Annotated in this window: 98 protein-coding genes (1 of these 98 running past the window's edge); 58 read left to right on the top strand and 40 right to left on the bottom strand. The window is 44.6% G+C overall.

Translation table 11 applies throughout. The features are described from left to right. From B7P33_RS05050 to B7P33_RS05030, 5 genes are all read left to right on the top strand, one after another. Positions 1-312 carry the 3' end of an undecaprenyl-diphosphate phosphatase gene (locus B7P33_RS05050; protein WP_097440886.1) on the top strand. Its footprint begins 483 nt before the window's first position, so the window shows 312 of its 795 coding nt (coding positions 484-795); its start codon lies off the left edge, out of view; its stop codon occupies positions 310-312. A gap of 3 nt (positions 313-315) precedes the next feature. Next, positions 316-1,017, top strand: coding sequence for a tRNA pseudouridine(55) synthase TruB (gene truB, locus B7P33_RS05045; RefSeq protein ID WP_097440885.1), 702 nt, complete (start codon positions 316-318; stop codon positions 1,015-1,017). Between the two features lie 191 nt (positions 1,018-1,208). Continuing rightward, positions 1,209-1,922, top strand: a complete 714-nt coding sequence (locus B7P33_RS05040; protein WP_097440884.1) for an energy transducer TonB family protein — start codon at positions 1,209-1,211, stop codon at positions 1,920-1,922. 148 nt (positions 1,923-2,070) lie between these two features. Next, positions 2,071-2,370 carry a type II toxin-antitoxin system RelE/ParE family toxin gene (locus tag B7P33_RS05035; protein ID WP_097440883.1) on the top strand — a complete coding sequence of 100 codons (300 nt, stop codon included), beginning with the start codon at positions 2,071-2,073 and terminating at the stop codon, positions 2,368-2,370. 2 nt (positions 2,371-2,372) lie between these two features. Next, entirely contained in the window at positions 2,373-2,660 is a 288-nt protein-coding gene (locus tag B7P33_RS05030; protein WP_097440882.1) for an addiction module antidote protein, read from the top strand. Positions 2,661-2,751: 91 nt separating this feature from the next. Here B7P33_RS05030 and B7P33_RS05025 read toward each other — a convergent pair whose 3' ends face one another. Further along, a complete protein-coding gene (locus B7P33_RS05025) occupies positions 2,752-3,420 on the bottom strand; it encodes a thioredoxin family protein (RefSeq protein WP_317042821.1) in 669 nt (222 codons plus the stop codon). A gap of 148 nt (positions 3,421-3,568) precedes the next feature. Between B7P33_RS05025 and B7P33_RS05020 the strand changes: the two genes are divergently transcribed. The 5 genes from B7P33_RS05020 to B7P33_RS05000 are packed head-to-tail and all read left to right on the top strand — an operon-like array spanning position 3,569 to position 6,101. Continuing rightward, positions 3,569-4,138: a Crp/Fnr family transcriptional regulator gene (locus B7P33_RS05020; RefSeq protein ID WP_097440881.1), complete on the top strand. Its 570-nt coding sequence runs from the start codon at positions 3,569-3,571 to the stop codon at positions 4,136-4,138. A 57-nt stretch (positions 4,139-4,195) separates the two neighbouring features. Continuing rightward, entirely contained in the window at positions 4,196-4,633 is a 438-nt protein-coding gene (locus B7P33_RS05015) for a carboxymuconolactone decarboxylase family protein (RefSeq protein WP_097440880.1), read from the top strand. 54 nt (positions 4,634-4,687) lie between these two features. Continuing rightward, entirely contained in the window at positions 4,688-5,053 is a 366-nt protein-coding gene (locus B7P33_RS05010; protein WP_097440879.1) for a nuclear transport factor 2 family protein, read from the top strand. Position 5,054: 1 nt separating this feature from the next. Continuing rightward, on the top strand, positions 5,055-5,483 hold the full coding sequence (locus tag B7P33_RS05005) for a DoxX family protein (protein WP_097440878.1): 429 nt from the start codon (positions 5,055-5,057) through the stop codon (positions 5,481-5,483). A gap of 48 nt (positions 5,484-5,531) precedes the next feature. Next, positions 5,532-6,101: a 3-keto-disaccharide hydrolase gene (locus B7P33_RS05000; RefSeq protein ID WP_097440877.1), complete on the top strand. Its 570-nt coding sequence runs from the start codon at positions 5,532-5,534 to the stop codon at positions 6,099-6,101. A 292-nt stretch (positions 6,102-6,393) separates the two neighbouring features. Here B7P33_RS05000 and B7P33_RS19760 read toward each other — a convergent pair whose 3' ends face one another. Further along, positions 6,394-9,216, bottom strand: coding sequence for a fasciclin domain-containing protein (locus B7P33_RS19760; protein WP_097440876.1), 2,823 nt, complete (start codon positions 9,214-9,216; stop codon positions 6,394-6,396). A 145-nt stretch (positions 9,217-9,361) separates the two neighbouring features. On the opposite strand from B7P33_RS19760, the gene B7P33_RS04990 reads away from it, so the two are divergent. The 4 genes from B7P33_RS04990 (at position 9,362) to B7P33_RS04975 (ending at position 12,237) form a co-directional block, all read left to right on the top strand. After that, positions 9,362-10,234, top strand: a complete 873-nt coding sequence (locus B7P33_RS04990; protein ID WP_097440875.1) for a MerR family transcriptional regulator — start codon at positions 9,362-9,364, stop codon at positions 10,232-10,234. Positions 10,235-10,302: 68 nt separating this feature from the next. After that, the gene (locus B7P33_RS04985) at positions 10,303-10,866 is read left to right on the top strand and encodes a DNA-3-methyladenine glycosylase I (RefSeq protein ID WP_097440874.1); all 564 of its coding nucleotides are present in this window, start codon (positions 10,303-10,305) and stop codon (positions 10,864-10,866) included. After that, positions 10,853-11,425 (top strand): hypothetical protein, encoded by a 573-nt coding sequence (locus tag B7P33_RS04980; protein ID WP_097440873.1) that lies wholly within the window; start codon positions 10,853-10,855, stop codon positions 11,423-11,425. The genes B7P33_RS04985 and B7P33_RS04980 overlap by 14 nt, the downstream gene beginning before the upstream one ends. Positions 11,426-11,502: 77 nt before the next feature. Then, entirely contained in the window at positions 11,503-12,237 is a 735-nt protein-coding gene (locus B7P33_RS04975; protein WP_216359360.1) for an SH3 domain-containing protein, read from the top strand. A gap of 133 nt (positions 12,238-12,370) precedes the next feature. On the opposite strand, the gene aat is transcribed toward B7P33_RS04975, so the two are convergent. The 4 genes from aat to B7P33_RS04955 all read right to left on the bottom strand — a co-directional run bounded on the left by aat (position 12,371) and on the right by B7P33_RS04955 (position 15,897). Further along, on the bottom strand, positions 12,371-13,024 hold the full coding sequence (gene aat / locus B7P33_RS04970; protein ID WP_245871659.1) for a leucyl/phenylalanyl-tRNA--protein transferase: 654 nt from the start codon (positions 13,022-13,024) through the stop codon (positions 12,371-12,373). Between the two features lie 9 nt (positions 13,025-13,033). Beyond that, a complete protein-coding gene (locus B7P33_RS04965; RefSeq protein WP_097440871.1) occupies positions 13,034-14,413 on the bottom strand; it encodes a short-chain fatty acid transporter in 1,380 nt (459 codons plus the stop codon). A 227-nt stretch (positions 14,414-14,640) separates the two neighbouring features. Further along, positions 14,641-15,021 (bottom strand): DUF3127 domain-containing protein, encoded by a 381-nt coding sequence (locus B7P33_RS04960; protein WP_097440870.1) that lies wholly within the window; start codon positions 15,019-15,021, stop codon positions 14,641-14,643. Between the two features lie 3 nt (positions 15,022-15,024). Next, a complete protein-coding gene (locus B7P33_RS04955) occupies positions 15,025-15,897 on the bottom strand; it encodes a flavin reductase family protein (protein ID WP_097441231.1) in 873 nt (290 codons plus the stop codon). 352 nt (positions 15,898-16,249) lie between these two features. Here B7P33_RS04955 and B7P33_RS04950 point away from each other — a divergent pair, with 352 nt between their 5' ends. The 4 genes from B7P33_RS04950 to B7P33_RS04935 are packed head-to-tail and all read left to right on the top strand — an operon-like array spanning position 16,250 to position 18,880. Further along, positions 16,250-17,392, top strand: coding sequence for a sensor histidine kinase (locus B7P33_RS04950; RefSeq protein WP_097440869.1), 1,143 nt, complete (start codon positions 16,250-16,252; stop codon positions 17,390-17,392). Further along, positions 17,393-17,740 (top strand): hypothetical protein, encoded by a 348-nt coding sequence (locus B7P33_RS04945; RefSeq protein ID WP_097440868.1) that lies wholly within the window; start codon positions 17,393-17,395, stop codon positions 17,738-17,740. After that, positions 17,741-18,283: a Crp/Fnr family transcriptional regulator gene (locus B7P33_RS04940; RefSeq protein WP_097440867.1), complete on the top strand. Its 543-nt coding sequence runs from the start codon at positions 17,741-17,743 to the stop codon at positions 18,281-18,283. Between the two features lie 54 nt (positions 18,284-18,337). Continuing rightward, on the top strand, positions 18,338-18,880 hold the full coding sequence (locus B7P33_RS04935; RefSeq protein ID WP_141402392.1) for a DinB family protein: 543 nt from the start codon (positions 18,338-18,340) through the stop codon (positions 18,878-18,880). Positions 18,881-18,898: 18 nt separating this feature from the next. Here B7P33_RS04935 and B7P33_RS04930 read toward each other — a convergent pair whose 3' ends face one another. Beyond that, a complete protein-coding gene (locus B7P33_RS04930; RefSeq protein ID WP_097441230.1) occupies positions 18,899-19,288 on the bottom strand; it encodes an HIT family protein in 390 nt (129 codons plus the stop codon). A 172-nt stretch (positions 19,289-19,460) separates the two neighbouring features. Between B7P33_RS04930 and B7P33_RS04925 the strand changes: the two genes are divergently transcribed. Beyond that, positions 19,461-19,703, top strand: a complete 243-nt coding sequence (locus B7P33_RS04925; RefSeq protein ID WP_097440865.1) for a hypothetical protein — start codon at positions 19,461-19,463, stop codon at positions 19,701-19,703. 61 nt (positions 19,704-19,764) lie between these two features. On the opposite strand, the gene B7P33_RS04920 is transcribed toward B7P33_RS04925, so the two are convergent. From B7P33_RS04920 to greA, 4 genes are all read right to left on the bottom strand, one after another. Further along, the gene (locus tag B7P33_RS04920; RefSeq protein WP_097440864.1) at positions 19,765-21,129 is read right to left on the bottom strand and encodes an alpha/beta hydrolase family protein; all 1,365 of its coding nucleotides are present in this window, start codon (positions 21,127-21,129) and stop codon (positions 19,765-19,767) included. Continuing rightward, positions 21,126-21,773, bottom strand: a complete 648-nt coding sequence (locus tag B7P33_RS04915) for an SdpI family protein (RefSeq protein ID WP_097440863.1) — start codon at positions 21,771-21,773, stop codon at positions 21,126-21,128. Before B7P33_RS04915 ends, B7P33_RS04920 begins: the two co-directional genes overlap by 4 nt. A 4-nt stretch (positions 21,774-21,777) precedes the next feature. Then, positions 21,778-22,032, bottom strand: a complete 255-nt coding sequence (locus B7P33_RS04910) for an autorepressor SdpR family transcription factor (RefSeq protein WP_097441229.1) — start codon at positions 22,030-22,032, stop codon at positions 21,778-21,780. Between the two features lie 130 nt (positions 22,033-22,162). After that, positions 22,163-22,639: a transcription elongation factor GreA gene (gene greA / locus B7P33_RS04905; protein WP_097440862.1), complete on the bottom strand. Its 477-nt coding sequence runs from the start codon at positions 22,637-22,639 to the stop codon at positions 22,163-22,165. 106 nt (positions 22,640-22,745) lie between these two features. On the opposite strand from greA, the gene B7P33_RS04900 reads away from it, so the two are divergent. Together B7P33_RS04900 and B7P33_RS04895 are read left to right on the top strand one after the other, a co-directional pair. Continuing rightward, the gene (locus B7P33_RS04900) at positions 22,746-23,183 is read left to right on the top strand and encodes a hypothetical protein (protein ID WP_097440861.1); all 438 of its coding nucleotides are present in this window, start codon (positions 22,746-22,748) and stop codon (positions 23,181-23,183) included. A 306-nt stretch (positions 23,184-23,489) separates the two neighbouring features. Further along, the gene (locus tag B7P33_RS04895; protein ID WP_097440860.1) at positions 23,490-26,120 is read left to right on the top strand and encodes a TonB-dependent receptor; all 2,631 of its coding nucleotides are present in this window, start codon (positions 23,490-23,492) and stop codon (positions 26,118-26,120) included. A gap of 107 nt (positions 26,121-26,227) precedes the next feature. Here the strand turns inward: B7P33_RS04895 and B7P33_RS04890 are convergent, their stop codons facing one another. The 6 genes from B7P33_RS04890 to B7P33_RS04865 all read right to left on the bottom strand — a co-directional run bounded on the left by B7P33_RS04890 (position 26,228) and on the right by B7P33_RS04865 (position 32,297). Further along, on the bottom strand, positions 26,228-28,390 hold the full coding sequence (locus B7P33_RS04890) for a TonB-dependent receptor (RefSeq protein WP_097440859.1): 2,163 nt from the start codon (positions 28,388-28,390) through the stop codon (positions 26,228-26,230). 314 nt (positions 28,391-28,704) lie between these two features. Beyond that, positions 28,705-30,237, bottom strand: coding sequence for a DUF4301 family protein (locus B7P33_RS04885; protein WP_097440858.1), 1,533 nt, complete (start codon positions 30,235-30,237; stop codon positions 28,705-28,707). Then, on the bottom strand, positions 30,234-30,800 hold the full coding sequence (locus B7P33_RS04880) for an AAA family ATPase (protein ID WP_097440857.1): 567 nt from the start codon (positions 30,798-30,800) through the stop codon (positions 30,234-30,236). The genes B7P33_RS04885 and B7P33_RS04880 overlap by 4 nt, the downstream gene beginning before the upstream one ends. Next, positions 30,755-31,393 (bottom strand): nicotinamide riboside transporter PnuC, encoded by a 639-nt coding sequence (gene pnuC, locus B7P33_RS04875; protein WP_097440856.1) that lies wholly within the window; start codon positions 31,391-31,393, stop codon positions 30,755-30,757. Before pnuC ends, B7P33_RS04880 begins: the two co-directional genes overlap by 46 nt. After that, positions 31,377-31,637, bottom strand: coding sequence for a YkoF family thiamine-binding protein (locus tag B7P33_RS04870; RefSeq protein ID WP_097440855.1), 261 nt, complete (start codon positions 31,635-31,637; stop codon positions 31,377-31,379). Before B7P33_RS04870 ends, pnuC begins: the two co-directional genes overlap by 17 nt. A gap of 18 nt (positions 31,638-31,655) precedes the next feature. After that, complete coding sequence (locus B7P33_RS04865) at positions 31,656-32,297, bottom strand: 4'-phosphopantetheinyl transferase family protein (RefSeq protein WP_097440854.1); 642 nt, start codon at positions 32,295-32,297, stop codon at positions 31,656-31,658. Between the two features lie 74 nt (positions 32,298-32,371). Between B7P33_RS04865 and ahcY the strand changes: the two genes are divergently transcribed. Together ahcY and B7P33_RS04855 are read left to right on the top strand one after the other, a co-directional pair. Continuing rightward, a complete protein-coding gene (gene ahcY, locus B7P33_RS04860) occupies positions 32,372-33,688 on the top strand; it encodes an adenosylhomocysteinase (RefSeq protein WP_097440853.1) in 1,317 nt (438 codons plus the stop codon). A gap of 210 nt (positions 33,689-33,898) precedes the next feature. After that, positions 33,899-34,681 (top strand): 3-keto-disaccharide hydrolase, encoded by a 783-nt coding sequence (locus tag B7P33_RS04855; RefSeq protein WP_097440852.1) that lies wholly within the window; start codon positions 33,899-33,901, stop codon positions 34,679-34,681. Here B7P33_RS04855 and B7P33_RS04850 read toward each other — a convergent pair. The 5 genes from B7P33_RS04850 to B7P33_RS04830 all read right to left on the bottom strand — a co-directional run bounded on the left by B7P33_RS04850 (position 34,678) and on the right by B7P33_RS04830 (position 46,668). Next, entirely contained in the window at positions 34,678-37,500 is a 2,823-nt protein-coding gene (locus B7P33_RS04850; protein ID WP_097440851.1) for a hypothetical protein, read from the bottom strand. The genes B7P33_RS04855 and B7P33_RS04850 overlap by 4 nt on opposite strands. Before the next feature lie 299 nt (positions 37,501-37,799). After that, positions 37,800-40,634 (bottom strand): beta strand repeat-containing protein, encoded by a 2,835-nt coding sequence (locus B7P33_RS04845; protein WP_172435859.1) that lies wholly within the window; start codon positions 40,632-40,634, stop codon positions 37,800-37,802. Positions 40,635-40,921: 287 nt separating this feature from the next. After that, positions 40,922-41,941 (bottom strand): phytase, encoded by a 1,020-nt coding sequence (locus B7P33_RS04840; RefSeq protein WP_097440849.1) that lies wholly within the window; start codon positions 41,939-41,941, stop codon positions 40,922-40,924. A gap of 80 nt (positions 41,942-42,021) precedes the next feature. Next, complete coding sequence (locus tag B7P33_RS04835; protein WP_172435858.1) at positions 42,022-44,847, bottom strand: TonB-dependent receptor; 2,826 nt, start codon at positions 44,845-44,847, stop codon at positions 42,022-42,024. 249 nt (positions 44,848-45,096) lie between these two features. Further along, positions 45,097-46,668 carry a tetratricopeptide repeat protein gene (locus tag B7P33_RS04830; RefSeq protein WP_097440847.1) on the bottom strand — a complete coding sequence of 524 codons (1,572 nt, stop codon included), beginning with the start codon at positions 46,666-46,668 and terminating at the stop codon, positions 45,097-45,099. 233 nt (positions 46,669-46,901) lie between these two features. Between B7P33_RS04830 and B7P33_RS04825 the strand changes: the two genes are divergently transcribed. From B7P33_RS04825 to B7P33_RS04815, 3 genes are all read left to right on the top strand, one after another. Then, positions 46,902-47,492: a hypothetical protein gene (locus B7P33_RS04825; protein ID WP_097440846.1), complete on the top strand. Its 591-nt coding sequence runs from the start codon at positions 46,902-46,904 to the stop codon at positions 47,490-47,492. 109 nt (positions 47,493-47,601) lie between these two features. Continuing rightward, a complete protein-coding gene (locus B7P33_RS04820) occupies positions 47,602-48,195 on the top strand; it encodes an NUDIX hydrolase N-terminal domain-containing protein (RefSeq protein ID WP_097440845.1) in 594 nt (197 codons plus the stop codon). A 138-nt stretch (positions 48,196-48,333) separates the two neighbouring features. Beyond that, positions 48,334-49,404 carry an RDD family protein gene (locus B7P33_RS04815; RefSeq protein WP_097440844.1) on the top strand — a complete coding sequence of 357 codons (1,071 nt, stop codon included), beginning with the start codon at positions 48,334-48,336 and terminating at the stop codon, positions 49,402-49,404. A 196-nt stretch (positions 49,405-49,600) separates the two neighbouring features. Here B7P33_RS04815 and rpmA read toward each other — a convergent pair whose 3' ends face one another. Further along, entirely contained in the window at positions 49,601-49,861 is a 261-nt protein-coding gene (gene rpmA / locus B7P33_RS04810; protein WP_097440843.1) for a 50S ribosomal protein L27, read from the bottom strand. Positions 49,862-49,882: 21 nt separating this feature from the next. Beyond that, positions 49,883-50,410 (bottom strand): 50S ribosomal protein L21, encoded by a 528-nt coding sequence (gene rplU, locus B7P33_RS04805; protein ID WP_097440842.1) that lies wholly within the window; start codon positions 50,408-50,410, stop codon positions 49,883-49,885. Positions 50,411-50,656: 246 nt separating this feature from the next. Between rplU and B7P33_RS04800 the strand changes: the two genes are divergently transcribed. Next, positions 50,657-51,976, top strand: coding sequence for a M16 family metallopeptidase (locus tag B7P33_RS04800; RefSeq protein ID WP_097440841.1), 1,320 nt, complete (start codon positions 50,657-50,659; stop codon positions 51,974-51,976). 2 nt (positions 51,977-51,978) lie between these two features. Then, complete coding sequence (locus B7P33_RS04795) at positions 51,979-54,045, top strand: M16 family metallopeptidase (protein WP_097440840.1); 2,067 nt, start codon at positions 51,979-51,981, stop codon at positions 54,043-54,045. A 111-nt stretch (positions 54,046-54,156) separates the two neighbouring features. Here B7P33_RS04795 and B7P33_RS04790 read toward each other — a convergent pair whose 3' ends face one another. The 3 genes from B7P33_RS04790 to B7P33_RS04780 form a co-directional block, all read right to left on the bottom strand. Next, a complete protein-coding gene (locus B7P33_RS04790; protein ID WP_097440839.1) occupies positions 54,157-55,362 on the bottom strand; it encodes an aspartyl protease family protein in 1,206 nt (401 codons plus the stop codon). A gap of 138 nt (positions 55,363-55,500) precedes the next feature. Continuing rightward, positions 55,501-56,001, bottom strand: coding sequence for a ClbS/DfsB family four-helix bundle protein (locus B7P33_RS04785; protein ID WP_097440838.1), 501 nt, complete (start codon positions 55,999-56,001; stop codon positions 55,501-55,503). 11 nt (positions 56,002-56,012) lie between these two features. Next, a complete protein-coding gene (locus B7P33_RS04780; RefSeq protein ID WP_097441228.1) occupies positions 56,013-56,375 on the bottom strand; it encodes a TfoX/Sxy family protein in 363 nt (120 codons plus the stop codon). Between the two features lie 264 nt (positions 56,376-56,639). On the opposite strand from B7P33_RS04780, the gene leuS reads away from it, so the two are divergent. After that, positions 56,640-59,453, top strand: a complete 2,814-nt coding sequence (leuS, locus tag B7P33_RS04775; protein ID WP_097440837.1) for a leucine--tRNA ligase — start codon at positions 56,640-56,642, stop codon at positions 59,451-59,453. A gap of 142 nt (positions 59,454-59,595) precedes the next feature. On the opposite strand, the gene B7P33_RS04770 is transcribed toward leuS, so the two are convergent. After that, entirely contained in the window at positions 59,596-60,186 is a 591-nt protein-coding gene (locus B7P33_RS04770; RefSeq protein ID WP_097440836.1) for a pyridoxamine 5'-phosphate oxidase family protein, read from the bottom strand. Positions 60,187-60,359: 173 nt separating this feature from the next. Between B7P33_RS04770 and B7P33_RS04765 the strand changes: the two genes are divergently transcribed. From B7P33_RS04765 to B7P33_RS04740, 6 genes are all read left to right on the top strand, one after another. Beyond that, positions 60,360-60,614 carry a SemiSWEET family sugar transporter gene (locus B7P33_RS04765; protein WP_097440835.1) on the top strand — a complete coding sequence of 85 codons (255 nt, stop codon included), beginning with the start codon at positions 60,360-60,362 and terminating at the stop codon, positions 60,612-60,614. A gap of 136 nt (positions 60,615-60,750) precedes the next feature. Then, positions 60,751-61,446 (top strand): zinc metallopeptidase, encoded by a 696-nt coding sequence (locus B7P33_RS04760; RefSeq protein ID WP_097440834.1) that lies wholly within the window; start codon positions 60,751-60,753, stop codon positions 61,444-61,446. Positions 61,447-61,556: 110 nt separating this feature from the next. Then, on the top strand, positions 61,557-62,279 hold the full coding sequence (locus B7P33_RS04755) for a prolipoprotein diacylglyceryl transferase family protein (RefSeq protein WP_216359359.1): 723 nt from the start codon (positions 61,557-61,559) through the stop codon (positions 62,277-62,279). After that, entirely contained in the window at positions 62,251-63,645 is a 1,395-nt protein-coding gene (locus tag B7P33_RS04750) for a radical SAM protein (protein WP_097440833.1), read from the top strand. The genes B7P33_RS04755 and B7P33_RS04750 overlap by 29 nt, the downstream gene beginning before the upstream one ends. Beyond that, on the top strand, positions 63,642-63,839 hold the full coding sequence (locus B7P33_RS04745; RefSeq protein WP_097440832.1) for a hypothetical protein: 198 nt from the start codon (positions 63,642-63,644) through the stop codon (positions 63,837-63,839). The genes B7P33_RS04750 and B7P33_RS04745 overlap by 4 nt, the downstream gene beginning before the upstream one ends. 108 nt (positions 63,840-63,947) lie before the next feature. Continuing rightward, positions 63,948-65,702, top strand: a complete 1,755-nt coding sequence (locus B7P33_RS04740) for a serine hydrolase (RefSeq protein ID WP_097440831.1) — start codon at positions 63,948-63,950, stop codon at positions 65,700-65,702. A gap of 84 nt (positions 65,703-65,786) precedes the next feature. Here the strand turns inward: B7P33_RS04740 and B7P33_RS04735 are convergent, their stop codons facing one another. Next, a complete protein-coding gene (locus B7P33_RS04735; RefSeq protein WP_097440830.1) occupies positions 65,787-66,260 on the bottom strand; it encodes an Lrp/AsnC ligand binding domain-containing protein in 474 nt (157 codons plus the stop codon). 25 nt (positions 66,261-66,285) lie between these two features. Next, on the bottom strand, positions 66,286-67,659 hold the full coding sequence (locus B7P33_RS04730) for a saccharopine dehydrogenase family protein (RefSeq protein WP_097440829.1): 1,374 nt from the start codon (positions 67,657-67,659) through the stop codon (positions 66,286-66,288). 103 nt (positions 67,660-67,762) lie between these two features. Between B7P33_RS04730 and B7P33_RS04725 the strand changes: the two genes are divergently transcribed. Together B7P33_RS04725 and pckA are read left to right on the top strand one after the other, a co-directional pair. Then, positions 67,763-68,155 (top strand): DUF423 domain-containing protein, encoded by a 393-nt coding sequence (locus tag B7P33_RS04725; RefSeq protein ID WP_097440828.1) that lies wholly within the window; start codon positions 67,763-67,765, stop codon positions 68,153-68,155. 60 nt (positions 68,156-68,215) lie between these two features. Beyond that, positions 68,216-69,829 (top strand): phosphoenolpyruvate carboxykinase (ATP), encoded by a 1,614-nt coding sequence (pckA, locus tag B7P33_RS04720; RefSeq protein ID WP_097440827.1) that lies wholly within the window; start codon positions 68,216-68,218, stop codon positions 69,827-69,829. Positions 69,830-70,158: 329 nt separating this feature from the next. On the opposite strand, the gene B7P33_RS04715 is transcribed toward pckA, so the two are convergent. From B7P33_RS04715 to B7P33_RS04705, 3 genes are read right to left on the bottom strand one after another with little or no spacing between them, the layout of a single operon-like run. Beyond that, positions 70,159-70,905, bottom strand: coding sequence for a uroporphyrinogen-III synthase (locus B7P33_RS04715; protein ID WP_097441226.1), 747 nt, complete (start codon positions 70,903-70,905; stop codon positions 70,159-70,161). A 5-nt stretch (positions 70,906-70,910) separates the two neighbouring features. Next, positions 70,911-71,567: a DUF4271 domain-containing protein gene (locus tag B7P33_RS04710; RefSeq protein ID WP_097440826.1), complete on the bottom strand. Its 657-nt coding sequence runs from the start codon at positions 71,565-71,567 to the stop codon at positions 70,911-70,913. Next, complete coding sequence (locus B7P33_RS04705) at positions 71,567-73,270, bottom strand: ArnT family glycosyltransferase (RefSeq protein ID WP_097440825.1); 1,704 nt, start codon at positions 73,268-73,270, stop codon at positions 71,567-71,569. Before B7P33_RS04705 ends, B7P33_RS04710 begins: the two co-directional genes overlap by 1 nt. Positions 73,271-73,397: 127 nt before the next feature. Here B7P33_RS04705 and B7P33_RS04700 point away from each other — a divergent pair, with 127 nt between their 5' ends. From B7P33_RS04700 to B7P33_RS04690, 3 genes are read left to right on the top strand one after another with little or no spacing between them, the layout of a single operon-like run. Continuing rightward, positions 73,398-74,129, top strand: coding sequence for a polyprenol monophosphomannose synthase (locus tag B7P33_RS04700; protein ID WP_097440824.1), 732 nt, complete (start codon positions 73,398-73,400; stop codon positions 74,127-74,129). Between the two features lie 2 nt (positions 74,130-74,131). Continuing rightward, positions 74,132-75,466, top strand: a complete 1,335-nt coding sequence (locus B7P33_RS04695) for a dihydroorotase (protein WP_097440823.1) — start codon at positions 74,132-74,134, stop codon at positions 75,464-75,466. A 2-nt stretch (positions 75,467-75,468) separates the two neighbouring features. Beyond that, positions 75,469-75,891, top strand: coding sequence for a DUF4296 domain-containing protein (locus B7P33_RS04690; RefSeq protein ID WP_097440822.1), 423 nt, complete (start codon positions 75,469-75,471; stop codon positions 75,889-75,891). A 16-nt stretch (positions 75,892-75,907) separates the two neighbouring features. Here the strand turns inward: B7P33_RS04690 and B7P33_RS04685 are convergent, their stop codons facing one another. Then, on the bottom strand, positions 75,908-76,918 hold the full coding sequence (locus B7P33_RS04685) for an NAD-dependent epimerase/dehydratase family protein (protein ID WP_097440821.1): 1,011 nt from the start codon (positions 76,916-76,918) through the stop codon (positions 75,908-75,910). A 149-nt stretch (positions 76,919-77,067) separates the two neighbouring features. Between B7P33_RS04685 and tyrS the strand changes: the two genes are divergently transcribed. Beyond that, complete coding sequence (gene tyrS / locus B7P33_RS04680) at positions 77,068-78,363, top strand: tyrosine--tRNA ligase (protein ID WP_097440820.1); 1,296 nt, start codon at positions 77,068-77,070, stop codon at positions 78,361-78,363. A gap of 40 nt (positions 78,364-78,403) precedes the next feature. On the opposite strand, the gene B7P33_RS04675 is transcribed toward tyrS, so the two are convergent. Next, on the bottom strand, positions 78,404-79,384 hold the full coding sequence (locus B7P33_RS04675) for a LuxE/PaaK family acyltransferase (protein ID WP_097440819.1): 981 nt from the start codon (positions 79,382-79,384) through the stop codon (positions 78,404-78,406). A gap of 216 nt (positions 79,385-79,600) precedes the next feature. Here B7P33_RS04675 and B7P33_RS04670 point away from each other — a divergent pair, with 216 nt between their 5' ends. Further along, positions 79,601-80,365 carry a hypothetical protein gene (locus B7P33_RS04670; protein ID WP_141402390.1) on the top strand — a complete coding sequence of 255 codons (765 nt, stop codon included), beginning with the start codon at positions 79,601-79,603 and terminating at the stop codon, positions 80,363-80,365. A gap of 83 nt (positions 80,366-80,448) precedes the next feature. On the opposite strand, the gene B7P33_RS04665 is transcribed toward B7P33_RS04670, so the two are convergent. From B7P33_RS04665 to B7P33_RS04650, 4 genes are all read right to left on the bottom strand, one after another. Then, the gene (locus tag B7P33_RS04665; protein ID WP_097440817.1) at positions 80,449-80,769 is read right to left on the bottom strand and encodes a T9SS type A sorting domain-containing protein; all 321 of its coding nucleotides are present in this window, start codon (positions 80,767-80,769) and stop codon (positions 80,449-80,451) included. Between the two features lie 170 nt (positions 80,770-80,939). Then, a complete protein-coding gene (locus B7P33_RS04660; protein ID WP_097440816.1) occupies positions 80,940-81,251 on the bottom strand; it encodes a T9SS type A sorting domain-containing protein in 312 nt (103 codons plus the stop codon). 463 nt (positions 81,252-81,714) lie between these two features. Next, complete coding sequence (locus B7P33_RS19570; RefSeq protein ID WP_216359358.1) at positions 81,715-84,903, bottom strand: beta strand repeat-containing protein; 3,189 nt, start codon at positions 84,901-84,903, stop codon at positions 81,715-81,717. 77 nt (positions 84,904-84,980) lie between these two features. Beyond that, positions 84,981-87,824: a TonB-dependent receptor gene (locus B7P33_RS04650; RefSeq protein ID WP_097440815.1), complete on the bottom strand. Its 2,844-nt coding sequence runs from the start codon at positions 87,822-87,824 to the stop codon at positions 84,981-84,983. 277 nt (positions 87,825-88,101) lie between these two features. Between B7P33_RS04650 and B7P33_RS04645 the strand changes: the two genes are divergently transcribed. Continuing rightward, positions 88,102-88,788 carry a response regulator transcription factor gene (locus B7P33_RS04645; RefSeq protein WP_097440814.1) on the top strand — a complete coding sequence of 229 codons (687 nt, stop codon included), beginning with the start codon at positions 88,102-88,104 and terminating at the stop codon, positions 88,786-88,788. A 4-nt stretch (positions 88,789-88,792) separates the two neighbouring features. Then, on the top strand, positions 88,793-89,857 hold the full coding sequence (locus B7P33_RS04640; RefSeq protein WP_097440813.1) for a sensor histidine kinase: 1,065 nt from the start codon (positions 88,793-88,795) through the stop codon (positions 89,855-89,857). Here B7P33_RS04640 and B7P33_RS04635 read toward each other — a convergent pair. Then, complete coding sequence (locus tag B7P33_RS04635) at positions 89,773-90,897, bottom strand: glycosyltransferase (RefSeq protein WP_097440812.1); 1,125 nt, start codon at positions 90,895-90,897, stop codon at positions 89,773-89,775. The genes B7P33_RS04640 and B7P33_RS04635 overlap by 85 nt on opposite strands. Positions 90,898-90,969: 72 nt before the next feature. Between B7P33_RS04635 and trmB the strand changes: the two genes are divergently transcribed. From trmB to B7P33_RS19625, 14 genes are all read left to right on the top strand, one after another. Further along, positions 90,970-91,647: a tRNA (guanosine(46)-N7)-methyltransferase TrmB gene (gene trmB / locus B7P33_RS04630; protein WP_097440811.1), complete on the top strand. Its 678-nt coding sequence runs from the start codon at positions 90,970-90,972 to the stop codon at positions 91,645-91,647. Between the two features lie 79 nt (positions 91,648-91,726). Continuing rightward, positions 91,727-92,365: a LysE family transporter gene (locus B7P33_RS04625; protein ID WP_097440810.1), complete on the top strand. Its 639-nt coding sequence runs from the start codon at positions 91,727-91,729 to the stop codon at positions 92,363-92,365. Beyond that, on the top strand, positions 92,355-92,681 hold the full coding sequence (locus B7P33_RS04620; RefSeq protein ID WP_097440809.1) for an MGMT family protein: 327 nt from the start codon (positions 92,355-92,357) through the stop codon (positions 92,679-92,681). The genes B7P33_RS04625 and B7P33_RS04620 overlap by 11 nt, the downstream gene beginning before the upstream one ends. Positions 92,682-93,041: 360 nt before the next feature. Beyond that, positions 93,042-94,178, top strand: a complete 1,137-nt coding sequence (locus tag B7P33_RS04615) for an Mrp/NBP35 family ATP-binding protein (protein WP_097440808.1) — start codon at positions 93,042-93,044, stop codon at positions 94,176-94,178. A 3-nt stretch (positions 94,179-94,181) separates the two neighbouring features. Continuing rightward, entirely contained in the window at positions 94,182-94,421 is a 240-nt protein-coding gene (locus B7P33_RS04610) for a NifU family protein (RefSeq protein WP_097440807.1), read from the top strand. A gap of 72 nt (positions 94,422-94,493) precedes the next feature. Further along, positions 94,494-95,552, top strand: a complete 1,059-nt coding sequence (locus B7P33_RS04605) for an NAD(P)/FAD-dependent oxidoreductase (RefSeq protein WP_097440806.1) — start codon at positions 94,494-94,496, stop codon at positions 95,550-95,552. 90 nt (positions 95,553-95,642) lie between these two features. Next, entirely contained in the window at positions 95,643-95,972 is a 330-nt protein-coding gene (locus tag B7P33_RS04600; protein WP_097440805.1) for a 2Fe-2S iron-sulfur cluster-binding family protein, read from the top strand. 364 nt (positions 95,973-96,336) lie between these two features. Then, positions 96,337-97,473: a DmpA family aminopeptidase gene (locus tag B7P33_RS04595; RefSeq protein ID WP_097440804.1), complete on the top strand. Its 1,137-nt coding sequence runs from the start codon at positions 96,337-96,339 to the stop codon at positions 97,471-97,473. 40 nt (positions 97,474-97,513) lie between these two features. Continuing rightward, positions 97,514-99,706: an acylase gene (locus B7P33_RS04590; RefSeq protein ID WP_097440803.1), complete on the top strand. Its 2,193-nt coding sequence runs from the start codon at positions 97,514-97,516 to the stop codon at positions 99,704-99,706. Positions 99,707-100,283: 577 nt separating this feature from the next. Beyond that, a complete protein-coding gene (locus B7P33_RS04585; protein WP_097440802.1) occupies positions 100,284-101,825 on the top strand; it encodes a hypothetical protein in 1,542 nt (513 codons plus the stop codon). A gap of 7 nt (positions 101,826-101,832) precedes the next feature. Then, entirely contained in the window at positions 101,833-102,975 is a 1,143-nt protein-coding gene (locus tag B7P33_RS04580) for a hypothetical protein (protein WP_141402389.1), read from the top strand. Positions 102,976-103,346: 371 nt separating this feature from the next. Next, a complete protein-coding gene (locus B7P33_RS19565; protein WP_216359357.1) occupies positions 103,347-105,665 on the top strand; it encodes a hypothetical protein in 2,319 nt (772 codons plus the stop codon). Positions 105,666-105,703: 38 nt separating this feature from the next. Continuing rightward, entirely contained in the window at positions 105,704-109,231 is a 3,528-nt protein-coding gene (locus B7P33_RS04570; RefSeq protein ID WP_141402388.1) for an SdrD B-like domain-containing protein, read from the top strand. Positions 109,232-109,696: 465 nt separating this feature from the next. Further along, a partial coding sequence (locus B7P33_RS19625; RefSeq protein WP_172435856.1) for an SdrD B-like domain-containing protein occupies positions 109,697-115,343 on the top strand: 5,647 nt, incomplete at its 3' end.

The raw sequence follows: 115,343 nt of genomic DNA, 5'->3' as shown, positions 1-115,343 counted from the left end.
TCGCGCTCTGGGGCCACCATTTCCACTTCCGTATTGTTGGGGGTAGATAAATCGCGGGCGGCCCGTTTTTCGTTTCTTATGGTGGTACCCCTTATATTTGGGAAGATCGCCAAAGATATCATGAGCGGTGAATTGAGCGGAGAGGTCTCTAATGCCGGGGCCATGGGCGTTGGCTTTATAGCGGCTTTCCTTTCCGGATTGGTGGCCTGTACCTGGATGATACAGTTGGTTCGTAAAAGTAAATTGTCGTATTTTTCGATATACTGTTTGGTAGTCGGCCTTTTGGCCATTGGTATTTCTTTATTCGCATAGGGCATGGATTCCGTTTTGGAGATAGATGGGGAGGCTTTTAAGGAAGGGCAGCTGTTACTGCTCGATAAACCTTTGCATTGGACCTCTTTCCAGGCCGTTAATGCCTTAAAGTGGTATATCAAGAAAAAATTCGGCTTTAAAAAGATTAAGGTGGGCCATGCCGGAACCTTGGATCCCTTGGCAAGCGGACTCTTGTTGGTCTGTACCGGAAAATTTACCAAACGTATTCCCGAACTTCAAGGCCAGACCAAAGAATATACGGGGAGTTTTACCCTCGGGGCCACAACACCTTCCTATGATTTGGAAACCGAAGTAGACGCTACTTTTCCGAACGAACATATTACCGAAGCGGCCATACACCAAGCTACCCAAGCCTTTTTAGGCGATGTTACCCAGGTGCCGCCCGTGTATTCGGCCCTAAAAAAAGATGGCAAACCTTTGTATGAATACGCCCGGGCCGGTAAGGCCGTTGAGGTAAAGACCCGCCAAGTGCGTATAGATACCTTTGAGATCACCCGAATAGAGATGCCAAAAGTGTATTTTAGGGTGGTTTGCGGTAAGGGGACCTATATACGGTCTTTGGCATATGATTTTGGCAAAGCCTTGGGTAGTGGTGCCCATCTTTCTGCCTTGCGGAGAACCAAAATAGGCAGTTATAACGTAGATAAGGGTGTGTCGCCCGAGATTTTCAAAAATAATGGATAGCTACGGAAATTGACCCAATGGCGGAATTTACACTTCAATGTCAGTGTAATCAAGTCCACGGAGGTATGGATTACTTGCAAGGGTTGTTAGCTAGAATCGTGTTATTGAAATATGGTTTCCCAAGCCATACTTGATAATTAATCTCGATTTTCGAGAAATAATTTTGAAAAAAACGGGTTATAGAAAAACGTATGGAACTTAACCGAAGTCAGCTTTCATTACTCATTACCCTGTTCAGTATGGCCATTGTGGTTCTGAGCCTCTATAATATTAGGCTTGGGGCCGAAGAGGTTGAGGAATATGTGATTGAAATGGCCTTGGATCCCGAACTTTTCGAAGAGCCCGAACCGGAACCGGAAACGCAACAAGAACTACAACCCAGCGAACGGATTAAAAGCCATTTGGCCTATAACCAAACCATGAAACCTTCGGTGGGTAATCCAGAGCCCTTAAAGACCTTGGAAGAGTTGATGGCCGAACAAGAAACGGAGGCTGAAGGGGAAAATGGCGAGGCGACCGACGATGGTTTTGCCAATTCACTGGCTGAAATGCGGAAAAAGCGCCAGCAGGCCCAGGAAAAATACGGTGAAAAAACCGCCGAGACCCTAGAGCGCATGAATACGGTAAACAAGAATACTTCCATTTCCTATTCGTTGGTCGATCGGTACCATACCCGTTTGCCGGTACCCATTTATACCTGTCAAGTTGGGGGCAAGGTGGTAGTGAACATTACCGTAGATGCCACTGGAAGGGTAATCGATGCGAGTATTAACGAAAAAAGTTCCACTTCCTTAAACGGCTGCCTGACCGAGAATGCGGTGGCCTATGCCTTTAAATCGAGCTTTCAGTCCTCTACCAAAGCCTCCCAAATCGGTACTATTACCTACCTGTTTCAAGGTAAGTAGACTGTAATAGATACTGGTAGTAATGGAATTAATTGTGTTTACCGAATTGGCTTTTCCTATATAGCCTAATCGCTGAATACCAGAGGGTAATAAAATTTGCATTTACATCTAATTCTACTATTTTTGTATCCAACTGAATACATATAACATGTATTTTATTGAAAAAACATCTGAATTCGACAAATGGTTACGTAAGCTTAAGGATCTTAAAGCAAAGTCCAAGATTTTGTTTCGTATTCAGAAGTTGGAAAAAATGGGCCATTTCGGCGATTATAAATCCGTTGGATCCGGAATTTTGGAATTGAGAATACACTATGCCAAAGGTTACAGAGTGTACTTTCACGAGAAAAAAGGAACGATTATAATTCTTTTTATCGGAGGGGAAAAATCCACCCAAAAGGCCGATATAAAAAAGGCAAAAACGATTTTAGAAAAATTAAAGCATTAGCTATGAGTACTACTAGTTTTGATATTGCCGATTATTTGGATAGTAAAGAAATGATCGCCGAATATTTGAATACGGTTTTAGAAGAGGGTGACCATGCCGACCTAGTTCAGGCTATCGGCCATATTGCGAAAGCTATAGGTATGACCAAAATCGCTGAAGAAACGGGTATGAGTCGTCCTAGTCTTTACAAAGCCTTATCGGAAGGGTCCAAACCTCAATTTACTACCATAATGAAGGTGTTACACGCCATTGGAGGTCAAATTCAAGTGAACCCCATGACATCTAATTGATTGCATTCCACCTATAAGGAATATGGGTTTTGGGCGGCCTAACACAAACAACCCGATTAACCATTTATTTATTACGGATAGATTTTTCGTTCTATCCTACGATCAGACTTTTAAGATCTGTAACCGTAGTTTGGCCCTTGTCTTTGTTATACCACAGCTGTAATTCTTGTTTAAACTCTGGGCTAAGTCCGCCATGGGCGGCTTTGTAATCTTCGACCATTTTGGTAGCGGTACTGGGGCGCGATCCCCATTCGCCGATTACATTTTGATCTTCGTCCAATACGATCATTTTGGGAATGGCCCGGGCGCCATTGCTCAAAAAGGCATCCATAAGGTCGAGGTTTTCGTCGCGTAAGACCACCTTCATCTCAAAATTTGGGTTTAGGTCGGCTACCTTGTTTATGACCGGCATGGTTTGGGCGGCATCGCCACACCAGCTTTCGGTAAGTACCAAAAAGGTGCGTCTGTTGGCTTGTGCCTTTAACTCGTTTTCGTCCGCTTCCGAAATTTTCAAGGTCTTGTCGAGCCTTTTCATACGGCGGTCGTTTAGTTTGGTGTATTCGGCCAAGGCCTCGGTCTGTTCGGGGCCTGTATTTTTTCCTTGGGTCACCAATTCGGCCACCTGCTCGCGGTAGGTACTATAATCGGTGGCCTTGGTTAAACTATGATTTATGATTTGTTGTATATCGTTGCTCATATCTGCAAAATTTAATTCAAATGTACTGCCCTCACCATTTCCGTTCAGTAACATGGATAACATTGGTTGCTTCTTAATGGAAAACCTTACACGGGCCCATTTTTGGTAGGTAGGGCAAAACTAAAAGTGATGGTTTTTCCTTCCCATGATATTGATCATAAATTTTAGACACTCGATTGCATTTGGTTTGATCTAGGGTTATTTTAGTCGGATGGCATTATTAGATCATATTCGAAATTATGTTCCCCTTTCGGAAGCGGAGGCCCATGGTATTTTGGGATACTTCAGCCCTATGGAAATCCATAAAAATCACGAACTCTTAGTGCCCGGCGCTATTTGCCATACCCATTATTTTGTGGAGGAAGGTTGTCTGCAACTCCATTATCCTTCAGAAAAAGGCCATCAGCAGATTTTACAGTTCGCTTTAAAGGGATGGTGGCTTACCGATTATTTGGCTTTTAGGAACGCAGCACGTTCTGAATATGGTATTAAGGCCGTAGTACCCTCGAAAGTACAACTGATTTCGAAAGCAGATCAAGATCGCTTATTGGAGAACTTTCCGGCCATGGAAACCTATTTTCGGCAATTATTCGAGATTGCCTATGGGGCCGCTTTACATCGCATGCGCTTTCAGCACGATATGTCTAAAGAAGCACGCTATCTTCATTTTATTAATTCATTCCCAGATTTTGCCCAGCAAGTACCCCAAAAGGCCATTGCTTCCTTTTTAGGCCTTACCCCGGAGTATGTTAGTGAAATTCGAAAGAAAATCCGTTCTTAAACCTGTTTAAGTTTTTCCGATTCTGTAGCCCATAGCTTTGTTAATAAATCAAAGAATATGGAAAACAGGATACAGATAGACCAGTTGGCGCCAGAGGTGTATGGACCTTTAATGGCCTTGGAAAAGTATTTAAACGAATGTGGTTTGGACCGGAATTTGAAACACTTGATCAAAATTCGAGCCTCGCAGCTTAACCAATGTGCTTTTTGCTTGGATATGCATATCCAAGAAGCCCTTAAAGATGGCGCTGAACCACAGCGCTTATACCTCCTGAATGCTTGGCGGCATTCCGATCTTTTTACAGAAAAAGAAGAGGCGGTTTTGGCGGTTGCCGAAGAGGTAACCCTGATACATAAACAAGGTTTAAGCGCTAAAACCTACCACCGGGCATTGGCCTTTTTCGATGAAGCTACTTTGGCACAGATCATACTCATCGTGGTTGCCATAAATGGGTGGAACCGTATTGCTGTGAGTACCCTAAAACCTTTGCCTTGATGTGTCCGGTTTTTAGAAACCAATCCGTCTTTAGATAATAAAAAAGGTTTTGTTATGGAAGAAAATATCAAACATGTGGTACAAGATTTTGTTACGGGGGGAGACCGTTCAGATATCGTCTTATTAAATTCAATATTGCATAGCGCATATAGAAATGTGCAATATGGTTTTTTTGATGAGACAGGCGTTCGCCTTATTGACAAGAACGGCTATTTAAAACTGATCGGAAGGGGTGTATTTGGGGGCTTGCCACGTACCCTAGAGGTTTTGGATATCGTAAGGCATGGGAATTTGGCCCATGCTCAGGTACGTTTGGAAAGTGAGGACCAAGTATTCCAATCTTTAATTGTTTTGATCAAGGACGATCAACATTGGCAGGTTATTGGGAATTATCCTCATTTGGAGGCTAAAAATCAATAAGATGAAACACAATGTTGTAACATTTGGGCTTAGGGTCTCATTGGCCGTAGCATATCTGTCTGCCGTGGCCGACCGCTTAGGTTATTGGCCCCAACCAGTTTCTGTTTGGGGCAATTGGGCGAATTTTAAATCATATACCCAATTGATTAATCCATGGTTCCCTAGTAGCTGGATAGAACCTTTGGCTCTAGGTGTGAGTGGGTTAGAAGTTCTTTTGGCCTTGGGCCTTTTATTCGGGTTCAAAACGCGAGGGTGCGCCATTATCAGTGGGGTACTTTTATTGCTTTTTGCCTTGGCCATGACTTTTTCTACGGGCGTAAAAGGGGCTTTTGATTTTTCGGTTTTTACCGCTGCCTTTGGCTCATGGGCCTTGGCGAAATTAAAAACCGATGCTTGGGGACTGGATTATTATCTGCACAAAAAACTATAGGGAGAAGACCATGCAATATTTGCGTAGCTTTAACCAAACATTATACGTATGATTTCAAAAAACCGGTTTCGCTATAGCTTAATGCTTCTCTTTTTTCTTATGTGTATGGGTGTTTGGGCCCAGAATCAAACTCTAGGTGGCTTGGATTGGCAGGAAAAAGGCAAAGCCCTTTGGAAGGCTACCGATAGTTTGGTAATCGGAACCGCTAAGGAAGGGGCCGCTGGCTTTTTGATAACGGAAAATCCCTATGCCAATTTTGAGATTTCCATTGATTTTAAGCCTGATGCTTCCGTAAATTCTGGGATATTCTTGCGATGTGCCCAGGCGGAAATCAGTGCCAATGATTGTTATGAATTCAATATATGGGACCATCATCCGGAGCAACAATGGCGCACCGGGGCCGTGGTTACCAGAAGCTCACCCTTAAAAAAAGTACATACGGTTGGGACTTGGAATACCTATCGCATCCGTTTAGTGGGGAAGCGACTGCAAGCCTGGATCAATGAGGTATTGGTAATTGATATGAAAGATGAAGGATTATCGGCAGGATATATCGGACTTCAGGCGGCGGCCACGGGAAGCATCATGTTTAAAAACCTGCAATTCAAAATCCTATAAGAGACTGTTTTGACATATGTCAATTGTTTTTTTGTGCTTCTTCCCGCCTGCCGGCTGGCAGGTTTGCGCCCTATTTCGTTAATCCCGTGGCCTCGGGAGAACCGTAGCTCAGCTATGCTTTAAAATTTTGCCTTATAGGGCACCCCTGCCTGCCGGCAGGCAGGAAAAACAACCTGTAACCCCGAATTACTCGGGGCCAATCACACATCTCAAAACAGTCTCTAAAAAAACCGACGCCTGTAAAAGACGCCGGCTTTTTAGATAAACCAACCTAAAACCAATCTATGATTTTTTAGTGCTCATGGTCTAGCACTTTGTCTATAATATGTACCACACCGTTGGTAGCCATAACATCGGCCATGGTTACTTCGGCGTCGGTTGGGGTAGTATCGTCTATAAATACCCCGCCAGTTAGGTTAATGGTAATTTGAGTGCCTTGGGCTGTTGTAACCATTTGTCCGTCTGTAAGATCTGTCGATTTTACGGCAGCTCCACTAACCACATGGTATTTTAAGAACTCTGCCAAGCGGGCCTTTTCAGCTGGGGTATCGAAATCGGCTAGAGAATCGATACCATCTAAACCGGCCAAGAAAGTGGCGAAGGCATCATTGGTGGGGGCGAATACGGTAAAGGGTCCGTCACCGGCCAAAAGTTCTACCAAACCGGCATCGGCTTGTACCAAAGCGGCTACCAAGTTGCTCAAAGCATCGGTGGCCTGGGCCAATTCTACGATATTCTTAGTCGGTATGCCTAGGGCCTCTTTGGCCGAATTTGGCAAGATTACCTTGTCAATGATATGCACCACCCCGTTTCGGGCTTCTACATCGGCCATGCTAACTTGGGCATCGTCAATAAATACGCCACCGTCTAAACTAACGGTAACCGATTCACCTTGTAGGGTCTCAATCATTTGGCCATCGGTAAGATCAGTGGAAAAAGCACCGGCACCGGCTACTACATGATAGGTAAGTATACTGGCCAATAGTTCTTTTTCGGCAGCGGTATCAAAATCGTCCAAACTGTTGTAATCGTCTCCCAATACATCTAAGAGGGCGGCAAAAGCTGTGTTTGTAGGCGCGAAAACCGTAAACGGACCATCACCTTGTAAGGCTTCGACCAAACCGGCATCGGCTTGGATCAAGGCGGCCACCAAAAGACTAAGGTCATCGGTATCTTGGGCCAGGCCTACGATATCTTTCCCCAGAAGGTCATCTTTTAAGGCATCTGGGATAATTACCTTATCAATTACATGTACCACACCATTGGTAGCCATTACATCGGGCATGGTAACCATGGCATTTTCAACCATTACCCCGCCATCTATGGTTATAGTTACGCTTTCACCCTGTACGGTTTCTATCATTTGACCGTCTGTAACATCGGTAGATTTAGCCGCGGTTCCGGCTACTACATGATAGGTCAATATCTGGGTAAGTATGGCTATTTCGGCCTCGGTATCAAAATCATCCAAACTGTCAAAACCATCCAATTCCTCTAACAAGGCAGCAAAGGCATCGTTGGTAGGGGCAAATACGGTAAACGGACCTTCGCCTTGTAGGGTCTCTACCAAACCGGCTTTGGTTACGGCAGCCACTAGGCTACTCAAAGCTTCGGTTTCAATGGCTAACTCAACGATATCTTTCCCGAAAAGGGCATCTTTTAAAGATTCTGGAACAATAACCTTATCTATTAGGTGAACCACGCCGTTAGTGCCCATAACATCGGCGGCGGTAACGTTGGCATCATCTACGGTTACCCCATCACCAACACCTATGGTAACCGATTCGCCTTGAACGGTTTCTATCATTTGTCCGTCTGTTAGATCGGTCGATTTGGCAGCGGTTCCGGCTACGACATGATAGGTCAATATTTGGGTAAGGATGTCCAATTCGGCCTCGGTATCAAAATCATCCAAACTATCAAAGCCATCCAATTCTTCCAATAAGGCAGCAAAGGCATCGTTGGTTGGGGCAAATACGGTAAACGGGCCATCACCTTGTAGGGTCTCTACCAAACCGGCTTTGGTTACGGCGGCTACCAGACTACTTAAAGTTTCGGTTTCAACGGCCAATTCTACAATATCTTTGGTTGGCAAGCCTAGGGCTTCTTTAACCTCTATAGGTAAGATTACCTTGTCAATAACATGAACTACGCCGTTTGCTGCCATAACATCGGCCAGGGCGACGTTGGCGTCATCGATCATTACGCCATCACCAATGGAAACGGTAACACTTTCCCCTTGTACCGTTTCGATCATTTGACCGTCTGTTAAATCGGTAGATTTGGCGGCAGTACCAGCTACAACATGGTAGGTTAGTATTTTGGTCAATAGGGCAATTTCTTCCTCTGTATCGAAATCGTCTAGACTGTCGAAACCATCCAAGCCTTCCAATAAGGCGGTAAAAGCATCATTGGTTGGCGCAAATACGGTAAAGGGTCCGTCGCCTTGCAGGGTCTCTACCAAACCGGCTTTGGCCACGGCGGCTACCAGAGCACTCAGGGACTCGGTACCTTGGGCTATGGCAACAATATCGCCAACAGGTTCGGGTGCCAAGGCATCTAAAACGGATTGTGGTAATAGAATCTTGTCAATTACATGTACTACTCCATTGGAAGCCTCAATGTCGGCTCCGGTAACTTTGGCATCTACATCGGTAGCATCTTGGATAAAGACATCTCCGTCAATATTCACGGTCAAAGTCTCTCCTAAAGCGGTGGTTAATGTTTGTCCGTTCGTTAGGTCTGACGAAAGGGCCTTGGTACCAGAAATAACATGATACTTTAAAATGTTGGCCAATAGGGCTTTTTCTTCGGCAGTATCGAAATCATCGAGACTGTTGTAATCGTCACCTAAAGTATTCAATAGGTTGGTAAAGGCGGCATTGGTCGGTGCGAAAACCGTAAAAGGACCCGATCCCTGAAGGAAATCGACCAAATTGGCCTCGGCCTGACCTAGGGCTGCTACTAATGAGCTGAGGTCATTGGTGTCTTGGGCCAATTGCACGATGTTGCGCGTTTCGGATTTCTCTTCCATACCGTTATCATCGTCATCGCTACAAGAAACGATGAAAACGGATAGGAAAAGAAGGAAGTAAAAAAGGCTTTTCTTTTTCATTTTGTACAACTTTTTGGATTATTAGTTAGACAAATATAAATTTTAAACTAACTTTGTCAAATAAAACATTAAAAAAGTTAGACAAAAAATAAAAATTTAGATCAATTTTAAGATTTTGTCTACTTTTACAGGTAATATTTTGGACATGGCGAGATATACGATTAATCAGGTGGTAATGTTGACCGGTATTAAGGCACCAACATTACGGAAGTGGGAAGAGCGATATGGATTTTTGGAGGCGGAACGTACATCTACGAATATTCGTTACTATTCCGATGACCAATTAAAAAAGCTACTCAATATTGGGTTATTGACCCGTAACGGTTACCGTATCTCTAAAATCGATAAGATGTCGGAAACTGAGATACACGATATTATTACGAACAAGCTGGTTGGCCCTACCCAAGAGAATGATATTACCGCCTTAATGGTTTGTATGTTGGAGTTGGACGAATATGGTTTTGACCGTATTATAAAACAGAACATCGTAAATCGGGGCCTGTTGTTGACCACTCTCGAGATAATTTACCCGCTATTGGGCCAAATAGGCATATTGTGGGGCCTAGACAAGGTGGCCCCAGCACAAGAACACTTTGTTTCAAACTTGATTAAAAAGCGGTTTTATGTGGCCATAGATCTGTTGCCACCGCCGCAACCCAATGCCCCTGCCTTGATTTTGTTCTTACCCGAAGGCGAATACCATGAAATTGGGCTGTTATTGGCCTACTATATTGCCCGTGAAAAAGGGTGTAAGGTATACTACCTGGGGGCTAATGTTCCCCTTATGAACATTCCGACACTTGTAGATAGTCACGATATGTCGGGTATATTGACCATGATCATTACCCCCTTGGGGGAATTGCAACATCAGGTTTTAGATGAGTTGTTGGCCGCCATTGACCTACCCTTATGGATATCTGGGAACTTGAACATCCTTAAAGACGACTTTGAGGGGAAACGCGTGAAGATCATTGAGAATCCGTATCATTTTATCGAATGTATCGAGGGCTTGTTTTAAGCTATCGTGAGTTTATGTATTTTTAGGAAGCTTATCAGATATTCGATAGGCTAAACCTTAAAAATACCATGGAGAAAATACGTTGCGGTTGGTGCGTGGGCGATGCCCTGTATGAAACCTATCACGATACCGAATGGGGCGTTCCGTTAAAAGATGAGGCCCGTATGTTCGAATTTTTGGTCTTGGAGACCTTTCAGGCCGGATTGAGTTGGATAACCATTTTGCGTAAACGTGAAAACTTTAGAAAAGCTTTCGACGGTTTCGATTATAAAAAAATAGCCCGTTACGACGAAGCCAAGATCCAAGCCTTACTCCAAGATGCGGGTATAATCCGTAATAAACTAAAAGTTAGGGCCACGGTTAGCAATGCCCAGGCCTATATGGAAGTACAAAAGGAGTTTGGCAGCTTTGTCGATTACCTATGGGGTTTCGTAGACCATAAATCCATTACCAATGCCTGGACACATTATAAAGATGCCCCGGCTACTACTGAACTCTCTGACCAAATTAGTGCCGATATGAAAAAAAGGGGGTTTAAGTTTGTGGGCTCTACGGTAATTTATGCCCATTTACAAGCCACGGGAATCGTAAACGATCATCAGACCAATTGTTTTAGATATGGCCAAGTTTAGTAGTTTGTTGTTTTTTATGGGGTTGTTTTTGGTAGGCCACGCCCAACAACCCGAACGGGAACATCGAATTTTAAAATCACAGTTCCCGGCCGACCTATACCAAAGTTTTGAGCAAGGTATTTCGGAGGCTAAAAAAGTGCGCTGCTATAAAGAAATCGATTCCGTTGGTACAGCCTATAGTATACGATTCAAACGGGGACGTTTACAGTATCGTATGCATTGGGATGCCCAAAAGAAACCGGCCCGATTGGGTTTCCAGATTTCGGAAATCGATTTTCCCTTAGAAGTGTTTGCCAAAGTAACGGACGAAATCTCGAAACTAGAAAAGGCCAAGATCAAAAGAATGTTCCAGTATTACCCGTTGCGCGCCTCTTCGGTTTCCCAAGACCTTCGGATTGCCTTACAGAATAGTTTTGTAGATTATTTGCAGTACGAACTATGGGTGAGGGCCAAACAGAATGGGGTTAAGAAAGAGTTCGTGTATATTTTTAATGCCCAAGGGGAACTATGGTCTAAACGTGAGGCCCTCCCGGCGAATTATGATCATGTATTATATTAGATATGAGGTTTCTTGTTCTTTTTGTTGTTAGTATAGGTTGTTTTGTTGGATATTGTCAATCGAACGAGTATTACCATTTGAGATACCAGTTTAAGACCGGTGATACAGCCTATTTATTCGGAAATAACGTAAAGTTGCGAACCCAGCCGAATACCGATTCAAATCTTGTCGGACTTCTAGAAATAGGCCAGAAGGTTGAAATCCTTGAGTTGACTAACGAAACCATGGAATTTGAGGGAATTAATAGGCCGTGGTATAAAGTAAAGTCTGGAGAAGAGGTGGGTTATGTATTGGGTGGCTTACTTTCCTTGACCAAAAAGTATGAGGGAAAGTATGAATATGTGATGGTCTTTAGAAAGGATGCAGACCAGCTTCAATTGATGGTTAGACTGGTCAATGTAAAATCGCCAGCGGATTATTCTGAGATTATCTTGCCCTTAACCACTCCAGAGTTTTACGTGAATTTATCGGAGAATAAAGGTTTGGAATCTGTAGATGGTATTTTGCAAATCGATTATATGGCAGAAGCTTGTGGTGTAGATGGAGGGGGCGAGTTTCTTTTTGCTTATGAAAACAGACTGGTTCATGCCATTTCCTATTCGAGTATAGGTGATGGTGGAATTTACTCTTTGGATGAAGCGTATTCCTTTCCAATTGATCATGGGGAGGAAAGTGATTTGATTATGTACACTTACGAAGAGCAAACTACAGAAGACGATGAACTGCTTTGGGAGGAAACAAAATCTATTAAACGGATGTTACGGTGGGAAGGGAAGAAACTGAATCCTCGGGGGATTCAAGAAAAGGAGTAATTCCATTGTAAGCGTGATTCTTGTCATGCGCTTCTTACTTTGCGTCTGAAAACTGATGGACAACTCCCCTAATGAAGACCGCTACACTGATAGAAGAAAGCATATGGAACATAGGCTTTTTTTAAAATAGGTTTTACCGCTGGTGTAAAATCTTTAAAAACGCTGACCTGGGAATTTCCCTACCTCCCATACTTTCGAGATGGGCGGTGTACATTTGGCAATCGATGAGTTGGTAATCATTCTTTTGGCATTGTTGGGCCAAATGGATCAGGGCCACTTTAGAAGCATTGGGTACGATACTGAACATACTCTCGCCACAGAACACATGTCCCAGGTCAATACCATAAAGTCCGCCCACTAAATAGCCATCTTCCCAAACCTCTACCGATTTAGCATGCCCTTTTTTATGCATTTCCAAATAGGCTTGCATCATGTTGGGGGTAATCCAGGTACCGTCTTCCCCAAAGCGGGGAATGTTGGCGCATTGTTCCAACACCTCTGAAAAGGCTTGGTTTTGGGTCACCTTAAAATTCCCTGTCCGCAAAACTTTGCGCATGCTTTTGGAGACCTTGATCTCGGTCGGAAATATGACCATACGCGGATCGGGGCACCACCACATAAGATAAGGGTCTTCATTGAACCAGGGGAATATCCCATTTTTATAGGCCAGCCATAAGCGTTCTGTACTTAGGTCACCACCCAGGGCCAACAAGCCTTCTTCGTTGGCGGTTTCTGGGTCTGGGAAAACCAATTCAGGGGTCAATATGGGAATAGGGATACGTTCCAAATCGAGTAATTAATAAAAGAAGAGTAAACCGATTATATAAACAAGGGTACCTACGGCCATAAAGATAAGGGTATAGGGTAGGATCTCTTTGGCTTTCAGTTTGGTAATGGCCAATAAGGGCAGGGCCCAAAATGGTTGTAGCATATTGGTGGTTTGGTCGCCATAGGCCAAGGCCATGATCGCTTTGGGCAGGGGCACCCCCAACTCTAAGGCCGACTCGATTACCAAGGGCCCTTGTACGGCCCATTGGCCACCACCACTTGGCACGAAAATATTGACCAGGCCCGCACTGAAAAAAGTGAAAATTGGTAAGGTGGTTTCGTTGGCAATGGATACAAAAAAGGCCGAAATATCGGAAACCATACCACTTTGAGACATGATACCCATAATACCGAAATACAAAGGGAATTGGATTAGGATACCGGCCGTATCGCCTATGGCATTTTCCAAGGCTTTGAGAAAATTGTTAAAACTACCATGCAGCACAAAGGCGAGGCCCAGCATAAAAAAGTTCAGCATATTGGGCGTTAGGTTCAGCTGGGCCAAAGACGGATGATAGCGTAAAACGAAAGTGACTAAAATCAAGAGTCCGAACCCTATGGCCAACCAGGGGGTACGATCCAGACGTTCGGCTCCTTGGGCCGGTGGTAAGGGTATTGTCGTTGGCTGATCCGAAACCAAGGGTAGGGCATTCGATTTGGTGTTTTTTCCCAATACATAGGCCAAAGTCGAAATCAAAAGAAGCACCAAGGCAAAAACGAGGAGGTTGCCACCGTTAAATATGGTGCGCGCCGTGGGCACCAACTCCGGTATTTGCCGCAAAAGATCCGTGTTGCCCACGGCACCCATCAAAGCTTGTAAATGTCCTGATTCAGCCACCTTTAACGGGGCTGATCCACTAATACCCCCATGCCATACCATAAGGCCCACATAACCACAGGCCCCCAACAACGGATAGTTTACCGAAATCCCTTGCTTTTGGGCATGCTCGCCCACCTTTCTGGCCAAAATAGCCCCGAAGATAAGCCCGAGGCCCCAATTGAAAAAAGAGACCAACAATGTGGGCAAGGCCACCCAAAGCGCGGCATTGGCACCGTTGGTAACCCATTGGGTAAACCAAGTGATCAGCCGCCCCATAGGTTTCGATAACACTAGAATATGGCCCAACACCAAAATGAGCATCATTTGGTAGGCAAAAACGATCAGGCCCGGATTCCAAATCCCTTTTTCCCAATACACCAAAATCTGTCCCAGGTGGCTTCCGGCTTCCGGACCCTCGGTAAAGGCCCATGCCAAGACTATGGTAAACAGCGTGAGTAAAACGGCAATGGCAAAGGGCGAAGGTAGGAACCTATGGAAAAGCTTTTCTATGGTTTGGGTAAGTGGCATAGGCCTAAATTACAAAACTTTCAAATGCTGATGAGCGTTTCTTTTACAGGGAAAGAAAGGGATTTGTTCGTATAGCGGCCATTTTAGGTAGAAGGAATACAGAACCCCTTTTCCCGTGCCTGTCCCGCGGAATGGCGGGAGGTGAGGGTCATAATCTTTTGGCACAAAAAAATGGGCCGTTCAAATCCTGATTGAACGGCCCATTTAAGATTATAACTTAGGCTTTGTTAAAAAGGCAAATCGTCAAAATCGTCTTTTTTTACATCGTCGGCTGGTTCAAAGGCATCCATGGGGGGTACCGGTGGCATTTCCGGGGCCTGTTGTTGGGCCATTTCCATATTTTCGATACGCCATCCTTGGATAGAGTTGAAATATTTGGTCTCGCCTTGCGGATTTACCCATTCGCGACCCCTAAGGTTAATACTTACCTTAACCTGTTGCCCTACGTTATAACTGTTCAAAAGGTCGCACTTGTCCTGTACGAACTCGATCATAATGTGTTGCGGGTACTGCTCTTCGGTGGTTACCACCAATTCCCTTTTGCGAAACCCGTTGTTACCGAATGTTTTGGTCTCGCCGACTAGTTTTATTCTTCCCTGTACTTCCATAATTTAGGCTTTGGCGAGTAGCATCCACGCAGTGGAAACGTCGCCTTTTATTAATGATTCTTGGGCCAATCGATGGATTTCGATTTCCCCTTTTGTTGCTATGATCGTTTGTAATTCAGGTTGATTTGCCCAAAAGCTTGCCACCGTATCGGTATCCGGCAAGGCTTCTACATTGGCCAACATACCCAGGTCGTTCCCGGTAAGTACCGTACTTTGGCGAATGGCTTTGGGTAGGGCATCTACCCCAATGCCCAAAGTGCTCAACGGTTTGGGAACCTCGAACATGCCTGCATTGGCTCGGCTATACCAATTCCCTCCCATACGGGCCACCAAGTCTATTTTATGCTGATCTATACCGCCTTGATCATTCAATACGTTTTCATGGATATGAATGCGTTTCACCTCTGAAAAGATAAGGTTTCCGGCACCTCCATCTTGCCCCAAGGCTTCAATTTTGGTTACTTGGCATTCGAATTGTACCGGTGCCTCGGCCACCCGAAAGGGGGCTACCGTCTCGGAGGCCAACATGGTCAATCCGGCTTTCTCGAATTCGTTCACCCCTTGGGCGTATTCGGTACTCGACAGCGACATTTGTTGAACGATATCGTAATTCACCACATTGATTACCACTTCAGGCCGGGCCTGTACATTCTCCAAAGTATGTTTGGTGGTATTGTTCCGAACCCTACGGGCCGGGGAAAAGATCAATACGGGCGGATTTGCACCGAAAACATTGAAAAAACTGAAGGGCGATAGGTTGGGCCTACCTTGGGCATCTACCGTACTGGCAAAGGCAATGGGCCTTGGACCAATTGCTCCCAAAAGATAGCCATGCAGCTGGGCCGTAGGCAAGTTTTCGGGTAGTATGGTCTTCATTTTTTCCATAACCGCAAAGGTACGATTTCTGAAAGATGTAAAAAGTCGAATCACAAAAGTTACCCATGATCTGTTACTCTATATAACCTTGGTTTTTTGTAGTAAGTGTATCTAATCTAATTTTAGCACCTTCTACCTTGGTAGAGGGTTAGGGCGAGCTGAAATAGGACAATTATGAAGTTTTGTGGGGTAATGTTTGATTTCGACCTTACGAGTCTAGGCCCTAGAGGTTCATGTACAAGGCATAGGGAGGTAAATCAATCTATCTGTTTGCGTAGAATAAGTTTGTAAGAATTGCGTTATCTTATGGAAGCACTTGTCTTTGGGTAGGTATGGACCAACGATAACACGAATGAATTTCAGTAAAAATAAATCTTCCAAGCTCTTTCTGCTGTTGGGCTCTTTTGCCATTGTGAGCTTGATTTTGTGGAATACCAATAGCTTTTTTAAGGAATTCAAGGAGGAGGAAAGGCGAAAAATGGAGATTTGGGCCACCGCCCAATCCGAATTGATGCAGTCTTCCGAAAACCGAGATTTGGGTAACCTGCATCTGATCATCTTTCAGAACAATACCTCTACCCCCATGATCATGGTGAACAAAGACGGTTCTACCAAACTGAACAATTTTCCGGAAGAGATGTTGCAAGACTCTACATGGATCCAACAAAAGGTACAGTTGTTCAAAAGTGAGAACACGCCAATATCCATTGATTATAAAGGCGAACATTTGGCTACCTTGTATTATGGCAATTCGGCCATGTTGAACAAATTGAAGTATTATCCCGTAGCCTTGTTGTTGATTATTTTCCTTTTCGGGGCTGTTATATTTTTCTTCTTTAAGGTGAACAAGGCTTCGGAACAGAACAAACTTTGGGCGGGTATGGCCAAAGAAACGGCCCACCAGATCGGAACGCCCTTAACCTCTTTGTTGGGGTGGAACGAATTGCTTAAAGGCTCAGGGACGGCCACCGAGATTACCAGTGAGATCGACAAGGATATCGACCGATTACAGACCATTGCCGACCGTTTTTCAAAAATCGGTTCCTTACCAAAACTCGATGAGGTTGATCTGGTCGAAGAAACCAAAGCAGCCTATGAATACTTAAAACTTCGGTCGTCTAAACTGATCCATTTTAGTTTTAAGAGCCAAATAGAGCAAATGCCGGTGTTCTTGAATCCGGCCCTGTTTCAATGGACCATAGAAAATCTAGTGAAAAACGGGGTCGATGCCATGCGGGGCAAAGGCAATATATCCATAGAAATACAAGAAGAGGGCAACCATGTAAATGTGTTGGTTACCGATACGGGGCATGGCATTGCCAAAAGTGATTTCCAGACTATTTTTAATCCAGGGGTGACCTCCAAAAAACGCGGTTGGGGACTCGGTCTCTCACTGGCCAAACGTATTATTGAGGAGTACCATAAAGGGAAGATAAAGGTGTTATCGTCCAGTAAAGAGGGTACCATTATGCAAATATCCTTGAAAAAACTATAGGTGGGAAAGTTGGAAGACATACTGATCCGTGAAGGCAGCATTACCAATAATTGTCCGGAATGCTACAACCAAGAATTGCGGGTTCGGTTTTTTCAAAAACAATCGCAGAACCTATTTTTCCATAGTATTTCAAAGTCGACCCACTATAGCATGGACTGCCTAAAATGTGGTTCGCAGTTGTATCCGGTTTCCTGGACAGACGATATTGAACGCAGCTTTAATTACTATCAAAAAACTGTGGTGGCCCAAAAGGCAAAGGTTAAACCCAGAACTGCTTTTTACGTACTGGTACTTGTCCTTCTGCTACTTTCGGGTGGGTTGGCCTATTATTTTGATGTTTTTGCGTAAATGGAGCTCTTCGCAACCCTAAATAAGCAGTTGGCCGATTACGATGCCGAGATTTGGGAACCCTTGGTGCATTTGTCGCGTTATGCCTATCTAAAACAAGCCCATGAGAAGGATACCCATATCTATTTTATTGAAAAAGGGGGAATGCGCATTTTCATAGAGACCCCCGAAGAAGATATTACCTATCGTTTGGGTTATGCCGGCAATGTTTTTGGAGACCTACAAGGATTTATTAGCGACACCCCTACGGCCTATTGTATCCAAGCGTTACGACAGACCGTATTGAAACCGGTCAGGCGCGAGCGTTTTTTGGCTTTTTTGGAGGCGGATGAAAAACATAAGTCGTTATGGTTCGATTTGTTGAATAGTGTTATTCTACAACAAGGGGAACGGGAGCGTGATCTGTTGACCGGTTCGCCTACCGAACGTTACCGTAGGGTACTGGCCCGTAGTCCGCAGTTGTTCCAAGAAATCCCTTTGAAATATATTGCCTCATACTTGCGCATGTCGCCAGAGACCTTATCACGTATCCGGAATTCTTGATTTTGGTCAAGGCCAGAGCGTAAGTAAACGTTGAACTTTGTAGAAAACGAAGCGATGGACCAATTACAGTTACTTCAAGATTTAGAAAAACGTACCAGATTCGCCTTGGAGCGGGCGAAGTATTATGCCTCTCTTTCCGAAGAACGATTAACCACCCGACCTACCGAAGGCCAATGGAACGTGTTGGAATGCGTAGCCCATTTGAACCAGTATTGTGGGTTTTACCATCCGCAATTAGACAAACAGTTAAGGAATGCTTCGGGGGGTAACGGAACGTTTACCTCGGGTTGGTTAGGGAACTATATGGTTAAGGCCGTTTCGCCCGGAGCGGACAAGAAAAAGATGAAGACTTTTAAAAAGACCGCCCCTATTGGCCAAGATTTGGATGTTAGCGTAATAGAGGTCTTTATCCAGCATCAAAACGATTTTTTAGACCTTTTGGCATTGGCCCACGATCATAATCTACAGCCCAAAAAGATCAAGACCATGATGCCTTTGGTAAAACTGCGTTTGGGCGATGCCTTACGGGTACAGGCCTATCACAACCATAGACATATAGAACAGGCTGATCAAGTGTTGGCCAACTTAGGTACTTGAATAGGGGGCTCTGGTAAGTTACAAAGCCTCTTGGATTTTGGTCACGATGGCCTCAAACTCGGCGGGTTTTAGCTGTACCTTTTTACCAAAAGTGGCATCGGCCATTTCGTTTAGGGGTATAAGGTGTACATGAACATGGGGCACCTCTAGCCCGATTACCGTCATACCCACCCGCTTACAGTCCATACTTTGCTGTATGGCCGTACCGACTTTTTTCGAAAAAGCCATAAGATCTAGATAGGTCTCATCGTCTAGATCCAAAATACGGTCTACCTCCTGTTTCGGGATACAGAGGGTATGCCCCGGGGCATTTGGGTTGATATCTAAAAACGCCAAAAAATCTTCGTTTTCGGCAATCTTGTAACAGGGTATTTCCCCGGAAATGATTTTACTGAAAATACTGGCCATAGGGTCGCAGGTTTTGATGGTAAAGATACAAAAGGGCTTCGAACCTCGATAGATTACCTGATGTGTTAAGGGATAAACCCAAATGTTAAATTTACAATAAATTAACATTAAAGAAACAATTCGTAAACTTCTAGTTATCTTTGGAATTATTCACGAACCTAACATCAAATCCATGTCTAAAAAAGACAAAAAAGCCAAAGAAGAAAAAGAGTTAAAAAAGAAAATCGCTAAAAAGAAAGCCCTAAAAAAAGCGAAGAAAAAGGCGGCGGAAAAGAAAAAAGCGAAGAAAGCCTTGAAAAAGAAATTGGCCAAGCAGAAAAAGGCCAAAAAGGGGAAGAAAAAGGACAGCAAAAAGGCCAAGTTGGTTGTTGTAAAAAAGGTCAAAAAAGGCAAGAAACTCAAAAAAGCGAGTTAATTCACATTAGGAAACGCCCGGTATCGACCGGGCGTTTTTGTTTATAAGCTTTTCCTTAATACTAAATTTCGTTAATCCAACCCACAATATCCGCTAGTACTTTTGGGGCTATGGTTTCCGTGATTTCGCCATATTCGGTGGGGAGTCCGGTGGTTGCGGTTTGAAATAAATGGTTTAAGCCTGGGTAGATCCTTTTTTCCAATGGGGGTTGCTTCCCTTGTTTCAACCCCTGGGCAATGGCCTCCATGTTCGTGGTCGCATCTACCTGAAGATCTAAATCCCCGTTTAGGGCCAAGACCGGACAAGCTATTTGATGCAAATAGGTTTTGGGATCCAGTCTTAGATAGTCAAATATCCAAGGCCCCGATAGTTGGGCTTCTATGGCTTGCTTTTGTTGCGGGGTCATGAATTGAAAAATCGGGGCCTCCTTTTGATAGTTGGCCCTTTTGACGGCAAATTCTTCCATGCTTTTGGCTTCCAATGCCAGGGCGAATAAGGTTTCGTTTAATTCCCGTGCTGGTTTACTTTGGGTCTCCGGAATGTTCTGGGCGGAAAAAAGGGCCTGTTGTTGGTTTAGTATCAATCGGTCGCCACGTATGCCCGGTGATGCCATTAAAATAATAAAATCAGGTCCTGAAGTAGTGGCCGCGATCAGAGCCGCTAGGCCACCTTCGCTATGGCCTAACAGTCCGGTTTTTTGAGGGTCGATATCTTCTTGTTGTTGTAACCAGGCCATGGTAGCTTGGGCATCTTCGGCAAAATTATAGGTAGTGGCCTGTGCATAGTTTCCGGTAGAGCTACCCACACCCCGATCGTCGAATCGCAACACGGCGATACCCTTACGACTTAAATGGTCGGCCAATACCCAAAAGAACTCATGCTCCATAAGGGTGCCGTTGCGGTTTTGTGGTCCGCTTCCACTTAATAGCACTAGGGCAGGGAAAGGACCTTTACCCGTTGGTTTGGTCAGAGTGGCGCCTAATTGGATACCGTTTTTTGACGGAATCAGGTGATTGCTGCTTTCGTAAGGAAATGGAGGTTTTGGGGTTTGCGGTCGCTGGGGGGTGCTATGTTGGGCTTTGACCAAGGACAAAGGGATAGTGGTGCCCGCTTGGGAAAATTGCCCGCTGATACTGTCTGGCCTAATCAAGGTTCCCTTAAAATGCAAACCGTGGGGCGGACTGCTAATAACCAGGATATCGGAATTAACCTGGGTTTGGGCCATGGGTATGCCATTTACCCCTTGCGCCGGGCTATCCATGGTGGTAGTCAGTTTGCCTTGGGTAGTTTTAATATGCCAGACCAAGGGTAGTTCTAGGCTCGGTAATTGTAGTGTCCCCGACCAACTGCCTTCAAAAGTTGGGCTTTGGGCCATAAGGGTGGGAAAAGCAAAAAGTAAAAAGTACAAAGGAAGGAAGCGATTCATTTTTTTAGCTTTTTAAAATGGAGATAGGAATGGACGAGGGGAACAAAAATGAGCACCCCGAGAATGGCGAACAAAACATACTGGAATAAGTCACCCGGAAGTGCCAAGGCCAACACGACCATGAGCAGGCCTCCAACAAACCAAAGCCAGCCGCCTAGTTTATGGGTGCTTTTCCATACTTCGGGGTGCTCTAGGGTCCAAGGGGTACGTATGCCAATAAAATAATTGGGTTTCAAGGCCTGGAAATAGTTGCCTAAGGCAGCCAATAAAAGACCAACGAGAACAAAGATCAGGGTGCTGCCCGCTGGGCCATCGGCCTGGGCGGCATAAACGATGTAGAGCCCAATGGCGGCCATAAAAGCGACCATGATAAATTTAAGCTGGTTAAATTTGGCCCCCATATTCTTGATCTTATCCTTGGGGTCTATATGGGGCACGATAAGAAGTATGGCATACACTAAAACGGTGGTCATACAAATTAATCCGATCAAACTATTCTTGGGGCCCCAGGCATCGGCCTCGCCCCGGGCGTTAAAATGGGTAGGGACCTTTTCGGGTAGGCCGTTCCATGACCAGGCTAAATAGGCAAAGGGCAGCAGTACCAAAAGTAGGTAGGGCCATTCTTTTTTAAGGTTGAATTTCATGGTGTTATTCTTTTAAGGTTATTATCCATTGTAACAGGTCCTCAATAATCGAGGTGTTGATGCTATAATGCACGAATTGGCCTTTTTTGGTACTACTGACCAAATCGGCCCGTTTCAACAGTTCCAAATGATGTGAAATACTGGGTTTTGAGATGTTGAAGTGTGAGGCAATCTCCCCGGCCGTCATATCCTCTTTTTTCAGCAGTAACAGTATTTCCCTACGGGTGGCATCGTTCAGTGCCTTGAAAACCAGATTCACACGCTTCCTGTTTTGTTTCCCCAACAAAGGTAAGGGGATAATTATATAATTAGACAAATATCTAATTATATATCCTAAAAAACAAAAAGCCCAGTCATGACCGGGCTTATATCAGGGGTTCAAAAGGTTCCTATTCGCGGGTAATTTCGAGAATATCGAATTTCATTATCCCGTTGGGTACTTGTATTTCGGCCACATCGCCTACCTCTTTACCGAGTAAACCTTTCCCGATAGGGGAGTTGACGGAGATTTTTCCGGATTTAAGATCGGCCTCACTTTCGGCCACCAAGGTATATTTCATTTCCATACCATTGGTCTGGTTCTTGATTTTCACGGTAGATAGTACCAAAGCTTTGGAGGTATCCAACTGCGATTCATCGATCAATCGGGCATTGGCCAAAGTTTCCTCTAGTTTAGAAATGCGGAGTTCCAACAGTCCTTGGGCTTCTTTGGCGGCATCATATTCGGCATTTTCAGAAAGATCGCCTTTGTCTCGAGCTTCAGCAATGGCCTGGGAGGCTTTGGGGCGCTCAATATCCTTCAACTGGTTGAGTTCGTCCCTCAGTTTTTTGAGTCCTTCAGGCGTGTAATAAGATACATTGCTCATGTGACAGGGTTTTAAATACAAAAAATCCCCTTTTTATAGAGGATTTAACGCAAATATACACATTTTTTGATGAATTTTGCGTTCTACAAAGTAAGAAGAACCCCTTATGACAAAGCTTTTCCGTATACTTTTCATCGCCCTATTCATCATAGGATGTGATAGTGAGGACACCCAACGAAACCCTTATTTGCAGGAGTTGGGTTTTCGCTTCGATATCAATACCAACCTTCCGTTGTATAGTCCCCTTACCAACACCGGAAACGCCTTGTATTTTCCCGAGCATAATGGGGGTATCCGTGGGTTTTTTGTCATGAATCTGGGGTTTGATAATTATATCGCCTTTGAGGCTTCTTGCCCCAACCATGCCCCAAATGATTGTTCTACCATGAAATTGAACGGATCTACCGTAATCTGTTCTTGTGAAGACTACGAATATACCTTGGCGAACGGACTCATGATCAATCGGCCCGATGGTATAAAGGTGTATGACCTTCTCAATTACCGGACCCAGGTAAGCGGTAATGTGATTTCGGTATTCAATTGATCAAACTTCAGGCTTTAGGGAGATTCCGGCTTCAAAGCTAACTAGATTTCGTTGTGGGCGTTGGTGGTAACTTGTGTATATTTTTATGCGCAAAGGTGAAGGTGGGAGCGATTATTTTTTAGCCTCTTAAGGCAATTATCGGTTCGTTTTAAAAAAGCGTAACAATAGGGGTGGTCTGTTATGAAAACCATAAAAAAATCCTACTTAAATTTTTAATTACGCAATAAATTCCTACATTTAGTATAGCGTCCTGCTGCTATTGATTGCGAATATTCTTTAATCCATGTAATCAATACGCTCATAGATATGTTACAATTATTGTACCGATTAGGCCTCTTATGCTTCTTGGCTTTGCCTTTAACGGTAATGTCCCAAACAAGTATAAGCGGAACCGTAACCGACGATTCAGGGCAACCCTTGGCCGGGGCAAACATCGTTCAAAAAGGAACCACCAATGGTACCCTGACCGATTTCGATGGTAACTTTACCCTAGAGGTGGATAACTTACCGGTAACCTTGGAGATTTCTTCCTTGGGGTATGCCCCCAAAACCAGGGAGGTGACTACTGCCGACCCCATTCAAGTCAGCTTGAATACCGGTGTGGCGCTAGACGAAGTGGTAATTACCGGAAACAGGGCCAAACCACGGACCATTCTCGATTCGCCCGTACCCATAGACAATATAGGTGTGGCCGAGCTTAGGGGAAGTGGAAAACCTACCGTAGATCGGATGCTTACCTTTAAAGTACCTTCCTTTAACTCGCAAAACCAGGCCATTTCAGATGCGACGGCCCATTACGATCCGGCCGATCTTCGCGGTCTAGGGCCTAGTAGGACCTTGGTTTTGATCAATGGAAAACGGAAAAATCAAAGTGCCCAAGTATATTTGAACCGCACCCCCGGTAAAGGCGAGGTGGGAACCGATTTAAAGAGTATTCCCACAGCCGCCATCGAACGGATTGAAGTACTGCGCGATGGTGCCTCGGCCCAATATGGTTCCGATGCCATTGCGGGTGTGATCAATATGATCTTGAAAAAAGATGCGGCATTTTCCGAAATTACCACCCAAACCGGACTCACCGCCGAGGGTGATGGATTTACCTTCGCGGCCGATTATAACTCGACCTTTGGTTTTGGGGAAGGCGGTTTTATCAACCTGACCTTGGGGTACTACCACCAAGAACTGACCAATAGGGCCGGTACACCCGGTACGGCCGATCTGCCCGATGATGCCCGACCCAATGAAATCCAATGGGCCCAAGACAACCCGGACCTGGGTATGCATGTGGGCCAACCCGATATGGATAAAGGGGATGTTTTCGTAAACATAACCCATCCTATAGGGGAAAATGCCGAATTCTATAGTATGAATGGTTATACCTATAGAACCGGTCGTAGTTTTGCCTATTACCGGGCACCATATTGGCGACGCGATGTGGCCGATTCGGGGTTTTTGACCCGACCGGAAGATTTTTTAGGGTATCAGCCAACCTTTGAGACCAAGATTAAGGATCATTTTAATTCGGCCGGAATCAAATTCTTGCTAGGGTCTGATTTTGATGTGGATGCCAGTATTACCTATGGATCAAACCGTGTCGATTATACCGTTAACAATTCGGTAAACCGCGATTATTTGGCCGATCACGGTACTTCACCTAGAACCTTCTATCCGGGGGGCTATAGTTTGAGTAACCTGATGGGAAACCTCGATTTTGTAAAACCCTTGAACGAACAACTCATCTTATCTTTTGGTTCGGAACTGAAGCGGGAGTTGTTTCAGGGCTACGAAGGTGATCCACGATCCTACTATAAGGCAGGGTCCGATTCTTTTGCAGGGATAAAACCCGAAGAGGCGGTTACCGAAGATCGAAACAGTTTCGCCTTTTACGGGGCCGTAGATTACGATATTAGTGACGAACTACTTTTAGGTGCGGCCGGTCGCTATGAAGACTATTCCGATTTTGGTGATAATTTCTCTTGGAAGGTCAATGGCCGTTATAAATTGGGTCCGAACGGGGCCGTACGTGCCTCGTATAGTACAGGATTTAGGGCGCCGACCTTACACCAGCGGTACTTGACCAATAGCCAATACATTATCGTGGCCGGTTCTTCCGAACCACTACTACAGGGTACTTTGGCCAATGACAACCCGGCCGTACAGGCGCTTGGGGTGCCTAGTTTGTTTGCAGAAACTTCCAAGAATATTAGCGCCGGTATCACCTATAAATTCAACCAGAATTTCTCGGCCTCCATAGATTTTTATCAGATCAAAGTAGATGATCGGGTGCTGTTTTCTTCACAGATCGGATCCGATGGCGATGATACCACCACCAATCCGGTTGAGGAGATTTTGGAGGCCAATAATGTGGTGGCCGTACAGTTTTTTATCAATGCCGGCGATACTAAGACCACCGGGGCCGATATTGTACTGAACTACAATAATGTGCCTTTGGGCAACGGGACCTTTGGGGCTAGTTTGGCCGCCAATCTAAATGAAACCGAAATCGATGCGATTACCACCCCTCAGGTATTGGCCGATAATGGGTACAATATTTTCGATAGGCAAGAACAAGGGCTTATTATCAACTCACGGCCTAAGTCGAAGTACATTCTCGGACTCACTTACCGTTTAGACAAATGGAATTTTGGGCTGAACAATACCCGTTTTGGTGAGGTTACCGTTACCGCGCCCGAAAGTGGTGGTATCGACCAAGATCTGAGCCCGAAAATCGTGACCGATGCCAATCTATCGTACCAACTGACCGATAAGATCAGTGTAACCGGAATATTGAACAATATTTTCGATGTATACCCCGATCTGACCGATCCGGCCACGAACACGGCACAGGCCGGAAGCAGGTTTCCGTATTCGTCTGAAGTACAGCAACAAGGCTTTATCGGTATGAACTACAGTGTAGGGTTACAAATGAAGTTTTAATAAGGTTTTCAACCATTAAAGGAAAACGGCCCCAAATGTAAGGGCCGTTTTTTTGTAACCGGGCCCCCTGCTGCTAAGGATGGCCCGGTTTGTTTTTAGGTGGTTCCCTAAAAATGAAAGGTGGCGCCCAATAGGAAATTGATTCCGGCCTGGGGATAGTAGCCTTGTACCTCGAATGAATTCCCCGGATTGCTCCAAGTATTCAGATAGGTATATCCATTCGAAATGTATTTTTCATCCAGAAGATTGTTTACCAAACCTGAAAAGGTGATTTCCTTAAAAATCTTAGAAGGCCTTAGGGTATAGGTCAGGTTTAAATCGTTTACCAAATAGGCATCCAATTTTGAAGCGTCGGTATCTGTATTGCTAAGGTATTGTTCCCCAACATATTTGGTCAAAAGACCCAACTGTAGATTCTCAATCGGACTGTATTGGATCAAGTTTCCGGCGATGATCTGTGGGGAAAGGGCGATATTGGTATTACCCAATTCTTGTAGATTATCGTCACGATCAATTACGTAGTCTTGATTTTTGTTACTACTCAAGGCCAGGTTCGGGGCCCAAAGCCATTTGTCCGTCAACTGCCATTGCACATCCAATTCTATACCGGTCCTATAGCTTTTACCCACGTTCTCACGAAGAGGGGCGCCAACATCGTTCAATTCGCCAGTGAGTACCAATTGGTCGGTGTAGCCCATATAGTAGAAGTTGGCATTCATACGTAGGTTTTGGCTGTTGTGCCTATATCCCAATTCAAAATCGTTCAGTTTTTCGGGTTTGGGGTTGCCACTTTCGTAATCGTTACGGTTGGGCTCGCGATTGGCACGGGCATAGGAAAAGTAGAAGGTGTCTTCATCGTTGAGAATATAGCTGACCCCTGCCTTGGGATTGAAGAAATTAAAGGTGTCGTCTACATTTCCGGTCTCGGCGCCATTGGCTTTGTAACCGACGCGTCGGTATTGCAAATCGCCAAAAAGGCTCCATTTTTGGTTCAGCCTATAATTGGCCTTGGTGTACACGTTAAAATCGGTCTTGTCGGAGTCGTTGTCGTAATAGCGGTCCCTGATCTCGGAGCCCGAGGCATAGCGCGCCCAAATGATTTCGCCAAAATGCCCGCCATCGTAGGTGTTAAAAGCACCTCCGGCGACGAAAGACAGGCCGTCTTTTTCATATTGGGCCGAAAAAGTAGTACCATAAAAATGGTTGTCGAGCCATCTTCTACGGATCAAATCGGTTTCATCTATGGTTTCACCACCCAGGGTAATCGGGGCCAAGTTGTAGCCCGCAAAACCTTGATTTTCTTTATACTGCTCAAAATAACCTCGGCCACGCGTATAATGTACGGCCAATTGGGTTTTCCAGTAATCCGATAACTGCTGGTTCCAGTGTAGTTGGAAGTGATTTTGTCTATAGTTGTCTTCTTCTTTATCGTAGAATTGGGCATTTCCGTCAGTATCAGTATAGGCACCGGCATTATTATGGGTACGACCGAATTCATCGATTTCGGCCTGGCTAACTCCATTCCAAGATTGGTAGGTAATTTCGTGTCCGCCAAACAATAGTGCCTTGATCAAGGTGTTCTCATCTTTATAGGCGGTTTGCAGAAAATAAGAAGTAAGATCGGCCGTGGCCCTGTCGATGTATCCGTCGGAATTGATTTTGGATAAACGACCAGATATTTCGATGTGGTCGCTCAATAATCCGGTACTGAACTTAATGTTGTTCCTAAAAGTACCGAAACTACCAATAGAACTCGAAATACTGGCATAGGCTTCGTCGGATACGGCATCGGTCAGTAAGTTCAAACTGGCACCAAAAGCGCCGGCCCCGTTCGTAGAGGTACCTACCCCACGTTGTAATTGAAAACTTTCGGTTGAAGAGGCAAAATCGGGCATGTTTACCCAAAAAGTACCTTGGGATTCCGGGTCGTTGTAGGGTATGCCGTTAACCGTAACATTTACCCGGGTAGCGTCGGACCCACGCACACGGATTCCGGTGTACCCAATACCCGCTCCGGCATCGGAGGTAGTAACCACTGAGGGTAGGTAGTTTAAAAGAATTGGGATATCCTGACCTAAATTGCGCGATTCGAGTTCTTCAGCCTCTACATTGGAAAAAGTAACCGGTGTAATTTTGTTTACCCTAAGGGCCGAAACGGAAACCTCGTCGAGTTCGATTTGTTTTTGTTGGGTAGTGTCCCTTTCCTGGATTTGTGCATTCAGTGAAAACACTAGGCCGCACATAGCCATGGTTGTGAAAATAGATTTCATCCGTAAATAATATTACGAATAAAAGGGGCTATTATTCTGGTTAAACTTGATTTTAGGCTTGAAACGATAGATTTCGTCAGCCCTTGTAAAAATACCTAATGGCGATTTTCGCCTCCCTTGGCGGCATTACCCGCCCAGGTTCAATGGGTATAATCTCAGCCCTTTTGTAACGGAATTACTAAGGAGCACCCCTTTGAGATGGCGCAAAAGTACGATGCACTTTTGTTTTTCTGCAAGAAAAAAGTCCAAAAAAACACACCCCAATCCTTTGAATCGGGGCGGCATAAGGGTTATTTTGTTGTATTACAGTGGGTTTAATCGGCCTGGTGTGCCGGTTTTAATAGGTCGTTAACCGTCTTGACCGGATTAAAGGTCAGTAGGGGTACTTCTACGAAAATGGTGTTCCAAAAGGCCATGGCACCATTCCATAACCCGGGTAATTCCAGGGCTTTTAACGATTTTCCGGCTTTGGTCTTTTCGGTAATAAAACCTTGTTCGTGGTCTACAAACTGCATCAGGTCGTATTTTTCGCCTTTGTGGTTACGAATACCACAGACCAGATCTACCGGGTTAAAATGGGTGGCATTTTGCAAGATGGCATACTGACCGGCATTGGAACTATCGATTTGTGCAGATTCTATGATCTGCAAAGATACTTGTCCGTTTTCCTTTTCGATCCAAAAGGGTCCACCACCGGGCTCCCCTTCATTTTTAACCATGCCGCACACCCGAATAGGGCGGTTGAGCATTTTGCCAATGAATTCGAGTTGGTTGCTTTTTCCCCAAACCTTAAAGCCATCGGGCAGGCAAACGTTGAGTTCATCAGTAATAAACCGGATAAGGGTTTCAAGATCTGCATTTTCGCCCTTTTCCAACAGGGTAGCATAATCGAATGCCTTTTGTTGTAGCAGAAGGAGGTGTGCGGCCAGTATTTTTTTTGAACGTGCCATGGCATCCGACTTCCCGTCTACCATTACGTTGTCAATGTTTTTGATAAAAACGATATCGGCATCTTGTTCGTTCAAGTTCTCGATCAAGGCACCATGCCCTCCCGGGCGGAACAACAAGCTGCCATCAGGATTTTGAAATGGGGTATTGTCCATATTCACCGCTAAGGTATCGGTGGACGGTTTTTGAAAAGAGTACCCGATTTGAAATTTCGTATTCGTTTGTTCCCCAATCTTTTTTGAGGCTGATCGCTCTTCGGCCTCAAATCCACTTTGATGCTGGGGCGAGATCGTAAAATGCACAGACGCCTGTCCTTTTGAGGCACTATAATGCACCGCTTCCTTTAGGTGTTCTTCAAAAGGGGTTACCGATTCGGTCTTATACTGATGAAAGGGTAATAGCCCTTTTGGAAGTTGGCCAAAGTCCAAACCATTTTCTAATAACATTTCAGCAACGAAGGCCTGGGCGTTTTGATCTGGGCTCAAGTTTTTAGCAGCCAATTTATCTTGAATGGTTCCGTAAAACGGAAATCGTTCCCATCCGTCGAAAAAGGCTTTCATGGCCGTATCCCCGCTTCGATCGAGATAGGCCTCCAAGTTTTCTTGTTCTGGGTCGAAGGCCTCCAAGAAATTAAAACAGGCCTTGAACATACGTGATGCGGCCCCAGAGGCGGGTACGAACTTTAACAAGGCTTTGTTTTGGGCCTCCGTGTCGAAAAAATGGACCAAATCCTGCTCTTCGTTTTCCGTGAACCTAAGGATACCTTCGCCGACCGTAGCTGCGGCTTTTAAATTAACAAAGGGTATGCCTTTGGTAAAGGTATCGATCTGTTGTTGTACCTTTTCTTGGGAAATACCTTTCTGTTTCAGCTGCTGAAGTTGGTCGGGGGTCAGGTTCATGGATTTTGGAGTAATTGGTCAATATGTTCTACTGCGGTTTGTAGGCGTGTTTTTTTATCGCCTTTCAAAAAAACGTATTCTTTGCCGTATTTGTCTAAAGTGTCTTTGAAATACGCAAACATTCGTTCACGTTCATTGGGCTTGTCGCGTAGGTCGTCTTTTTCCCAGGGCACATCTATATAGGTCAAAAAATAAAGATCATAGCTGTTGGCCAAGGCATACTTTTCCAACAAGGGATCGCAGTGCCCTAAATAATAAGCTTCCGAGTAGACTTTGGTCTCCAAGAGGTCGGTATCACAGATCAGGACATCGGTGGCTTTTTTGGCCAATTCGTTCTCTAAGCGTATCTGGCCTTCGGCAATGGGTAAAAGATCTTCGGGCTGACAGGTTTGGCGTTCGTTGTTCCATTTGTCTTGTAGGTACTCCCGGGCATATTCCGGTACCCAAACCGAATTGTAATGCCGGGCCAATTGCTCGGAAAGTGTGGTCTTACCCGTCGATTCTGGCCCGAACAGCACTACTTTAATAAGGTCTGAGGGCTCTTGTTTAAATTTTTCTTCCATGCTTTATAGCCGTAAATGGCGATTATGGTGAAAAAAAAGTATTGGAATCCCGTAAAGATCAATCCCTTGTAAAAATACAACGGAACGGAGATAATATCACCAATGATCCAATAGGTCCAGTTTTCAAGTTTCTTTTTGGCCATTAACCACATGCCAACAAAAAAGATGGCCGTGGTAACCACATCGGTATAGGCGGTCCAGCTATCGAATTTGTCAAAGGCGATATACACCCCGCATACCAAGATAATGGTAGCTACGAATAGCAGCACTGACCATTTTTTTTCTTTGGGGGTGGTCTTGGTTATGGGTATAAAGTGAGTGTCGTCTACCTTACGGGTCCAAACGTACCAACCATAAATGCTCATGCTAAAATAATAGGCATTGATCATCATATCGCCCAAAAGGCCGTATACCAATAAGATATATACAAAAATAGAAGTGCTGATAATACCGGTGGGGTACACCAATATGTTTTCCTTTTTAGAGAACCAGACACTTAAAAAACCAAAGAGTACCCCGATCATTTCCAATACGATCAAATGGGTCGGCGTGTCGTTGTACTGCGAAAAAATCCAATCAAAAATGTGGGGCATAGTCGCTGCGATCCGATTTAACGATTTTCATATATAAAAGTCCTTTGTCCATAAGTTCAAAGGCTTCCTTGATTTCGGTCTGTAACAGGGTCATAACCTGATCATAATCGCCATAAACCTGGGTAGCCAAGGGATTTTCGAGTACGGTTAGCCCCGATTCGCGTAGCTTTTTGATAAAATGGATGATTGGCGGTTCAAAGTCGTCTTGCAACGGACTCAAGGTGAGTTCCACGGATATGTTCATAGGGGGATTAAATATAGATCAACCGGCTTCCTTTAGTGCATAGGCACAAGTATAGCCATCGAATTCAAAAAAATGTACCTGAAAATCGTATTCTTCGCCCTGATGCCTCACCACGGCCGTGCTTTCGTTGTCTTTGGACAAAGAAAAATCATGTACGTTCATATGCTTTAAAAAGCTTAACCCTTTAATGCCACATATTTTATACAACGATTCTTTTATACCCCAAACCATGGTAAGTTTCCGGATCAAGGCATCGGAATTGGCCAAGGTTCGGTACTCTTTTATGGGGGTGAACTTATGGGCGATCTTTAAAATCTTTTCGCGCTGGCGCTCGATGTCTATACCTACTTCAACGGTATCGCTTACGATGATCCCGGTATAATTCAAGGCGTGGGTAATACTAATAAAACGACCGTCTTTAAGATGGGGTTTCCCAAAATCGTCATAAAAAACATCGGTATCGGTATAACCTGCTTTGGCAAATAAGTGCCGTATACTTAGAAAGCCTTTGCGATGTACTTCAGATAACATACCCTCGTATCGGGTCTGACAATGGGGGGTGAGCGTAATACCCTGGGCCAAATCGGCCTCGCTTTCCTCGATCTTCCAGATATAGGCCCGAATCCCGTCGGCAATGTCAATCGTTCGATAGAGCCCCATAATACACAATGAATTAGTAACTTTGCAGCCCCAAGGCCGACAAAGGTTTTGGATAACTATACAAAGATACAGAAATGAGCACGAAAGCAGTAGACTACGTTCCGTATAAAGTGAAGGATATCAGTTTGGCCGAATGGGGCCGAAAGGAAATTACCTTGGCCGAGGCCGAAATGCCCGGACTTATGAGCCTACGTGAAGAATACAAAGATAGCCAGCCCCTAAAAGGTGCCCGTATTGCCGGTTGTTTGCATATGACCATACAGACCGCGGTATTGATCGAGACCTTGGTGGCCCTAGGTGCCGAGGTTACCTGGAGTAGCTGTAATATATTTTCGACCCAAGACCAGGCCGCTGCCGCCATTGCCGCTGCCGGAATTCCGGTTTATGCTTGGAAGGGGATGACCGAAGAAGAATTCGATTGGTGTATAGAACAGACCCTTTTCTTTGGCGAGGATCGTAAACCTTTGAACCTGATCTTGGACGATGGGGGCGATCTTACCAATATGGTGTTGGACCAATACCCAGAATTGGCCGCCGGAATCAATGGGTTAAGTGAAGAGACCACCACCGGGGTACACCGTTTGTACGAGCGTATGAAAAACGGTACCCTGCCCATGCCTGCCATTAATGTAAACGATTCGGTGACCAAGTCTAAATTCGACAATAAGTACGGTTGTCGCGAAAGTGCCGTAGACGCCATTCGTAGGGCCACCGATGTCATGTTGGCCGGTAAACGTGTCGTGGTCTGTGGTTATGGCGATGTGGGTAAAGGTACGGCCGCTTCGTTCCGCGGAGCCGGATCTATAGTAACCATTACCGAGATCGATCCCATCTGTGCCCTACAGGCTGCTATGGACGGATTTGAGGTAAAACGTTTGGAGAGCGTGGTAGACAAGGCCGATGTGGTAATCACCACCACCGGAAACAAGGATATCGTTCGTGGCGAACATTTCGAGGCCATGAAGGACAAGACCATTGTTTGTAATATCGGGCATTTTGACAACGAGATCGATATGGCATGGTTAAACGGTAACCATGGCGATAGCAAAGTAGAGATCAAGCCCCAAGTAGATAAGTATACCGTAAATGGTAAAGACATCATTATCTTGGCCGAAGGTCGTTTGGTAAACCTAGGTTGTGCCACGGGCCACCCTAGTTTTGTAATGAGTAATTCATTTACCAACCAAACTTTGGCCCAGATCGAGCTGTGGACCAATAGGGAGGCCTATAACAATGAGGTGTATATGTTACCAAAACATTTAGATGAAAAGGTAGCTAAACTGCATTTGGCCAAAATAGGGGTAGAGCTTACCGAATTGCGCGAAGACCAGGCCGAATATATCGGTGTAACCGTACAAGGGCCATTTAAACCGGAGTATTATCGTTACTAAGACGAAAGAGAAAAGAACATAGGAAATAGATTGGGCCCTCGGATTTTTCCGGGGGCTTTTGTTTTGGGCGCCCACCCGCCCGCCCCGCCCAAAACAATACAACACCGTATTTTCATATTAATGGAGCTATTTGAAAAGGTATTGGGTGGGGTCCATTTTGCCCCCTCCCAGATTTAGCGCATCTTTGAAAAGAACCAAACCTTTTTTAAAATGCGTAAGTACTTTAGCTTAGTTTGTTTGTTGGGCCTGTTAAGCTGCGGAAGCCATAAACCTTCTTCCGATGGCTGGATCGACCTCTTCAACGGAAAAAACCTGGACAACTGGACGGTTAAAATCCACCATTATGAAACCGGTGATAATTTTGGTGATACTTTTAGGGTAGAAGATGGTGTGATCCAAGTACGCTACGATAAATACGAGGGCGATTTTAACCAACGCTATGGGCATTTGTACTACGATACGCCTTATGCCAATTACCATTTGGAACTCGAATATCGCTTTGTGGGTGAATGGGAGTCTACCGCACCTAGCTATACGTTGCTTAACAGCGGACTCATGTTCCATTCCCAAGACCCGCGTACCATGCCCAAGGAGCAAGATTGGCCCATTTCGGTAGAGATGCAGTTTTTGGCGGGAATAGAACCGGGCAAGCCTAGGCCTACGGGCAATATGTGTTCCCCGGGTACCGATGTGGTTTTCGAGGGTAAAAAAGACCCGCGGCATTGTATCAATTCTTCCAGTGAGACCTATTATGGCGAGCAATGGGTAAAAGCCGAATTAATCGTTTACAACGACTCCTTGATTACCCATAAAATAAATGGAGAAACGGTTTTGGAGTATACCAAACCGAGTATTGGCGGTGGTGTGGCCAATCGTTTCGATCCCAAAATGAAAATCGATGGAACCCCCTTGAAAGCTGGCTTTATCGCCTTGCAATCCGAAGGGCAGCCCATCGACTTTAGGAATATTCGATTGAAGGAGTTAAACCCCTAGTTTTTTACCGCCATTTTCTTAGTGTCGATTCGTTTGCCATCTACTACCAAAGTACAAAGGTAGATTCCGGAGGCCAGTCGTTCATTAAAATTGATTTCGCCCATACCTCCGGGTACCAAGGTCTTTTTAGATACTACCGAACCATTGATTTGACTGATAATCAGTTCGGCCCTTCTTGCTTTTTCGGGGACAAAATATTTGATTAAGGTTTCGTGCCCGAAGGGGTTGGGAATGTTTTGATATAAGGTGGCTTCGGTTGGGTTTTTACCATTGTTGGATCCTGAACCTGAACCGTTCGAACATGCACAATCTTCCAAGGCGGCTACCCGGGTCAGTAACTCGTTCAAGCTATTTTGTAATGCCGAAATGGTCTGTTGTTGTTGGTTGTTTTGGGCGATTAAGGCAGCTGTTAGGCTACTTAAATCTACCGAAACCGAATTGCCGTTTTCTATACCGATTGTTAAGGTTTGGTCGGATAAAGAGGCATTGCTCAAATTTTGATCGTCGGTAGCTAAACCATTTTGCAGGCTGCTTAAATCTATACTGTTACCGCCACTAATATTCAATTGGCTACCCGACAGACTTAAGGTTTGGGCATCGGTATTGTCTTTATATACCGAAAGGTCAATGCTACCCCCATTTTCCAAGCTCAGTTGGTCGGCCGTTAATTGTAGTTGTTGGTCGTCTGTACCGGTACCGTCTTGTAAGATTGATAAATCGACCGTATTTCCGTTGGCTATGCTTAGATCGGTACCGGCCAGACTTAATTGTTGGGTATCGGTATTGTCTTTGTAAACCGAAAGATCAATGCTGCCGCCGTTTTCCAAGCTCAGTTGGTCGGCACTCAGTTGTAATTGTTGGTCGTCGGAACCGGTTCCATCTTGTAAAACCGATAGATCGACTGTATTTCCATTGGCGATGCTTAGATTGGTGCCAGCCAAACTTAATTGTTGGGCATCTGTATTATCTAAATAAACGGAAAGGTCTACGGTGCCCGTATGGCCCGAAATACCTAAAGTGTTCCCACTAAAGCTTAAGGCTTGGTTATCGGTATTGTCAAGGTATTGCCCCAAATCTACCGTAGTGCTACTCCCAGAAATAGATAGGGTGTTTGTGGTTAAGGAAAGGTACTGGGAGTCGGTATTATCTAAATACGGACTTAAATCCACTGTTTTTTTAGGCTCATTATCCTTCTTAATGGATATTTCCAGTAGGTCGTTTTCGATACGGAGCGTGTCTATTTGAGTATTCCCGGATACAATGGTTCCCCATTCGGTACCATCCCAAGCTTGTAGGGCCTGGTCATCGGTATCATAAACGAGTAGCCCCGCCTCGGTAGGGGTTAGGTCGGCTTCCAAGGTGGCCCGTTGGGCATTGGTCAAACGGTTGATTAGAAACCCTTTGTCGGTATCGGCCAAATCTACCGAGGCCCTGAGGTTAGGGGTGTTGGTTCCCACACCAACGCTAAGGGGGTGGGCTGCCCCACCCAAAACCATGGTATGGGCCACGCTGGCTTCGGCCTCTTGACCTATGGCAATACTGTTTTTGGCTGAGGTCTTGGCCAAGTGGCCTAGAGCTATGCCCAAGCTGTCGAGAACTTGGGCATTGGCGCCCAGAGCAATTCCTTGTATACCTTGTACCAAGGTATTTGACCCCAGGGCCAGCCCGTTCTCTTTTTCTATTTTGGTTTGGTACCCGATTCCGATACTGTAGGCGCCGTCAATATCGGCGAGGTAACCGATACCTGTTCTATAGTTGTCGTTGGCTTGTGTTTGTGACCCATACCCGATACTGATATCGCCATCTTTTTTGGTACGGCTTAAACTACCAATGGTTATGGCCTGGTTATAATCGGTATGTGCATCGTAACCTATTACCACAGCATCATTTCTACCGCTATAGGTTGATCCAACGCGAGAATTGGCTCCAATAAGTACATTTCGTTCGTTTCCACTATTTCCAGATGAAGAAAAATCGGCACTGGCTCCGATAACTACATTGTCAAAACCAACACGATTGGTGGCTCCGGCCTTAAACCCTAGGTAGGTGTTGTTGTTGGACTTAGTCGTTTGATTGGTCCGGTTGTTGTCGTAACCCGCCCTAAATCCTACAAAGGTATTATTGCTGGTATGTTCGGTGGCCGCACCAGCGGCCTGGCCAATAAAGGTATTATAGCGGCCTGTACCTACATCGGTTCCGGCAGAATCACCTACAAAAGTATTTCGATAGCCCGTGGTTAGATCGTAACCGGCTTCATTTCCTATGGCAGTATTTCGGTAACCCGATGTTAAATTGTACCCAGCTGAACTACCTACGGCAGTATTATCAGATCCCAGTGCTGGATTACTGCTTGTGATGCTATAGCCGGAAGCCCCGGCTTTATGCCCAATATAGGTATTGTCATCTCCGGTTGTTACCCGCATACCTGCCCGTTCACCAATAAAAGTATTGTCGCCACCATCGGAGTTATGGTAACCGGCTTCGGTGCCCACAAATACATTGTCACCATCGTGATTGTGCATTCCGGCCCGGGTTCCTATGATAACATTGTCCCAACCATCTTCGGAAAGGGCGGCGGCGTTGGTGCCTATGATTACAAAATCACTGTCGTCACTGAGTTTGCTGCCTGCCCGGTATCCCAAGAATACATTCTCACTACCCGAAGTGGTCGCGTAACCTGAAGAATCGGCAATAAAGGTGTTCCTGTCTCCAGTTGTATTCGATTCGCCAGCGGCATTTCCGGCATGGTAATTATTACTCTGAGCTTGGATCCCTATGCTAAAACAAAGTAGGGCCAGCGGTAACAATATGTGTTTCATATGATTTGGTTTGAACTTTTTCTTACAGAATAAATGGGTCTGTAATTTTTAATCATGGGAAACTACGTTGAGGGACAAACCATCATGAAAAAATTGTTGTAAAATCCGTTGGAAAAGTTGTGAAGAAACACCCAAAAAGGCTAAAAACAGAGGGTTTGTAAGATAAAACCCTATTGGAGAAGAGCCTAAATCCCAAAGAAGATGTAAAACGACAAAAGGCCGTGTTTCAGAACGAAAAACGGCCTCTTAATTTTTGATGGAACAATTGCGATGCTAGACTTACGACCTTACCATGGCCCTTATCTTTTTACCGCCATTTTTAAGCTGTCTATTCGTTTTCCGTCGACTACCAAGGTACATATGTATATACCTGTAGCCAGTCGTTCATTAAAGTTGATTGCCCCCATGCCTTGAGGTACTATGACCTTTTTGGAAACCACGGAACCGTTTACCTGACTGATAACCAATTCGGCCCTTTTTGAGGTCTCCGGAACGTAGAATTCAATTACCGTTTGCTGTCCGAACGGATTCGGACTGTTTTTGAACAGGGTGGGGCCGTTTGGGGTTTTGCCACTGCCCGAACCGGGGTCGTTTTCGCATGCACAGGCTTCTAAGGCGGTTACGCGGGCCAATAGGGCATCCAAGTGGTTTTGTAATTCGGTTATGGTTTGCTGTTGGGCATCGATCAATGTTTGTTGTTGGGTGTTTTGGTCTACCAAAGCTTCGGTAAGTCCGCTTAAATTTACCGAAACCGAATTCCCGTTTTCGATACCGATGTTCAAGGTCTGACCGGATAGTGTGGCCCCGCTCAAATTTTGGTCGTCGGTGGCCGAACCATTCTGTAAACTGCTTAAATCAATGCTGTTGCCGCCACTGATGCTAAGGTTGGCCCCGGTCAGGGTCAAGGTTTGATCGTCGCTGTCATCCAAATAAACCGATAGGTCTACACTGCCCCCATCTTCCAAGCTCAACTGGTTTCCGACAAGACTTAATACTTGGTCATCGGTACCACTGCCACCACTGCCTTGCAGACTACTTAGATCAACCGAATTACCACCACTAATACTGAGATTAGCTCCGGTTAACGTAAGGTTTTGTGAATCGGTATTGTCGGCATAGGCCGAAAGATCTACCGTTGAGGTAGTGCCCGAAATGGAAAGGGTATGGGCGTTCAAGGCCAAGCTTTGGTCGTCGGTATTGTCCAAAAAGGCAGATAAATCCACATTTCCGCCATCTTCAAGAGTCAATTGGGAGCCGTTGAGACTCAATACTTGGTCATCGGTACCGCTACCCCCGCCGCCTTGCAGGCTACTTAGGTCTACCGTATTACCACCACTTATACTAAGGTTGGCACCGGTTAAGGTTAAGGTCTGCGAATCGGTATTGTCGGCATAGGCCGAAAGGTCTATGGTAGTCGCATTACCAGAAATGGAAAGTGTATGGGCGTTCAAGGCTAAGGCCTGGGCATCGGTATTGTCTAAATATGGGGTTAAATCTACCGTTTTGGCAGTTTGCCCATCACCTTGAAGCGACAATTCCAATATATCATTATTCAGTCGAAAAGTATCTACCACCACGGTGCCACTTTTCATGTTTTCCCAATCCGCACCGTTCCATAGCATTAATAGGCTATCGTCGGTATTGTACAATAACATGCCCGCTTCCGTTACCCCTAGGTCGGTTTCCATGGCGGTACGTTCGGCATTCGTAAGCCTATTGACCAAAAAGCCTTTGTCTACATCGGCCAAGTCTAAAGAGGCTTTGGTATTGGGGGCATCGGTACCAATACCCACGCTCAGGGGTTGATTGGCCCCACCTAATAGCATAGTGTTTTCTGCAGTAGTCTGGGCCGCATACCCAATAGCGATACTATTGTTGAACATAGCCCGGGCGTAAGCGCCTATGGCCATGGTACGATTCCCTTCCACCATGGTTTGATACCCTATGGCCATTTTATGGGTTCCCGTACTATTGGCATGGGCATCATTCCCAATGACCATATCGTAATCGCTTCGGGCTTCTGATAAATTCCCGACAACCATATTGCTGTTACGGCCTATCACAGCATTGTAGCCAATGACCAAACCATTGTTAATCCCCGTAATGGTGGAAGTGCCAATACGTGCCCCTGAACCAATAAGAATGTTTCGTTGGTTGGTTGGGTTTCCTGTGTTGGCCCCATTAGCAGTAAAATTGGCATTGGCGCCAATGACCACGTTATCGGCCCCTTCCCTGTTGTTCTCTCCTGCCATATACCCCAAGTAGGTATTTCTGGAAGCTCTTGTTGCCGAATTGGTATTGGTACTATTATTGTATTCACCCGCCCTTGTCCCCACAAAGGTGTTTTGGGAAGTGTAACGGGTACGGTAACCGGCCCTTAGGCCTAAAAAAGTGTTTTCTTCCCCAGTAGAAACATAGTACCCGGCATTTTCCCCGATCATAGTATTGTTGTTTCCGGTAGTTAAGGAGTAACCCGAATCGTTTCCTACGGCCGTATTTCTAAAGCCCGTAGTGTTTTGGGCTCCGGATGTTCTGCCGACGAAGGTGTTGTTGTAACCTGTTGTATTATTATGACCCGCATCTTCTCCAATAAATACATTTCTACTGCCGGTAAGGTTATTTTCGCCTGCTTCTTCCCCAACAAATACATTATCATTACCTGAGGTATTGTCCTGGCCTGCCTCGGTACCTATAAATACGTTGTCGAGCCCTATGTTGTTTTGCCCGGCTCTGGCACCTATGATAACCGCATCGCCACCTCCTGTCCCAGTTTCACCGGCCTCGGACCCAATAATTACTTGATCTCCACTGGAGTTGGAATAGGAGTAACCGGCCTTATAGCCGAAAAACACATTGAAGCGACCCGTAGTGTTGGAATAGCCAGATGAGTCGCCAACAAAGGTGTTGTATGGACCGGTATTGTTGGCTCCAGCACCATCGCCGGTTTTACTGATGCCCACTTGGGCCGAGGAAATAAAGCTAAGATGCCCGATAAAAACAAATAGTAGAAATCGTTTCATAATGGTAGGGTAGTTTGGTTTGGTGGCGCTTAATGGAGCACTTTTTCTTAAAATTAGGCCATACAAGGCTACCCCAATACGTAAAGTAGTATTGAGCAAGCTGATTGCTGACAAAGGTTTTGGGAGACAGTTCTATAGGTTGTTACACCTTGCGTGTCAATAGGATGAAAAAAGCATTACATAGTTGTGCCGTTAAATTCGAGGCGAATCTACTACACAACGTCTCATATAAGAACGAAACTTGTATAACAGGAAGCTTCTATTGTAAAACTTGCTGTTTTTTAAGTGATAAATGGCAAAATATGGCAGTTTGTGGGTTTATGCCTGAGTACTTTGCCGTTATAAATCGAAAAGGCCGCATTTTGCGGCCTTAACGGAGTATATGTGGGATGATTTGGACCTTATTCGGGTTTGGGGTAAAGCCCCGGTTTGATCTTGGCCAGATCATGAAAGTAGAATTGTTGGGAATCGGACATGGATACGAACAGACCATTGGGAAATTTCGGTCCCATGGGAACCGTAACCACATCGCAACCATCGGTTTCTACCGTGGTCAGATCCAATTCGTCTAAAAAGGCGTTGGTATTTCGGTCAAAGATCACGAACGAATGACGCTGTTGGTTTGAGACATATAGATAGCCGCTTCCGTCGTCGTACCGGGCAATGGCGATTCCTTCGATATCTTTTTTAAAGTATTCGCTTCCGAACAGGGAAATCTCGGCATCGCCCTGGGCCGGATCGGCGTGGTATTTTCGAATGCCATGACCTTCGTCGGAGTAATACACAAAGCCTTTTTCGTTGTCTACCGCAATGGCCTCAATCTCTTTTTTACCACTGAAACCACCGAACTTACGTACTAGTTTGGCCGAGATTCCGGTAGCGTCGGACTGTAATTGGTATTGGTATAGGTAGCCTTCGGTTGGCCCCGTCTTACGACCCACAATGGCATAGATGTCGCCGGTCTGGGGTTTCTTGTATAAAGCTACGCCCATAGGTAATTGTTCTTCTCCCGTGGCATCGGTAAAAACGGGGAAACCGCCGTTATCCAATGGCTGCATATCGGGTACCGAGAACATACGGATGCGTTTTTCTTCCCGTTCGGTAAATACGATAATGTCGGTTTGGGTAGAATCGTTTAGGGCGAAACCATATTCCAAATCTACATTGTTGGGGCGTTTTACGTTTCGAATCGTTTTGTCTTCAATAATCTTACCATCTAGATCAAAGGCGTAGATGGCCCCATTGGTGTCTTTATCGGTGCCGAAAACAATACTTTGTGCCGCGTCCTTAGGGTTTACCCAAATGGCAGGGTCGTCGGTATCGTGTAGGGTCTTTTCAGTGATGACCTCGGGCGCCACTTCGGGTAATTGGGGTCCACAGGCGGCGAAGATCAATAAGGGGATATATCGTAATACTTTCATTTTCGAGTGGTTGTAATAGTTGGGAAGCGGTTGCTGCGACCGCTTCCCGTTAATTAAAATTCCGGGCAATAGTGATGAGATTATTGCTTACCGAAAAGGTTATATTTCAGTCCGAAGGTGAGCCTTCTTCCGTAATATTCCATTTGCATGGTGCGGTTTACATCACCTTGGTAATAGCGTAGGGCCTGATTGGTCATATTGTTCAGGTCCATATAAATGCTTAGGTTTTTGTTTACCGCATATGAGGCGTTGAAATCCATTAAGAACTGCTCGTCGTAATAACGGTCGGTAAAGGCGCTACCACCTATCTCATCCAAATAGGCATCGGAATAGTTTACCGAAAGTCGCAAGTTCAATTTTTTGCCGGCATAGGCCAAAGATCCATTGAACATATTAGGCGAAGTACCCGGCAGATCCAAATCGGTGCGTTCTTCACCGTCTTCATTACGGATACCATCGGCGGATGAGGTTAAATAGGTGTAGTTGAGCATCAAACTAAAGTTTTTGGCAAAACCGGGTAAGAAATCCAATTGGCGCTGGAACGATACTTCGGCCCCGAATACAGAGGCTTTGTCGCCATTTTGGGGTTGGAAAACATCATAACCTGTAGCGGCATCTTCCGATTGATAGGTATAGATGAAATCGTTGATGTCTTTGTAAAACAAGCCTCCGGAGATTATACCTACATTGTTAAAGTAGTGTTCTGCCATCAAATCGAAGTTCATTGAAGTAGTAGCATCCAAATCGGGGTTACCACGGAAAATTTCCTCATCTTCCTCAATAGTGTCCTCACTGGGTACCAAATCGGCATAATTGGGTCGGGCCAAGGTGTTGGTCCAGGCCAAACGCAAGATGGTTTTGTCGGTAAGGTTGTACTTTAAGTGTATACTCGGTAAAATGTTGGTATAGGAATTGGATTCGGTGATGGTGCCGATCACTTCCTCTTCATCTTGAATTTCGTTACCGGTGGCCTCCAGATTGGTGTGCTCTAAACGGATACCGGCCAAAAGGTTCAATCGAGAAGATAAGGGTTGGTCGGCCATTACATACCCGCCGTATACCTTTTCCGATACATCATAGTTCGCGCGTACGTATTCGTCTGGTACGTCTTCTTTTTCAAAGCGGCTGCTGTCATTTAAGTTAAGGCCTCCCAAGAAATTTTGATCGACGAACTCACCGGCTTGGTACTGTGGTCCGGCCAAGAAATCGGGATCGCTGATGTTGCGTAAAGGTTGGTCACTCATGGTATCGAATTCATCCCCGGTTGGCGAGAATTCGTAGAAGTTGTTGTCGCGGTCTTTGTTTTTAGAACGTAAGCGACCGCCGAATTTTACGGTACCATCGCCCTGTCCGAAGAGGTCGGTTGGTAACTCGAAGTTTAAAAAGGCGTTAAAATCCTTTTCTTCGGTAAACTGGTTTTCCTCGGTAATTTCCTTGAGCTCGAAATTGTCTAAAGAGGCGTCGGAGGCATTGGCCGGACTAATAAACGGATAGCGCGGGTTGCTTACATTGTGGTTAAGTCCTATGGCATCGCCCAATTCATACTCGATATAGCGCTCGTTCAACCGCTCTTCGGAGGCAGCGGCATACGAGGCCATCCAATCCATTTTAAGGCTGCCGAACAAATGGTCACCGCTAAGGCTGTAGTTTTGCATGCGCTGGTCTTCTAAACGGGTATTCTTGTTTCGATTGTTATCGATACCCCCTTTGGTCTGTCTGCGTATTTCCCCTTCAAAACCGGTTATGGTACTGTTGTCGTCGGCAAAAAGCGGGGCGATCTTACGGTAGCGCAAACGAAAACGGTTTTCGCGATCGTCGCGCCAGTTGTACATACTTTTTAGGTAAATGGTATTGTTGGCGTCGAAGGCGTAATCTAGATTCACGGAAAAACTGCGACGGATACGTTGTACCAAATAGGTACGTATATCGGATTCCCCTACGTATGGCGCCACTTCGATATCTTCATCTTCACCATCGATCTCTACTTCGGCCTCGTTTTCCCATTCGGCCTCTACATTATGCGAGCCAAAATCGCTATCGTGTATAGAGGCACTTACCATCCAACCGAATTTTTCATTGGCCGATCGATCGCCTACCAAAAAAGAGGCGTTCAAGATCCTTTTGTCGGTAATAAAGTTGATACCGCCCCCGGCCGTAGCGGCCAATCGGAAGTTTTGGGGCGAAGAGCGGGTAACTAGGTTTACAGAACCCCCCAAGGCGTCGGCATCCATATCTGGGGTAACGGCCTTATTTACTTCAATGGTTTGGATCATATCCGAAGGAATCAAATCCATTTGCACATTACGGTTATCGCCTTCGGCGGATGGGATACGGCTACCATTTAAGGTTACCGAGTTTAATTGTGGAGCCAGACCACGTACGATTATGTTCCGGGCCTCACCTTGATCTACCTGCATGGTAATACCGGGTATACGTTTTACGGCATCACCGATGTTGGCATCCGGATACTTACCGATCTGGTCGGTAGAAACGATATTGGTAATGTTCTGTTTGTTGCGTTGTGCGTTCAAGGCTTTGGCCGTGCCGTTCGAGCCTAATACCATAACACCTTCCAATTGTTCGGCCTGTTGCTCTAATCGTACTACGACCGAGGTAGTCTCATCGGCCTGGATGTTTACGGGCAGCTCTTGGTCGGCATATCCTAAAAAAACCACTTTTAGGGTGTGGTCTCCGGCAGGGAGGCCCAATAAAAAGAATTTACCATCGGCATCTGAGATGGCACCGCGTTGCAAACTTTCGATCATAACCGATCCAAAAGGTATTTTTAAACCGTTTTCATCGAGCAAGGTCCCCTGAAGGTTTCCTTCTTGTGCCGACACGGCTTGGGTACACAACGCCATTACGGCCAGTGTAAAGAAGCACTTTAAAAGTCTAGTCAGTTTCATGTGTTTTTGTTTGATTGTGTTTTTTACAACTTCCGAAAAGCGTTACCAAAAGAAATTTGATGCGGATTCCGGTCGTTACATAGTTATAGATTTCGGTTAGGTCAAAACTATGTTTATCAGGGGTTTGAAGGGTTTTCGCAAAGGCAACAAATAGGAAACAAACCGGCTAAACGAGGTGAACAACAAGGCAACAAAAAGGTTTAGTTTACATAGGCATAACCCCTTGGATAAAGACCGGCTTTTTTGGGGTTATAATCCCATTAAAAATTGGGTGAGTTCTTGCTTTTGTCCTATGGGAAGTTTTTTGCGTAAACGGTAACGGGCCACCCGGACACTATCTGGGGTAACCCGAAGTATGCCCGCGATTTCCTTAGATGAAAGGTTTAGGCGTAACAAAATGCCCAGCCTTTTTTCAGCCGGACTCAAAGGTTCTAAGGCAACATCGGTAATACGTTTGGTGTAGGCCGGATGTATCTCTTGAAAAAAATGCATGAATTCGTCCCATTCGTGTTCCTGCGACAGGTTGAAATCGATTTCCTTGATCAAAGATTTTAATTTGGGGCGTAAATCCATCTGATCACGGGTCACCATTTTCTTTAAGGTATCGGATATACTCGAAAGGATTTTGTTTTTTTGTGATAAGTGCAGGCTATAGCGTGAAAGCGCCGAGTTCTTTAACTGTACTTGATCCTGGAGATTGTCTTCTACGGCCATTTTTTTCTCCAGTTCCACTTCTAACATGCGTTTTTCGTAAGCTTGTATCTTTCGATCTTGCTGTCGCCTCTTTTTGGTATAGAAGAACAAGGACACCCCACCAAGCAATAAAACCAGAATACCGCCCAGCATTAGGTTTTGCCTGGCTTGGGCAATCTGGCTTTTTTGAACCAATAAACGTATTTGGCTTTCTTGCTGCTGGGTATTATAGATGCGTTGCAAGGCATTTGCTTGATCGGTATTACGTATATCTTGTAGTTCACTATCACTTTCTTGAAAGGTTTGGAGATAGCTAAAGGCGCTTTGATAGTTACCCAGTAGGGCCTCGATCTTGGAGAGGTCTTTGTAGGCACTGCCTATTTCGTCTTTGTCCTGTATGGCTTGGGCGGTCTGTAAAGAGCGTTGGGTAAAGGCCATAGCTTGGTCATATTGGCCGGTTTTACGGTATACATCACCTAGATTATTAAGAATGTTCGATAATAGCCGATCGGGTTGTTTGGGGTGGTTTTCCAAGGCCTGGTTAAAATGTGAGAGCGATAGGTCGAAACGATTGAGGTCTTCATAAATGCTGCCCAAATGGTCGTGAACTTGCGAAATGCCCATATCATCGCCCAATTGGCCATATAGGGCGAGGCTTTGGTTTTGAAGTTCGATGGCCTGGGTGTAATCGCCCATTTTTTCGAGACAGGCACCCAACAGGCTCTTCGATCGGGCTAAAGCCGTATCGTCGCCTTGATTTTTACTGTTGTTTACCGCTTTTTCGAAATAGTCATGGGCCTGATCTAGGTTTTTGAGTTCGAGGTGAATACTGCCCAAAGCATTATAGATTTCGGCCAATAGACTGTGCTCCTGATCTATGGGTAAAAAATCCAAGGCCTCATTGAACTGGGTAATGGCCTCGGGGAAAATACCGTTCTCCTGACAAAAAGCACCCAAACGGTAATGGGCCAAGGCGGTTTCTGGCACCTGCCCGTTTTCACGGGCCAGTTGCAGGTCTTTATTCAACTGTAAAAAAGTAGAATCGATCGCGGTAATGGGTTCAGTCGACTGGGCTTCAATAAATTGCATTGACCCCAAAAGGCATAAAAGGGAAAGGAATCGTAACATAGGTAAACTTCGAATTGGGCAATATACCCGTTCGGTTTTTCTATACTATTAGCAGGGTATTATGTTAATGTTATGAAGGGAGTTATAAAATGGGCACTCGTGGGTTCGGATTACACATATATTTTGACGGGAAGTCGTATTTTACTTGCTTTGACATCCTTTTTACATATGTTTTACCTTTGTGGTGTTAAGGGCGAATACTTTTGAAATTAAAACTCTTACGATCGATTACAATGAAAAAAACAATAACCGTAGTATTTCTTTTTTGTATGTGTTTTGTTGGCTTAGGTCAAGAACAACCGAAGCAAGCTATTCTTGAAGCCGATGACTCTTGGGGTAAAGAAGTGATTCCCTTTCCGGTCGATTGGGCCCCGGATGTAAAACTAAAAGGGTTTGAAGAACTTCGGTTCCATCCCCAATGGAAAAAGGTCAACGATACTGGGTTTTGGAGCTTGGTCATGGCCTGGCAGATCGATCAAGAAAGGCCTTTGTCACTACAAGAGATCGAAAGTAATTTCGAAGGCTATTTTAAGGGACTGATGAAGCCGAACCATTGGGCGGAAACTTTTCCCGATCCGGTGTTGGTGTTCGTAAAGGAAACCGCGCCAAACACCAATCGGTTTGTAGGTAAAATGCGTTTTTTCGACGGTTTCCATACCGGTAAGGTGATGACCGTACACATACAAGGGGAGCAGTTGTTCTGTGAACATAGCCATAAGGCCACCGTGGTTTTCCGTATATCGCCCCAGTCTTTCGGAAGTGGTGTTTGGAAGGCGTTAGACAAAATCGTTCCCATAGCTACGCCTTGTGTAAAATTAGAATGAGAATACCATGGGGTGTGCCGGGGTACGGAATTATTCGTTAATTTTCAAATGCGGAATTCTTAGATATGTATACACCTAAACCTCCCCAAGAACCTATACCGGCCATGGCATGGCCATGGAATTGCAATTTTTGGCACAGGCCGGACTCACCTATAGTAAAGATCCCTTTGATTTGGAGCGTTTTGAGCGTATTCGAGAGATAGCCGCTGAGATGATGGCCCAGGTTTCGGGATGGGAGTTGGTGCGGGTCAAAGGGGTATTTTGCAACGAAACCGGCTTTCAGACCCCAAAGCTCGATACCCGTGCGGCCCTTTTTGAAAAAGGGAAAATTTTATTGGTCAAAGAAACTAATGGTTTATGGTCCTTACCCGGGGGATGGGTAGATGTAAACGAATCGATAGCCCAAAATACCATAAAAGAGGTAAGGGAAGAATCAGGTTATTTGGCCCTCCCCAAAAAAATAATTGCCGTGCAAGATAGGAATGCCCATAATAGTCCGCCCTATGCCTACGGGATTTGCAAAGTGTTTGTGTTATGCGACAAAGAAGAGGGGGATTTTCGCCCGAATCTTGAAACGGTAGAACGCCGTTTTTTCGGGCTGGACGAACTACCCCCTTTGGCCGAGGAGAAAAATACGGTAGCCCAGATACGATTGTGTTTTAGCGCCCAACAGGCCGATTATTGGGAAACGGTTTTTGATTGATATGTGAAATAAGAATTATCGAGGGGATTGATTTTGGTTGAAAATTTAATTCGGAGTTGCGGACTACTTGGTAAGTTCTAACCTAATAGCTGAGCGTTTTTATTGAAAATAAATGCGTGATGCACCCGTTGAGTATATATGAGTTTTCATGATGTTTTTATTACTGAAAAGAATAAGGTACGGTTTACGTTTGTTTTTTCTCTTTTCTTTACGATAACTGGGAGTATCAATGGAGGTCTGGACTTTTTACGTACCATGCAATTCCTCACAGACAACACCTATACCCTTATTGGTAAAGATACGTTGCAAATGATTCGTAGGAACATGAACTACTTTTCACTGCCGGAGCTTGGTTCAAATCTACATCAATGGTTTTTTCGTCAAATTGGAATTAATGGGGAGCTATGGAATATTGTTTTAAATGTTAATATTGTTAATCTCGTATGTATAGTTTTATTTGGTGTGGGGTTATTCCGATATGTGAAAACCCATGGTGAAAAAGCGGGTTTACTTTTATTCTTCTTTTCAGTTTATTTCGTTGTTTTGATTTTCCACCTCGCTGCTTTTCCTTTCAGGGGTTTGATTTTTGATCAAATTCTATCTGAGATTTCCGCGCCACCGAGGGATTACCCTGTTTTTACTATACGCATGTTTGGTTATTTGTTGACAAGTATGTTTCAGGCTTTTGTGATTTACCGAATACTTAAGACACATAAGCCTCAAAAACACCTGTTTATTAAGGGGTTATTACTCAAATATAATTTGAGAAAATCTGTTAGAATCTTACATTACATTGTGGATGGTTTGGCTTGTTTTGTTTTGGTGTTTTGGCCATTGTGGCCATCGCTTATCAAGCCAATGGCAACAATGTCCATTTTTAAATGGTTACCTTGGAACGAGGTGGAATTGCCCATTGCTATTATACTCTTTAAGATATTGTTTTTTGCTATTTGCGAAGGTGTTTTTAACCGATCTCCTTCCAAGTATTTGACAAATACCTACGTTACTGTGATTGGAAAGGAAAAGAATAATGTAGCCAATCTTTTAAGGAGATCCTTTATTAGAGCTATTCCCTTCGATGCCCTGTCTTTTCTATGGAACGATAACTGGCACGATAAAATATCGAGTACCGTGGTAGTTAAGGAAAGCTATGTGGCCGAAGAGGTTAATGATCGGAATTATGGAGTTTCTAGGGTCTGGAAACCTTAGGATAAGGTTATGTGTTATACTAATTTTCCCTTTCCATTGCGTTAGCGATCGTAGCAAGTTACCGTGTAACGCGAAGAGCGCGGCCCGTAGGGAACGCCCAAAAAATTAAAGGATAAAGACTTAGTGATGCCTTACTTCTAAAAACAAAAAACCCCCGAAAATCGGAGGTTTTTTACTGTATTGAGGTAGTATTTTCTTAAGCTTCAAAGGGCTCGATGGATACAAACGATTTACCACCGGCTTTCTTTTGGAACTTTACGATACCATCGACCTTGGCATGCAACGTATGATCTTTACTGGCGTATACATTGTCACCAGGATTGTGTTGCGTACCCCTTTGCCTAACAATAATGTTACCGGCAATGGCGGGCTGGCCACCGAAAATTTTAACGCCCAAGCGTTTCGATTCCGATTCGCGTCCGTTCTTCGAACTACCTACACCTTTCTTATGTGCCATGATGTTTGGGTTTTACGATTATTATTTGCTTAGGGCCTCGATTAAGTCGGCTTTCTTCATGGCGGAAATTCCGCTAATGCCGGCAGCTTTGGCCATTTCTTTTAATTCAGCTACGGTCTTAGAAGAAAGATCCCCGGCATCGGCAGCTGGTGCAGCTTCAGCTTTTGGGGCTGGTGCGGCCTCGGCTTTTGGCGCGGCTTCTTTCTTAGGGGCAGCTTTCTTGGCCTTTTTGGCGCCAGAAGCTACAATCCCTTCGATCATAATCTCGGTCAACGACTGGCGGTGACCATTTTTCTTGCGGTATCCTTTTCTTCTTTTCTTCTTGAAAACGATAACCTTGTCACCTTTAAGGTGCTTTACCACGGTAGCCTCAACTGCGGCTCCGTCTATAGCCGGGGCGCCAACGGTTACGTTACCATCTTGGTCCAAAAGAAGTACATTGTCAAAGCTAACTTTGCTTCCTTCTTCTTCCTGCAAACGGTGAACGTACACTTTTTGGTCTTTCGCAACCTTAAATTGCTGCCCTGCTATCTCTACAATTGCGTACATAATAGCTTGTGTATTAATATATTACGTTTATTCTGTTTCTGCGCTCCACAAAGCGCGGGTGCAAATATACATCTAAATGCTTAAAAAACAAGTGTTTTTAAGGCTTTCGCGGGCATAGGGGTCAATTTCCTACAAAGCGTAAGGGTAGGGGTGGTCTTTTGTGATCCAAGCAGCCATAAAAACACGTAATTTAGTGTAACACTACGATAGGTTCTACGTCTTATCGTCACTATTAATTTCAACACTATGAAGAAAGCTTCACTTTGGGTGGTCTTGGCCTTACTTTTCGGGCCCTTGACCTATGCCCAAGAGGTCTCTTATGAAGAGTATGACCTCGCCAACGGATTACACGTAATCCTTCACCAAGACAACAATGCCCCGGTGGTAACCACCAGTGTTATGTACCATGTAGGGGGTAAGGACCGTGCCAACGGAAAGACCGGTTTTGCCCACTTTTTCGAGCATTTGCTTTTCGAGGGTACCAAAAACATCAAAAAAGGGGAATGGGATATTCTGGTAGATAGTAATGGGGGCCGTAACAATGCGAATACCTCTAACGACCGTACCTATTATTATGAGGTATTTCCCTCCGATAAGACCGAGTTATCACTTTGGATGGAATCGGAACGTATGTTGCACCCCGTAATCGAACAAGAAGGGGTAGATACCCAGAACGAAGTGGTCAAGGAAGAACGTAGGCTGCGGGTAGATAATTCGCCTTACGGTCGATTTGCCGAGGAACTTTTCAAGAACGTTTTTGAAAAACACCCGTATAAAGACCCGAATATTGGCTATATGAAAGATCTGGACGATTCTACTTTAGAAGAGTTTATGGCCTTTAAAGAATTGTATTATGTGCCTAACAATGCCGTTTTAGTGGTAGCCGGTGATATCGACATCACTGAGACCAAAGGTTGGGTAAATAAGTACTTCGGAGATATTCCAAGAGGTAAGGATATTTTTAGGAACTACCCCGACGAGGCCCCCATTACCCAAGAGAAAAGGGCTAAGGCCTATGATGCCAACATCCAGATTCCGGCCATTTTAACGGCTTATCGTACCCCTAGCTTTACCAGTAGGGAAGCTTATGTGTTGGATATGGTTTCTACTTACCTTTCCGATGGTCGTAGCTCCAAGCTTTATAAAAAGATGGTAGATGATCAAAAGCAAGCCTTGCAGGTAGGCGCCTTTAACTTTAGCCAGGAAGATTATGGTATGTATATCGTATTTGCCCTTCCGGTAGGTGAGACTTCCTTAGATACCTTGACCAACGAAATGGAAGAAGAGGTGACCAAATTGCGCGAGGAATTGATTTCTGAAAAAGACTATCAAAAATTGCAGAACAAATTTGAAAGTAGGTTCGTGAACTCCAATTCAAACGTAGAGGGTATAGCCAATTCTTTGGCCCGTTACTATATGTTGTATGGCGATACTTCGTTGATCAATAAAGAGATCGAAATCTATCGTTCCATTACCCGAGAAGAGATCAAAGACGTAGCCAACACCTTTTTGAATCCGAACCAAAGGGTGATTTTGGAGTATTTACCCCAACCTAAAACTAAATAAGGATGAAAAAGATTCTATTCAGTATACTTTGTTTATGTGGCCTAGTAAGCATTCAGGCCCAGGTAGATCGTACCCAACCGCCTAAATCAGGCCCCGCACCCGTTATTAAATTGGCCGAACCCCAAAAGTTTGAATTGAACAACGGACTACAGGTTTTGGTTATGGAAAACCATAAACTACCCCGTGTTTCGGTACAATTGTCTTTAGATAATGCACCGGTATTAGAAGGCGATAAGGCCGGGGTCTCTTCGTTAATGGCCGCACTTATGGGTAACGGTACTACTAATATCCCAAAAGATGAATTTAATGAGGAGGTCGATTTTATGGGGGCCCGTATCAATTTCGGTTCGGGTAGTGCCTATGCACAATCTTTGACCAAATACTTTCCTAGGGTAATGGAAATGTTGGCCGATGCCACTATTAACCCAAACTTTACCCAGGAAGAATTCGACAAGCAAAAAGACATATTGATCACCGGTATCAAATCACAGGAAAACGATGTGGCCGGTATTGCCGAGCGTGTTAGCGATGCCTTGTCTTATGGTAAGGCCCACCCCTATGGCGAGTTCGTTACCGAAGCTACGGCCAACAACGTAAGCTTGGCCGATGTAACTAAATTCTATCGCGATAATTTTGTGCCTGCCAATGCCTATATGGTAATCGTGGGCGATATAACCTTTGAGAAGGCCAAGGAATTGGTAGAGACCCATTTCGTGGGCTGGACCAAGGCCGTGCCGCTTTCTTTCCAGTATACCCAGCCGGTAAACCCGCAGTACAGCCGAATCAATTTTGTCGATATGCCCAATGCGGTACAATCGGAGATCAATGTACAGAGCTTAACGGACTTTGAAATGAAGGATCCTGACTATATCGCAAGTAAATTGGCCAACTTTATCTTAGGGGGTGGTGGTCAGCGTTTGTACCTAAACCTACGTGAAGATAAGGGATATACCTATGGGTCGTATTCCGGTTTGTCCGATGACAAGTATGCCCCAGGCAGGTTCCAGGCCACCGCCAGTGTACGTAACATGGTTACCGATAGTTCCGTAGTAGAGATTTTGAAGGAACTGGAACGTATTGCCAACGAGCCGGTTACCGAAGACGAGTTGGCCCGTGCCAAGGCCAAATATGCCGGTAATTTTGTAATGGCTTTGGAAAAACCCGAAACCGTAGCCCAATATGCCCTGAACGTGGAAACCGAAGACCTTCCGGCCGATTTCTACCAAAAATACTTGGAGCGTGTTAATGCGGTTACCGTACAAGATGTGCAAAAGGCCATTCAAAAGCACATTAACCTAAACCAGTTGCGGGTCGTTGTGGTCGGTAAAGCCTCCGATGTATTGGCCAATCTAGAAAAAGTACAATACAAAGGAAAGACCATGCCTATTGAATTCTTCGATAAAGAAGCCAATAAAGTAGCAGCGCCTTCCTTTGAGTCGGATATCCCGGAAGGACATACCGGACAGGCCGTTTTACAAAAATATCTAGACGCCATTGGTGGTAAGGATGCCTTGGAAGGGGTAAAATCGATTTTGATGGAAGCCACGGGAGAAGTACAAGGCCAGACCTTGGAAATGGTAATCAAAGGCACCTCGATCAACCAACGTATGGTAGACGTTCGAATGATGGGAATGAGCATGAACAAGCAGGTTTTCAATAAAGATAAAGGCTATGTTGAGGCGCAGGGACAACGCACCGAGCTTACCGAAGATCAAATCAAAGATATGCAGCTGGAGTCTAAACTGTTCCCTGAATTACAGTATGTAATGGCCCAACTCGATATCGCAGGGGTAGCACAGATAAATGGCAAGAAAGCCTATAAAGTGCAGTTGTCTAGTAACAAGGCTGCCTTTTATGATGCCGAAACCGGACTAAAGGTACAGGAAGTTAGTACCCAAGAAATGAACGGACAAACCATTTCTACTACGGTAGGGGTGTCTGATTATAAAGAGGTTTCCGGAATCCGATTCCCGCATAAGATGAGCCAACAAATGGGCCCTATGACCCTTGATTTCACCATTCTCAAAGTTTTGGTAAACGAAGGGGTTACCGAAGCGGATTTTGAATAAGGTAGTATATAGTACCGAGTATATAGTATCTAGTATTCGGTACAAAGTAAAATAGTAAAAACGGCTGCCGATGGGTGGCCGTTTTTTGTGTAAAACCCCATGGGTTAGGCCTTATTTGGTAAAAAGATGTGCTTTTTTCAAAACCACTTTCTCAATCCCGGTTTTTCGTAGCACCGTGAGGGTCAAGGGGGTTTCTTGTCCAAGTTGGGTATTTACGTAGTCGTAAAAATCACAATATTCCATATCTGTTAGCACTTGTCCATTTACCGCTTCAATGGTATCGTATAATAATAGCCCGGCCTTTTGGGCAGGACCATTCCCGAAAATCCGACTAATGTATGCTGTACCACCATTGGTGCCCTTATTGAAATCGAGACCAAAACTCGTTTTGCCCTTATCCGTTTTATGGTCTAGGGGGGTCAGGTATAAGGTGCTGCGCTCAAAATCGAGGGTCAGTATAAAGTGTTCCAAGATATCGGCCCCGATCAAATTATGGTTATTCGAAGCGGCATAACGGGCTATGGGCCGCTCAATTTTACCCGAACCTATTTGTAACGATTCCAATTGGGCCAAATGACTGTTTTCGATTTTGCTGCCATGGGCCCCTACGCTGCCTTCACCTTGTATTTCAAGGGTGTTGGTTATTTTAAGGTTTTGGGCCGTTTTTTGGGTAAGGGAAACCATGCCTCCATATCCTAGGTCGAGCAAGAAACGATGGTTTTGGCCATTTATCTTGGCTTTGAAAAAAGGGTTGAAGGTTTTGTCTAGTTTAACTTTAATGGGGATGGCCGTCCGCATATGGGGCATATCTTTCAGCTCTGTGCTAAACCGAATTTGTTTCGCTTCGGAGTCTATTTGCCAAATCCCATGACGGATTATCCCTTTACCGATCAAACCCCCATTGGTGTAACAAGGTATTTGGGGGGCTTCCTCAAAATCAAAATTAAAGGCACCAACTTGGGTAAATGGTATTCCGCCCACGGCTAGGGTCGGGATGGATACCAAATCGATCTTGGCTTTTTTTTGGTTGGAACTGCCTACTTCGACCTGCATCACTGGATTTAAGTCGTTATGTTGCATAATGGTGGTCGTAATGGTATTGTAACCACCGGTATCAAAAATGTAGTCATAGGTTTCCGAACCTATGTTGACCGGTACGATCAGGTAGCCGAATTTATCTTGGTAGGTGAAGGCAATGGTGCCTGAACTATGGTCCAACTGGGCCGCATTGGCCAAGGCTAGTTGTTCTTTTGCCGATTGGCCGTAAACCATAATACCGAACCAAAGGAATAGGGCGAGCGAAGGAAAGGCTTTCATAACATTTTCGTTTCTAGTGGTATAGAGGGGTGAAGTGTTAAAAAGGTTGCCTGGCCATATTTTTTAAAAGCGATTGATCGCTGTATGGTATTTCATCATTCAAACCAGAATTTTAATACATCTGTTTCGAGACCCCACCTAATTTCGTGTCACTTTTTTTATCAATTTCAATCCCCAATCGTAATGACTAGAAGTAGCCGAGACCAAATAGGCCCCCAAGGAAGTAGTGCCTGTCCAGCCGTAATACTTCTTTTCGAACAATTCCGCCTCGCTATGGGCCTTAATGATTTTTTGCAGCGCCAGAAAGGAGTTGTGTAGGTCTTGCTCGATGTTGGTCAGTGGGGTGGCAGCATATTTTTTTTGGATTTCACTATTGAGAATGGTGGTGGTTTTCCAGGTATGGCCGGCCGCCGGCATTTGTGGTTTTTGGCCAGACATACCCACTTTGTACCAACCCAAAAAAAGGAGGTGCCAATGGTGTAAATGGGCCAAGACATCGCGTATGTTACGATTTAAAGTCCCTGGTGGAAATTCTTGATGCTTACCCTTTTCTGGAATTTGAGCGATAAAGTCGGTCAGCTTTTTAAAATTCTCCTGGCTTCGGTCCAGTAACTCTGGTTTGGTTTTGGGGCGTGGCATATAGGATTTGTTTACTTTTTCTTTTTATTGGCCTTGGCCAAGGGGTTAAAGGCCAAACATTTTTCTACCCAAAAATCGAGGTCGGTATCGGTGTCAAAACCTTCATCCGAAACAAAAACATAACCTTTCATGGGGCGTCCCGTAAAATCCATGGGTTGGCAACCTGGCCGAGCCAGCAAAGATTCGTAGGCGTCTTCCCCGATTCGGGCCATGATAAAATCGCGACCCGTGCCTTTTTGTTGCAATACGCCCATACACATTTTGTCGTCTACCATAAAACAGAGCCCACCCATCATTTTCAATTCCCGAAGGGGTAGTTTGGCTTGACCAAGCCTTTGCCTGATACGTTCGGCCAAAAATTCGTCGTATGCCATTGTTTTGGTTTTGAAAAGTTGGGTTTCAGTTCCGTTATTGCTGTGGTTGGGCGTCAACCTAAAGATAAAAATAAAATGATTGTTAAATGGTCATTTAGTGTTTTAACTACAAGCGTAAAAAATATAAGATGCTCTTGCTCCAATACCACTAATTAGTTGGAAACCCCTATTTTTGCCCCCAAAATAAGATGGTCTGGTGTAACGGCCATTTGCATTGAAAACGAAAGAGTTCTATAGCTCTGATGTCGAGTAAAGCGGTAACAGATGAATTACGATTTTAACGCCATTGAGGCCAAATGGCAAAACGAATGGGCCCAACGCGCTACTTTTAAAGCCGATAACAACAGTGACAAACCTAAGTTTTATGTGCTGGATATGTTCCCATACCCTTCTGGGGCGGGGTTGCACGTAGGGCATCCGTTGGGTTATATCGCTTCCGATATCTATGCCCGTTATAAGCGCCATAAGGGTTTTAACGTACTCCATCCGCAAGGTTACGACTCATTCGGGCTCCCAGCGGAGCAGTATGCCATACAGACGGGGCAGCATCCGGCGATTACGACCGCTGCCAATATCAAAACCTATAGAAGGCAGTTAGACCAGATCGGGTTCTCTTTCGATTGGAGTAGGGAGGTGCGTACCTCTGACCCTGAATATTATAAATGGACGCAGTGGATCTTTATCCAACTTTTTGAGTCTTATTACTGTAAGGATGCCGATAAGGCGCTTCCTATCCACGACTTGATCGCTGTTTTTGAAAAAGAGGGGAATGCCAACATCAATGCCGTTTGTGATGAGGATATCCCAACATTTTCGGCCGCCGACTGGCAGGCCTTTTCCGAAGCGGATAAGCAAGATTTACTTTTAAAATACAGACTGACCTATTTGGCCGAAACCGAGGTAAATTGGTGTCCGGCCCTAGGTACCGTTTTAGCCAACGACGAGATAGTAAACGGGGTGTCGGAACGTGGCGGACACGAAGTGGTGCGTAAAAAAATGACCCAATGGAGTATGCGTATCTCGGCTTATGCCCAACGTTTACTTGACGATTTGAATACTATTGATTGGCCGCAACCTTTAAAAGACTCCCAAACCAATTGGATTGGGCGCTCGGTAGGGGCCATGGTACAATTCGAAATTGATGGTCATAACGAAAGTATAGAGGTTTTTACCACCCGGCCCGATACTATTTTTGGAGTCAGTTTTATGACCTTGGCCCCCGAATTGGACTTGGTACAACAAATTACTACCGAAGCACAACGTGCCGAAGTGGAAGCCTATATAGAAGCCACTGCTAAACGTTCGGAACGCGATCGTATGGCCGATGTAAAAACCATTAGTGGTGCTTTTACAGGGGCTTATGCCTTGCATCCGTTTACCGGTAAAAAAGTGCCGATCTGGATCGGTGATTATGTATTGGCCGGTTATGGTAGTGGTGCGGTAATGGCCGTACCCTGCGGCGACCAACGCGACTATGATTTTGCCCAGCATTTCGGTATCGAAATCCCGAATATTTTTGAAGGGGTAGATATTTCCGAGGAAGCCTTTGCCGACAAAGAAAATACCATTATCGCCAATTCCGATTTCTTAAACGGACTTTCGTATAAAGAGGCCATGCAAAAGGTTATTGCCGAATTGGAGGCCAAAGGTATTGGTTTTGGCAAGGTAAACTACCGTTTGCGCGATGCCGTATTCAGTCGCCAGCGCTATTGGGGCGAACCTTTTCCGGTCTATTATGTAGACGGAAAACCCCAAATGATCGCTACCAAACATTTGCCGATCCGTTTACCAGAAGTGGAAAAATACCTGCCTACCGAAACCGGTGAGCCGCCTTTGGGCAATGCCTCGGTTTGGGCATGGTGTACTGAATCGAATACGGTTGTAGCCAACGATAAGGTCAATCATAAGACCGTATTTCCCCTAGAACTGAATACCATGCCCGGTTGGGCCGGAAGCTCGTGGTATTTTAACCGCTATATGGATGCCGGAAATACCGATGCCTTTGCGTCTAAAGAAGCCTTGGACTATTGGAAAGATGTAGACCTCTACATAGGGGGGTCGGAGCATGCTACTGGACATTTGTTGTATGCCCGTTTTTGGCAAAAATTCCTTTTTGACCGCGGACATGTACCTGTGACCGAGTTTGCCAAAAAATTGATAAACCAAGGTATGATTACCGGTACCTCGGCCTTTGTGTATAGATTGGATGGCGAGAATAAGGTAGTGTCTAAAGGGTTGCTTGGTGACCAAAAAGTGGTGCCTATCCATGCCGATGTATCTTTTGTTAATGCTTCTGACGAATTGGATATTGAGGTCTTTAAACAATGGCGCCCTGAATATGCCGATGCTGAATTTGTGTTGGAAGATGGCAAATACATTGTAGGCCGCGAGGTCGAAAAAATGTCCAAGTCCAAATACAACGTGGTCAACCCCGATAATATCTGTGCCCAATACGGGGCCGATAGTCTGCGCTTGTACGAAATGTTCCTAGGGCCCTTGGAGCAGTCCAAACCTTGGAATACGGCCGGTATCACCGGGGTACACGGATTTTTGAAAAAACTTTGGAAACTCTATATGGGTGCCGAGGGTCTCAAGGTAACCGATACCGATCCAAGTGCCGAGAACCTTAAAACCCTGCACAAGACCATAAAGAAAGTAGAATCGGATATCGAGAATTTCTCTTTCAATACCTCGGTCTCTACTTTTATGATCGCCGTAAACGAACTTACGACCCAAAAGTGTAGCAGTAAACAGATTCTGGAACCCTTGTTGGTTTTGGTTTCACCTTATGCCCCGCATATTGCCGAAGAGCTATGGGAGCAATTGGGCCATACCGAATCTATCGCTACCGCGGCTTTTCCAGTTTTTGAGGAGAAATATTTGGTAGAGAGTACCAAAGAATATCCGATTTCCTTCAATGGTAAAATGCGCTTTAAGCTAGAGCTGCCCTTGGATATGTCTAAAGACGATATTGAAGCGGCCGTTATGGCCCATGAGAAAACCCAGGCCCAATTGGCTGGGCGCGAACCTAAAAAGGTTATCGTGGTACCGGGTAAGATCGTTAATATAGTGGGATAGACTTGAGTTGTAAACTTTTCTAAGTACGAAGTGGGAAGGACGAGGTACGAAGTAAAAATTTGTGGATTATCATGAACCATGAACTATAAACCCTTCAAACAACAAACCCACAAACCATAAACTGGAAAATGGTATAGTTGCTTTATTTTTCCAATTGGGCTTCGAGTTCGGCAATACGGTCTTTTAGGGGTTGGGTAATTTGTTTAACCTGCTCGGCCGTATAGCGTTGTTTAATATGTTGACGACAGTTTACGTCCCAAGCTTTTACCGTAAACACCATGATACGCTCAGGTATGGCATGGTATTCGGGATCCACCAACTTTTGAAGTAAGCTAGGGTCTTTGGTTACCACTTGGGCCGTGCCCCAGATTTTGATACGGGTCTGTCGGGCATAATCCATCAAAAAGATAAAGGCCTGATTGTTTTCGCTTAAGTTGCCCACACTAATGTATTGGCGGTTCCCCGAAAAATCGGCAAAGGCCAATTGGTTGTTTCCGATAGGTTTTAAAAATCCTGGGGGGCCACCGCGGTGCTGTACGTAAGGTTGTCCCTTAGCGTTGGCGGTGGCCAGATAAAACGAATCTTGGTTCGACAGAAAATCCGATAGTTCGGTATCGACCTCCGAGCGCCAGCCTCCAGCGGTTTCCATACGGGCATAGGCAGTTCGAGACCCTTGCGTTTCCTGAACTTTTTTTACCGCGTCACTAAAGGCAATGTCACTAATATATTCCATTTCAATTCATTTTCCCCTATATCAAAATGGGGTTCATAGCGTTTCTTTTCCCATGTATACTGACGTAGTAGGTGAGCAAGACTAACAGCCTTGGTAAAACTTTAACAATTAAGGCTATTCCGATTTGCATCGACTTCTTTCCCCTATATTTGAAAGACAAACCACCAGACCCTATGGAAACTATTGAAATTATCGGTATGATCGCGGCTACCCTAACCACTTCGGCCTTTGTGCCCCAGGTGTATAAAACCTTTAAGGAGCGTAGTGCCAAAGATATTTCATTGACCATGTATTTGGTTTTCCTGACGGGTACGCTTTTGTGGTTAAGCTATGGCTTACATCACGATAGTTTACCTATCGTTTTGGCCAATGCGGTTACTGCCTTGTTGATTATTCTTATGATTTGGATGAAGTTGCGGTTTCGGTGAGAAATGGGCTTTTGACCGTAAAAATTGGCATTTGGTCGTCCATGTAGGCGTTTGAGTCATTTTGGCAGTTAGTAATTCAATTACGGCTTTGGCCGGATTTTTGTATTTTCATTTCCAACACAAAAGACGAAATGTTATGATGGGATATTATATACTTATCGGGGCCATTGCCTTGGTAAGCTTCCTCGTAAGCAATAGATTAAAGAGTAAGTTCAAACATTATTCCCGTGTGCATTTGCGCAACGGCATGAGTGGGGCCGAGATTGCCGAAAAAATGCTGGCCGATCATGGTATTAGCGATGTAAAGGTGGTGTCTACACCAGGTATGCTTACCGATCACTATAACCCTACCAATAAAACCGTAAACCTGAGCGAAGGGGTGTATTCACAACGCAATGCCGCTGCCGCTGCGGTAGCTGCGCACGAGTGCGGGCACGCCGTACAACATGCGCAAGCCTATCAATGGCTGACCATGCGCTCTAAATTGGTGCCCGTGGTAAGTATTACCTCGGGTATGAGTATGTGGGTGGTGTTTGGCGGATTGGCCTTGGGCGCCGGTGCCGGTGTAGGACTCGGATATTATGTAGCCGTAGCCGGATTGATCATGATGGCGCTGGCCACTTTGTTCAGTTTTATCACCTTACCCGTAGAATACGATGCCTCTAATAGGGCATTGGCTTGGTTAAAGAATAAACATATGGTAAGCCAAGAGGAGTATGCCGGGGCCGAAGATTCCTTAAAATGGGCCGCGCGTACCTATTTGGTGGCCGCTTTGGGCTCGTTGGCTACTCTGGTATATTGGGCCTTACAAGTGTTTGGCGGAAGAGATTAATTCGACCTTTTCTTGTAAATAGGTTAAGAAAGGCGTCCTGTGGGGGGATGCCTTTTTTAATACCCTAATTACATTTTGGAATAGTATCTTTCCACTAGAATTTAACTTCCATGACCTTTCACCTCATTATGGAATACGCGGCCTTCTTCGTAGGCTATAGATACTATGTGTATTTGAAAAAAGCGTATCCGGATGCCATTTCCGGTCCGAATCGTCTAAGCATTATACTTGGCGCGGCCCTGGGGGCTTTTTTAGGATCTAGAATCATGGGGTTTTTAGAGCATCCGCAGTGGCCCGATTCTGCTCAAATGTGGCTGGCCCTTCTAAACGCCAAGACCATTATGGGTGGTTTGTTCGGGGGCTTACTTGGAGTAGAATTGCTGAAGAAAATCATTGGTGAAAAGCATTCTTCCGGCGATTTGTTTACCCTCCCTTTGGTACTGGGTATTTTTGTGGGGCGTGTGGGCTGTGCCTTTGCCGGATTGGATGAATTCACCTATGGCAAACCTACGGACCTACCCTGGGGTTTAGATTTTGGAGATGGTCTATTTCGACATCCAATTATGGTATACGAACTCTTGTTTTTAATACTACTGTTCCTCCTGCTCTACAAACAATGGCGTCGTAAAACCTGGGAGAACGGACGGCTTTTCCAAGTGTTTATGCTGGCCTATTTCGGATTTCGGTTCGGTATCGAATTTTTAAAACCCAATAGTTTTTTCGTATTCGGATTAAGCAGCATCCAGTGGTTATGCGTACTTTGTTGGGGCTATTACACCAAAACCATTACCAAAGGAATACGATATGCCTACCAGAGCTTACACCTATTATGATTTTACCCTAAGCCTTTGTCCCGAATGCCTTAAACGGATCGATGCCAAAATCGTTTTTCAGGACGAAAAGGTGTATATGGATAAAAAATGTAAGGAACACGGGCGGTTTAAAGTACTGATCGCCGATGATATCGATTATTATAAAAACATTCGAAATTACAATAAGCCATCAGAGTTTCCGTACACCTTTAATACCAAGACTGATTATGGGTGTCCGTATGATTGTGGTTTGTGCCCCGATCACGAGCAGCATTCTTGTTTAACCGTGGTTGAGATAACCGACCGTTGCAACCTCACTTGTCCCACCTGTTATGCCGGGTCTTCGCCCACCTATGGACGGCACCGCAGTTTGGAAGAGGTCAAGGCCATGCTCGATGCCGTGGTGCGCAACGAAAAAGAACCCGATGTAGTGCAGATCAGTGGGGGAGAACCTACCTTGCATCCCCAGTTTTTTGAAATTCTCGATTACGCCAAAACGCTTCCAATCCGGCATCTTATGGTGAATACCAACGGGATCGCTATTGCCAAGGATTTCGATTTTGCCCAACGTTTGGCACGCTATATGCCCGATTTTGAGATCTATTTGCAGTTTGATTCGTTCAAGGCCACAAGTTTACAACGCATGCGCGGGGCTGATCTTACCAAGATCCGTGCCCAGGCCTTGGAGCATCTGAACCGTTTAAATCTTTCTACCACCTTAGTGGTAACCCTACAACAGGGGGTAAATGACGATGAGATCGGTAAGATCATTGATTATGGTTTGCAGCAAAGGGCCGTTCGTGGCATCACTTTTCAGCCCACTCAGATTGCCGGCCGCCTAGACGATTTCAATGTTACTACCGACCGCATGACCCTTACCGAGGTGAGACGAAAGATTTTGGAACAGGCCCCCATGTTCGAACCTGATGACCTGATACCCGTACCCTGTAACCCCGATGCCTTGGTGATGGGTTACGCCTTAAAGACCGAAGAAGGGGTATTTCCATTAACACGATTTATCAATCCGGCCGAACTTTTGGATAATGGTAAGAACACTATAGTTTACGAACAAGACACTGAATTGCATGGTAAAATGATCGAACTTTTTTCTACCGGGAATTCGGTGGAATGTGCTTCCGAGAACCTTCAGTCTATTATGTGCTGCCTACCTATGATCGATGCTCCGGCCATGGGCTACGATAATCTGTTCCGAATTATAATCATGCAATTTGTGGATGCTTATAATTTTGATGTACGCGCCATTAAAAAATCCTGTGTGCATATCGTAGACAAAGACAATAAGATTATTCCGTTTGAGACCATGAACCTCTTTTATAGAGACGATAAAAAAGAATATTTGAACACCCTTAAAAGTGCCCTATCATGATATTGGAAGTCGGTAATTTAAATGGCCTGGTAGCCCTACTTTTTGCGATTATGCTCGTACCGCCCATTCTCTTGGGAGGCATAAGTATTTTCGTTCGATCCAAACATAAAAAAACGGCCAAGGTACTCGCTATTTTGGCCGCTATCTATCTTATTGTGGGCTTGGGTATTTGTGGTACTTTAATGGCAGGTTAAGGGGCGAAAACCTTGGTAGTGAGTAAAATGACATCTACATGACCTGTAAATGACGGGTAAATAAATCGAGACGCCTTGTAGTTTTGCCCTGTAGTTAAAACAGTTCAAATGGAAACAGCAACACTTGCCGATAGATTAAGATACCAAAGGAAGAAGAAGGGATGGTCCCAAGAAGAATTATCCCTACGAACCCAGGTTACCGTCCGTACCATACAACGCATCGAAAATGCCGAGGTAAATCCGCATTTAAAAACCGTGACCTTATTGGCCACGGCCTTGGAGATAGAGGTTGAGGATTTGTTGGTGTTACATGACCCAAAGCAAGAAACCCTACTCTTAAAATGGTTGTTGTTGCTCCATGCCACCCCGCTATTGGGCCTGGTGTTACCCCTTAGCAATATACTTATCCCACTTTTTTTATGGATCCATAAAAGGGACGATAACCCGAAGTATTGGGAACATGGGGCCAAAGTTGTCAATTTTCAGATCAGTTTCCTGATATATGCAATCATAAGCTTTGGTTTATTTATGTTTATGGGGTATCGCTTATTCCTTTTCCTCATACCGATTTGGGTAGCTATTATCTTGTTGAATATTGGTATGGTTATAAAAAAGGGACGCTGCTTTTATCCGATGGCCATTCCTTTTTTGATGGGACAATCCAAGAAACCCCCAACACAGGTTTTAAGTGCGGTCTTGTTACTGCTTTGTCTGGGTGGTTATGGGCAGTCTGAAAAGCATATGGAACGGCTAGATGAAAGCCGAATAACAAAAAATTCTGTAGAGCCGAGGATTGAGCGTCTAATGCAACAGGCCCAGGTCACCGGCTTGGGTATTACACTTTTTGACCAGAACACCCCGGTTTTACAGGAAGTTTGGGGGTATGCCGATTTAGAAAAAGGGATCCCATTAAAAAAAGACCATGTGTTTTACGCTGCTTCGTTGAGTAAATCGGTTTTTGCCTATATCGTGGCCCAAATGGTGCTGGATGGGAAGTTGGATTTGGATAGACCTGTGTATACCTATTTTGATGTTCCCCTACCGGATTTACCCATATCCCAAGACTTTAGAAAGCTCTCGGACCTACATGGCGATGAGCGTTATAAGAAAATTACCTTGCGTATGTGTCTATCGCATACAACGGGTTTTCCCAATTGGCGCTGGTTGGATAATAAGGCGCGTAAACTGCGTATACTTTTTGAACCGGGTACCCATCATGCCTATTCCGGTGAGGGTTTTATGTTGGCACAATGGGTGGTAGAATATGTGGCCCAAAAACCCTTGGAGGTATTGGCGAGAGAACTCGTTTTCGAACCCTTGCAAATGGAACAAACCGATTATTTGTGGCAAAAAAGGTTTGAAGGAAACTTTTGCTATGGGCACGACAAAGCACAGGAAAAGTTGCCCAAGGATATTGAACTCGACGATGCGGCAGCGGCGGGATCTATGGAGACCACCTTGAAGGATTACAGCAAGTTTTTGGGGCATGTATTGCGCTTGGCCTCGGCTAGATCGGAATTGACCAATTTACTTTTCCATCCCAATATCAAAATACGTACCCAGGCCCAATTTGGGCCATTGGCTGCCAAGCAAACAGATGCATACGATACCCTTTCCCTGAGTTATGGACTAGGTTGGGCCTTGATCGATACCCCTTACGGAATGGCGGCTTTACGGGGTGGACATAGCGAAGGTTTTCAACATTATTCCATTTTGTTCCCTGAACAAGGGAAAGGGATGCTTATCATGTCCAATAGCGATAATGCCGAAGGTATTTTTAAGGAATTATTGGAGTTGCTCCTTGGCGATACCTTTACCCCATGGCAATGGAAAGGATATATACCGTATAACGTAAAATCGTGATAGGTGTGACCAAAGGATTTAGATGCTTTCGTTTAATCAATTTGGTTTACGGCGAATCAAAAGCGGCAACCAATTTTGAAAGGACTAAATCTTAATCTGTCTCCCGATCTGCTGGTTCAGCGAAATAAAGGTCTCAGTTCGCGACACCCCGTCTATCGCCTGTATCTTATGGTTCAACAGGTTCATAAGATGCTCATTGTCCTTACAGATGATCTTGATTAGTATACTCCAGTTGCCTGTGGTATAGTGGCACTCCAATACTTCGGGTATTTTCTCCAATTGGCGCACGGCTTCAGGGTTTCGTATCGCTTTGTCGAGATAGATACCGATAAAGGCCATGGTGGTATATCCCAACACCCTCGGGTTGATAATGAATTTGGAACCGGAGATTAAACCGGAAGCTTCCAATTTGCGTAAACGCTGGTGGATGGCTGCACCGGAGATACCGATACGACGTGCGATTTCAAGGATCGGTTTACGGGCGTCCTCCATTAAAAAACGCAGAATTTCCTTGTCGATTCCGTCTATTTTGACCGTTTCTTGCTGATGGGGTTTCATGCTACAAAGATACGAAAGCTTGGGTTTACAGGCCTACCGTATCCGGATTATAGCCCAAATAGGAAGTTTCGAATTCGTTAAAGTGGACTCCATAGGTCTCAAGCTCAGCCAGAATAGGTTCGTACACCTCTTTTTCCAACGGTATGCGAACCCCGGGTTTGGTTATTTTTCCGTTCAAAATGGCCAAGGTCGCCATAGCTACGGGCAAGCCTACGGTTTTTGCCATGGCTGTATGGGTGTCGTCTTCGCCCAAAACCACCATATTCGAATCGATCTGGCGTTTTTTTCCGTCGAGTTCATAACCGAATTTATGATACATGACGATCATATCTTTATCGGTTTTATCGAGTGTCCAGCTGGCTTCTAGAATGGATTGTAAAATTTGGGCCGGGGTGCCATTTTTTACGGTTACTTTTTTCTGGTCGTTAAAAAGATCCAAATCTAAAAGCTTGCCCCAAAAAATATCGTCTTGGTCAATTTTAAGGTAGTGACGTAGTTTCAGTTCCACAGAATCGGTGGGGGAGTATGGCAGGAACAGGTTTACGAATTCCCTATAACTCATGCCTTCCGAATTCTCTATGGTATAGGTGTCATCGGTCATGCCCATTTGTACGAAAATATTCCAGGCCTTCGAAAAACCTACCCTACGCATGGTACCGCGATAAAGGGTCAGTGCGTCTTGCAGTCCGTAGGCATCCCGATATTTTAATGAATCGCGATTGGCATAGGCCTCAAAAGTACCAAAACCTTCTACCTCTAAAAATTCGGTGCGTCGGAACAATTTGTGATAGGGTATATACTTATAGGTGCCTTCTTGAATAAATTTGGCAGCACCGCCTTGTCCGGCCACGACCACATTCCTCGGATTCCAAGTGAATTTGTAATTCCATAGGTTGTTGTCACTTTCCGGGGCAACCAAACCGCCCGTAAAAGATTCAAAGAGCAACATTTTTCCGCCTTTATCACGAATCTCGTCTATCACCTTCATGGCACTCATATGATCTATGCCCGGATCTACCCCAATCTCGTTCATAAAAACCAAACCTTTGGCCTTAACGTCGGCGTCCAAGGCCATAATCTCCGGACTTACATAAGAGGCCGTAACCAGATGTTTACCTAAATCCAAGCAATCTTTGGCCATATGTATATGGAAACGGGCCGGTAACATAGAAACGACGATATCGGCTTCCGCAACGGCCGCTTTTCGCTGTTCGGCCTCTAAAATATTCAGTTTTTTAATAGCGGCATTCCCATGGATGGCGTAATGCCCCGGTAGGTTTTCGGGATGAAGATCGCCTATGGTGATATGTAAATTCTCAGAAACGGCTTTGTCCAACAGATAATCCAACAAATATGCGGTAGACTTTCCTGCGCCAACAACTAGTATTTTTCTCGACATGCTTTTTCGCTACTTTTGGTTCTCCAACCCTTCTAAACTATTTCCAAGGGAAAAAACGAAGGTATAAAATGTTGTATTTATAAAAAAAATATTCGATAAAGTTATGAACAAAACAATTGTAACGACCGCTTGTTTGCTGGGTGCCTTTACTATTGGCCTAGGGGCTTTTGGTGCCCATGGTCTAAAGGAATTGGTAGATGCCTATGGGGTAGCGACCTTTAAGACCGGGGTACAGTACCAGATGTATCATGTGTTGTTCTTGCTTTTCTTAGGGGTAATCCCTGGTATTTCTGAAAAGAAGAAAAAGCCTATTTTCTACTTGGTACTCCTAGGTATTCTTTTATTCTCTTTTTCCCTGTATTTTTTAGCCACTAATTCCCTAACGGCCTTTGACTTCAAAACCATTGGTTTTATAACCCCTTTGGGAGGTTTGGCTTTTATTGTGGCTTGGATTTTGAGTGGGTATCACCTCCTAAAAAATGGTAGGTTCAACTAAAAATGGGCGTGTAGGCGGTTAATATTTTATAGATTTGCCAAAAATATAAATCTATATTTTATGAATTCTACAACCAAAGCGAAATCGATTTCGCTAAAGGAATACGGAATTACAAGTGAAAAGGTGTCCTATCAGTTATCACCTGACGAGTTACACCGTATCACCATCGAAAAGGGTATGGGTAAAGCCGCTTCTTCAGGGGCATTGGCCGTAAACACGGGAGAGTTTACCGGTAGATCGCCCATGGACAGGTTTATTGTAAAAGATGCCCGAACCGAAGATAAGATTTGGTGGGGCGATATCAATATCCCGTTCGAACCTGAGGCCTTTGATAAATTGTATGATAAGGTAACTGCCTATCTGGGCGATAAGGAGGTATTCGTTCGCGATAGTTACGTTTGCGCCGATCCGGCTTATAAAATGAACATAAGGGTAATTAACGAATACCCTTGGTCGAACCTGTTCGCCTACAATATGTTCCTTAGGCCAACCGAAGAAGAACTACAGGGCTTTGATCCGGAATGGGTGGTGGTGAATGCCCCCGGTTTTATGGCAGACGCCCAAATCGACGGTACGAGACAACATAATTTCGCCATCTTGAATTTTACCAAAAAAATCGCTTTGGTTGGTGGTACCGGATATACTGGTGAGATTAAAAAAGGTATTTTCTCTGCCTTGAACTTTATTCTTCCGGTAGATAAAAACACTTTACCCATGCACTGTTCGGCCAACTATGGTGTAAATGGCGATACGGCTATTTTCTTCGGGCTATCGGGTACTGGGAAAACAACCTTGTCCGCCGATGCCAACCGTAAATTGATCGGTGATGACGAACATGGGTGGACCAGCGAAAACTCCATCTTTAACTTTGAAGGTGGTTGTTATGCCAAGGTTATCGATCTATCGGCCGAAAAAGAACCAGAGATTTATGGGGCCATCAAAAAAGGGGCCATTTTAGAAAATGTTATTATGGACGATAAGGGGGTTGTCGATTTTGCCGATACCTCCATTACCCAAAATACACGGGTAAGTTATCCCATACACCATATCGAAAATATTATGAAGCCATCTTATGGCGACAACCCTAAGAATATTTTCTTTTTAACCGCAGATGCTTTTGGGGTTTTACCTCCCATAAGTCGTTTAACACCTGCCCAGGCCGCTTACCACTTTATTTCTGGCTATACGGCAAAAGTAGCCGGAACCGAGGCCGGGGTGGTTGAGCCGCAACCTTCTTTCTCTGCTTGTTTTGGGGCACCGTTTATGCCGTTGCACCCGACTAAGTATGCCGAGATGTTAAGTGCCAAAATGAAGGAAGCGGGAGTTAATGTTTGGTTGGTAAATACCGGCTGGACCGGAGGGCCCTATGGTGTTGGAAAACGTATGGAGTTGAAATATACCCGTGCCATGATCAATGCGGCCATGAATGGCGACCTAGGTCTGTATACTTACGACGATTACCACATACATTCGGTATTCGGAGTGGCACAGCCCAGAAGCTGTCCGGGAGTACCTGATGAGGTATTGAGCCCGAGGGCCACTTGGAAAGATGATGCGGCCTACTATAAAACCGCTTTTAAACTGACCAATGCCTTTCGAGAAAACTTTAAAAAGTTCGAGGCCTTTGCCAACGAAGAGATTCGTAGGGGAGGTCCGCAACGTTATGGATTTTAGCCTAATCCCGTAGCTTTCCGTTTTTTGGGAAGCTGTTTGCATACGAGCCATCCGTAACCTAGTTATGGGTGGCTTTTTTTTGGGTAATACCATTTCAATTTTGAGATTCAACCAATAAAAAAACAGGAATTTTTTCTTTGGGTGAAAAAGAAAATCTAAGCATAGCCATAGCTACGGTTCTATTTTATTTTGATGACCAAAGGTAAAAAGAACCATTTTTTAGGGGGTATTTCAATGTTGAAATGGTATAATTATGCTTGGGAAGACAAAACAAAAAAAGGCCGTTCTTTTTTGAACGGCCTTTCTTTATATGGGTATCGTAACAAGAACTATTTCTTGTTGGCTTCGTTTATATATTTCTGAAGCGCCATGGTCATCGATGGTGTTTCCGGGGTCGGTGCCTGTATATCGATACGTAGCTCGGCATCATTGGCAGCCTTAACGGTAGAATTTCCGAAAACGGCGATACGGGTATTGTTCTGTTCGAAATCAGGGAAATTCTTTAGCAGGGATTCAATTCCTGACGGACTAAAGAAAACCAAGATGTCATAATACACGTCTCTCAGATCCGATAGGTCACTGATTACCGTTTTATAAAAAATACCACGGTCGTATTTTAATTTCAGTTTTTTCAATAAAGCAGGAACAGTGGGCTTCAATACATCTGATGAAGGCAATAAAAAGCTCTCGTTCGGATATTTTTTGAACAAAGGCTCCATGTCGGCAAACATGCGTTTACCAACATAGATCTTTCTTTTCCTGTAAACAACATACTTTTGAAGATAGTAGGCCACGGCTTCCGATTGGCAGAAATACTTCATGGTGTCTGGCACCTTATAACGCATTTCTTCGGCAATCCTGAAAAAATGATCTACAGCATTACGGCTGGTCATAATGATGGCCGTGTAGTTGTTTAGGTCGATCTTTTGCTGTCTCACCCCCTTGGCATCAACACCTTCTACATGAATGAAAGGTCTAAAATCTACCTTTACTTTTTCTTTTTCTATGAGACGGGAATAGGGTGAATTTTCCATTTTCGGTTCTGGCTGGGAAACCAAAATCGTTTTAACTTTCATAGGCATCAATCTTTTAGGTAGCTTCCTACAATTACAACAGGTGCAATTTCGAGAGTGCAAAGGTACAAAATAAAATAGAAAATGTTGGCGCCCAGGAATTTTTGGTGATTTCGAATCGTAGTTACCCAGCCAATAGTGTTGATTGCGACTACTAATAGTAATGATATGTATATCAATACTTTTGCGTTTGGGGCCATATAGGTGAGTATGATATTGGCCATAAACATAATAAGGCCGCTATAATTCAAGTAGGCCATTTTTTTGAAAACGGCCTCATTGACTATAGGATTGATGTTAAACACCAAACCATTCAACAATTGCAGTAAGAATTTTCCGCCAATATATAGAATACTGAACAAGAGTAGCCACCATACACCGCCGGGTGAAACCGTATATTTTCCTAATTCCAAGATGTTTATCGTGTAATAGGCATAAATGGGGAGGTTACAAAGTGAGAACAACATAATGAACATGTGGAACCAGTTCGCCAGTTTGTCTTTTTTGTTATATATGAAAATGTACTTGTTGTTGAAAGGTAGTATTAAAAAGGTTTGGAACCGAATAGGAAAAAAGGCTTTGGCCAACGAAAGAAATACCAGGCTGGCCAAGAGGGCCAAGCTGATCCAATCCAGAGCATTTACATTTCGTAATAGGGGTTCCACTAGTGCAGGGGTACGTTGTTACCGTTCAATCCTAAAAGTAAGCCATTTTCTGAAATGAGTACCTTAAAATAACTGGGTTTCTTCTTTTTATATTTTTCGTTTTTCATTTGGGCCAAGGGTAGTTGTGCCCTGAAACCTATTGTTTCCCCTGGTTTTAATGAATCGATCCCTTCGGGAGCTGAAACCGTTATTCCATGGTTTTCGCAGATTTGTTTGAATTGGTTTTGATAACTGATGCCAAAACGTAACTTGTTGAGGGGAATGCTTTCGCTATAGGGGTTACTGATGGAGAAGGTTATTTCCTCACCCGGATTATAGGGCAAGGTTCCCTCGGTAACCACATAAGTGCGCAATTTTCTATAACTCTCGAAATTGTCTATATAGTGCCCCTTAAGCTCTTTACCAGAAGACTTGGTTATATGTATAGGTTTATCGGCCTTCTTGTTCCAGTTGCCATGCAAATAGGCTACATCTTTATGCTGTAACTTGGCTTCGGAACCATCGATACTATATTGGTTGCGCCTATACATTAAATTATTTAACGAAAAGGTGTTGGCCCCTGAATAGAAGGCATACATGGGGGCATCGCGATACGAGTTTTCGAATACTACCCCTTTGTCACCTACTTGTTCTTTAAGGTCGTTTACCCATTGCTCGTTACCATGGGCTTCGTAATGGAGGGGTAAAAGAACAGGGAAAACCAACCACAAACGGGCATAGCCTAATAAAACCAACTGCACCATACCCAATCGCATGGCCCATTTTCTCCAATTAGACTTAGCTAGTAACCATTGAAAGGTAATGATGAACATAGGGATGGACATTACGATCATCCATTGGGTCTGTACCCTGCGGTTTAGGCTAGATAGAAAAAAGAACAATATGATACCATAGCTCAAAAAGACCATAGCGCGATTAAAGCGATCGCCCTTGGGTAATTTTTGCTTAAATAAAGCGGCATAGAAAAATGGGAACAATAAGCCGAACAGGGCAACCAAGTTAACGAGATAGCCCAAAGTAAAATCGGCAAACTCATAGGCCCGGTTGGGACGTTCGAACAGGTGGTATTCTATAGAAACGAATTCTTGGGAGTATAACCACCACAAGTGGGGGGCATAGGCTAAAAGTGAAATAAAGACCGCGAACCAGGCATACTTATTTCTTAATAGTGATAGGTTACTGGCCAAGGTAAATAAAATAACGAGTACGGCATGGTATTTACTATACATGAGAGCTGCCATAACCAAACCCATGGCCAAGGCTTTTAACCAGGTGGCTTTTTGTAGAAAACTCTTGTATACTAGTAAAAAGACGATGGTAAAAAACAATAAAGGGGTATCGGGTAAGGTGAAAAACCCGTAGGCGTGTACCAAGGTTAGTCCTAAACCCAATAAAAAGTATAGGTTTATATATTTTTCTTTTTCGGGATGCGAGATTAATTTCCAGAGTAAGGCGTAGCCTAAAACCCCCATTAAAACCCCTATAAAACGCACGCCCAATTCACCACCAAAGAAGAAACTACTGATTTTGATCATTAAGGCGACCATAGGCGGATGATCAAAATAGCCCCAGTCTAAGGTTTGGGCATAATGCCAGTAATAGGCCTCATCGTAAATAAGGTCCATAAGACCGGCCTGAATCAAATTGATTCCCAAAAGGAGGCCTAAATAGAGTAAAAAACGCTTGGAGAAAGTAGAGGGCATATCCCGATTTTGGCCCAAAAATAATCAAATTAGACCAAGACTTCGGGGGTTAAAAACTTCACAAATGACCAACAGCGTTTTTTTAGGCCCGCTAAAATGGTATTTTTGTCGGGCTAGACCGATTTTTATGTCCGATACCGTAATTATAATCCCTACCTACAACGAAATAGAGAATGTGGAGGCCATTATCCGCGCGGTATTCGATTTGCAAAAGGCCTACCATATCCTAATTGTAGACGATAACTCACCAGATGGTACATCAGATACCGTGCGTGCCTTACAAAAAGAGTTTTCCGATAGGTTACATTTAGAGGTCCGAAAAGGTAAGTCGGGACTGGGTACGGCCTATATACATGGCTTTAAATGGGCCTTGGAAAAATCTTATGGCTACATCATAGAAATGGATGCCGATTTTTCGCACCGCCCTGTTTATTTAAAAGGACTTTACGAAGCTTGCGCGCTCAAAGGGGCCGATGTTTCCGTGGGCTCGCGCTATAAAAAAGGGGTGAATGTGGTTAATTGGCCTTTGTACCGCATCTTACTTTCGTATGGGGCTTCTTTTTATGTTAAGATAATTACCGGTATGCGGGTGCACGATCCAACGGCGGGTTTCGTATGTTATAAAAGGGAGGTGCTTCAGAGCCTTAACCTAGATGCGGTGCGTTTTGTGGGCTACGCCTTTCAGATCGAAATGAAATTCAGGGCACACCTCAAGAAGTTCAAGATAGTAGAAGTCCCCATCATATTTACCGATAGGGAAAAAGGCAAATCGAAAATGAGTGGATCCATTATCAGTGAAGCTGTTTTTGGGGTCATACGAATGAAATTGGGTAGTATATTCAAAAAAGATAGCTTTTAAGCATGGGAAAGATCTTACTTAAAAATGGCCTATTGGTCAATGAAGGGATTCAAAAGGAAGCCGATATTCTTATCGATGGCGAGCGTATTGCCCGTATAGATTCCGATATTACCGATGCCCAGGCCCAGGTCGTAGATCTCGAAGGCAAATTGGTTACCCCTGGTATTATTGACGATCAAGTGCATTTTAGGGAACCCGGACTAACCCATAAAGGGACCATTGCCACCGAAAGTAAGGCGGCCTTGGCAGGTGGCATTACCACCTTTATGGAGCAGCCCAATACCAATCCGCAGACCACTACTATAGAAAAATTAGAAGAAAAATTCAGGATGGGGGCCCAATCGGCTTATGCGAATTATTCTTTTTTGTTCGGTGGTACCAACGATAATCTCGAAGAATTAAAACGACTCGATAAAAATGCCTGTTCTGGTGTAAAACTATTCCTAGGATCTTCTACCGGGAATATGTTGGTAGATAATGAGGCCGTAATCCAGCGAATTTTTGAGAGTACCGAAATGGTAATCTCCGCCCATTGTGAAGACGAAAGCACCATTAGGGCCAATACGGCGCGGTATATAGAACAGTATGGCGACGATATCCCGGTAGAAATGCATCATTTGATCCGATCGGAGGAGGCCTGTTACCTATCGTCTTCCAAAGCGGTAGATCTGGCTAAAAAAACCGGGGCCCGTTTGCATGTTTTTCATTTATCTACCGCCAAGGAAACCGATTTGTTCCGTAACGATATTCCTTTGAGCGAGAAAAAGATAACCGCCGAAGTCTGTATTCACCACCTGTGGTTTTCCGATGCCGATTATAAAGAAAAGGGTACCCATATCAAATGGAACCCGGCCGTTAAGACGGCTGCCGACAGACAGGGTCTTTGGGACGCCTTGTTAGATGACAGATTGGATATTATCGCTACCGATCACGCACCACATACCCTGGCCGAAAAAGATAATGTATATACCAAGGCGCCCTCTGGCGGACCATTGGTGCAGCATGCCCTATTGGCTATGTTGGACAAGCATAAAGAAGGGGTTATTTCCTTGGAAAAAATCGTGCAGAAAATGTGCCATAACCCAGCTATTTTGTTCGATATCGAAAAACGGGGCTATCTAAGGGAAGGCTATTTTGCCGATATCGCCGTAGTCGATATGAACCGATCCCTTACCGTGGCTAAGGATAATATACACTACCACTGTGGATGGTCGCCTTTTGAGGGGCATAGTTTTGGGGCACAAGTGGCCCATACCTTTGTCAATGGCCATTGGGCTTATAACAATGGGGTGTTCTCACCAGAACGCCATGCCAAAAGACTCACCTTTAACCGTTAATTATGCGTAAACTTTGGGTGTTATTGGGGGTAGTGCTTGTTGCAACGAGTTGTGCCGAAAAAACGGTGGAGCCGCCAGAAGACCTTATCGATGCGGCTACCATGGAGGAGATTTTATACGATTTGGCCCTCTTGACCGCTGGTAAGAATACCAACATACTTACCCTCGATAAATACAAATGGGAACCCACGGCCTTCGTTTTTAAAAAATACGGAATTGATAGTGTGCAGTTCGCACAAAGTGATTTGTATTATGCCGCTAATCCGGATATTTATGAAGAAATCTATACCAAGATCGACGAGCGCTTTGGTAAAATCAAGGATAGCTTAGAAGATAACAGGCAAATACAGGCCGAAAAGAAACGGGAAAAATTAGATACCCCTAAAAAGAATCAGGAGGAAAAACCTGAAGTACAACCCAAATAATGGTAGACAGGGCCTTTTACTTTTCGATTTCCTTGCGGTAATACCCACAACTTTGCCCAAAAACCTGGTCCATGGGTTGGTACGTAAAATCTACAGCCGCTATCAATTTAGAGTTATCATAGGTCTCTTTTTCAGATAAAGATCGGATGCCGTGTTTGTTCAATTGCCTCGTACGGCCACTAACCCAACTGACGAGCCCTTCAAAAAAACCGATTATTTGAAATAACCATTTTGGTATGCCTTTGCTAGGAGGGGTATGTCCAAAATTTTTGGCCAACTGCCCTAAAACTTCTTGAAATGAGAGGTTTTCGGCCACCAGTATATAACGTTGGTTTTTTATGGGCGAGTCCATAAGCTGTATCATAGATTTCACTACATCGTATACACCCACGAAACCTGTGGCCCCTAGCGGATAGAATTGTTGCTTTTTAGAGCCTCTAACGATAATTTCGCCACTGCCGCTATGCCAGAATCCTGGGCCTATGATCACACCCGGATTCACGAGAACCACGGGTACCCCTTCCTGACTGGCACGCCATATTTCCATTTCGCCCAAATATTTCGAAACTGCATACACATTGGGGTCGTTTTCGTTCCATTCGTTTTCTTCGTTGGCGGGTTGTCCCTTCAGGCTACTGCCTATGGCCGCTATAGAGCTTACATAGCAAAGTTTTTTCACCTTATGGTGTATGCAAAGGTTAACCAAATTGGCCGTTCCGATCACATTAGTACGAAGCAGGGGTTTTCGGTCTTTGGTGTCGAAAGAGATCAGGGCTGCACAATGGTACACTTGATCAATACCTTGTAATGCAGCATCCAAGGCCGGTAGGTCTTGAAGCGGGGCCTCTACCCATTCGATGGTGTCGAATAGGGTTTGGGGCTCAGGGGTGTAATAGCCAAAAACCTTGCGGACTTGCGCCAAATTGCTTTGGGCCCTGCGTGTCGCACGTATACGTTGTCCTGTTTTGGCCAATTCGTAGAGTAAATGGGCCCCTACCAAACCTGTTCCGCCGGTGACTAATATCATGGGGCTAAGATACAGAAATTAGCTAGGTGGGAAGCTAGGTTTTTATAGGGTTGTGCGCGTACTATTAGTCCTTTGTATTCTTTCGATTTTTGATGGGATGAAGGGGTATTATCCTATATTTGCAGGGTTTAAATCACAATACGACCTAGATGGCTACAAATTTCGTTGCTGAATTGAAATGGAGGGGTATGTTGCACGACGCCATGCCCGGAACCGAAGAACACTTATTAGAAGGTATGCAGGCCGCTTATGTGGGTATAGATCCTACGGCCGATTCGTTACATATCGGGCATTTGGTAAGTGTAATGATGTTGCGCCATTTTCAGTTGGCCGGACATAAGCCTTTTGCCTTGGTGGGTGGGGCTACCGGAATGATCGGGGATCCCTCGGGTAAATCGGCCGAGCGCAATTTGTTGGACGAGGCCACCCTACGCCATAACCAAGAGGCCATTAAAGAACAGTTGAGCCGTTTTCTCGACTTTACCAGCGATGCCCCTAATGCTGCCGAATTGGTAAACAATTACGATTGGATGAAGGAGTTCTCTTTCTTGGATTTTATTCGCGATGTGGGTAAACATATTACCGTAAACTATATGATGGCCAAAGATTCGGTGAAAAAACGCTTGTCTTCCGAATCTAGCGAGGGTATGTCGTTTACCGAGTTTACCTATCAATTGGTACAGGGCTATGATTTTTTACATTTGTACCGTACCCATAACTGTACCCTTCAAATGGGGGGTAGTGATCAATGGGGTAATATAACCACTGGTACCGAACTGATTCGCAGGATCGGCGGGGGTAAAGGTTATGCGCTAACCTGTCCCTTGATAACTAAGGCCGATGGCACAAAATTCGGAAAGACCGAAGGCGGCAATGTGTGGTTGGATGCTGAACGCACTTCACCCTATAAATTTTACCAGTATTGGCTAAACACCTCCGATGCCGATGCCGAAAAATACATAAAGATTTTTACCCTTCTGGGTCAAGAAGAGATTGAGGCCCTGGTAGCCCAACACCAAGAGGCGCCTCATGCCCGTGCCCTGCAAAAGCGATTGGCCGAAGAGGTAACCGTTATGGTACATTCCCAGGAAGAATTGGAAAACGCACAAAAGGCCAGTCAGATTCTTTTTGGTAAATCCACTACAGAAGATTTAAGAGCCCTAGATGCCAAAACCTTTTTACAAGTGTTCGAAGGGGTACCTATGGCTACGGTTTCTAAGGCTGAAATAGAGCAAGGCTTGGATATGATCGGGGCCTTGGCTGCCAAAACCGGATTTTTAGACTCGAACGGGGCGGCCCGTCGTGAACTGAAACAAAATGCCATTTCGGTAAACCGTCAGAAGGTAAAAGAAGATTATACCCTTACCGAGGCCGATTTGATCAATGATCGTTTCGTATTACTGCAAAAAGGGCGAAGAAATTATTACGTACTTTCGGTAGAATAGAAATTTGCCAGGCCTGTCAGGTTTTTGAAACCTGACAGATCTAGAGCACCATGAGGTTACAACCCCGAACATCGGCATGGTCAAATCGGCCCAAAACCTCAAAGCTGCCGTCGGGGTATACCTTACCTAGATCTTGGGTAGCGATAAATGGGCAAGAGTGGCTATTGGCCAAATCGATAATATTTAACCCACCACTTTTGCCTGTCGCAAGATGACCCAAGGGGTCGTCGGTGCTTCTGGCCGTTACCCGCATCCAAGGCGGGGTGGTAAATAAGGAGTTTCCGGTAGAGTAGGCCTGTGACAATAGCTCGGTCATACCGTATTCCGAATGTATTTGATCAACGCCAAGGCCTTGTTTCAGGACGGCGTGCAATTCTTCTCGGATCATTTCCTTCCGCCTACCTTTCATGCCACCCGTTTCCATGACTATAGTATGGGCTAGTTTTTGGGGAAACTGCTCCGCGAGGTCCAATAATGCAAAGGAAACCCCAAGTAAAAGTGTTTTTTGACCTTGGGTTTCCAATGTTTTTAGGGTTTCGGTGAGTTTTTCAAGATCATTCAGGTAGAAACCACTTTGGGGATGTCCACTTTGTATGATCATATCTTGGGCCATATAGATCAGTGATGAACCTTGGCGTTCTAGATAGGCTGGTAAAAGTGCTAAAACACAGTAATCGGTAATAGGCCCGTAAAATTGTGAAAAACCCTTTCGAAAACTTTGTTCGTAAAGCCCCAAGTCCTTTACCGAATGCTGGGAAGTAACCATTCCCGTGGTACCACTACTACTAAATTGGATCTGGGGGTCAAAATGACCCAAGCCAATCCGTCTGTTCTTAAAAAATTGAATGGGCAGAAAGGGTATGTCATCTACCGATTTTACATGCTGGGGTGTACGCCCGATAAGGTCGCAGAACTGCCGATACACTGGGTTTTCTTTATAATGTAAGCTATAGAGGTCAAGCGCGGCTTGGTCAAAGTTAAACCTAGTTGTAAAAATAGAATAGGGATCCCATGGATGCATGGGGCAAAATTACGGACTGATTTCTCGGTAGGCAAATAGACGAGGACCTGTTTAAAAACGTAATTGGCAGACTTTTTGTTGGGTTACTTTTTTCTTTTGACCACTGCTATGAAAAACAACCTGCCAACACAGTTTTTTAAAAAGAGGACATTTATCCTATTGTTCCTGTTATTTAATAATAGTCCATTACTATATCCGCAGTATACAGAAACTGAGATGGCTTTGTACAATGTTGGTTTGGGTGCTGTGGTGGGTGGTATTGGTGCCATCATCAACAAAACAAAGACGGAAAAAACCGCCCATGTATTCGTAAAAGGATTCGCAAAAGGCGCCCTTGGCGGCTTCTTGGTTTATGAAAGTAAAAGTCTTATCCGAAATATCGAAAAACACCAGAAACTGGAGTATTCATGGCCGGCCAAAATTGTTAATGCGGCCGGTACCTCCATCATTGAAGGTGCGGCTTTAAATAATCGATTTTTAAGTACTTGGCACCTGCATATTGGTTTTAATAGGTTGGAATTGAAAAGTTCGGATACCTGGAAATTAAGGTATAAAGTAATGCCGGTTTCGTTTGTTTATACCTCTTATGCCGCTTTCGGGAATAAATTTGAATGGGAGAATACCTTACGGGCAGGGGAAATCATGTTTTCGAATGCCAGCATGTCTGATGGGGGGTTTAATTATGCGAACGTATTCGTTTATAATAGTAGTCTACCATACTACAAAGCCATTATTGCCCATGAGATTATCCACACGTACCAATACTACGATTTTAATTTTGTGAATGCTTTTATTCATAAACCCATATCAAGATTAGAAGGGAACTCAGATTTTTTAAAACGTTTGGAGCCTATTTTATATTATGATTTACAAAACCCAGTTTTTAGGGTGTTCTATAACCTAGAAGGAACTGATAATGTAAATTTTCATGACAATTTTTTCGAGTATGAAGCAGGTCTATGGTCGAATACCCTACAATGAGGCAAATGGAAAAAATAAACAAGCCTTTTGATTAAGGTGTAAAGGGGAAATTAGTGTGGAATCGTAAAATATATATAGGTTTCCTATTTCACCACCAGCTTACGCGTCATCGATTTTTGGTTTTCGGTTACCTGTAATAAATACACACCGGGTACCAAATCGGAAATATCCAAGGCTTTGCCCATAATCCTATCGCGTAAAACCAACTTACCAAAAACATCATATACCTGAATGGTCTTGGGCTGTTGCTTTTTAGTCTTGACATATACTACATCGTCAAAAACCGGATTGGGATAGAGTTCGAAACTTTCTTTGGTAGAATCTTGTGGGTGCAGTAATACCTGATCTTGGGCAAAGAGTAGTGTGGTAAACAACAAAAGTATAACAGGGTATAAGTGCTTCATAGGTGTTGATTTGGGTCGAATAACAATGTAAATATAACCCAAGCTTGTATCGAAGGCACTAAAATGTTGTGAAAGGGCGTAAAAACGTAGTTTATCCCAAAAAAGTATGTGGAAGTCTAAAAAAGTATGAAAAACACGATGTAAAAAGCAGTATTAATGAAGGAAAGCGCCTACTTTACGATTAATTTACGGGTAGCGATCTTGTCTTTTTCAAAGATGCGGATCATATACACCCCGGCATCCAAACGGCCTAAATTGAGCTCTTTGCCCAATATTTTGGTTTCCATGACCTTGGTTCCAAAAACATCGAAAATAAGTATGGTCTTTGGGGCATTGTACTTAGTAGTGATATGGACCACCCCATTGGTAACCGGATTTGGATACAGTTTTAATCCGTCAATATCCGTACCGTCCGTGGTGCTCGATTGCGCCATGGCTACAGAAGTGAAGAGGCAGAATATGAGGATGTAAAAGTGTTTCATAAGCGGTTTTCAGTCACAAATTAAAAGATCTTTGGCAGGTTTACCCTACAGCCGGCTGCAAAAAGTGTCGTTTTTTCGATGAAATGCACGTTTTCTTATTGGATAGTGTATTTAATCTTGGTCAGCTTACCTAAAAAGGTTTAGTAGCCAACTTTTTACTGTATTGAACCAAAACCATACCAAAATTAAATTGTCATTTCGGTTCCCTGTCGTAAAAAGTAAATAATTCGGAACAAGGGTTAATGTAATCTATTGAAAATCTGATTTAACTTCTCAGTGTAACTCTGCATCTTCTCGGCCTACCTCTGTGTAACTTGAGGCTTTTGTATTGTTGCATAGAGTTTCACGGAGAATCAAGCATAGAGGGTCACAGAGAGTTCAGCTCTTGGTTTGGGTAGATAAGCTATACATAAAAAGGCCACCCGAACCCGGGTGGCCTTTATTATTTTAATTCGGCTTTGGATTAGAATCCAGTGGCCCAGCCATTGGCCCAATCGGGTTGGGCAGCTCCGTTACCCGCTCCGGTATTGTCTCCGGTTGTGATAAACGATTGGTTGGCACCGTCGTAATCGGTAGCCTCGAAACCTGTAGCAGGGCTTGCGAACTGCATAGGGTTGATCGAAAGTTTGTTTCCTTCGATACGAACGGCAGCCTCAGAATCGGTGCTCTTAACCTTAACACCCAAATCGATGTTCTCTGTATAGAAATTGGTGATAGTGAATTCTCCACCACCTTCTTTAAAGTAAAGAGCACCTTCGGTTACAGGGCCTACTACGGTTATGTTACTCAAAGTTGTTTTGGTAACTGGTGTTGCATCGCCATCGTCCCCGTTGTTAGATCCTTCGATTCCGGCCTTGGCGCCATCTTTAATGTACCAGTTAGATCCGTTACCGTTCCAACCATCGGCAAAATCAATGGAATCGTCACCACTTCCAATAGAAACCAAGTAGTTACCATCAACAGTACCACCAAAGAACTCGATACCATCGTCTCCACCATGAAGTGATTCAACATATTCGAAGGTAGTACCAGAACCTACACCGAACAATGAAACTCCGTTGAATTCTTTGTCATTTGAGAAGGTTGCACCGGTATATTCTACCCTTAAGTAGGTTATAGATCCTGAGTTGTCTTCGGCGTTTGTACCTCCGTAAGTAAGATCACCTACCTCGGTTAAGATGTTAGTACCTTTATTGGTAGGGGCATCACCGGCAATTACCAAACCACCCCAGTTACCTGGTACAGGGTTCTCTTCGGCAGAGGTCATTACTACAGGGGCGTTGGCCGTACCGTTGATAAAGATCTGGGCACCACGCTCAACTCCGATAAAGGCGGCGGTACCACCTGAAGCTTTTATAGTGGTTCCGGCAGGTATGGTCAATGAACCACCTTCTTTTACGATAAACCCACTAGTTAATAAATATTTGGTACTGGCATTAAGGGTAACGTCTCCGGTTACCTCACCAGCCAAGTTTTCTTCTTCGGCAACACTGTTGTCCAAACCAGCGGTCCAACCTGCAGCCCAATCGGGTGAACCAGCACCGTTGCCGGCACCACTATTTACACCTTCGGTATAAAAATCGGTATTGTCACCGGTATAATCGGTAGCCATAAAACCAGCTGGGGTATCGGCGAACTGAATGTTGGATATAGCCAAGTTATCGCTGTCGATACGGGTATTGGCCTCTACATCGGTAGACTTAACCTTAACACCAAGATCGGCTCCGCTTACGTAGAAATTCTCTACGGTAAAGTTACCACCACCTTCTTTAAAGTATAGGGCACCTTCGGTTACCGGACCCACAACTGTAATGTTTGATAGGGTTGTTGTGGTTACAGGTGTAGCGTTTCCGTCATCTCCGTTGTTAGATCCTTCGATACCGGCTTTGGCGCCATCGGCGATATACCAGTATGAACCGCTACCTTGCCAACCATCGGCAAAATCGATAGAGTCGTCACCACTTCCGGTTGATACCAAATATTTACCGTCTACAGTACCACCGAAGAACTCGATTCCGTCGTCACCACCGTTATAAGACTGTACATATTCGAAGGTAGTTCCGGCACCAACACCGAATAGGGAAACCCCGTTAAACTCTTTGTCGTTTGAGAAAGTAGCTCCGGTATACTCTACCCTAAGGTAAGAAATAGAACCAGAGTTGTCGTCTACATTGCTTCCGCCATAGGTAAGGTCACCAACTTCGGTAAGTATATCGGTTCCTTTGTTAGTTGGGGCATCACCGGCGATTACCAAACCACCCCAGTTACCTGGTGCGGGGTTGGCCGCGTTTGAGGTCATAACCACAGGCTCTGTAGCTGAACCGTTAATAAAGATTTGGGCACCACGCTCAACACCGATAAAGGAAGCAGTACCACCAGAGGCCTTGATTACGGTTCCGGCAGGAATGGTCAATTTACCACCTTCCTTAACGATGAAGGAGCTGGTCAATAAATATTCGATTCCGGCAGAAAGGGTAACCTCACCGGTTACTTCACCGGCTAAGTTTTGTTGGCTAGAACCACTGTTCGATAGACCGGTAGTCCATCCGGAGGCCCAAGTTGGGGAAGCGGCCCCATTACCGGCACCGGTAGCGATACCTTCGGTATAGAAATCGGTATTGTCGCCTTGGTAATCGGTAGCTTCGAATCCGGCCGGGGTATCGGCGAATTGGATATCGGTAATTGTTAGGTTATCGTTATCGATACGGGCATTGGCCGCATCGTCGGTATCTTTTACCTTAACCCCTAAACTGGCACCGCTTACGAAGAAATTCTCGATGGTAAAATTACCACCACCTTCTTTAAAGAAAAGGGCACCTTCGGTTACTGGGCCCACTACGGTAATGTTTCTTAAGGTGGTAGTGGTTACAGGAGTGGCATCGCCATCGTCGCCATTGTTTGAACCTTCGATACCGGCTTTAGCGCCTTCAGTGATATACCAGTTAGTTCCGTTTCCTCTCCAGCCATCGGCAAAATCGATAGAGTCGTCTCCACTTCCGGTAGATACCAAGTGATTACCGTTTACAGTACCACCAAAGAACTCGATACCATCGTCACCACCACGGTACGATTGTACGTACTCAAAGGTAGTTCCGGAACCCACACCGAATAAAGATACCCCGTTAAATTCCTTATCATTAGAAAAGGTAGCACCAGTGTATTCTACCCTAAGGTAAGTTATGGAACCTGAGTTGTCGTTGTCTACGGTACCACCATAGGTAAGATCACCCACCTCAGAGGTTACATCGGTACCTTTGTTGGTTGGGGCGTTACCTGCGATAACCAAACCTCCCCAATCACCTGGGGCCGGACTAGCGGCATCAGAGGTCATAATTACAGGCTCTGAAGAGGTACCGTTTACGAAAATCTGGGATCCTCTTTCAACTCCGATAAAAGAAGCCGTACCTCCGGCAGCTTTAATGGTAGTTCCGGCAGGTATGGTCAATTTAGCGCCATTACGTACTACATAGGCACCGGTTAGCTTATAATCTACATCGGGGTCCAAGGTGGTGTCACTAGTAACATCACCGATAAGTTCTACTTCGCCGCCGGGGGTTTCTCCGCCTCCGCCGCCGTTGTCATCATTGATACAAGATGAGGTGAGGGCCGCAATGGCTACCAGCATCAATGTGCTTAACGTTTTTAGTTTCATTGTTTTCATTTTTAAGTTTAACTCTGCTAAGAATTATCGCCTCCTTCGGTTAAAAGAAGGCATTGGGATTATGGTTATTAAAATTTATACGATAGTGAAAGGCTGGCATTCATACCTCTTTTGTAAGAAAGGGCGGTAACAGGCCCATCTTCTAAAAAGCCCGGGATGGCTGGGTTGTCCATATCTAAATCGCCCTCAGCGTTTTCGTTTACACGCTCAATGGTTGGGTTCAATAGGTTTTTCAAGTTTAACCCAAGGCTTAGTTTTTCGTTTAGGCTGAAAGAGCTGATAAAGTCTAAGGTCATAAAGCCTTTGTCTACCAAGTGCCCACGACCGGTACTACCTAAGGCGAAAATGCGATCCGAAAAATAGTTTCCGGCCAAGGTGGCGGTCATATTCCTGTTCTCGGTGAATTCTTTGTAGAAACTTACATCGGCGTTCAATATAATATCGGAAGCACCTTGTAGTGGGGCCTCTGTATTGGTAAAGGCAGCCGAAAGTCCGGTTTCCTCAGATACTTTTTGAGAATCTAGTTTTTGGTTGGTGTTCAGGTACGAAACATTTCCACCTACGGCCAAACGCTCGGTAAGCAATGCCTCGCCATTATCCTTTTCGTTTTCCAATACGTTGAAGCGTACTTCTAGCTCCGCTCCGAAAGCTGTGGCACTATCTCCGGTGTTTGCATACGAAAGGTCGTTGGCGGCAGATACTACCAAGAAGGTATTTATCGGATTTTCGATATACTTACCGAATACCCCAAAAGAAACGATCTCAGAAGAAGTTGGGAACATTTCCCAACGCAAGTCTACGTTGTAGTTAGTTGAGTTTTCCAAGGCTGGGTTACCAAAGGAATCTTGGTTGATCTCTTCTTGGAAAAGGAATGGGGCACGTTCTTTAAATTGTGGTAAAGTGTAGGTTTTACTAGCGGCAAAACGTAAGTTCTGCTTTTCGTTCAACTCATATTTTAAAGCAAGGGAAGGTAAGAATTCAAAGGTGTCCAATTTGTTTTCGTCTTCGCCTTGTATTACCGTGTTCCATTCAATGTTCTGGTTGATCTGCTCTCCGCGGAGACCGGCGAACAAAACCATTTTTGGGGCCAAACGATACTGGAAAGTGGCATAGGCCGCATGTATGTATTGGTCGCCTCCGTAAGTCTGTGGCAATAAAGCATCTTCAAAAGACTCCGGACCACGGAAAGTACGTATTTGGTATAGTCCAGAGTTAACATCGTATTGCTCAAAATAGGCATCTACATCCCTATGATCTACCACGGGCTGGTTGTTAATGTCCAAGAACTGGTAGTTGAACTGGGTAGCTTCAAAATCTACATCCTTAAAACGTCCGTTGTACCCCACGGTGATTTTCCCATCGTATTCTTCGTCTTCGTTCTTTTGGAACTTATAGGTGGTAGAGATATTGGCCGCTAATTCGTTTTCTTGAAGTTCTTGGAAGAACCTATGGTTTTCGGAAGCGGCAGATACCAAACGGAACGATTTAGGACCTTCTGGGTCGTTGTTGTTTAAAGGCAACAATGTGTTTTGCCTCCTGTCCGGTACTACATTGTTCACTTGGTTGTGGCCCAAGCCCCAGTTTACAGTCAATCTTTCAGTAAAATCGTGCTGACCCAAAAGCTGGTTGATCAATAACTGGGTTCTGTCAAACGTACTTCTTTGAATAAATCCACCACCTTCCGGGGCGTCGTCTTCACGGTCAATAATACCATCGAACTCTTCTTGGCGCTGCTCAGTATTGTTCAGGTATAGGATGTTGTACTTTAAGGAATGCTTTTCACCAAAACGAAGGCCCAAGTTACCCATTAAGGTAGTGGCTGTCTCGTAGCTCCAACGGTTAAAATCGAATTCGGAGTTAGGTAACCCATTACCCACGTTTGGGGCCCCGTTGTTTTCACCCTCACGATATTTGTAGTTGTTGCTGAAAGAACCGACGGCGAATAGGTTTACCCTAGTATTTTCCCCAAGGTTGAAAGATTCACCTCCTTTAAGTGAGAATCCAGTGTTTATAGGAGTATTGGCTTCTTCTCTGTTCCAGCTTGTATCGAATTGGTTGTCGAAAGGACGCGAAGGGATTTCTTGATTGTAGAATCCAGAGGTGTTAGGCCCGTCGTTCAAATAGAATTGATCCACTCCAATGGCTTCAGTGTTTAAACCAGTAGAAAGACCTAATTCCATAAATCCGGAACCGGTATAGTTTTTAGATACGATGTTGATATTCGCACCTCCAAAATCCCCGTAGTTTTGGGCGTTAAAGGTTTTGTCGATTCCAATAGATTGGATAATACTGGTACCGAACAATTCCAACTCAATATTCTTTTTAGAGGTGTTGTTCGAGGGTAATGGCAAACTGTTCAGGGTGGTAATATTGAAACGATCTCCCAATCCGCGAACATATACGTTGCCAGTACCTTCTTGTTTAGATATACCGGTTACTTTAGAAACGGCCGTTGCAGCATCGCTGGCTCCTTTTCTTGCCAATTCCTGGGCACCTATAGAAGTCTCTAGGCTTACTGCCTTCTTCTGCTCCAACAATAAAGCTACTTCAGAGTCTTTACGGGCGGTGGTGGTTACTACAACCTCGTCTAAGGCCATACCTTCACTGGCGCCCATGGGTACGTTTACCGTAGTTACCTTTCCGGCCACTATTTCAATAGGAATTTCAACGGTCTCATAACCCAAAAAGCTAAACTCCAAGGTATAATTACCCGGTTCAACATCGGCAATCTCATAAAGTCCGTCGAAATCGGAGGTGGTACCTTTGGTGGTACCTTTGATCAACACGTTGGCAAAAGCCAAAGGCTCGTTGTTCATCTCTTTGTCGGTAAGTTTACCCACAATACTTCCTGTGTCCTGGGCAAAACCTAAAGTGGTCATAGCCAGCATACACAACAATACAATACATCTCATCAAATAGGAATTTTAATTGGGGCAAATAAAGAGCGCTGTTGTAAAAGTCGTGTTACCCTCAAGTTAAACCTTTATTGCGGCAGCGTTACCGTAATGTTATCACATTAAATGAATGTTAAGAGGTTAAGTTTGTATTGTATTATCTTTACTTTTGATCGTATAACCAATGGGTTAGCCTGTTTAGGCATTTTTATTGTAGTCTGATAATCAGTTGTTTACAGTTATAAGTGTTGGGTTGACCTCCTTTTAACCAAAGGGATTTTTAAATAGCACGCAGATGAAAAAGAAGGATATCAGGATACTTTTAGTAGACGATGAACCGGATATCTTGGAGATTGTTAGCTACAATCTGTCGGCCGAAGGGTACCAAGTTTTTACCGCCAAAAATGGGGTTGAAGGTGTAGCCAAGGCCAAAAAGAAACTACCACATCTTATTATATTGGATGTTATGATGCCCGAAATGGATGGCATCGAAGCCTGCGAGATCATTCGCAATACGCCTGCCCTTGAGAACTCGGTAATTACATTTTTAACGGCCCGTGGTGAAGACTATTCACAGGTAGCCGGATTTGAGGCCGGGGCCGATGACTATATTACCAAACCGATCAAACCCAAAGTATTGGTCAGTAAGGTGAAGGCTTTGCTAAGAAGACTTAAAGATGATACCCCAGAGGCCGAAGAGATCTTTAAGGTGGGTAATATCGTTATCAATCGCGAAGAGTATAAAATCGTTAACGATGGTACCGAGATCGTTTTACCACGTAAAGAATTCGAACTTTTGGCCTTATTGACCTCCAAGCCCAATAAAGTTTTTAAACGCGAAGTGATTCTAGATAAGGTTTGGGGTAACGAAGTCGTGGTTGGGGGTCGTACCATAGATGTGCATATTCGTAAACTACGTGAAAAAATCGGTGACGATCATTTTAAAACCATTAAAGGGGTTGGCTATAAGTTCGTAGTTTAGCGGCATGGCCACAAAAGTTAAAAAATCGTACCGGTTCGCCTTGCGGACCGCCATCTTTATTACCCTAACCTTAACGATACTATTGGTGTTGTTTATGTGGTCTTTGGATCATGTAGACTGGCTGTTGTTGCTCTTGTTTCCGTTCTGTGTCTTTGGGGTGAGTATGGCTATTATCCAAATCCGTATAGAGAAATTCATCTATAAACGGATTAAAAAGATATACGACGACGTTTCCCTGCTCGAGAAATCTTCTTTTGCCAAAGCGCCGGTGACTACCGATATGAAAACCCTTACCCAAGAGATCGAGCGTTTTGCCCAAGGGAAAAAAATAGAGATCGATACCCTGCGTATTCGCGAAGAGTACCGAAAAGATTTTTTAGGTAATGTATCGCACGAACTTAAAACCCCCTTGTTTACGGTGCAGGGTTATATAGAGACCTTGTTAGACGGGGCCATGGACGATGAAAAGATCCGAAAAAAATACTTGAATAGGGCCAGTAAAGGGGTAGAGCGGCTGATTTATATCGTAAAAGACCTGGATCTGATTACCAAATTGGAAACTGGTGATATGAACTTGGAGCGTACTGATTTCGATATCGTTGAATTGGTAGAAAGTGTTTTTGAGCTGTTGGAGATGAAGGCCTCCAAGAAAAATATTACCCTAGCATTTGATTTGGAATATACCGATCCCATTATGGTAAACGGGGATCGCGATAAGATACAACAGGTAATCTCCAACTTATTGGTTAACTCGATCAAATACGGACACGAAAACGGTACCACCGAAGTCAGTGTTGAAAATTTGATCAAGAACAAGGTTATCGTTCGGGTAACCGATAATGGCGAAGGTATTCCCGAGAATCATTTGCCCCGTGTTTTTGAACGTTTCTATAGGGTAGATCAGAGTGGTAACCGCGAAGTGGGCGGCTCAGGTCTGGGCCTATCTATCGTAAAGCACATTATTGAGGCCCACGACGAAAAGATCTATGTAGAAAGTGTAAGCGAAGTAGGTTCCGAGTTCTCCTTTACCTTGGAAAAGGCCGAAAATACCGAGAACAGCGCACTGTAGTCTTCGTGCATCGGAAATCCGTCCAAACCTTTATAATCCGCAATTCGTTTCAATTCCGATAGGGTAAAACCTTCTTGTGTGGCATAGGGCACCAGGCCTTGTTTTTGTAGGCGTTCGGCCAAATACTCTTGCTCGTATTGCCCCGGGGTTGGAATAAAAAAGGCTTTTTTGCCCAGTTTGGCCAGATCCATAACCGTGGTATAGCCAGAACGACTCAATACTTGGTTACTTTGGTTAAAGGCCAATTGCAATTGTTGGGTCTGCATAAAGTTGAAAACGGTAATCTCGGCAGATTCCGTTTGTAAAGTTTCTTGTCGCTGTTCTTCTTCGATTACCCCGCGAACCACCAAGGCCTTGCCCTTGAATTTTTGTAGTTGTACCATAACTTTTTCCTCGAACATAGAGCGTTGGGGCTCCGGGCCCGAAATCAGTACCATAAGGTCGTAAATTTTAGGGAGCTCTTCTTTGTTGAGCCTACTCAAAGGACCGAGGTATTTTATATGTAGGCCCTTCGATTTTTTTAAGTGTCCCAGTTTGCCGGTTAGGTTCGGTTTGCCGGCCACATCGGGCACCCAACAGGCTACGAATTTTTTAATGATTCGTTGGTGCATTTTAGAACTCATCCAGGTGGTATTGCCTGTGAGAACGTTCAATTGGTGGGTTATAAAGACGGATGGGATTTTTTTGCTGTATATGCCCAAGCGATTGTCAGAGATAATGCCATCCAATTCCAGATGGGCAATCATTTTTTTCAATTCCTTCTTCTCGCGTCGTATGGCTTTGATCATTTTTGGGCTGTCCCAAATCATTTTTAGCTTAAAATGTTTCCCTTTTTTGGCATATTTGATCTTGTAGGAGGGTAGTGCTACATACTCCAAATGTGGGAATTCCTTTTTTAAAAGCTCCAAAGCGACTCCATCGGATCCAATTATAGGAATGAATCCATGATTTTCCAAAGCTTGAATCAAGGGTATACACCGGGTGGCATGTCCGAGTCCCCAATTCAGGGGCGCCACTAAAATTCTTTTACCATACTGCATGAACACAAAAAAACGAAACCCAAAACCCAATCGGATTTCCTTAATTTTGCCAAATCATTAAAAAATGGTTTTGTGGGCAGTAAGAACAAGCTAAAGCGATTCAAGGAAAACGAGACTTTCGATAATGTGATCCAACCAACCCGTGAAGAAGCGGTTTCCGGAGATTTCGAATTTAAAGGGAATTGGAAGTCCTTCTTTAAGAACGATAATCCCATCGTTTTAGAGCTGGGGTGTGGTAAAGGGGAGTACACTGTAGGACTGGCCCGTATGAACCCGAACGTAAACTATATCGGAATCGATATCAAAGGGGCACGTTTTTGGCGTGGTGCCAAGACCGCTTTGGAAGAAGGTTTACCCAATGTGGCCTTTTTACGTACCCAAATTGAATTGGTAGAACATTTTTTCGGGCCCGAAGAGGTTTCAGAGATCTGGATCACTTTTCCCGACCCCCAAATCAAATACAAACGTACCAAACACCGCATGACCAATCAGGTGTTTTTAGATCGGTATGCCAAGATCTTAAAGCCCGGGGGCTATATTAACCTAAAGACCGATAGCGAGTTTATGCACGGCTATACCTTGGGGCTGTTGCACGGACTGGGCTATGAGATTGAATATGCCAACCACGATGTTTATAAAAACCATGGAAGTCCTTCTGAAGTGTTGAACATCCAAACTTTTTACGAAAAACAGTATCTTGAGCAAGGAAAACCGATTACCTATGTTCGGTTTCGCCTCCAAACCCAATAGAAACATCTCTGTCGATTTGCTCAAATTATGAGCAAGGCACAAAGATGTGACCTATAGATTTAGAAAATAGACCAAAGGCTTGAAACACCTATTGATTTTGTTCTTCGCAACCTATTCGGCGGCCTTTATGGCGACCGTACCCCCAGGCCTATTGAATATGAATGCGGCCAAAACCTCGGTAGAACGGGGTAAGCGTTTTGGGGTGGTCTTTAGTTTTGGGGTGTCTACCGTTATTATGGTGCAGGCCTATGTGGCGGTATTGATCTCCAAGTTTTTGAACAACAACCCTCAGGTGGTTTCCTATCTGTTATATGCCGCATTGGTCATTTTTGCCTTTTTGGCCGTTTACTTCTATTTGGTGGCCCGTAGGCCCAAACGCCCTGCTGTTGAAAAGGCTAAGGAAATCAGTAAAAAGAATAGTTTTTATAAGGGCGGGCTGTTGGCTTCGCTCAATTTATTGACCATACCCTATTATGCCGGACTCAATGCGATGTGGAACGCTTCCGGTTGGATTGAGTTTCTTTGGCAAGATACCCTAACCTTTGTAATGGCGGCCGGCTTGGGTACCTTTAGTGTACTCTACCTCTATGTATTCTACTTCAACAAACTGGAGTTTAAAAACGGTTCCTTCTCTAAAAAGGCCAACTATATACTTTGCGTGTTAATGGTTATTCTTTTTGTGATTACCCTAATTCGTTTACTGCGCCATGGCGGATGAAACTTCATTTTTCGATAGGGTGTACGAAGTGGCCCGCCAAATTCCGTATGGCCGGGTAACCTCTTATGGGGCCATTGCCAAATACTTAGGGGCGGCCCGTAGTGCCCGAATGGTGGGCTGGGCCATGAACGGCTCGCACAACAAAGACGTACCTGCACATAGGGTCGTAAACCGAAAGGGTCTGCTCAGTGGGAAACATCATTTTGAGGGTACCAACCTAATGCAGCAACTGCTCGAAAACGAGGGGATTGTGGTCATAGACAATCAAATACAAGACTTTAGCACCGTTTTTTGGGATCCTTGCGATATGCTTTAGAGATTGGTCTGAAATGTGTGATTGGGAGTCATTATAGACCATTTTAGATGTCATATGAGATAAAATTTTTATGCATAGCCATAGCTACGGATCAAAATTTTAACGAAATAGGGCGCGAAAAGGGGCATAATAGACCAATTGACATATTTCAGAACATTCTCTTATCCCAAAGAGTAGTATTTTTGTAGCGGTTTCCGATATTGGTTTTCAGGCTAGGACTAAACAGCGTGTATCGGTTCCAAAACACAATTCAGGGGTAAAATGTGAATTCTATACTAAATTAGTAGGGTATTCATTTTCTATCCCATATCTTTGACGCCTTTCTTGCTGAAAGGAGGGTGTTTTTATATTAAATGCACAATGAAGTTACATAAAAGTGACATACTTAAATCCTTGGAATCCATTACCGTACCTGGTGAAGGAAAGAACATGGTAGAGAGTGGGGCTGTTACCAATGTTATGGTATTCGGCGATGAGGTAGTGGTCGATCTTACCATCGCCAATCCGAGTTTACAGGCTAGAAAGAAGACCGAGGTCGAGGTTATGAAGGTAATCCACGATCAAGTATATGCCAAGGCCAAAGTTCAGGTTAATGTAAAGGTTGAAGCCAAGGCTCAGGCCCCTGTGAACGAAATCAAGGGGAAACCCATTCCGGGTATTCAGAATATTGTCGCCATCGCCTCGGGTAAAGGGGGCGTGGGTAAATCTACCGTAACTGCAAATTTGGCGGTTAGTCTTGCCAAAATGGGCTTTAAGGTAGGCTTGTTGGATTCGGATATTTATGGGCCATCGATGCCCATTATGTTCGATGTGGCCGATCAAAAGCCCCTAGCGGTCAATGTAGACGGTAAATCGAAGATGAAACCGGTAGAGAATTATGGCGTAAAAATGCTGTCGATTGGCTTTTTTACTCAGCCTAACCAAGCCGTCATCTGGCGAGGGCCCATGGCCGCCAAAGCCTTGAACCAAATGATATTCGACGCCGATTGGGGCGAGCTCGATTTTTTATTGATCGATCTACCTCCGGGTACCGGCGATATACACCTGAGTATTATGCAGGCCATGCCTATTACCGGGGCCGTGGTGGTAAGTACACCTCAAGAAGTGGCCCTGGCCGATGCCCGAAAAGGGGTGGCCATGTTCCAGCAAGAGACCATTAATGTGCCTGTTCTGGGTATAGCCGAGAATATGGCCTATTTTACCCCAGCCGAATTGCCCGACAATAAATATTATATCTTTGGAAAAGAAGGCGCGCGAAATTTGGCCGAGGATATACAAGTACCCTTTTTAGGGGAGATACCCTTGGTACAGAGTATTCGCGAAGCTGGCGACGTTGGGCGCCCGGCTGCCTTACAGGAAAATTCCCCTGTAGCCGTGGCCTTCGAGGAATTGACCAAAAACGTAGTGGCCGAAACGGTACGTAGAAATACCGATATTCCCCCTACGGAAGCAATAAAGATTACAACTATGGCCGGCTGTTCGGCCGTAAAATCATAACGGATGACTTCGGAAGAAATCAAACAAAACGTAGAAAAGGCCTTGGATGAGATTCGCCCTTTTTTGCAAAGTGACGGAGGCGATATTTCGCTAGTGGCCATCGAAGATGATAGTTTGGTAAAGGTAAAACTGCACGGTGCCTGTGTGGGGTGTAGCGTAAACCAAATGACCTTGAAAAGTGGTGTTGAAATGACGATAAAGAAGTACGCTCCTCAGATTGAGGAGGTTCTGAGCATCGACTAGCACCTGATATTTATCATAAAATCCACTGTATTACTTTAGATAGCTTTGCGGCTATCAAATTTTCCATAGCACATGATCAAAACAGATATACTGATTATCGGTGCGGGGCCCACAGGGCTTTTCACCGTGTTTGAAGCCGGATTGCTACAATTAAAATGCCACCTTATCGATGCCTTACCGCAACCTGGGGGGCAGTGTGCCGAAATCTACCCAAAAAAGCCTATCTACGATATCCCGGCTTTTCCAGAGGTTTTGGCCGGCGATCTTGTAGATAACCTTATGGAACAGATCAAGGCTTTTCAACCTGGTTTTACCTTGGGCGAAAGGGCCGATACCATCGAAAAACAAGACGACGGTAGTTTTATCGTAACCACGAACAAAGGTACCCAGCATCAGGCACCCGTAGTGGCTATTGCGGGCGGATTGGGAAGTTTTGAGCCCCGTAAACCAGCATTGGAAAATTTGGCCCATTTCGAGGACAATGGTATTGCCTATATGATCAAAGATCCCGAAGTTTATCGCGATAAACGTGTGGTTATTGCCGGAGGGGGCGATTCGGCCTTGGACTGGAGTATCTTCCTGACCGATGTGGCGGCTGAGGTTACTTTGATTCACCGTAGGAACGAATTCCGTGGTGCTTTGGATTCGGTTGAAAAAGTACAGCATCTGAAAGATTTAGGAAAGATCAATCTGATTACCCCGGCCGAGGTAACCGGTTTATTGGGCGATGATTCCCTAAGCGGTGTAAGGGTTAAGAAAACAGGTGAAGATGAGGCCTTCGATTTGGAATGCGACAGTTTTATTCCCCTATTCGGACTTTCTCCGAAATTGGGTCCTATTGCCGATTGGGGACTCGAAATAGAGAAAAACGCCATTAAGGTGAACAATGCTTTGGATTATCAGACCAATATTCCCGGTATCTATGCCATTGGCGATGTAAATACCTATCCCGGAAAATTGAAGTTGATCCTATGTGGTTTCCACGAGGCGACCCTAATGTGTCAAAGTGCTTACCAACGCATCCATCCCGACAAACGGTATGTCATGAAATATACCACTGTGGGAGGGGTAACCGGTTTCGATGGTTCTAAAAAAGAAGCGCCGAAAGCCGTTGTTAAGGCAATCGATTAAAATAGTAAACTAGGGATTAGGATTAGTGGATAGTGATTTGCCTTGAGAAATATTGATTACTATCCACTGGTCACTAACACACTAAGAAACATGGCTGACGTAAAAATTACCATTACCGATCGCGACGGGGTTGCCCACGAGGTAGATGCCCCTACCGATATGAACATGAATTTAATGGAGGTGGTTCGGGCCTATGAATTGGCCCCAGAAGGCACCATAGGTATCTGTGGTGGCATGGCCATGTGTGCTTCTTGCCAGTGTTATGTTGAGAGCGATCACGATCTACCGGAAATGTCAGACGATGAAGACGCCATGTTGGCCGAGGCATTCCATGTGCAAGATAATAGCCGTCTAGGTTGCCAGTTACATATTCATGAAGACATGGATGGACTAAAGGTGACTTTGGCCCCGGAAGAATAGATACCTCTATCTTGATTTCAACTTTTAGCATTTTGAATATCGGTTAGTTGTTAATTATTGAGTAGCATTGTCACCCTGAGCGCCGTCGAAGGGCATTGAACAACGAAATTCTTAATTGGGTTTGAAAGCTAACCTTTAGGCAGTTACGGTGCTCCCGACAATTTGTATTAATCGAACACAGGCTTTTAAATGAAATATTTGATAAGGTCGCTTTTGGGCGGCCTTTTTTATTTTATGATATTACCGAATTAAACGCGGTGCCCTCACCCCCAACCCCCTCTCCCATAGGAGAAGGGGAGATACGTTGTAATTGAAAGATGGGATAGTTTCATTTTCCGTAATTTCATAGACTAAAACCAGGCCTATGAAACCGCTTTCATTATCCGTAATTTCATTTGTACTCTGTTTTACAGGCCTTATGGCCCAAGAGCGAGGGCGTATACGCGATTTTGGGGTGGCGCCCGGGATACTGAATCCGGGAAAGTACAATGCCATTACCGACGTGGCGGGGATCAGTGTGGGCCATACCACTTTGGTCAAAGGCGATTCCATTAGGACTGGGGTTACGGTGATCAAACCCCACCAAGGCAATGTTTTTCAAGAAAAGGTGCCAGCCGCGGTCTATGTCGGTAACGGATTCGGTAAGGCCTTGGGTTTTACGCAGATCGAGGAGTTGGGGAATTTGGAAAGCCCGATTGCCCTGACCAATACCCTAAACGCCTTTTTAGTGGCCAATAGCCTGATCGATTATACCTTGGCCCAGCCCCAGAATGCCGGAATCCGTTCGGTTAACCCGGTGGTGGGGGAGACCAATGATGGTTGGTTGAACGATATCAGGGGTAGGCATGTGGATCAAAAAGCTGTTTTCCAAGCTTTGGAAGAAGCCAAAGACGGTCCCGTGGCCGAGGGTAATGTTGGTGCCGGTACAGGAACCCGCTGCTTAGGCTTTAAAGGGGGCATCGGAACCGCCTCTAGAGTGTTGCCCAAAGCCAAAGGTGGTTATACCGTTGGGGTACTCGTACAGACCAATTTTGGCGGGGTGCTGACCATTAACGGGGCTCCGGTAGGTGAGGAGCTGAACAATTTCTATATGGCCGAAGATGTTCCCTATGTGGTCGATGGTTCGTGTATGATGGTCATTGCCACCGATGCTCCGCTGAGTGATCGTAACTTAAAACGTTTGGCCAAGCGCTCTTATCTGGCCTTTGGCAAAGTTGGGGCCTTTTCCTCCAACGGGAGCGGCGATTATAGTATTGCCTTTAGTACCCATACCGACAATCGTATTCCTTATACGGGAATCCCAATGGAAAAAGAAGGTACCGAGCTTCCTAATGATTATATGTCCCCACTGTTCCTAGCCGTGGTCGAAGCTACCGAGGAGGCCATCTACAATTCGCTGTTCATGGCCGAGGATATGACCGGACAAAAAGGGCGGATCATGAAGGCCTTGCCCATTGCTGAGACCTTAAAGATTCTTGAAAAATATGGGGTAAGAAAGTAATGATGATTTTCCGTAATTTGAACCCATAAATAACTTTATCATGAAAGCCTACCTTTCTTTTTTTATCGTATTCCTGTTACTTATTGGTTGTAAAGAGCAAACCGCTTCCGATGAAGTGGCCCAATGGGAGGCCCAGGCGGAGAACGTCACCATTGTACGAGACGATTATGGGGTGCCGCACGTCTATGGTAAAACCGATGCCGATGCTGTTTTCGGGATGCTTTACGCCCAGTGTGAAGACGATTTTAACCGGGTAGAACAAAACTATATCTGGGCCACTGGCCGTTTGGCCGAGGTAGAAGGGGAAGAGGCCATCTATTCCGACCTAAGGGCCAAACTCTTTATGACTGAAGCTGAGGCCAAGGCCAATTACGAAAAAAGTCCACCATGGCTTAAGGATCTTTGCGATGCCTTTGCCGATGGTATCAATTATTACCTGTATACACATCCGGAGGTAAAACCGCGCCTGTTTACCCGTTTTGAACCTTGGATGCCTATGTATTTTTCCGAAGGTTCCATTGGTGGCGATATTGAGCGTATCTCCATCGAAAAAATCAAAGCCTTTTATGAAAATGGGGCCGCATTGCCTGAAGCCCAAAAGGTGGCCTTACAGACCGAATTGGAAAACCAAGAGCCTGCAGGGTCAAACGGAATAGCCATTTCAGGAGATCTTACCGCATCGGGTAATACCTTGCTTTTAATCAACCCGCATACCTCTTTCTACTTTAGGGGCGAGATGCATATGGTTTCTGAAGAAGGCTTAAATGCTTACGGGGCGGTAACCTGGGGGCAGTTTTTCATCTACCAGGGCTTTAATGAAAAAACCGGGTGGATGCACACCTCTACCTATACCGATGTTATGGACGAGTTTATGGAAACGGTGGTTGAAGACGAAGACGGACTCTTTTACCTCTATGGCGATGATACCCGGGAGGTGGCCCAGTCGGAAACCACGATCAAATACAAGACCGAAAACGGTATGGCCGAAAAAACCTTTCCCCTGTACCATACCCATCACGGACCCATTACCCATATGGAGCAAAACCAATGGGTAGCCTCGGCTATGATGTGGGAACCCGTTAAGGCCCTCGAGCAATCTTTTGTCCGGACAAAACAAACCGGTTATAAAGGGTTTAGGGAAATGATGGATATCCGCACCAATTCATCCAACAATACCGTATATGCAGATGCCGAAGGTAACATCGCTTATTTTCATGGTAATTTCGTTCCGGTTCGCGATACTTTATACAATTATCGGAAGCCGGTAGATGGCAGTAACCCGGCAACCGATTGGAAAGGGTTGCATACCGTAGATGAAAATATCTTGGTGCTAAACCCTGAAAACGGTTGGATCCAGAACTGTAATTCCACTCCCTATACTTCCGCCTTGGAAAATAGCCCGAAACGTAGCGATTATCCTAAATATATGTCATTGGATCGCGAGAACTTTAGAGGGGTTCATGCCATTGAATTGCTCACTGGCCGTTCGGGTTATACCCTCGATAATCTCATCGAATTGGCGCACGACCCTTATCTACCCGCCTTTGCCGCTTTGATTCCGGGCCTTTTGGAAGCCTATCGCAATGCTGCGGAAAAGGATGCCGATCTCGATAAGGCCATGGATATCTTGGCCGATTGGGATTTTAAAACCGATACCGAGTCGGTGGCCATGACCTTGGCCCATTTTTATGGTACACGCTATTGGCAAGAAGGCAAACGACCCGAAGCGGCGTCACATATGCAGAGTATAATTTATTTCGGTTCTGAATCCCCAGAAATGGAACGCTTGACCATTTTTAAAAAGGTAATGGCCCAATTGGAAGCCGATTTCGGTACTTGGGAAATGCCATGGGGCGAGGTACACCGCTATCAAAGGCTTAATGGCGACATTCGTCAAGCCTTTAATGACGATAAACCTTCTAAGGCCGTTGGTTATGCCTCCGGTCGTTGGGGGGCATTGGCGGCCTATGGGGCCAGATACCATAACGATACCAAAAAAATATACGGTACCCGTGGTAATAGTTTTGTAGGTGTAGTGGAGTTTGGCGAAAAAGTAAAAGCCAAGACCATTTTGGCTGGCGGACAGAGCGGTAATCCAGATTCGCCTCACTTCGACGACCAGACCGATGCTTATATAAGCCACAAATTCAAGGAGGTACCCTTTTATAAGGAAGATGTGCTTCAACGGGCCAAGCGTACTTATCGTCCGGGAGAAGCCTTTGGCTCTGATTAGCATATGGAATTTAAATTCAGATGATTTTTACTGATAAGTAGTATAAATCTTACTTTTTATCGAATAAATGCTTAAATATTTTTGAGGTCGACTTTTCTTTGGGGTACACTAGCAGTAGTATTAACTAAAAGTCGAAACTGATATTCGGGCAGAATAATTACTAGGTAAATCCATAAATTGACCCTTTCTCTTATGGGGGCGTTTCAGGAATAGACCCCAAATCTTATCCTAGGGTTTTCTGACCGAATGGTTTTGACTTTCAATCCTTTACTTTATGAACGGATGTAACCTACGACTCCTTCTTCAAGATTTATTCTTTTCTGTTAAAAGCGGAATTCAAGGTAATTGTATTTTGAACTGAATCATCACACCGGTTCGTGTAAAAACCGGATATTGAGTGTTTTGCCTTTTTTATTTCCTTATTCAATATTACCATAAAACCTACGTTTTAAAAAGGATAATACGTACATGAATAAGAGAATAAGACAACTATACGAAATAAAAATCCTAATCTATATCTAGCGGTTAAATTGACCCTTTTTCTTAAAGCATACAAATCGATCCCAAATCTTGTTTCGTGAAAAAAATAGTTTTATACCTTTTGTGCTGTATTGGCTTCGGTCTTTCGACCCAAGCACAAACCACGGTAAATCTTCCGGCATATTCCTGTGAAAACTGTCCGCCATTGATTAGCGGATTAAATTGTAATGCCGCAAACCTGAACCCTGCCAACATTTACGATGGGTTAGTCTATAACGGAACGGTTCGTTTACCTTATACCCATGGTAATGGAAAAGTTTATACTGCAGGGGCACCCATAGCTTCAACCGGGGTTAGTGGGTTAAGCCTAAGTTTACGTGCCGGTAATTTGGCCAATGGCCCGGGGGAATTAGTTTTTGATTTATCTGGTACCGCTGCCACAGCTGGGGCGGCCAACTTTCTAATAAATTTCGGAGGGCAGAGTTGTTCGGTTTCAGTGACTATAGTAGATGCACCGCCTTCGGTGGCCTCATTAAATTGTAATGGTGTACAACCTAATCCGGTGGATATAATCGAGGGTGAAGCGTATACTGGTACCTTTCGGGTTCCTTATACTAGGGGTAATGGCAAGGTGTATGCACAAGGAGCCCCCGTTTTATCTACCGGGGTAACCGGACTTACCGCTGTGTTAAGAGCGGGCTCTTTGGCTAATAATGCCTCAGGTGAATTGATTTATGATATTACTGGAACCCCGTCTGGTACCGGAACGGCAAATTTTCAACTTAGTTTTGGAGGTCAAAGCTGTAGCTTAGCGTTAACTAGTAGTGCGGTACCCGTGGTGGTAGATTGTTCCAGCGCAAGTATTGCCGGAAATTTAATGCAACATTATTACTTGGATGGAGGAAATCCTGTGGCCTTTGAAATTACGGTAGCCAATAACTCCTCCTCAAGTAGAAATCTCACATTTAGTACTTCCGACCTTACTTTGTCGGGTAACCCATTAAACGGAATCTCGGTTTCTGGGGTTAGCCCATCTTCAATAAACTTGGGAGCCGGGCAGTCCAGCACCATAAGATATACCCTGAGTGGTATGACAACTACAGCGGGCTCTGGTACCGTCTCATGGATCAATGGCGATATGTCTTGCCCTAACATACCGGTCACCGTACGTACCTTTTCTGCCCCAGGAGATTTGTTTTTATCATTGTATACCGAACGTATTTGTTCCAATAATAATGTGCTTGGCTTACGACAGGGCTCTGCAAGAGGTGTATCACTGAGAAGAAGCGGCGGCCCAAATATTAATCTGAATTTGCAGGTTCATGTTAGATGGTCTACAAGCCCAATAAGTGCTAGTACTTTAGGAACAGCTACTACCATTGGCCGATTACCCTATAGTATTCTAAGGGATTATTCGAATTCCACTACAAGCTATGCGAACAGATTGTATGCCAAAGTAACCTTTCCGGGCGGACAAGTGCTTTATGCCGATATAACCAGTCCTCCGGCATCTTGCGATCCCTTTAACCCAGGGGCCAATTATCAATATAGTAAATATAGATATGCGAGAGATTTGGGTCCAGATGATCCCTCGGCCCCAAAAGATGATCAAGATAGAACAAGTCCATTCCCAAATTAATCGTCTTATGAAAGTTATTGATTTAAAACAGTTATGTAGGGGATCGGTTTGGGCCATTTTATTGCTATTTATAATGGGCCCAATGGAAACAAATGGCCAATATTTTGGAGAAGGCCCTGTAACCTTGAATACGCCAGCTGGCGCCAGTAATATACAATGGTATCAAAATGGAACGGCTATTCCCGGCGCCAATGGTTCAAGCTTTACAACGTCGAATCCGGCTACCTATCATGCCGAATATCTAGACGCTTCAACCACTTGTCAGAATGATAAAACCGTACTGTTTGTATTAAAAAATGGAAACGACCCAGTGGTGCTTTCTGGTAATCCTGGAGCCGATACATACCAATGGAGCAACGAAAATGGTCCCATCGTTGGGGGCCAATCACAAAATTTGACGGTTACCGAAGGGGGTAGTTATTCCTTGGAAACAAATCAATTAGGTTGTTCATCAATTTCCCAAGAATACTATGTATTTAATCTGTGTAGTAGTCCCTTTTTGTTTATTACCCCGCCCAGTTGCAATGTAGGTACCAATACCTACTCGGTAACTTTTGTGAAGTTTCCGGAAACCACGGTAAATATAGTTGGCGGCATAGATAATGGCGACAATACGGCAACGGCCAATTTGGGCGATAGTATGCAGTTTACGGCTACGGCAGCCGGTGGTTGTTTTGTTCAGCAGTCAGTTCAATCGCCAACGACATGTCCGTTAGACCTTGGTATTGTTTTTAAAATAGCCGATGGCATTGTAAATGGGGAAGAAGAGCAAGTGTTTTTAATAAGAGTAAGAGAACTTGTGGGTCATGATTCTGACGGTAGTCCGGTTGAGGTAAGAATAGATAAACTACCTGACCTACAAATCGATTATCAGTCTAACTTGGGTCGTATTGATGTTTCTGGCCAAACCACCCCATTAAATAATTCCGATTGGGTATATGATGGTAGTGAACCAGACTTCCATGTTTTTAGGAATAATCAAATAATTTCTGGAGGTAGCACCACCACCTTTGGTTTTAAAGCCACTTTTGATCCAGGGGCCTCTCGGGGAAAAATACCGGTATCGGCGCGCATTGTTCATGGCTCCGGTGGTGAGGTGGGTTTAGACAATAATATTGACACCGAAACTTTAGCATTTTTTCCGAAATAACTACCTGTAATGTAGGTTAAATGCTACGTTTCATTGAAATTAAATGCATTTTAACGAGAATATATCTATAAATAAAGACGAATTTATTCCTTTGATAGTAACACTAAACTCCATCATTAACTAAAAACCTGTATTCATATGGGAATATAATACGCTTCAAACCAGCAACTTTTCACTTAAGAACAAAGCTCGAGTAACCTGCATACGATCGGGCTGTTGAGTGTCTCCCGTTTTTGTCTTATATAAAAAAACGATTAAACACTAGTTTCAGCCAATGGTTACCCATTATGCTGTTCAGTCTCTCAGGGCCGTTTCCGGCTTTGACCCTATCCCCTAAATCTACCTATACCTAACACAATAATTATACATAAATGAAAAAAGTATTGTTCCTACTAGCCTTGGTTCCGTTCTTGACTATGGCACAAGAGAATGAACCGGCCCTTACCAATCCAAGCATTAACCCAATGCCCATGGAGTATCCTGGTAGTGGCCAATATGGGTTTGTGCTTATCAATAATGGTTTTAACGATATTACCGTTGTGCCCGGCGACGATTTTGAATTGAGTATAACCTTATCAAAGTCAACTTTAGCCAATCCGGGCAACCCTACCTCGGCTATTTCTGGCAATGGTGCCGGTCTCTTTACGTGGTCCTATTTTGCCAATCCTAGTGGCAACGATGTACTTACAGGTGTATTAAACGGTACCATACCCAGTGGAGCCGGTTTTTCCATTAGCCTCGATATTGATGTAGATGGCTTCTCGGATAACCAAGACATTGGTTTTCTGGTCACCTTGCAACCTTCCTTCAGTGTTAATTCTAGCGGAAATAATACGGGTAACGACGAAACCTCCAGATTTACCAGTGCCCCTAAGGATACCGACGACGATGGGGTACCCGATAGTATAGATCTCGACGATGATAACGATGGTATATTGGATACCGTTGAAGATCCCAATACGGATGGCGATTCAGATCCCATGACCAACCCCTTGGATTCTGATGGCGATGGGGTTTTTGATCATTTGGATATCGATGCTGACGACGATAGTATTCCGGATAATGTTGAGGGACAGACTACTTCGGGTTATATCGCGCCATCGGGTAACGATGCAGATAATGACGGATTGGATGATGCCTACGAAGGTAGCGGCGATGCCGGCTTAACTCCGGTAAATACCGATGGAACCGATAATGTCGATTATTTGGACAATGATAGTGATAACGATACGGTTCCCGATAGTAATGAAGGTAACGATTATAATTTTGACGGTATTCCCAATAAGATTTATTCGGGTAACGATGCCGACGGCGATGGTTTAGACGATGCCTACGAAGGAAGCAATACCACCGATGGGTTCGATGTTAACGACGAGATTAATAACCCAGCGACCGACCTGCCGGATACCGATGGTACCCAAGATGTAAACTATAGGGATGAAGACGACGATGGCGATGGCATCCTTACGGAAAACGAAGATGGTAACAACGATGGTAATTTGGCAAACGATGATGCCGATAACGATGGCATACCCGATTATTTAGACCCTGACGATTCTACGGATACCGACAATGATGGCGAACCCGATATTACCGATTTAGACGATGATAATGACGGCATATTGGATACCGTAGAAGATCCGAATACCGACGGGGATAATGACCCTATGACCAATCCGATCGATTCCGATAACGATGGTAGGTTCGATCATCTCGATATCGATTCCGATAACGATGGTATTCCCGATAATATTGAGGCACAGACCACCACGGGTTATATAGCGCCAAGTGGTAACGATACCGATGGCGATGGTCTCGACGATGCCTATGAAGGCGGAGGTAATGCCGGTATAAGCCCGGTTAATACCGATGGTACCGATGTACCCGATTATTTAGATGATGATAGTGATAACGATACGGTTATAGATGCCAATGAAGGTCATGATCATAACTTTGATGGCCAGCCCGACGTGGTCGCTTCCGGAAACGATGCAGATAACGATGGTTTAGACGATGGTTTTGAAGGGGCCAATACCAATGATGGTTACGATGTTAACGATGAAATCAATAATCCGGCCAACGATCTGCCCGATACCGACGGTACCGAAGATGTAAATTACCGCGATACCGACGATGATGGCGATGGTACCCCTACCCAAAACGAAGACCCTAACGGAAACGGCGACCCCACCGACGACGACACCAATGGTAATGGAACTCCAGATTATTTAGATCCGGCAGATACCAATATAGATCTAGGTGTCATACTCCAGATTACCGACGCCATTGTAAATGGTACTGAGAACCAAACCTTTTTCGTACGTGTTAGGGAACTGTTGGGTAACGACACGAACACGGCCCAAGAAATTGAAGTGCGTATCGATAAATCCGACGATTTACAATTCACCTACAACGGAGGTTTAACTACCCTTCTGGTAGGGGGTAGTAACCAAAACGTTGACAACGGCGATTGGCAATACGATGGCAGTGATTCTTTGTTCCATGTATTCAAGAAAACAGGAGGAATAACGGCAAATACCACTACGGCTTTTGGCTTTGTGGCCCAGTTCGATCCGGGCCAATCCGAAGGTAAGATACCTTTTACGGCACGTATCACCTTTGGTTCGGGAGGCGAATCAGTGTTCACCAATAATATTGATACGGAAACCATTGTGTTCTTCCCCGATTAAATCGGGGATAGCACTGAGAACCGACGAGAACTATGAAAATGAAAAAACTAATGTTAGGCCTATTTTTGGCCCCGGTTTTACTATGGGCGCAAGCCTATGAACCGGCCCTCAGTGATCCCACCATAGAAGCCATGTCCGATCCTAATTCGGATATGGTTTCCTATGGTTTTATGTTTTCCAATAAAGGTAGCGAAGCCTTAAGCGTAGAAGCCAACGACTCCCTAAAGGTTACCATAACCCTTAGCAGGTCGCAATTGGCCAATATGGTTCAGCCTGCCCAAGCCATAACCGGTGAAGGAAAAAGTATGTTCGATTGGTCGTATTACGAAAATCCGACGGGTGACGATATGGTTACCGGGGTTTTGGTAGCACCGATTCCCGCTGGTGGGGCCTATGACCTTAAAATGGAGGTAAAGCCAAAATCTACCGAAAGAATCGGTTTTGCGGCCAATATCCAGCCTTCCTTTATGGCCAATATGAAAGGCAATATGTTGGAGAACGATGCGGTCGCGACATTCGGCAAGGCCAATGCCACCGATACCGACGGGGATGGTGTGCCCAATGAAACCGATATAGACGATGATAATGATGGAATTCTCGATACCACCGAAGACCCTAATACCGATGGAGATAACGATCCGGCAACCAATGCCTTGGATTCCGACGCCGATGGTGTACCCGATTATTTAGATCTCGATTCCGATAACGATGGCCTTCCCGATAACATTGAAGGGCAACCAACCGCGGTGTATACCCCGCCTTCTGGCATTGATGCTAATTCAGACGGGCTCGATGATGTCTACGATTTTGTACTGAACACCGGAATTGCCCCGGTGAATACAGACGGGGCCGATGTACCGGATTATTTGGATAGCGACAGCGATAACGATACCGTACCCGATGCCATAGAAGTACACGATGCCGACTTCGACGGTGTGGCCGATATTAGTAGCAGTGGTAGCGATACTGACAACGACGGACTAGACGATGCCTTTGAGGGATCCGATACCAATGATGGTTTTGATGTAAATGAAGCTTATACCGATCCCTCCAATCAATTGCCAAATAGCGATGGTGAAGATGAGGTGAATTATCGCGATATAGATGATGATAATGATGGCATAAATTCACAAGATGAAGATACTAATGGGAACACTGATCCAAGCGACGATGACACCAACGGCAACGGTACCCCGAATTATTTGGATTCCGATACCTGTTCGTTAAACGAGGTGGCACCGAACTTAACCAAAACGAATATCAATGGTTGCCCAGAAGACACCCATGACCTTGCCGACATAACATCAACGAACCTACCTTCGGGGGCAGTTTTAAGTTGGCATACAGCAACGCCGGCAACGAGTGAAAATCGTATTGAAAGCACGGTTATCCCCTATAGGACAGAGAATTATTATGCGATCTTCTACGATTCGGAAAACGACTGTTATAGTGGTGGTGGGACTGCAACGACGATTTTAACGGTAGCCACTGTTGGTGCCTGTTGTCAAGCAGGGGAAGAGGCACCCAACCTTTCCCAAACCCAATTAGTGAATGCTTGCCCAGAAACCACGGCAGACTTAACAACGATTACCGCCGATAACTTACCAAGTAGGGGTTCTATAAGTTGGCATACCGCTACACCGGCTAGTATTGATAACTTTGTAGAAGATCCAAGAACTGTCGGATCCGGCACGTATTATGCCGCATTTTATGACCCCTTTCCAAGTTGTTTTAGTGGCTTTGGTACTGGGACAACAGCGGTAACCGTAACCATAGATAGTTGTGTGGTTTGTAATGCGGGCGAAACTGCCCCACAATTGTCCCAGAACCAATTTAATCTTGATTGTGGCGAAACCTCTGTAGACCTCACCACAGTTAGCGTAAATAATTTGCCTAATGCTACCATCTTAAGCTGGCATACCGCTACACCAGCAACAAATGATAATAAAATAGACAACCCAAAAACAGTAACAGAAGGTGACTACTACGCTGTTGTTTACGACACCGTCAATGACTGTTATGGTAATGATGGTATGGCTACTTCCTTGGTTGAAGTTAAAAATACGGGCAGAGTTGTTATAGGGGACTATGTTTGGGAAGATCGTAACGGAAACGGTCAACAAGATGTAGGTGAAAACGGATTGAACGGAGTGAGGGTCCGATTGTATGAATGCTCCGATGAAGGTAATGGTAATGGTGTTGAGATAGGAAGCACAGTGACTACGGATAATGCAACCGGAGCGCCAGGTTATTATCGCTTTGAGGTTTGTAGTTCGACTAAACTCTATTATTTGGTTTTTGACAATATACCGGAAGGCTATGAGTTTACCGACACGAATTTGGGTAACGATGCCACCGATTCCGACACCAATATCTTAGGAATCACCGATTGTTTCAACCCAATAGAAAGCAACCTTACCCTTGATGCTGGTTTACGCCTTAGCTGTGAACTGCAAGCGCAGATTAAATGCCAAGGCGAATTTATCTGTCCGGGAGACACGGTTACCTTAACGGCAAGTGGGGGTAACACCTTCTTATGGAATACTGGGGAAAACACCGCTTCTATTCAAGTGTCACCCACAGTTACGACCACCTATTCCGTATTAGTTTCGCATACCGATAATCCGATTTGTGAAGAAATGGTAACGATGGAAATCGAAGTAAAGCCAGCTGAAATAAATGCGGGTCCAGATGTTTCCATAAGTTTAGGCGAAACTATCAATCTTACCGCAGGCCCAGTGAACACTGGCGATTCTATATTATGGTCTACAGGTGAGACTACTTCCACCATTTCGGTACAGCCATCACAAACCACGGCGTATACGGTTACCAAGACCACTGAAAATGGCTGTACGGCCCAAGATCAGGTCGTAGTAAACGTCGATGGCGATTGTGGGTTGCAATCAGGTATGGCAGTGTTGCCCAGAGATCAAGAAACCGGGTATCAACCGGCTACTGCCATGGAGGCCTGCTTGGGTGAGGATTTCCATATTTGGATGTTTGCCCAATTACAGCATTTGGGTGATCCGAACGGTGAGGATTATTCAAATTGGACTTTTAGGTTTAGGTTACCAAATGGTACCACAGTGGTTCAAAACGACCCTGAAAATGTGCAGAATAATCTGTATTGTAAAGAAAAAATGACTGAAGAAGATTTCGGAACCTACCAGATAGGTTGGGAATCACCTGAAGGTTGTACTGGTAATACCTCGGTAACCCTTACGCTGTCTGGTGAGTGTACCACCGAAAACAATGGAACGGCTGTTGGTAGCCTTTATCCAAACCCGGCTTCGTCTGGGGGTGTGGTAACCATGGAGTTACTTTTAGGTAGTCAAACCCATGCCAATGGGGTGCCCTTGGTTAATTCTAGTAGTAAAACTAGAGAAACCCTATGGTTAAGCCTGTATTCCGTAGAAGGGAAGTTAATTACACCGGCCCAAAAGTATCTAGTATATCAAGGTCATATAACCATAGATTACCAATTGGCTCCAGTGGCTCCAGGTAAATATGTGATTCGGGTAATTGGTAATGGCTGGGCCGATAGTAAACGATTGATTGTTAAATAGAAATGGTGGTGTGTGTTTTCCGTTTTAGGGAACCACCATCAGGACTTAATTTTACATGCTACAGGTATTTCGCAGTAGTTAATAGTTTTTTGTCGATATATTATGTAGGAAAAATAAGTATTTATTTATTTTGTTTAAGAATACACTAACATGAATTAACTAAAACTATTTTCACTTTTATGATATAAGAATACTTACAAAGCGTTCTGAGGGTCATCTATACTAGCTTTTATTTAAGGCCCATTTGAACCATTGCTTGTTCCCAACATTACTATTTCGGTTTCTTCACTTCAACCTTTCCACCCTGTCATGGAGTGAACTTTAGGCTAATGGCCGTATCCCTTTTTATAGCCTTTATCGGAAAAACGGGATTTTTCGGGAAACTATAATTTTTTATCACATCAACCCTTCGTCTCCGGGTACCATCATGGTATTACGGGTAGGCGGCTAATACCAAATATGATTATGAAAAACACTAAAACCGCACGATGTTGTTCCTGCTTTCAAGACACAGGTCCAACTGCCATTCCGGGTCATGGCAATCAAAAGAATCTACCTAAAAAACAGGCATGGTATACCCATATAATGGTGATACTAATGTTCCTGTTTTTTGCTGTTCCCAACAGTTATGGCCAAACGTATGACATAAACGGATATACGGTTAACGGTGACGATTTAAAGTATGCCTCTGTTAGGGGTAAAGACAGATCGGGGGTCTGGGGTAACCTTCCAACCGATTTTTCCCAGCTACGAAATATTTTCTATTGGGAGTCTGACAAGAATATGAACCCCGATATGATAATTCAGTTTGCAAAACCAGTTGTAAACAGATCGGGCCCAGATATGGTAGCCTTTATGTATTCGCCCAACGAATTGTGGGGTAGAACACATCGGTACCTGATCAATGGTAGATCAAAGGAAATTTCATCTTTGATTCCGGTACCCGGTAAAGACAGATATTTTGCCGGTTTCTTAGAACTCTCTGATTTTGGTGTGGCCGAGGGACAATCCATTACCCAAGTTCAGATTTTTGCATCAAGTCAAAATACATCTGCTAATTATGCAAATTGGAGTAATGGTGGGCGTATTGTTTCACCATTGTACGGAAACTATTCAGATACCTATGCGGCGGGAATAGGCCCTATTTCCAAAACCAATGATTGTGACAACGATGGTATCCCAGATGATCAGGAACCTGATTGCGATAAAGATGGGGTTCCCGATGACTGTGAAACAGATTCAGATAATGATGGTATCCCAGATGATTGTGATAATTGTCCACAAATAGCCAACCCCAACCAAGAAGACAGTAATTATGATGGTGTTGGTGATGCCTGTGATTTTTGTGAAGATCATAGTAAATACCCACTGGCAAAAAGGATTTATAAACTAGCTGATTCTAAACCCAATTGTAGTGAGTACAACCCTGCTGATACTGGGGTATTATACTTACATCATTCCAATGGTCAGTTTTATACGTATAAAGCTGGTGCCGACTTGGTTTTTGTGGTTTTCGAGGATAATTCTGCAAAACTTGAAGGTACGGTTTACCGAACCATTGATAATTTAAGAGGTAAGATTACTGTTGATTTCATTAATTATCAGCCCAATGGTCAAACTACTTGGCTCGGTCAATGTTACCAAAATGGTATAGGTAATATCGCCAATTATGGAATGAAAGGTTTTTTCTATACAGGTAGAACAACATTGGATATTAATAGTCCTCCAGCAACTTTGGCTAATGTAGGTGAAGGTGCTGGAGGTGTTAGTAATGAATATGGCCTTGCCGGAAGATCTAGGAGTACCATTGGTAGCACCTTAATTGATTTGTTTGCAGAACTGGTTCCAGATAAAAACTGTATTGTCGATTGTGATAACGATGGTATTCCAGATGACCAGGAACCCGATTGCGATAATGATGGTATCCCAGATGATTGTGAGCTCGATTTTGACAATGATGGTGTGCCGAATGATTGTGATAATTGTAAACTGAATGCCAACCCAGATCAGGCAGACAGTGATAATGATGGCCTAGGGGATGTTTGTGATAGTTGTGTGGAATACGAAGACTTTCCGCAGGCTAAAAATGTTTACAGGGTAACCGATGCCAAGCCCGAATGTCTGTTGTTCGATCAAATCAATAAGGCTGTGATTTACCAAGCTACCCCGAAAGGGTATAGGTTATGGCGGGCCGGAAGCGATTTGGTATATATCGAATATGATAACGGAACCGCTAAGCTTGAAGGCTCTGTTGTGGCTATAGACAATAATCAAACCGGTCAGGTTTCAATTGATTTCTTCGGCTATAGGCAGGCTGGGTCCAATCCCATGCTTAATAGTTGTTATCAAAACTTGCTAGGGAATTTTAGCAATTACGAATATAACGGAACCCTAACTGCAGGAAACCAAACTTTTACTATCGACAATCCTGGCCCAAAGGCCAATGTTGGTATGGGAGCAGGAGGAGACCAAGGTCGGTTCGGTGTTGGTGCTTGGCTAAATGGTACCATTGGCGAGCAGAGCGAATTGTACGCTAATCTCACTCTTTTAGATGATTGTGAAGACGATTGTGATAATGATGGAATCCCAGATGACCAAGAGCCAGATTGTGATAACGATGGTATTCCCGACGATTGTGAACCTGATTCCGATAATGACGGTATCCCAGATGATTGTGATAATTGTATTTCGACTCCTAACCCAAATCAGGCCGATGCAGATAATGACGGTGTAGGCGATGTCTGTGATAACTGTCCGCAAAACCCAAATCCAAATCAAGCTGATACCGATGGCGATGGTGTGGGAGATGTCTGTGACGATGATAATGGTTGTGTAGATTATTCAAATTATCCGAATGCTAGAAAAATCTATCAAGCCACAAATTCAAAACCGAATTGCGATGGTTTTCCAAATGCACCTTGGTCCATCTTATACTATACATTAAATGGTACGCAATACCGGTGGAAGGCTGGTTCCGATCTTTATTGGGTAGAATACAATAACAATACCGCCAAATTGGTGGGAACGGTTGTTAATGTAGCCAATAACCAGCAAGGTCAATTAGATATTGATTTTTCTAATTACAATGCGAATGGTGTTTCAACATGGAACAACAATTGTTATAAATCTACCTTAGGGGCCATTAGTAATTACCGCCAGTATGCCGGAACGTTCCGAACCAATGGTACTACGCATACCTTAAGTAATAAACCCAATACTGCTGGTGCCGTCGTCGGACCAGGTGCTGGAGGTATTGGTGGCAGAAATGGTCTAGGGGCTTGGGCACAAAGCTCTTTTGGTACAACCGTAGAGATTTTTGTTGAATTTGGTCAAGTAGAAGAATGTATTGATGATTGTGATGGGGACGGTATCCCGGATGATCAAGAGCCAGATTGTGATAATGATGGTATTCCTGACGATTGTGAAGCCGACGACGATAACGACGGTATTCCTAACGATTGTGACAACTGTCCAAACACGGCCAACCCAGGCCAGGAAGATAGTGACAATGATGGCATAGGCGATGTTTGTGACAATTGTCCAGATGTTTCCAATCCGAACCAGGAAGATACAGATAACGATGGTGTAGGTGACGTTTGTGAAACAGCCTCTATCGGAAATCGGGTGTGGGAAGACACCAATAACAATGGTATCCAAGATCCGGGTGAGAACGGTATCGAAGGGGTAACGGTACGTTTGTACGAGTGTGGCGGTACCACACCTATCGCGAGTACGACCACCGATGCCAATGGTAACTATCTGTTCGAAGACCTAGCCACCGATACCAGTTATTTCGTTGAGTTCGTATTGCCTAACGGCTATGTGTTCTCACCGGCCAACCAGGGTGGTAACGATGCTACGGATTCCGATGTGGCTGCCAATGGTAGAACGGGTTGTATCAATCTAAATCCTAACGAGAACGACGACACGGTAGATGCCGGTCTGTATCCGTTCGACGATTGTGACAACGACGGAATCCCGGATGATCAAGAGCCGGATTGTGACAACGATGGTATCCCGGACGATTGTGAGCCTGATACGGATAATGATGGAATCCCAGATGATTGTGATAATTGTCCGACGACTCCGAACCCGAACCAAGAAGATACCGATAACGATGGTGTAGGTGATGCCTGTGAGACGGCCTCAATAGGAGACCGTGTTTGGGAAGACACCAATAACAATGGTATCCAAGATCCGGGCGAGAACGGTGTCGAAGGGGTAACGGTACGTTTGTACGAGTGTGGTGGTACCACCTCTATCGCGACCACGACCACCGATGCCAATGGTAACTATCTGTTCGAAGACCTGGCCACCGATACCAGTTATTTCGTTGAGTTCGTATTGCCCAACGGCTATGTGTTCTCACCGGCCAACCAGGGTGGCAACGATGCTACGGACTCCGATGTGGCTGCCAATGGTAGAACGGGTTGTATCGATCTAGATCCTAACGAGAACGACGACACGGTAGATGCAGGTCTGTATCCGTTCGACGATTGTGATAACGATGGCATCCCTGATGACCAGGAACCCGACTGTGACAACGATGGTATTCCGGACGATTGTGAGCCGGATGATGATAATGATGGTATTCCAGATGATTGTGATAATTGCCCGACGACTCCGAACCCGAACCAAGAAGATACCGATAACGATGGTATAGGTGATGCCTGTGAAACAGGTTCTATCGGAAATCGGGTATGGGAAGACACGAATAACAATGGTATCCAAGATCCGGGTGAGAACGGTATCGAAGGGGTAACGGTACGCTTGTACGAGTGTGGTGGTACCACACCTATCGCGACCACGACCACCGATGCCAACGGCAACTATCTGTTCGAAGACCTGGCCACCGATACCAGTTATTTCGTTGAGTTCGAATTGCCCAACGGCTATGTGTTCTCACCGGCCAACCAGGGCGGTAACGATACTACGGACTCCGATGTGGCGGCCAACGGCCGAACCGGTTGTATCGATCTAGACCCTAACGAGAACGATGACACGGTAGATGCCGGTCTGTATCCGTTCGACGATTGTGATAACGATGGCATCCCTGATGACCAGGAACCCGACTGCGACAACGATGGTATCCCGGACGATTGTGAGCCGGATACGGATAATGATGGAATCCCAGATGATTGTGATAATTGTCCGACTACTTCGAACCCGAACCAAGAAGATACCGATAACGATGGTGTAGGTGATGCCTGTGAAACAGGTTCTATAGGAAATAGGGTATGGGAAGACACCAATAACAATGGTATCCAAGATCCGGGTGAGAACGGTATCGAAGGGGTAACGGTACGTTTGTACGAGTGTGGCGGTACCACACCTATCGCGAGTACGACCACCGATGCCAATGGTAACTATCTGTTCGAAGACCTAGCCACCGATACCAGTTATTTCGTTGAGTTCGTATTGCCTAACGGCTATGTGTTCTCACCGGCCAACCAGGGTGGTAACTATGCTACGGATTCCGATGTGGCTGCCAATGGTAGAACGGGTTGTATCGATTTAGATTCTAACGAGAACGACGACACGGTAGATGCCGGTCTGTATCCGTTCGACGATTGTGACAACGATGGCATCCCTGATGACCAGGAACCCGACTGCGACAACGATGGTATTCCGGACGATTGTGAGCCGGATACGGATAATGATGGAATCCCAGATGATTGTGATAATTGCCCAACGACTCCGAACCCGAACCAAGAAGATACCGATAACGATGGTGTAGGTGATGCCTGTGAAACAGGTTCTATCGGAAATCGGGTGTGGGAAGACACCAATAACAATGGTATCCAAGATCCGGGCGAGAACGGTATCGAAGGGGTAACGGTACGCTTGTACGAGTGTGGTGCTACCACACCTATCGCGACCACGACCACCGATGCGAACGGCAACTATCTGTTCGAAGACCTGGCCACCGATACCAGTTATTTCGTTGAGTTCGTATTGCCCAACGGCTATGTGTTCTCACCGGCCAACCAGGGTGGCAACGATGCTACGGACTCCGATGTGGCTGCCAATGGTAGAACGGGTTGTATCGATCTAGATCCTAACGAGAACGACGACACGGTAGATGCCGGTCTGTATCCGTTCGACGATTGTG

The sequence above is a fragment of the Sediminicola luteus genome (assembly GCF_002514735.1).
Lineage (GTDB): Bacteria > Bacteroidota > Bacteroidia > Flavobacteriales > Flavobacteriaceae > HQA918.
This window is presented reverse-complemented; position numbering and strand designations above follow the sequence as displayed.

Excerpts from the sequence above, each read along its gene's own strand:
- B7P33_RS04580 (WP_141402389.1), top strand. The coding sequence starts at position 101,833 with ATGAAAGTTATTGATTTAAAACAGTTATGTAGGGGATCGGTTTGGGCC.
- B7P33_RS04590 (WP_097440803.1), top strand. The coding sequence starts at position 97,514 with ATGAAAGCCTACCTTTCTTTTTTTATCGTATTCCTGTTACTTATTGGT.
- B7P33_RS04795 (WP_097440840.1), top strand. The coding sequence starts at position 51,979 with ATGAAAAAGATTCTATTCAGTATACTTTGTTTATGTGGCCTAGTAAGC.
- B7P33_RS04950 (WP_097440869.1), top strand. The coding sequence starts at position 16,250 with ATGAATTTCAGTAAAAATAAATCTTCCAAGCTCTTTCTGCTGTTGGGC.
- B7P33_RS04980 (WP_097440873.1), top strand. The coding sequence starts at position 10,853 with ATGGCCAAGTTTAGTAGTTTGTTGTTTTTTATGGGGTTGTTTTTGGTA.
- B7P33_RS04750 (WP_097440833.1), top strand. The coding sequence starts at position 62,251 with ATGCCTACCAGAGCTTACACCTATTATGATTTTACCCTAAGCCTTTGT.
- B7P33_RS04650 (WP_097440815.1), bottom strand. The coding sequence starts at position 87,824 with ATGAGATGTATTGTATTGTTGTGTATGCTGGCTATGACCACTTTAGGT.
- B7P33_RS04740 (WP_097440831.1), top strand. The coding sequence starts at position 63,948 with ATGGAAACAGCAACACTTGCCGATAGATTAAGATACCAAAGGAAGAAG.
- B7P33_RS04685 (WP_097440821.1), bottom strand. The coding sequence starts at position 76,918 with ATGATATTAGTCACCGGCGGAACAGGTTTGGTAGGGGCCCATTTACTC.
- B7P33_RS04955 (WP_097441231.1), bottom strand. The coding sequence starts at position 15,897 with ATGAAGACCATACTACCCGAAAACTTGCCTACGGCCCAGCTGCATGGC.
- B7P33_RS04570 (WP_141402388.1), top strand. The coding sequence starts at position 105,704 with ATGAAAAAACTAATGTTAGGCCTATTTTTGGCCCCGGTTTTACTATGG.
- B7P33_RS04705 (WP_097440825.1), bottom strand. The coding sequence starts at position 73,270 with ATGCCCTCTACTTTCTCCAAGCGTTTTTTACTCTATTTAGGCCTCCTT.
- B7P33_RS04600 (WP_097440805.1), top strand. The coding sequence starts at position 95,643 with ATGGCTGACGTAAAAATTACCATTACCGATCGCGACGGGGTTGCCCAC.
- B7P33_RS04645 (WP_097440814.1), top strand. The coding sequence starts at position 88,102 with ATGAAAAAGAAGGATATCAGGATACTTTTAGTAGACGATGAACCGGAT.
- B7P33_RS04920 (WP_097440864.1), bottom strand. The coding sequence starts at position 21,129 with ATGAATCGCTTCCTTCCTTTGTACTTTTTACTTTTTGCTTTTCCCACC.
- B7P33_RS04760 (WP_097440834.1), top strand. The coding sequence starts at position 60,751 with ATGATGGGATATTATATACTTATCGGGGCCATTGCCTTGGTAAGCTTC.
- B7P33_RS04855 (WP_097440852.1), top strand. The coding sequence starts at position 33,899 with ATGCGTAAGTACTTTAGCTTAGTTTGTTTGTTGGGCCTGTTAAGCTGC.
- B7P33_RS04640 (WP_097440813.1), top strand. The coding sequence starts at position 88,793 with ATGGCCACAAAAGTTAAAAAATCGTACCGGTTCGCCTTGCGGACCGCC.
- B7P33_RS05005 (WP_097440878.1), top strand. The coding sequence starts at position 5,055 with ATGAAACACAATGTTGTAACATTTGGGCTTAGGGTCTCATTGGCCGTA.
- B7P33_RS04985 (WP_097440874.1), top strand. The coding sequence starts at position 10,303 with ATGGAGAAAATACGTTGCGGTTGGTGCGTGGGCGATGCCCTGTATGAA.
- tyrS (WP_097440820.1), top strand. The coding sequence starts at position 77,068 with ATGGCTACAAATTTCGTTGCTGAATTGAAATGGAGGGGTATGTTGCAC.
- B7P33_RS04815 (WP_097440844.1), top strand. The coding sequence starts at position 48,334 with ATGAGTTTTCATGATGTTTTTATTACTGAAAAGAATAAGGTACGGTTT.
- B7P33_RS04825 (WP_097440846.1), top strand. The coding sequence starts at position 46,902 with ATGAAAAAAACAATAACCGTAGTATTTCTTTTTTGTATGTGTTTTGTT.
- B7P33_RS05010 (WP_097440879.1), top strand. The coding sequence starts at position 4,688 with ATGGAAGAAAATATCAAACATGTGGTACAAGATTTTGTTACGGGGGGA.
- truB (WP_097440885.1), top strand. The coding sequence starts at position 316 with ATGGATTCCGTTTTGGAGATAGATGGGGAGGCTTTTAAGGAAGGGCAG.
- B7P33_RS05025 (WP_317042821.1), bottom strand. The coding sequence starts at position 3,420 with ATGTTATCCATGTTACTGAACGGAAATGGTGAGGGCAGTACATTTGAA.
- B7P33_RS04735 (WP_097440830.1), bottom strand. The coding sequence starts at position 66,260 with ATGAAACCCCATCAGCAAGAAACGGTCAAAATAGACGGAATCGACAAG.
- B7P33_RS04725 (WP_097440828.1), top strand. The coding sequence starts at position 67,763 with ATGAACAAAACAATTGTAACGACCGCTTGTTTGCTGGGTGCCTTTACT.
- B7P33_RS04900 (WP_097440861.1), top strand. The coding sequence starts at position 22,746 with ATGACAAAGCTTTTCCGTATACTTTTCATCGCCCTATTCATCATAGGA.
- B7P33_RS04665 (WP_097440817.1), bottom strand. The coding sequence starts at position 80,769 with ATGAAGCACTTATACCCTGTTATACTTTTGTTGTTTACCACACTACTC.
- B7P33_RS04700 (WP_097440824.1), top strand. The coding sequence starts at position 73,398 with ATGTCCGATACCGTAATTATAATCCCTACCTACAACGAAATAGAGAAT.
- B7P33_RS04965 (WP_097440871.1), bottom strand. The coding sequence starts at position 14,413 with ATGCCACTTACCCAAACCATAGAAAAGCTTTTCCATAGGTTCCTACCT.
- leuS (WP_097440837.1), top strand. The coding sequence starts at position 56,640 with ATGAATTACGATTTTAACGCCATTGAGGCCAAATGGCAAAACGAATGG.
- B7P33_RS04770 (WP_097440836.1), bottom strand. The coding sequence starts at position 60,186 with ATGGAATATATTAGTGACATTGCCTTTAGTGACGCGGTAAAAAAAGTT.
- rplU (WP_097440842.1), bottom strand. The coding sequence starts at position 50,410 with ATGTACGCAATTGTAGAGATAGCAGGGCAGCAATTTAAGGTTGCGAAA.
- B7P33_RS04610 (WP_097440807.1), top strand. The coding sequence starts at position 94,182 with ATGACTTCGGAAGAAATCAAACAAAACGTAGAAAAGGCCTTGGATGAG.
- B7P33_RS04820 (WP_097440845.1), top strand. The coding sequence starts at position 47,602 with ATGGCCATGGAATTGCAATTTTTGGCACAGGCCGGACTCACCTATAGT.
- B7P33_RS04880 (WP_097440857.1), bottom strand. The coding sequence starts at position 30,800 with ATGGAAGAAAAATTTAAACAAGAGCCCTCAGACCTTATTAAAGTAGTG.
- B7P33_RS05015 (WP_097440880.1), top strand. The coding sequence starts at position 4,196 with ATGGAAAACAGGATACAGATAGACCAGTTGGCGCCAGAGGTGTATGGA.
- B7P33_RS04925 (WP_097440865.1), top strand. The coding sequence starts at position 19,461 with ATGTCTAAAAAAGACAAAAAAGCCAAAGAAGAAAAAGAGTTAAAAAAG.
- B7P33_RS04895 (WP_097440860.1), top strand. The coding sequence starts at position 23,490 with ATGTTACAATTATTGTACCGATTAGGCCTCTTATGCTTCTTGGCTTTG.
- B7P33_RS04675 (WP_097440819.1), bottom strand. The coding sequence starts at position 79,384 with ATGCATCCATGGGATCCCTATTCTATTTTTACAACTAGGTTTAACTTT.
- B7P33_RS04595 (WP_097440804.1), top strand. The coding sequence starts at position 96,337 with ATGAAACCGCTTTCATTATCCGTAATTTCATTTGTACTCTGTTTTACA.
- B7P33_RS04940 (WP_097440867.1), top strand. The coding sequence starts at position 17,741 with ATGGAGCTCTTCGCAACCCTAAATAAGCAGTTGGCCGATTACGATGCC.
- B7P33_RS04885 (WP_097440858.1), bottom strand. The coding sequence starts at position 30,237 with ATGAACCTGACCCCCGACCAACTTCAGCAGCTGAAACAGAAAGGTATT.
- B7P33_RS04935 (WP_141402392.1), top strand. The coding sequence starts at position 18,338 with ATGGACCAATTACAGTTACTTCAAGATTTAGAAAAACGTACCAGATTC.
- B7P33_RS04790 (WP_097440839.1), bottom strand. The coding sequence starts at position 55,362 with ATGAAAGCCTTTCCTTCGCTCGCCCTATTCCTTTGGTTCGGTATTATG.
- B7P33_RS04835 (WP_172435858.1), bottom strand. The coding sequence starts at position 44,847 with ATGAAACTGACTAGACTTTTAAAGTGCTTCTTTACACTGGCCGTAATG.
- B7P33_RS04755 (WP_216359359.1), top strand. The coding sequence starts at position 61,557 with ATGACCTTTCACCTCATTATGGAATACGCGGCCTTCTTCGTAGGCTAT.
- pckA (WP_097440827.1), top strand. The coding sequence starts at position 68,216 with ATGAATTCTACAACCAAAGCGAAATCGATTTCGCTAAAGGAATACGGA.
- B7P33_RS04715 (WP_097441226.1), bottom strand. The coding sequence starts at position 70,905 with ATGAAAGTTAAAACGATTTTGGTTTCCCAGCCAGAACCGAAAATGGAA.
- B7P33_RS19565 (WP_216359357.1), top strand. The coding sequence starts at position 103,347 with ATGAAAAAAGTATTGTTCCTACTAGCCTTGGTTCCGTTCTTGACTATG.
- B7P33_RS04745 (WP_097440832.1), top strand. The coding sequence starts at position 63,642 with ATGATATTGGAAGTCGGTAATTTAAATGGCCTGGTAGCCCTACTTTTT.
- B7P33_RS05000 (WP_097440877.1), top strand. The coding sequence starts at position 5,532 with ATGATTTCAAAAAACCGGTTTCGCTATAGCTTAATGCTTCTCTTTTTT.
- B7P33_RS04785 (WP_097440838.1), bottom strand. The coding sequence starts at position 56,001 with ATGCCACGCCCCAAAACCAAACCAGAGTTACTGGACCGAAGCCAGGAG.
- B7P33_RS05035 (WP_097440883.1), top strand. The coding sequence starts at position 2,071 with ATGTATTTTATTGAAAAAACATCTGAATTCGACAAATGGTTACGTAAG.
- B7P33_RS04695 (WP_097440823.1), top strand. The coding sequence starts at position 74,132 with ATGGGAAAGATCTTACTTAAAAATGGCCTATTGGTCAATGAAGGGATT.
- B7P33_RS04730 (WP_097440829.1), bottom strand. The coding sequence starts at position 67,659 with ATGTCGAGAAAAATACTAGTTGTTGGCGCAGGAAAGTCTACCGCATAT.
- B7P33_RS05030 (WP_097440882.1), top strand. The coding sequence starts at position 2,373 with ATGAGTACTACTAGTTTTGATATTGCCGATTATTTGGATAGTAAAGAA.
- B7P33_RS04670 (WP_141402390.1), top strand. The coding sequence starts at position 79,601 with ATGGCTTTGTACAATGTTGGTTTGGGTGCTGTGGTGGGTGGTATTGGT.
- ahcY (WP_097440853.1), top strand. The coding sequence starts at position 32,372 with ATGAGCACGAAAGCAGTAGACTACGTTCCGTATAAAGTGAAGGATATC.
- B7P33_RS04620 (WP_097440809.1), top strand. The coding sequence starts at position 92,355 with ATGGCGGATGAAACTTCATTTTTCGATAGGGTGTACGAAGTGGCCCGC.
- greA (WP_097440862.1), bottom strand. The coding sequence starts at position 22,639 with ATGAGCAATGTATCTTATTACACGCCTGAAGGACTCAAAAAACTGAGG.
- B7P33_RS04930 (WP_097441230.1), bottom strand. The coding sequence starts at position 19,288 with ATGGCCAGTATTTTCAGTAAAATCATTTCCGGGGAAATACCCTGTTAC.
- B7P33_RS19760 (WP_097440876.1), bottom strand. The coding sequence starts at position 9,216 with ATGAAAAAGAAAAGCCTTTTTTACTTCCTTCTTTTCCTATCCGTTTTC.
- B7P33_RS04850 (WP_097440851.1), bottom strand. The coding sequence starts at position 37,500 with ATGAAACACATATTGTTACCGCTGGCCCTACTTTGTTTTAGCATAGGG.
- B7P33_RS04870 (WP_097440855.1), bottom strand. The coding sequence starts at position 31,637 with ATGAACATATCCGTGGAACTCACCTTGAGTCCGTTGCAAGACGACTTT.
- B7P33_RS05040 (WP_097440884.1), top strand. The coding sequence starts at position 1,209 with ATGGAACTTAACCGAAGTCAGCTTTCATTACTCATTACCCTGTTCAGT.
- B7P33_RS04765 (WP_097440835.1), top strand. The coding sequence starts at position 60,360 with ATGGAAACTATTGAAATTATCGGTATGATCGCGGCTACCCTAACCACT.
- B7P33_RS04960 (WP_097440870.1), bottom strand. The coding sequence starts at position 15,021 with ATGGAAGTACAGGGAAGAATAAAACTAGTCGGCGAGACCAAAACATTC.
- B7P33_RS04915 (WP_097440863.1), bottom strand. The coding sequence starts at position 21,773 with ATGAAATTCAACCTTAAAAAAGAATGGCCCTACCTACTTTTGGTACTG.
- B7P33_RS04605 (WP_097440806.1), top strand. The coding sequence starts at position 94,494 with ATGATCAAAACAGATATACTGATTATCGGTGCGGGGCCCACAGGGCTT.
- B7P33_RS04865 (WP_097440854.1), bottom strand. The coding sequence starts at position 32,297 with ATGGGGCTCTATCGAACGATTGACATTGCCGACGGGATTCGGGCCTAT.
- B7P33_RS04840 (WP_097440849.1), bottom strand. The coding sequence starts at position 41,941 with ATGAAAGTATTACGATATATCCCCTTATTGATCTTCGCCGCCTGTGGA.
- B7P33_RS04830 (WP_097440847.1), bottom strand. The coding sequence starts at position 46,668 with ATGTTACGATTCCTTTCCCTTTTATGCCTTTTGGGGTCAATGCAATTT.
- B7P33_RS19570 (WP_216359358.1), bottom strand. The coding sequence starts at position 84,903 with ATGAAACTAAAAACGTTAAGCACATTGATGCTGGTAGCCATTGCGGCC.
- B7P33_RS04890 (WP_097440859.1), bottom strand. The coding sequence starts at position 28,390 with ATGAAATCTATTTTCACAACCATGGCTATGTGCGGCCTAGTGTTTTCA.
- B7P33_RS04690 (WP_097440822.1), top strand. The coding sequence starts at position 75,469 with ATGCGTAAACTTTGGGTGTTATTGGGGGTAGTGCTTGTTGCAACGAGT.
- pnuC (WP_097440856.1), bottom strand. The coding sequence starts at position 31,393 with ATGCCCCACATTTTTGATTGGATTTTTTCGCAGTACAACGACACGCCG.
- B7P33_RS05020 (WP_097440881.1), top strand. The coding sequence starts at position 3,569 with ATGGCATTATTAGATCATATTCGAAATTATGTTCCCCTTTCGGAAGCG.
- B7P33_RS04635 (WP_097440812.1), bottom strand. The coding sequence starts at position 90,897 with ATGCAGTATGGTAAAAGAATTTTAGTGGCGCCCCTGAATTGGGGACTC.
- B7P33_RS04615 (WP_097440808.1), top strand. The coding sequence starts at position 93,042 with ATGAAGTTACATAAAAGTGACATACTTAAATCCTTGGAATCCATTACC.
- B7P33_RS04990 (WP_097440875.1), top strand. The coding sequence starts at position 9,362 with ATGGCGAGATATACGATTAATCAGGTGGTAATGTTGACCGGTATTAAG.
- rpmA (WP_097440843.1), bottom strand. The coding sequence starts at position 49,861 with ATGGCACATAAGAAAGGTGTAGGTAGTTCGAAGAACGGACGCGAATCG.
- B7P33_RS04780 (WP_097441228.1), bottom strand. The coding sequence starts at position 56,375 with ATGGCATACGACGAATTTTTGGCCGAACGTATCAGGCAAAGGCTTGGT.
- B7P33_RS04660 (WP_097440816.1), bottom strand. The coding sequence starts at position 81,251 with ATGAAACACTTTTACATCCTCATATTCTGCCTCTTCACTTCTGTAGCC.
- B7P33_RS04800 (WP_097440841.1), top strand. The coding sequence starts at position 50,657 with ATGAAGAAAGCTTCACTTTGGGTGGTCTTGGCCTTACTTTTCGGGCCC.